The 112,735-nt window shown below is 67.8% G+C and carries 104 protein-coding genes, 2 tRNA genes and 2 pseudogenes (1 of these 108 cut by a window edge); 59 read left to right on the forward strand and 49 right to left on the reverse strand.

Annotated features, from left to right (window positions below; all coding sequences use genetic code 11):
- Positions 1-42: 42 nt before the first annotated feature.
- The 8 genes from R2601_RS17700 to R2601_RS17735 all read left to right on the forward strand — a co-directional run bounded on the left by R2601_RS17700 (position 43) and on the right by R2601_RS17735 (position 8,490).
- On the forward strand, positions 43-681 hold the full coding sequence (locus R2601_RS17700) for a glutathione S-transferase family protein (RefSeq protein ID WP_007800807.1): 639 nt from the start codon (positions 43-45) through the stop codon (positions 679-681).
- Positions 682-694: 13 nt separating this feature from the next.
- Positions 695-1,906 (forward strand): acetyl-CoA C-acetyltransferase, encoded by a 1,212-nt coding sequence (locus R2601_RS17705; RefSeq protein WP_007800808.1) that lies wholly within the window; start codon positions 695-697, stop codon positions 1,904-1,906.
- Positions 1,907-1,923: 17 nt separating this feature from the next.
- Complete coding sequence (locus tag R2601_RS17710) at positions 1,924-4,125, forward strand: 3-hydroxyacyl-CoA dehydrogenase NAD-binding domain-containing protein (RefSeq protein WP_007800810.1); 2,202 nt, start codon at positions 1,924-1,926, stop codon at positions 4,123-4,125.
- A gap of 154 nt (positions 4,126-4,279) precedes the next feature.
- A complete protein-coding gene (locus R2601_RS27065; protein WP_195903859.1) occupies positions 4,280-4,567 on the forward strand; it encodes a putative quinol monooxygenase in 288 nt (95 codons plus the stop codon).
- Between the two features lie 261 nt (positions 4,568-4,828).
- On the forward strand, positions 4,829-5,470 hold the full coding sequence (gene trhA / locus R2601_RS17720) for a PAQR family membrane homeostasis protein TrhA (protein WP_007800814.1): 642 nt from the start codon (positions 4,829-4,831) through the stop codon (positions 5,468-5,470).
- Positions 5,471-5,770: 300 nt separating this feature from the next.
- Positions 5,771-6,556: a 5'/3'-nucleotidase SurE gene (surE, locus tag R2601_RS17725; protein WP_007800815.1), complete on the forward strand. Its 786-nt coding sequence runs from the start codon at positions 5,771-5,773 to the stop codon at positions 6,554-6,556.
- Positions 6,553-7,197, forward strand: a complete 645-nt coding sequence (locus tag R2601_RS17730) for a protein-L-isoaspartate(D-aspartate) O-methyltransferase (RefSeq protein WP_007800817.1) — start codon at positions 6,553-6,555, stop codon at positions 7,195-7,197. Before surE ends, R2601_RS17730 begins: the two co-directional genes overlap by 4 nt.
- A gap of 60 nt (positions 7,198-7,257) precedes the next feature.
- Positions 7,258-8,490: a peptidoglycan DD-metalloendopeptidase family protein gene (locus R2601_RS17735; protein WP_007800819.1), complete on the forward strand. Its 1,233-nt coding sequence runs from the start codon at positions 7,258-7,260 to the stop codon at positions 8,488-8,490.
- A gap of 89 nt (positions 8,491-8,579) precedes the next feature.
- Here the strand turns inward: R2601_RS17735 and R2601_RS17740 are convergent, their stop codons facing one another.
- Genes R2601_RS17740 through R2601_RS17755 form a run of 4 tightly spaced genes read right to left on the reverse strand, consistent with a single transcriptional unit; the run spans position 8,580 to position 11,121 of the window.
- A complete protein-coding gene (locus R2601_RS17740; RefSeq protein ID WP_007800821.1) occupies positions 8,580-9,419 on the reverse strand; it encodes an ATP-binding protein in 840 nt (279 codons plus the stop codon).
- Positions 9,416-10,417 (reverse strand): twin-arginine translocase subunit TatC, encoded by a 1,002-nt coding sequence (gene tatC, locus R2601_RS17745; RefSeq protein ID WP_007800823.1) that lies wholly within the window; start codon positions 10,415-10,417, stop codon positions 9,416-9,418. Before tatC ends, R2601_RS17740 begins: the two co-directional genes overlap by 4 nt.
- The gene (tatB, locus tag R2601_RS17750) at positions 10,414-10,896 is read right to left on the reverse strand and encodes a Sec-independent protein translocase protein TatB (protein ID WP_007800825.1); all 483 of its coding nucleotides are present in this window, start codon (positions 10,894-10,896) and stop codon (positions 10,414-10,416) included. The genes tatC and tatB overlap by 4 nt, the downstream gene beginning before the upstream one ends.
- Positions 10,897-10,902: 6 nt before the next feature.
- On the reverse strand, positions 10,903-11,121 hold the full coding sequence (locus R2601_RS17755) for a twin-arginine translocase TatA/TatE family subunit (RefSeq protein WP_007800827.1): 219 nt from the start codon (positions 11,119-11,121) through the stop codon (positions 10,903-10,905).
- A gap of 204 nt (positions 11,122-11,325) precedes the next feature.
- On the opposite strand from R2601_RS17755, the gene R2601_RS17760 reads away from it, so the two are divergent.
- Both R2601_RS17760 and R2601_RS17765 read left to right on the forward strand, forming a co-directional pair.
- A complete protein-coding gene (locus R2601_RS17760) occupies positions 11,326-11,997 on the forward strand; it encodes a helix-turn-helix transcriptional regulator (protein ID WP_007800829.1) in 672 nt (223 codons plus the stop codon).
- Between the two features lie 156 nt (positions 11,998-12,153).
- Entirely contained in the window at positions 12,154-13,326 is a 1,173-nt protein-coding gene (locus R2601_RS17765) for an acyltransferase family protein (protein ID WP_007800831.1), read from the forward strand.
- 15 nt (positions 13,327-13,341) lie between these two features.
- Here R2601_RS17765 and R2601_RS17770 read toward each other — a convergent pair whose 3' ends face one another.
- On the reverse strand, positions 13,342-13,914 hold the full coding sequence (locus tag R2601_RS17770; protein WP_007800833.1) for a YceI family protein: 573 nt from the start codon (positions 13,912-13,914) through the stop codon (positions 13,342-13,344).
- A 422-nt stretch (positions 13,915-14,336) separates the two neighbouring features.
- Between R2601_RS17770 and rpsF the strand changes: the two genes are divergently transcribed.
- From rpsF to R2601_RS17790, 4 genes are all read left to right on the forward strand, one after another.
- The gene (gene rpsF, locus R2601_RS17775; protein ID WP_007800834.1) at positions 14,337-14,693 is read left to right on the forward strand and encodes a 30S ribosomal protein S6; all 357 of its coding nucleotides are present in this window, start codon (positions 14,337-14,339) and stop codon (positions 14,691-14,693) included.
- Between the two features lie 25 nt (positions 14,694-14,718).
- On the forward strand, positions 14,719-14,946 hold the full coding sequence (gene rpsR, locus R2601_RS17780) for a 30S ribosomal protein S18 (RefSeq protein ID WP_007800837.1): 228 nt from the start codon (positions 14,719-14,721) through the stop codon (positions 14,944-14,946).
- Between the two features lie 12 nt (positions 14,947-14,958).
- Positions 14,959-15,579 (forward strand): 50S ribosomal protein L9, encoded by a 621-nt coding sequence (gene rplI / locus R2601_RS17785; RefSeq protein WP_007800839.1) that lies wholly within the window; start codon positions 14,959-14,961, stop codon positions 15,577-15,579.
- 289 nt (positions 15,580-15,868) lie between these two features.
- On the forward strand, positions 15,869-16,267 hold the full coding sequence (locus tag R2601_RS17790) for a helix-turn-helix domain-containing protein (RefSeq protein WP_254656064.1): 399 nt from the start codon (positions 15,869-15,871) through the stop codon (positions 16,265-16,267).
- 25 nt (positions 16,268-16,292) lie between these two features.
- On the opposite strand, the gene tig is transcribed toward R2601_RS17790, so the two are convergent.
- Positions 16,293-17,624, reverse strand: coding sequence for a trigger factor (tig, locus tag R2601_RS17795; protein WP_007800843.1), 1,332 nt, complete (start codon positions 17,622-17,624; stop codon positions 16,293-16,295).
- Between the two features lie 197 nt (positions 17,625-17,821).
- Between tig and R2601_RS17800 the strand changes: the two genes are divergently transcribed.
- Positions 17,822-17,895: transfer RNA gene (locus R2601_RS17800), tRNA-Gly, on the forward strand.
- 497 nt (positions 17,896-18,392) lie between these two features.
- On the opposite strand, the gene aroB is transcribed toward R2601_RS17800, so the two are convergent.
- Together aroB and R2601_RS17810 are read right to left on the reverse strand one after the other, a co-directional pair.
- Positions 18,393-19,505, reverse strand: coding sequence for a 3-dehydroquinate synthase (gene aroB, locus R2601_RS17805; protein ID WP_007800847.1), 1,113 nt, complete (start codon positions 19,503-19,505; stop codon positions 18,393-18,395).
- Positions 19,502-20,080 carry a shikimate kinase gene (locus R2601_RS17810; protein ID WP_007800849.1) on the reverse strand — a complete coding sequence of 193 codons (579 nt, stop codon included), beginning with the start codon at positions 20,078-20,080 and terminating at the stop codon, positions 19,502-19,504. Before R2601_RS17810 ends, aroB begins: the two co-directional genes overlap by 4 nt.
- A 96-nt stretch (positions 20,081-20,176) precedes the next feature.
- On the opposite strand from R2601_RS17810, the gene R2601_RS27070 reads away from it, so the two are divergent.
- The 4 genes and pseudogenes from R2601_RS27070 to R2601_RS17825 all read left to right on the forward strand — a co-directional run bounded on the left by R2601_RS27070 (position 20,177) and on the right by R2601_RS17825 (position 24,325).
- On the forward strand, positions 20,177-20,326 hold the full coding sequence (locus tag R2601_RS27070; protein ID WP_007800851.1) for a hypothetical protein: 150 nt from the start codon (positions 20,177-20,179) through the stop codon (positions 20,324-20,326).
- Positions 20,316-21,899 (forward strand): hypothetical protein, encoded by a 1,584-nt coding sequence (locus R2601_RS17815; protein WP_254656065.1) that lies wholly within the window; start codon positions 20,316-20,318, stop codon positions 21,897-21,899. Before R2601_RS27070 ends, R2601_RS17815 begins: the two co-directional genes overlap by 11 nt.
- A pseudogene (locus tag R2601_RS27585) lies at positions 21,896-22,818 on the forward strand (site-specific tyrosine recombinase XerD). Before R2601_RS17815 ends, R2601_RS27585 begins: the two are co-directional and overlap by 4 nt.
- A gap of 172 nt (positions 22,819-22,990) precedes the next feature.
- Positions 22,991-24,325 carry an HlyC/CorC family transporter gene (locus R2601_RS17825; RefSeq protein ID WP_007800856.1) on the forward strand — a complete coding sequence of 445 codons (1,335 nt, stop codon included), beginning with the start codon at positions 22,991-22,993 and terminating at the stop codon, positions 24,323-24,325.
- On the opposite strand, the gene R2601_RS17830 is transcribed toward R2601_RS17825, so the two are convergent.
- Entirely contained in the window at positions 24,282-25,466 is a 1,185-nt protein-coding gene (locus tag R2601_RS17830) for a sensor histidine kinase (protein ID WP_007800857.1), read from the reverse strand. The two genes, R2601_RS17825 and R2601_RS17830, sit on opposite strands and share 44 nt — an antisense overlap.
- A gap of 227 nt (positions 25,467-25,693) precedes the next feature.
- On the opposite strand from R2601_RS17830, the gene R2601_RS17835 reads away from it, so the two are divergent.
- Positions 25,694-26,302: a nucleotidyltransferase family protein gene (locus R2601_RS17835; protein ID WP_040544881.1), complete on the forward strand. Its 609-nt coding sequence runs from the start codon at positions 25,694-25,696 to the stop codon at positions 26,300-26,302.
- Positions 26,303-26,399: 97 nt separating this feature from the next.
- Here R2601_RS17835 and R2601_RS17840 read toward each other — a convergent pair whose 3' ends face one another.
- From R2601_RS17840 to R2601_RS17860, 5 genes are all read right to left on the reverse strand, one after another.
- A complete protein-coding gene (locus tag R2601_RS17840; RefSeq protein ID WP_007800859.1) occupies positions 26,400-27,671 on the reverse strand; it encodes a glycerate kinase type-2 family protein in 1,272 nt (423 codons plus the stop codon).
- 28 nt (positions 27,672-27,699) lie between these two features.
- Positions 27,700-29,421 (reverse strand): CoA-binding protein, encoded by a 1,722-nt coding sequence (locus tag R2601_RS17845; protein ID WP_040544883.1) that lies wholly within the window; start codon positions 29,419-29,421, stop codon positions 27,700-27,702.
- A 151-nt stretch (positions 29,422-29,572) separates the two neighbouring features.
- The gene (locus tag R2601_RS17850; RefSeq protein WP_050768421.1) at positions 29,573-30,046 is read right to left on the reverse strand and encodes a lipocalin/fatty-acid binding family protein; all 474 of its coding nucleotides are present in this window, start codon (positions 30,044-30,046) and stop codon (positions 29,573-29,575) included.
- A 374-nt stretch (positions 30,047-30,420) separates the two neighbouring features.
- Positions 30,421-31,137: an RlmE family RNA methyltransferase gene (locus R2601_RS17855; RefSeq protein ID WP_007800862.1), complete on the reverse strand. Its 717-nt coding sequence runs from the start codon at positions 31,135-31,137 to the stop codon at positions 30,421-30,423.
- A gap of 66 nt (positions 31,138-31,203) precedes the next feature.
- On the reverse strand, positions 31,204-32,112 hold the full coding sequence (locus tag R2601_RS17860; RefSeq protein WP_007800863.1) for an AAA family ATPase: 909 nt from the start codon (positions 32,110-32,112) through the stop codon (positions 31,204-31,206).
- A 239-nt stretch (positions 32,113-32,351) separates the two neighbouring features.
- On the opposite strand from R2601_RS17860, the pseudogene R2601_RS17865 reads away from it, so the two are divergent.
- From R2601_RS17865 to R2601_RS17890, 6 genes and pseudogenes are all read left to right on the forward strand, one after another.
- Positions 32,352-33,373 (forward strand): annotated as a pseudogene (locus R2601_RS17865) (glycosyltransferase family 2 protein).
- Entirely contained in the window at positions 33,370-34,005 is a 636-nt protein-coding gene (locus R2601_RS17870; RefSeq protein ID WP_007800867.1) for a sulfotransferase, read from the forward strand. Before R2601_RS17865 ends, R2601_RS17870 begins: the two are co-directional and overlap by 4 nt.
- Complete coding sequence (locus R2601_RS17875) at positions 34,002-36,365, forward strand: glycosyltransferase family 2 protein (protein WP_007800868.1); 2,364 nt, start codon at positions 34,002-34,004, stop codon at positions 36,363-36,365. The genes R2601_RS17870 and R2601_RS17875 overlap by 4 nt, the downstream gene beginning before the upstream one ends.
- A 3-nt stretch (positions 36,366-36,368) precedes the next feature.
- Positions 36,369-37,064 carry an FkbM family methyltransferase gene (locus R2601_RS17880; protein WP_007800870.1) on the forward strand — a complete coding sequence of 232 codons (696 nt, stop codon included), beginning with the start codon at positions 36,369-36,371 and terminating at the stop codon, positions 37,062-37,064.
- Positions 37,065-37,068: 4 nt separating this feature from the next.
- The gene (locus R2601_RS17885; RefSeq protein WP_007800872.1) at positions 37,069-38,121 is read left to right on the forward strand and encodes a glycosyltransferase family 2 protein; all 1,053 of its coding nucleotides are present in this window, start codon (positions 37,069-37,071) and stop codon (positions 38,119-38,121) included.
- 162 nt (positions 38,122-38,283) lie between these two features.
- Positions 38,284-39,252, forward strand: coding sequence for a hypothetical protein (locus R2601_RS17890; protein WP_007800875.1), 969 nt, complete (start codon positions 38,284-38,286; stop codon positions 39,250-39,252).
- Positions 39,253-39,258: 6 nt separating this feature from the next.
- On the opposite strand, the gene R2601_RS17895 is transcribed toward R2601_RS17890, so the two are convergent.
- Positions 39,259-40,029, reverse strand: coding sequence for a GNAT family N-acetyltransferase (locus R2601_RS17895; protein WP_007800877.1), 771 nt, complete (start codon positions 40,027-40,029; stop codon positions 39,259-39,261).
- A 12-nt stretch (positions 40,030-40,041) separates the two neighbouring features.
- Positions 40,042-40,494, reverse strand: coding sequence for an outer membrane protein assembly factor BamE (locus tag R2601_RS17900; protein WP_040544885.1), 453 nt, complete (start codon positions 40,492-40,494; stop codon positions 40,042-40,044).
- Between the two features lie 94 nt (positions 40,495-40,588).
- Between R2601_RS17900 and R2601_RS17905 the strand changes: the two genes are divergently transcribed.
- The 8 genes from R2601_RS17905 (at position 40,589) to R2601_RS17940 (ending at position 46,534) form a co-directional block, all read left to right on the forward strand.
- Positions 40,589-41,170 carry a YceD family protein gene (locus tag R2601_RS17905; protein ID WP_007800881.1) on the forward strand — a complete coding sequence of 194 codons (582 nt, stop codon included), beginning with the start codon at positions 40,589-40,591 and terminating at the stop codon, positions 41,168-41,170.
- Between the two features lie 174 nt (positions 41,171-41,344).
- Positions 41,345-41,551: a 50S ribosomal protein L32 gene (gene rpmF, locus R2601_RS17910; RefSeq protein WP_007800883.1), complete on the forward strand. Its 207-nt coding sequence runs from the start codon at positions 41,345-41,347 to the stop codon at positions 41,549-41,551.
- Between the two features lie 23 nt (positions 41,552-41,574).
- Positions 41,575-42,687: a phosphate acyltransferase PlsX gene (gene plsX, locus R2601_RS17915; RefSeq protein WP_007800884.1), complete on the forward strand. Its 1,113-nt coding sequence runs from the start codon at positions 41,575-41,577 to the stop codon at positions 42,685-42,687.
- Positions 42,684-43,655, forward strand: coding sequence for a beta-ketoacyl-ACP synthase III (locus tag R2601_RS17920; protein ID WP_007800886.1), 972 nt, complete (start codon positions 42,684-42,686; stop codon positions 43,653-43,655). The genes plsX and R2601_RS17920 overlap by 4 nt, the downstream gene beginning before the upstream one ends.
- A gap of 106 nt (positions 43,656-43,761) precedes the next feature.
- Complete coding sequence (gene ihfA, locus R2601_RS17925; RefSeq protein WP_040544887.1) at positions 43,762-44,064, forward strand: integration host factor subunit alpha; 303 nt, start codon at positions 43,762-43,764, stop codon at positions 44,062-44,064.
- A 6-nt stretch (positions 44,065-44,070) separates the two neighbouring features.
- Complete coding sequence (locus R2601_RS25590) at positions 44,071-45,183, forward strand: MerR family transcriptional regulator (protein ID WP_007800890.1); 1,113 nt, start codon at positions 44,071-44,073, stop codon at positions 45,181-45,183.
- 76 nt (positions 45,184-45,259) lie between these two features.
- Positions 45,260-45,336: transfer RNA gene (locus tag R2601_RS17935), tRNA-Pro, on the forward strand.
- Positions 45,337-45,457: 121 nt separating this feature from the next.
- A complete protein-coding gene (locus R2601_RS17940) occupies positions 45,458-46,534 on the forward strand; it encodes a 2'-deoxycytidine 5'-triphosphate deaminase (protein WP_007800892.1) in 1,077 nt (358 codons plus the stop codon).
- Between the two features lie 119 nt (positions 46,535-46,653).
- Here R2601_RS17940 and R2601_RS17945 read toward each other — a convergent pair whose 3' ends face one another.
- The 8 genes from R2601_RS17945 to R2601_RS17980 form a co-directional block, all read right to left on the reverse strand.
- Positions 46,654-47,985, reverse strand: a complete 1,332-nt coding sequence (locus R2601_RS17945; RefSeq protein ID WP_007800894.1) for a GGDEF domain-containing protein — start codon at positions 47,983-47,985, stop codon at positions 46,654-46,656.
- Between the two features lie 221 nt (positions 47,986-48,206).
- Positions 48,207-48,800: an SMC-Scp complex subunit ScpB gene (gene scpB / locus R2601_RS17950; RefSeq protein WP_224886358.1), complete on the reverse strand. Its 594-nt coding sequence runs from the start codon at positions 48,798-48,800 to the stop codon at positions 48,207-48,209.
- A gap of 163 nt (positions 48,801-48,963) precedes the next feature.
- Positions 48,964-49,770: a segregation and condensation protein A gene (locus tag R2601_RS17955; protein ID WP_007800897.1), complete on the reverse strand. Its 807-nt coding sequence runs from the start codon at positions 49,768-49,770 to the stop codon at positions 48,964-48,966.
- On the reverse strand, positions 49,770-50,798 hold the full coding sequence (locus tag R2601_RS17960; RefSeq protein WP_195903860.1) for a glycoside hydrolase family 3 N-terminal domain-containing protein: 1,029 nt from the start codon (positions 50,796-50,798) through the stop codon (positions 49,770-49,772). The genes R2601_RS17955 and R2601_RS17960 overlap by 1 nt, the downstream gene beginning before the upstream one ends.
- Positions 50,774-51,781 carry an SPOR domain-containing protein gene (locus tag R2601_RS17965; protein WP_007800901.1) on the reverse strand — a complete coding sequence of 336 codons (1,008 nt, stop codon included), beginning with the start codon at positions 51,779-51,781 and terminating at the stop codon, positions 50,774-50,776. Before R2601_RS17965 ends, R2601_RS17960 begins: the two co-directional genes overlap by 25 nt.
- Before the next feature lie 84 nt (positions 51,782-51,865).
- The gene (gene argS, locus R2601_RS17970; protein WP_007800903.1) at positions 51,866-53,608 is read right to left on the reverse strand and encodes an arginine--tRNA ligase; all 1,743 of its coding nucleotides are present in this window, start codon (positions 53,606-53,608) and stop codon (positions 51,866-51,868) included.
- Between the two features lie 268 nt (positions 53,609-53,876).
- A complete protein-coding gene (locus R2601_RS17975; protein ID WP_007800905.1) occupies positions 53,877-55,733 on the reverse strand; it encodes a cation:proton antiporter in 1,857 nt (618 codons plus the stop codon).
- A gap of 132 nt (positions 55,734-55,865) precedes the next feature.
- Positions 55,866-57,038 carry a deoxyguanosinetriphosphate triphosphohydrolase gene (locus tag R2601_RS17980; RefSeq protein ID WP_007800908.1) on the reverse strand — a complete coding sequence of 391 codons (1,173 nt, stop codon included), beginning with the start codon at positions 57,036-57,038 and terminating at the stop codon, positions 55,866-55,868.
- A 113-nt stretch (positions 57,039-57,151) separates the two neighbouring features.
- Between R2601_RS17980 and R2601_RS17985 the strand changes: the two genes are divergently transcribed.
- A complete protein-coding gene (locus R2601_RS17985; protein WP_007800910.1) occupies positions 57,152-57,475 on the forward strand; it encodes a HesB/IscA family protein in 324 nt (107 codons plus the stop codon).
- Positions 57,476-57,595: 120 nt separating this feature from the next.
- Here R2601_RS17985 and amaB read toward each other — a convergent pair whose 3' ends face one another.
- A complete protein-coding gene (gene amaB, locus R2601_RS17990; RefSeq protein WP_007800911.1) occupies positions 57,596-59,119 on the reverse strand; it encodes an L-piperidine-6-carboxylate dehydrogenase in 1,524 nt (507 codons plus the stop codon).
- 113 nt (positions 59,120-59,232) lie between these two features.
- Positions 59,233-60,189, reverse strand: coding sequence for a cyclodeaminase (locus R2601_RS17995; protein WP_007800914.1), 957 nt, complete (start codon positions 60,187-60,189; stop codon positions 59,233-59,235).
- 133 nt (positions 60,190-60,322) lie between these two features.
- On the opposite strand from R2601_RS17995, the gene R2601_RS18000 reads away from it, so the two are divergent.
- The 10 genes from R2601_RS18000 (at position 60,323) to R2601_RS18045 (ending at position 71,495) form a co-directional block, all read left to right on the forward strand.
- A complete protein-coding gene (locus tag R2601_RS18000) occupies positions 60,323-60,808 on the forward strand; it encodes an Lrp/AsnC family transcriptional regulator (RefSeq protein WP_007800915.1) in 486 nt (161 codons plus the stop codon).
- A gap of 321 nt (positions 60,809-61,129) precedes the next feature.
- Positions 61,130-62,587: an NAD-dependent succinate-semialdehyde dehydrogenase gene (locus R2601_RS18005; protein WP_007800917.1), complete on the forward strand. Its 1,458-nt coding sequence runs from the start codon at positions 61,130-61,132 to the stop codon at positions 62,585-62,587.
- 38 nt (positions 62,588-62,625) lie between these two features.
- Positions 62,626-63,996, forward strand: coding sequence for an aspartate aminotransferase family protein (locus R2601_RS18010; RefSeq protein ID WP_007800919.1), 1,371 nt, complete (start codon positions 62,626-62,628; stop codon positions 63,994-63,996).
- A 92-nt stretch (positions 63,997-64,088) separates the two neighbouring features.
- Positions 64,089-65,219: a glycosyltransferase gene (locus R2601_RS18015; RefSeq protein ID WP_007800920.1), complete on the forward strand. Its 1,131-nt coding sequence runs from the start codon at positions 64,089-64,091 to the stop codon at positions 65,217-65,219.
- 265 nt (positions 65,220-65,484) lie between these two features.
- Positions 65,485-66,624, forward strand: a complete 1,140-nt coding sequence (locus tag R2601_RS18020) for an acyl-CoA dehydrogenase family protein (RefSeq protein WP_007800922.1) — start codon at positions 65,485-65,487, stop codon at positions 66,622-66,624.
- A gap of 94 nt (positions 66,625-66,718) precedes the next feature.
- Positions 66,719-67,750 (forward strand): enoyl-CoA hydratase/isomerase family protein, encoded by a 1,032-nt coding sequence (locus R2601_RS18025; protein WP_007800924.1) that lies wholly within the window; start codon positions 66,719-66,721, stop codon positions 67,748-67,750.
- A gap of 29 nt (positions 67,751-67,779) precedes the next feature.
- Complete coding sequence (gene mmsB, locus R2601_RS18030) at positions 67,780-68,652, forward strand: 3-hydroxyisobutyrate dehydrogenase (protein ID WP_007800926.1); 873 nt, start codon at positions 67,780-67,782, stop codon at positions 68,650-68,652.
- Positions 68,653-68,721: 69 nt separating this feature from the next.
- Positions 68,722-69,375, forward strand: coding sequence for a Crp/Fnr family transcriptional regulator (locus tag R2601_RS18035; protein ID WP_007800928.1), 654 nt, complete (start codon positions 68,722-68,724; stop codon positions 69,373-69,375).
- Positions 69,376-69,444: 69 nt separating this feature from the next.
- The gene (locus R2601_RS18040) at positions 69,445-70,080 is read left to right on the forward strand and encodes a DsbA family oxidoreductase (RefSeq protein ID WP_007800930.1); all 636 of its coding nucleotides are present in this window, start codon (positions 69,445-69,447) and stop codon (positions 70,078-70,080) included.
- 206 nt (positions 70,081-70,286) lie between these two features.
- A complete protein-coding gene (locus R2601_RS18045) occupies positions 70,287-71,495 on the forward strand; it encodes a multidrug effflux MFS transporter (RefSeq protein WP_007800932.1) in 1,209 nt (402 codons plus the stop codon).
- A 29-nt stretch (positions 71,496-71,524) separates the two neighbouring features.
- Here R2601_RS18045 and R2601_RS18050 read toward each other — a convergent pair whose 3' ends face one another.
- Both R2601_RS18050 and R2601_RS18055 read right to left on the reverse strand, forming a co-directional pair.
- Complete coding sequence (locus R2601_RS18050) at positions 71,525-73,078, reverse strand: methyl-accepting chemotaxis protein (protein ID WP_040544890.1); 1,554 nt, start codon at positions 73,076-73,078, stop codon at positions 71,525-71,527.
- Entirely contained in the window at positions 73,075-73,398 is a 324-nt protein-coding gene (locus R2601_RS18055) for a hypothetical protein (RefSeq protein ID WP_007800936.1), read from the reverse strand. Before R2601_RS18055 ends, R2601_RS18050 begins: the two co-directional genes overlap by 4 nt.
- Before the next feature lie 162 nt (positions 73,399-73,560).
- On the opposite strand from R2601_RS18055, the gene R2601_RS18060 reads away from it, so the two are divergent.
- The 3 genes from R2601_RS18060 to R2601_RS18070 all read left to right on the forward strand — a co-directional run bounded on the left by R2601_RS18060 (position 73,561) and on the right by R2601_RS18070 (position 76,063).
- Positions 73,561-74,778 carry an NADP-dependent isocitrate dehydrogenase gene (locus R2601_RS18060; RefSeq protein WP_007800940.1) on the forward strand — a complete coding sequence of 406 codons (1,218 nt, stop codon included), beginning with the start codon at positions 73,561-73,563 and terminating at the stop codon, positions 74,776-74,778.
- Between the two features lie 113 nt (positions 74,779-74,891).
- On the forward strand, positions 74,892-75,332 hold the full coding sequence (locus R2601_RS18065; protein ID WP_007800942.1) for a hypothetical protein: 441 nt from the start codon (positions 74,892-74,894) through the stop codon (positions 75,330-75,332).
- A gap of 110 nt (positions 75,333-75,442) precedes the next feature.
- A complete protein-coding gene (locus R2601_RS18070) occupies positions 75,443-76,063 on the forward strand; it encodes a YitT family protein (RefSeq protein ID WP_007800944.1) in 621 nt (206 codons plus the stop codon).
- Between the two features lie 90 nt (positions 76,064-76,153).
- Here R2601_RS18070 and R2601_RS18075 read toward each other — a convergent pair whose 3' ends face one another.
- The 5 genes from R2601_RS18075 to R2601_RS18095 form a co-directional block, all read right to left on the reverse strand.
- Complete coding sequence (locus R2601_RS18075) at positions 76,154-77,047, reverse strand: fructose bisphosphate aldolase (protein ID WP_007800946.1); 894 nt, start codon at positions 77,045-77,047, stop codon at positions 76,154-76,156.
- A 117-nt stretch (positions 77,048-77,164) separates the two neighbouring features.
- On the reverse strand, positions 77,165-78,520 hold the full coding sequence (locus tag R2601_RS18080; protein ID WP_007800947.1) for a cytochrome P450: 1,356 nt from the start codon (positions 78,518-78,520) through the stop codon (positions 77,165-77,167).
- Positions 78,517-79,776, reverse strand: coding sequence for a hypothetical protein (locus R2601_RS18085; protein WP_007800949.1), 1,260 nt, complete (start codon positions 79,774-79,776; stop codon positions 78,517-78,519). Before R2601_RS18085 ends, R2601_RS18080 begins: the two co-directional genes overlap by 4 nt.
- Before the next feature lie 71 nt (positions 79,777-79,847).
- Positions 79,848-80,600, reverse strand: a complete 753-nt coding sequence (locus tag R2601_RS18090; protein WP_007800952.1) for a cytochrome c biogenesis CcdA family protein — start codon at positions 80,598-80,600, stop codon at positions 79,848-79,850.
- Positions 80,601-80,750: 150 nt separating this feature from the next.
- Entirely contained in the window at positions 80,751-83,708 is a 2,958-nt protein-coding gene (locus R2601_RS18095; protein ID WP_007800954.1) for an Rne/Rng family ribonuclease, read from the reverse strand.
- A gap of 497 nt (positions 83,709-84,205) precedes the next feature.
- Between R2601_RS18095 and R2601_RS18100 the strand changes: the two genes are divergently transcribed.
- The gene (locus R2601_RS18100) at positions 84,206-84,631 is read left to right on the forward strand and encodes an OsmC family protein (RefSeq protein ID WP_007800955.1); all 426 of its coding nucleotides are present in this window, start codon (positions 84,206-84,208) and stop codon (positions 84,629-84,631) included.
- Between the two features lie 147 nt (positions 84,632-84,778).
- On the opposite strand, the gene R2601_RS18105 is transcribed toward R2601_RS18100, so the two are convergent.
- A complete protein-coding gene (locus R2601_RS18105; protein ID WP_007800957.1) occupies positions 84,779-85,648 on the reverse strand; it encodes an NAD(P)-dependent oxidoreductase in 870 nt (289 codons plus the stop codon).
- A gap of 114 nt (positions 85,649-85,762) precedes the next feature.
- Here R2601_RS18105 and R2601_RS18110 point away from each other — a divergent pair, with 114 nt between their 5' ends.
- Together R2601_RS18110 and R2601_RS18115 are read left to right on the forward strand one after the other, a co-directional pair.
- Entirely contained in the window at positions 85,763-88,231 is a 2,469-nt protein-coding gene (locus R2601_RS18110) for a penicillin acylase family protein (protein ID WP_007800959.1), read from the forward strand.
- Positions 88,228-89,178, forward strand: coding sequence for a phosphotransferase family protein (locus R2601_RS18115; protein ID WP_007800962.1), 951 nt, complete (start codon positions 88,228-88,230; stop codon positions 89,176-89,178). Before R2601_RS18110 ends, R2601_RS18115 begins: the two co-directional genes overlap by 4 nt.
- A gap of 9 nt (positions 89,179-89,187) precedes the next feature.
- Here the strand turns inward: R2601_RS18115 and R2601_RS18120 are convergent, their stop codons facing one another.
- From R2601_RS18120 to dusB, 11 genes are all read right to left on the reverse strand, one after another.
- Positions 89,188-90,180 carry an FUSC family protein gene (locus R2601_RS18120; RefSeq protein ID WP_007800963.1) on the reverse strand — a complete coding sequence of 331 codons (993 nt, stop codon included), beginning with the start codon at positions 90,178-90,180 and terminating at the stop codon, positions 89,188-89,190.
- A gap of 74 nt (positions 90,181-90,254) precedes the next feature.
- Positions 90,255-91,508, reverse strand: a complete 1,254-nt coding sequence (gene hflX / locus R2601_RS18125; RefSeq protein WP_007800964.1) for a GTPase HflX — start codon at positions 91,506-91,508, stop codon at positions 90,255-90,257.
- 17 nt (positions 91,509-91,525) lie between these two features.
- Positions 91,526-91,765, reverse strand: coding sequence for an RNA chaperone Hfq (gene hfq / locus R2601_RS18130; protein WP_007800966.1), 240 nt, complete (start codon positions 91,763-91,765; stop codon positions 91,526-91,528).
- Positions 91,766-91,997: 232 nt separating this feature from the next.
- Positions 91,998-93,512, reverse strand: coding sequence for a TrkH family potassium uptake protein (locus R2601_RS18135; protein ID WP_007800967.1), 1,515 nt, complete (start codon positions 93,510-93,512; stop codon positions 91,998-92,000).
- 4 nt (positions 93,513-93,516) lie between these two features.
- Positions 93,517-94,893 (reverse strand): Trk system potassium transporter TrkA, encoded by a 1,377-nt coding sequence (gene trkA, locus R2601_RS18140; protein WP_007800970.1) that lies wholly within the window; start codon positions 94,891-94,893, stop codon positions 93,517-93,519.
- Positions 94,894-95,122: 229 nt separating this feature from the next.
- Positions 95,123-95,731, reverse strand: a complete 609-nt coding sequence (locus R2601_RS18145) for a hypothetical protein (RefSeq protein ID WP_007800972.1) — start codon at positions 95,729-95,731, stop codon at positions 95,123-95,125.
- Positions 95,712-97,130 (reverse strand): nitrogen assimilation response regulator NtrX, encoded by a 1,419-nt coding sequence (gene ntrX / locus R2601_RS18150; RefSeq protein WP_007800974.1) that lies wholly within the window; start codon positions 97,128-97,130, stop codon positions 95,712-95,714. Before ntrX ends, R2601_RS18145 begins: the two co-directional genes overlap by 20 nt.
- Positions 97,127-99,349, reverse strand: a complete 2,223-nt coding sequence (locus tag R2601_RS18155; protein WP_007800976.1) for a sensor histidine kinase NtrY-like — start codon at positions 99,347-99,349, stop codon at positions 97,127-97,129. Before R2601_RS18155 ends, ntrX begins: the two co-directional genes overlap by 4 nt.
- Before the next feature lie 186 nt (positions 99,350-99,535).
- On the reverse strand, positions 99,536-100,909 hold the full coding sequence (locus R2601_RS18160) for a response regulator (protein ID WP_007800978.1): 1,374 nt from the start codon (positions 100,907-100,909) through the stop codon (positions 99,536-99,538).
- Complete coding sequence (locus R2601_RS18165; protein ID WP_007800980.1) at positions 100,909-101,994, reverse strand: two-component system sensor histidine kinase NtrB; 1,086 nt, start codon at positions 101,992-101,994, stop codon at positions 100,909-100,911. Before R2601_RS18165 ends, R2601_RS18160 begins: the two co-directional genes overlap by 1 nt.
- Entirely contained in the window at positions 101,991-102,974 is a 984-nt protein-coding gene (dusB, locus tag R2601_RS18170) for a tRNA dihydrouridine synthase DusB (RefSeq protein ID WP_007800982.1), read from the reverse strand. Before dusB ends, R2601_RS18165 begins: the two co-directional genes overlap by 4 nt.
- 177 nt (positions 102,975-103,151) lie before the next feature.
- Here dusB and R2601_RS18175 point away from each other — a divergent pair, with 177 nt between their 5' ends.
- The 3 genes from R2601_RS18175 to R2601_RS18185 are packed head-to-tail and all read left to right on the forward strand — an operon-like array spanning position 103,152 to position 105,246.
- The gene (locus tag R2601_RS18175; protein WP_007800984.1) at positions 103,152-104,288 is read left to right on the forward strand and encodes a bifunctional 2-C-methyl-D-erythritol 4-phosphate cytidylyltransferase/2-C-methyl-D-erythritol 2,4-cyclodiphosphate synthase; all 1,137 of its coding nucleotides are present in this window, start codon (positions 103,152-103,154) and stop codon (positions 104,286-104,288) included.
- Complete coding sequence (locus R2601_RS18180) at positions 104,285-104,770, forward strand: phosphatidylglycerophosphatase A family protein (RefSeq protein ID WP_007800986.1); 486 nt, start codon at positions 104,285-104,287, stop codon at positions 104,768-104,770. The genes R2601_RS18175 and R2601_RS18180 overlap by 4 nt, the downstream gene beginning before the upstream one ends.
- Positions 104,767-105,246 carry a CinA family protein gene (locus R2601_RS18185; RefSeq protein ID WP_007800988.1) on the forward strand — a complete coding sequence of 160 codons (480 nt, stop codon included), beginning with the start codon at positions 104,767-104,769 and terminating at the stop codon, positions 105,244-105,246. The genes R2601_RS18180 and R2601_RS18185 overlap by 4 nt, the downstream gene beginning before the upstream one ends.
- Positions 105,247-105,252: 6 nt before the next feature.
- On the opposite strand, the gene R2601_RS18190 is transcribed toward R2601_RS18185, so the two are convergent.
- Positions 105,253-105,708, reverse strand: a complete 456-nt coding sequence (locus R2601_RS18190) for a type II toxin-antitoxin system RatA family toxin (RefSeq protein ID WP_007800989.1) — start codon at positions 105,706-105,708, stop codon at positions 105,253-105,255.
- 85 nt (positions 105,709-105,793) lie between these two features.
- Between R2601_RS18190 and hpt the strand changes: the two genes are divergently transcribed.
- The 4 genes from hpt (at position 105,794) to R2601_RS18210 (ending at position 108,180) form a co-directional block, all read left to right on the forward strand.
- Complete coding sequence (gene hpt / locus R2601_RS18195) at positions 105,794-106,336, forward strand: hypoxanthine phosphoribosyltransferase (protein WP_007800991.1); 543 nt, start codon at positions 105,794-105,796, stop codon at positions 106,334-106,336.
- A 1-nt stretch (position 106,337) separates the two neighbouring features.
- Positions 106,338-106,523, forward strand: coding sequence for a hypothetical protein (locus R2601_RS18200; RefSeq protein ID WP_007800993.1), 186 nt, complete (start codon positions 106,338-106,340; stop codon positions 106,521-106,523).
- 295 nt (positions 106,524-106,818) lie between these two features.
- Positions 106,819-107,277 carry a c-type cytochrome gene (locus tag R2601_RS18205; protein WP_007800995.1) on the forward strand — a complete coding sequence of 153 codons (459 nt, stop codon included), beginning with the start codon at positions 106,819-106,821 and terminating at the stop codon, positions 107,275-107,277.
- 3 nt (positions 107,278-107,280) lie between these two features.
- On the forward strand, positions 107,281-108,180 hold the full coding sequence (locus R2601_RS18210; RefSeq protein ID WP_007800997.1) for a c-type cytochrome: 900 nt from the start codon (positions 107,281-107,283) through the stop codon (positions 108,178-108,180).
- A 210-nt stretch (positions 108,181-108,390) separates the two neighbouring features.
- Here R2601_RS18210 and der read toward each other — a convergent pair whose 3' ends face one another.
- From der to R2601_RS18225, 3 genes are all read right to left on the reverse strand, one after another.
- Positions 108,391-109,854 carry a ribosome biogenesis GTPase Der gene (gene der / locus R2601_RS18215; RefSeq protein ID WP_007800999.1) on the reverse strand — a complete coding sequence of 488 codons (1,464 nt, stop codon included), beginning with the start codon at positions 109,852-109,854 and terminating at the stop codon, positions 108,391-108,393.
- Positions 109,855-109,959: 105 nt separating this feature from the next.
- Positions 109,960-111,285: a PQQ-like beta-propeller repeat protein gene (locus tag R2601_RS18220; protein ID WP_040545501.1), complete on the reverse strand. Its 1,326-nt coding sequence runs from the start codon at positions 111,283-111,285 to the stop codon at positions 109,960-109,962.
- 78 nt (positions 111,286-111,363) lie between these two features.
- On the reverse strand, positions 111,364-112,020 hold the full coding sequence (locus R2601_RS18225) for a tetratricopeptide repeat protein (RefSeq protein ID WP_007801003.1): 657 nt from the start codon (positions 112,018-112,020) through the stop codon (positions 111,364-111,366).
- A gap of 260 nt (positions 112,021-112,280) precedes the next feature.
- Between R2601_RS18225 and R2601_RS18230 the strand changes: the two genes are divergently transcribed.
- Positions 112,281-112,735 carry the beginning of an efflux RND transporter periplasmic adaptor subunit gene (locus R2601_RS18230; protein ID WP_007801005.1) on the forward strand. It continues 871 nt past the right edge of the window, so 455 of the gene's 1,326 nt are visible here — the first part of the coding sequence; its start codon is at positions 112,281-112,283; its stop codon lies beyond the right edge, outside the window.

The following is a 112,735-nucleotide window of genomic DNA, read 5'->3' on the forward strand; positions in this document are numbered from 1 at the left end:
CCGCTCCGGCCCGCCCAAAGGCGCAGCCGAAAGGACGACTGAATGACCATTAAACTCTATTGCTTCGGTGAATCCGGCAATGCCTACAAGGCCGCCCTGCCCCTCGCGCTCTCCGGGCTCGACTGGGCGCCGGTGAAGGTCGACTTCTTCAACGGCGAGACCCGCAGCCCCGAGTATCGCGCGCGGGTCAACGCGATGGGCGAAGCCCCCGTGCTCGTGGATGGCGACGTCAGGCTGACCCAGTCCGGCGTGATCCAGATGTACATCACCGAGAGGACCGGTCGCTTCGGCGGCGCGACCCTCGAGGAGGCGCGCGAGGTGATGCGCTGGGTGTTCTGGGACAACCACAAGCTCTCGAGCCAGGCCGGCATGACGCGTTTCCTGATGAACTTCCTGCCGCAGGACAAGCGCCCGGCCGAGGTCATCGCCTTCACCCAGGGACGCCTGAAGGCCGCCTACCAGGTTCTCGACGCCCATCTCGCGGGGCGCGACTGGATCGTGGGAGACGGCCCGACCCATGCCGATTTCTCCTGCTGCGGCTACCTGTTTTACCCCGAACCCTTCGGCTTCGCCCGCGGCGACTGGCCGGAGATCGATCGCTGGCTGTCGAACATCGAGGCACTCGACGGCTGGAAACACCCATACGACCTGATGCCCGGCTCCCCAGCGGACCGGGCCTGAGAGGAGGAGCAGAATGACTGACGCCTATATTTACGACGCCGTGCGCACCCCGCGCGGCAAGGGCCGCAAGGACGGCGCCCTGCACGAGGTCACCTCGCTGCGGCTGTCGGCGCTGACGCTGAACGCGCTGAAGGAGCGCAACGGGCTCGAGGGTCACGCCGTCGAGGACGTGATCTGGGGCAATGCCACGCAGGTGGCCGAACAGGGCGGCTGCCTGGCGCGCTCGGCGGTGCTGGCCTCGGATCTTGACGAGCGCATCCCGGGCCTGTCGATCAACCGCTTCTGCGCCTCCGGCATGGAGGCGGTGAACCTCGCCGCCAACCAGGTGCGCGGCGGCGCCGGCGAGGGCTACATCGCAGGCGGGGTCGAGATGATGGGCCGCGTTGCCATGGGCAGCGACGGTGCCGCCATCGCGGTCGACCCGAGCCTCGCCATGAAGACCTATTTCGTGCCGCAGGGCATCTCGGCCGATATCATCGCCACCGAGTACGGTTTCTCGCGCGACGATGCCGACTCCTTTGCCGTCGAAAGCCAGCGCCGCGCCGCCGAGGCCTGGGGCGACGACCGCTTCTCGCGCTCGGTGATCACCGTGCGCGACCAGAACGGCGTCGCCATGCTGGACCGTGACGAGTACATGCGCCCGGGCACCGACATGCAGTCGCTGGGCGGGCTCAAGCCCTCGTTCAAGGAGATGGGCGAGGTGATGCCGGGCTTCGATCAGCTGGCGCTGATGAAATACCCGCATCTCGAAAAGATCGAGCACGTGCACCATGCCGGCAACTCGAGCGGCATCGTCGACGGCTCCGCCGCGGTTCTGATCGGCTCCAAGGCGTTCGGCGAGGCGCACGGACTCAAGCCGCGCGCCCGCATCCGCGCCACCGCCAAGATCGGCACCGATCCGACCATCATGCTGACCGGCCCGGTGCCGGTAACCGAGAAGATCCTCGCCGACAGCGGCATGGCGATCTCGGACATCGACCTCTTCGAGGTCAACGAAGCCTTCGCCAGCGTGGTGCTGCGCTTCATGCAGGCCTTCGACGTGGATCATGACCGCGTCAACGTGAACGGCGGCGCCATCGCCATGGGCCACCCGCTCGGCGCCACCGGCGCGATCATCATCGGCACCCTGCTCGACGAACTCGAGCGCAGCGGCAAGAGCACCGGGCTCGCCACACTCTGCGTCGCCTCGGGCATGGGCGCGGCCACCATCATCGAACGCGTGTGACGGGAGGACACCAGATCATGAGCCAGGATTTCACCCTGCAGACCGACGCCGAGGGCGTCGCCACCATCACCTGGGACACCCCGGGCAAGAGCATGAACGTGATGAGCATCGAGGGCTTCCAGCAGCTCGACACGCTGATCGACGAGGCCCTCGCCGACGAGGCCGTGAAGGGCATCGTGCTGACCTCTGGCAAGGACGGCAGCTTTGCCGGCGGCATGGATCTCAACGTGATCGCCAAGATGCGCGAGGACGGCGGCGACGATCCCGCTTCGAGCATCTTCGACGGCATCATGCAGATCCACGCGATCCTGCGGAAGATCGAGCGCGCCGGCATGGATGACAAGAACAAGGGCGGCAAGCCGATCGCCTGCGTTCTGCCCGGCACCGCGCTCGGCATCGGCTTCGAGATCCCGCTGGCCTGCCACCGGATCTTTGCCGCCGACAACCCCAAGGCCAAGATCGGCCTGCCCGAGATCATGGTCGGCATTTTCCCCGGGGCCGGCGGCACCACGCGGCTGTCGCGCAAGCTTGGCGCCATGGCGGCCTCGCCCTTCCTGCTCGAGGGCAAGCTCTCGGACCCGAAGAAGGCCAAGAGCGCCGGGCTGATCGACGAGGTGTCCGAGGATCCGCTGGCCGACGCCAAGGCCTGGGTGCTGGCGGCCAGCCCCGCCGACATCGTCAAGCCGTGGGACGCGAAGGGCTACAAGATGCCCGGCGGCGCGCCCTATCACCCGGCGGGATTCATGACCTTCGTCGGCGCCTCGGCCATGGTGAACGGCAAGACCAAGGGCGTCTACCCGGCGGCCAAGGCGATGCTCTCGGCGGTCTACGAGGGGGCGCTCGTGCCCTTCGACACGGCGCTCAAGATCGAGGCGCGCTGGTTCACCAACGTGCTGCTGAACCCGTCGTCGAGCGCGATGATCCGCTCGCTCTTCATCAACAAGGAGGCACTCGAGAAGGGCGCCAACCGCCCCGACGTGCCGGACCAGAAGGTGAAGACGGTCGGTGTGCTCGGCGCGGGTATGATGGGCGCCGGCATCACGCTGGTCTCGGCCATGGCCGGGATCGAGGTGGTGCTGCTCGACCAGTCGCTCGAGGCGGCTGAGAAGGGTAAAGCCTACACCGCCTCCTACATGGACAAGGGCATCGCCCGGAAAAAGGCCACGCCGGAGAAGAAGGACGCCGCGCTCTCCCTCATCACCGCGACCGACGATTACGCCCAGCTTGCGGGCTGCGACCTGATCGTCGAGGCGGTGTTTGAGGACCCCAAGGTCAAGGCCGAGGTGACGCAAAAGGTGCTCGAGCACGTGGGCGAGGACTGCATCTTCGCCACCAATACCTCGACCCTGCCGATCACCGAGCTGGCGAAGGCCGCGAGCAATCCCGAGCAGTTCATCGGCATCCACTTCTTCTCGCCGGTCGAGAAGATGATGCTGGTGGAGATCATCAAGGGCAAGCCGACGGGCACCCGTGCCGTGGCCAAGGCGCTCGATTTCGTGCGCCAGATCCGCAAGACCCCGATCGTGGTCAACGACGCGCGCTTCTTCTACGCCAACCGCTGCATCATCCCCTATATCAACGAGGGCATCCGCATGGTGGCCGAGGGTGTCGAGCCGGCGCTGATCGAGAACGCCGCCAAGCTCGTGGGCATGCCGCTGGGACCGCTGCAGCTGGTCGACGAGACCTCGATCGATCTCGGCGTGAAGATCGCCAAGGCGACGAAGGCGGCGATGGGCGACGCCTATCCCGACGGCGCGGTCGACGAGGTGGTGTTCTGGATGGCCGACGAGGGTCGTCTGGGACGCAAGGCGAAGGCCGGCTTCTACGACTACGACGACAAGGGCAAGCGCCAGCTGCTCTGGGACGGGCTCGCCGCGAAGTATCCGGTCGCGGACGCGCAGCCCTCGCTCACCGAGGTGCAGCACCGCTTGCTCTTCGTGCAGGTGCTCGAGGCGGTGCGCGCGCTCGAGGAAGGCGTGCTCGAGGACATCCGCGAAGGCGACGTGGGCGCCATCCTCGGCTGGGGCTTCGCACCGTGGTCCGGCGGGCCGTTCTCCTGGCTCGACATCCTCGGGACGCCCTATGCCGCCGAGCGCTGCGACCAGCTGGCAGAGGCCTATGGCGACCGCTTCGCGTGCCCGGCGCTGCTGCGCGACATGGGAGAGGACGGCGAGGGCTTCTACGAGCGCTTCGGCGCACCGCAGGAGGCCGCGGCCTGATCGCGAAACGCAGGTGGGACGCCCCTTCGGGGGCGTCCCGACACGTTTTCTTGATGCGCCCCGACCGTGCAATCCGCGAGATCACGCCTATGTTAGCGACACACGCCGCAGCGCGGCGCAAAGCGTTTTCAACAGCAGATTCACGGAGAGACAGATGACTTGTTCCGTCATGGTCCGCGCCATTCCCCGGCCCGGACAGGATACCCGACTCAAGACCCTCGCCACCCGACTGGCCGAGGCCGCCCGCGTGGAGCCCGGAAACATCCGCTTCGAGGCTCTCACCGAGAAAGGCGGCAGTGTGTTGCTCATGGCCGAATATGAGACCCCAGAGGCCTACGACGCCCATATGCAGGCGCCGCACACGCAGGCGTTCCGAAGGGCGCTCGAGCGCATCGCCGAAGGCAGCCGGGCCACGGTGACCCCGCTTGCGCGGCTCGCCTGACACCCATCGCGAGGCCCGCATACGGGCCTTCTTCCGCCCGGGCGCACCAAGCCTCGCCCGGGGGGCCAGGTGCGTGCTCTCGCCGCGCGCCCACGCGGCGACAGAGCGCTGCCACATTTTAGCCACATTTCCGTATCATCTTGTTCTTCCCTCGCTTTATGCGCCTTTCACCGTCGGCCAACGGGTTTCGGCAGCCTGCTCCGAGACCGCCGTCGCGGCCGCTCCAACAGGAAAGCCGGAGACAAGTCCGAGACGATACGCATGACCCGATACACCCTCCCCCACACGTTGGCCGAACAGATCGCAGATGGTGTCGTGCTGGTGCTGGGCGTGTGTTTCGCGGTCGCAGCGGTCTCGGCGCTGTTCGTCTGGGCAACCCTTGAAGGCGCCCCCGGGGCGATGTGGCCGCTGGTGCCCTACGCGCTCGGGCTGATCGGCAGCTTCGGCTTCTCGGCGGCTTACAACCTGACCCTGCACGCGCCCACACGGGCGGTGCTGCGCCGCTTCGATCACGCGGCGATCTACCTGCTGATCTCGGGCACCTACACGCCGATGGCCCTGCTCGGCATCGGCGGCACCGAGGGGCTGGCGCTGACCGCAGCGTCCTGGACGATCTCGGCCGTCGGCATCACGCTGAAACTGCGCTCGATCCACCGCTGGGCCCGGCTCGGTTTTGCGCTCTACCTCGCCCAGGGCTGGCTCGGCGGCATCGCCGCCTGGCCCTTCCTCAAGGCGTTGTCGCCCGAGGCCCTGATCCTGCTGGTCGCCGGAGGGCTGGTCTACACGGTCGGCACGATCTTCCACCATTCCAACCGCATCCCCTATGCGCGCGCGATCTGGCACGGCCATGTGCTCGCCGCCGCCGCCAGCCACTACGCCGCGATCATCCTCGTCGCGCGCTGACGCGGCGCTGCTTCGGAGGCGGCTCTACGGCTGCGCGCCCCCCCGTCCGGCCTGCCTCCGGCGGGAGTATTTTTGACGAAGAGAAGCCAGGGGCGCAGGACGTCTGTCTTCTCTGGTTTCGAAATACCTCGGGGGTGAATTGGCGCACAGCGCCAAGAGGGGGCAGCGCCCCCTCGGCCTCCCGACACGCGGGATCGATCGAAGACCGCGCGGTGCGCGCCACACTCGGCCAGGGATCGTGCCCGGGCGCTTGCCCCCTTTTGTCACATTGCCTATTCAGGCCGAAAGACAGGGGGTTCCATGCGCATTCTCATCACCAATGACGACGGCATCAACGCGCCGGGGCTCGCCGTGCTCGAGGCCATCGCAGGCGAGATCGCGGGACCGGACGGTGAAGTCTGGACCGTGGCCCCGGCCTTCGAGCAATCGGGCGTCGCGCATTGCATCAGCTATACCCGCCCGATGATGATCGCAGAGATGGGCCCGCGCCGCTTTGCCGCCGAAGGCAGCCCCGCCGATTGCGTGCTCGCCGGCGTGCATGACGTGCTCAAGGACACGCCCCCGGATCTCGTCCTGTCCGGTGTCAACCGCGGCAACAACTCGGCCGAGAACGTGCTCTATTCCGGCACGCTCGGGGGCGCGCTCGAGGCCTCGCTGCAAGGGCTGCCGGCGATCGCGCTGTCGCAGTATCTCGGGCCCGAGACCCGCGATCTCGAGAACCCCTTCGAGGCGGCCGCCACCCACGGTGCCGCGGTGGTGCGTCAGATCCTTTCGGCGCAGGAGACCGGCGGCAGCGATTACCGGCTGTTCTGGAACGTCAACTTCCCGCCCGTCCCGGCGGCCAAGGTCCAGGGCGTGCGGCTCGCGCCGCAGGGCCGCCGCGACGGCACCGGTTTCTCGACCGAGCCGCACCTGTCGCCCTCGGGCCGCCGCTTCCTGTGGATCCGGGGCGGCGATCAGCGCGTCGCTGCCACACCCGGCAGCGATGCCGACGTCAACCTGGGCGGCCACATCTCGGTGACACCGATGCGCGCCGACCTGACCGATCATGCCGCGCTCGCCAGGTTCGAAGGCACCTTCGCATGAGCTTCGACGCCGACGCCAAGATGCAGTTCCTCTTCGCGCTGCGCTCGCACGGGGTCACCGACCAGAGCGTGTTGCAGGCGATGGAGAAGATCGACCGCGGCGCCTTCGTCAAAGGCTATTTCAACGAGCGCGCCTACGAGGACATGCCGCTGCCGATCCCCTGCGGGCAGACCATCTCGCAGCCCTCGGTCGTCGGGCTGATGACCCAGGCGCTGCGTCTCACGGGTCGCGAGAAGGTCCTCGAGGTCGGCACCGGCTCTGGCTACCAGGCGGCGGTGCTGAGCCAGCTGGCCCGCCGGGTCTACACCGTCGACCGGCATCGGCGGCTGGTGGCCGACGCGCGCAAGGTGTTCGAGGCGCTCGACCTGTCGAACATCACCGCCTTCACCGCAGATGGCAGCTTCGGCCTGCCGGATCAGGCACCTTTCGAGCGCATTCTTGTGACCGCGGCCGCCGAGGATCCGCCCGGCCCGCTCTTGGCCCAGTTGCGGATTGGCGGTATCATGGTATTGCCCGTGGGCCAGTCGGATACCGTGCAGCACCTGATCCGCGTCACCCGGACCGAGCAGGGCTACGAGTATGACGAGCTGCGCCCCGTGCGTTTTGTACCGCTGGTGGAAGGTCTGGCAAAGGACAGCTAGGCCGCCCGGCTTCACATCCATGACGTCCCGGCGACAAGGGGCGCATACGAGGACATCGAGATGGACAGCACCCTCCGCTTCCCGCAGATCCGGATTGCCGCGCCGCTGGCGCTCGTGGCCGCGCTCGGCGCCTGTTCGCAGCCGCTCGACTACGACATGCGCGGGCGTATGGGCGGCCAGATCGACACCAGCGAAGCCGCGCTCGCCGCTGTCGGCGACCGCCCGCAGGCCGACAATCGCGGCGTGATCTCCTATCCCAACTACCAGGTCGCGGTCGCGCGCAACGGCGACCGGCTGGCGGATGTTGCCAACCGGGTTGGCCTCCCCGCCGGCGAGCTCGCGCGCTACAACGGCATCGAGATCAACGATCCCCTGCGCGCCGGAGAGGTCATCGCCCTGCCCCGCCGCGTCTCTGAGCCGTCGCCGGCCACGGGCGCTCCGACCACCGGCCCGATCCGGCCTGCGGGCGAGGTCGACATCACGACGCTGGCCAGCAGCGCCATCGACAATGCCCCGGCCTCCTCCCGCCCCGCCACGACGCAAACGGCACCGTCGGGCAGTTCCGGAGTCGAGCCGATCCGTCACAAGGTCGAGCGCGGCGAGACCGCCTATACCGTGGCGCGGCTCTACAACGTGACCCCGCGCACCCTGGCGGACTGGAACGGGCTCGACAGCAACTACACGCTGCGCGAAGGCCAGTACCTGCTGATCCCCGTGGTCGAGCAGAGCGCCGCGCCGGCGCCCACGTCGGTCACCACCGCGCCGGGCACCGGCTCGCCGACGCCGCAGCCGCCCTCGGCAGCGCAGCCCCTGCCCGATGACCAGCCGTCGCTCGCCACGACCAACGTCGCCGGCGCCGCAAGCGCGCCCGCGGCAGCCGCAGCCACCGCGCCGAAACCGGTCGCCGATATCGGCCAGAGCCAGGCCGCCGCCAGCACCAGCGCCTCTGCCGCCATGCAGATGCCGGTGAGCGGCAGCATCATCCGCGAGTACTCGGCCAACAACCAGGGCATCGACATCTCGGCCCCGGTGGGCACCGCGGTGAAGGCCGCGGCCAGCGGCACCGTGGCGGCGATCACCACCAACACCGACAACGTGCAGATCGTGGTGATCCGCCACCCGGACGAGCTGCTGTCGATCTACACCCATCTCGACAACCTGACCGTCTCGAAGGGCGATGCGGTGAGCCGCGGCCAGAGCATCGGCAAGGTGCGTCCGGGCGATCCCAGCTTCCTGCATTTCGAGGTGCGCAAGGGCTTCGACAGCGTCGACCCGATGACCTACCTGCGCTGAAATGCGAAAGGCGAAGACTTTTCGTACGAAAAGTCTTCGCCCCTGGCACGTCCGCGACGCCCGGAAGATTTTTCGCAGGAAAAATCTTTCTAAAGCGCCACGCCCCGGCGTCCTGCAAGATCGGTGAAGAACTGCCACGCCACCCGGCCCGAGCGCGCGCCACGGGTGGCCTGCCACTCGATCGCCTCGGCGCGCAGCTCCGCTTCCTCGACCGCCACGCCATATGCGTCGCAATAGCCGCGGATCATCGCGAGATACTCGTCCTGCGAGCACGGGTGGAAGCCCAGCCACAGACCGAACCGGTCCGAAAGCGAGACCTTCTCTTCCACCGCCTCGGACGGGTTGATCGCCGAGCCACGCTCGTTCTCGATCATGTCGCGCGGCATCAGGTGGCGCCGGTTCGAGGTGGCATAGAACAGCACGTTCTCGGGGCGGCCCTCGATGCCACCGTCCAGCACCGCCTTGAGGCTCTTGTAATGCTGGTCGTCATGACTGAACGACAGGTCGTCGCAAAACAGCACGAAACGCTTGTCAGAGGCGCGCAGGAGGTTCAGCAGCCGCGCCACCGAGCCCAGATCCTCGCGCTGAAGCTCCACCAGCTTCACGTCCTCGCCGGCGTCGCGCACGGCGGCGCAGACGGCTTTCACGAGGCTCGACTTGCCCATGCCGCGCGCGCCCCAGAGCAGGGCGTTGTTGGCCGGCAGACCGCGCGCGAACTGGGCGGTGTTGGCAAGCAGGGTGTCGCGGGTGCGCTCGATGCCCAGAAGCAGGTCGAGCGGCACGCGGTTGACCTTGGCGACCGGCTCGAGCCGGTCTGGATCGACATGCCAGACATAAGCCTCGGCAAGATCGAAATCAGGGGCGGCGAGCGGCGCCGGAGCCATGCGCTCCAGCGCCGCCGCGATGCGGGAAAGATCCGTATCGGTCACGTCTTGTCCTTGTTCCTGGACGTATCGTCATCCGGTTCGTCGTCGTCCTCGTCGAACTCCTTGAACATCGGATCGTTCTCGGTGTCCGGCTCGTCCTCGAACCACAGACCCTGTTCCTTGAGCTCTTTCTCACGCTTGCGCTCGACGATGCGGACGAGGAAGATCGAGACCTCGTAGAGCCCGTAGACCACGGTGAACAGGATCACCTGCGTGGTCACATCCGGCGGGGTTACCAGCGCGGCCAGCACAAGGATCGCCACCATGGCGTATTTCCGCACGCTGCCAAGGCCCTGCGCCGAGACCAGCCCGGCCTTGCCCATCAGCGTGAGCAGAACCGGAAGCTGGAAGCACAGCCCGAAGGCGACGATGAACTTGAGCGTGATATCGAGGCTCTCGTTGACCTTGCCGAAGAAGGTGATGCGGATGCCATCGGCGGTCTCGGGGACCACCGCCGGCTCGGAGGCGGCGGGGACACCGGCCACGCCGTCGCTGACGCTGGTGGCGGCATTCGACAGCAGGTTGGCAAAGATCGACGACACGTCGGCAAAGCCGAGGAAGAAGGCCATGGCCAGCGGTGTGACGACGAAATGCGCAAAGCTCGCACCGAGCAGGAACATCACCGGCGAGGCGATGAGGAACGGCAGGAAGGCGCCCTTCTCGGACTTGTAGAGCCCGGGCGCCACAAAGCGCCAGAGCTGGTGGGAGATCACCGGGAAGGCCAGCCCGAAGCCGAACACCATCGAGATGCGGAACAGCGTGAACAGGTATTCCTGCGGGCTGGTATACTGCATCGTCGGCGACGGATCACCGAGCTGGCGCAGCGTCGCCTCGATCGGCCCGAGTAGGAACTGCAGGATCGGCTCGGCCACTGTGAAGGCCAGCACGATGCCGATGATGAAGGCGATCACCGAGCGGATCAGCCGCGTGCGCAGTTCCGCCAGATGCTCGATCAGCGGCGCCGAGCTGTCCTCGATCTCATCTTGGTCCGTGTGACTCATTCCTCACCGTCTTTCTTGAGAGACGCTTCCAGCTCCGCCGCCTTGGCGGCGGATTCCTCGGCGCGCTTCTGCGCCGCCTCGGCCTCGCGGCGCTGGCGGTCTGCGGCAGAGCGTGCGGCACTTGCCTCGATGCGCTTCTTCGCCGCTTCGCGCTCGGGATCGAGCGCGTTCGGGTCCTCCTTGAGGCCCTCTTTCTTCTTTTCCGGCGTCGGGTCGGTCATCGCGCGCGCCGCATCCTTCACCCCGTCCATCGCCGATCCCATCGGGTTGGTCGCGGTCTTGAAGGTCTTGGCGACATCGCGCACGCCGCTTTCATCTGCGGCATCGTTCATCGCGCGAGTGAACTCGCGCGCCATGCCGCGGGCCTTGCCCATGAAGCGGCCCACGTTGCGGAACAGCACCGGCAGGTCCTTCGGACCCACCACGATCAGGGCAACGATGCCGATGACCAGAAGCTCGGACCAACCAAGATCCAGCATCTGGGATTACACCTTGTCTTTTTCGTCTTCGGCGGGCGTGACATCCTTGGCGCTGTCCGCCTTTTCGTCCTCGAGCTCTTTCTTGCCGTCGTCGACGCCCTTCTTGAAGGCGGTGATGCCCTTGCCGACTTCGCCCATGAGGCTGGAAATCTTGCCGCGGCCGAAGAGCACGAGCACGACGACGGCGATCAGAAGAAGGCCCGGAAGGCCGATGTTGTTGAGCATTGTCTTCTCTCCAGTGGCGGGCGCCCTCAAGGGCGTCCGGTAAACTCTCTGACCCGATCTCTACGGCCTCGCGCGGGGCGCCGGAAGCGGCCGGGCGCGTTTGCGCGGCGTTGAGCGCAGAAATATGCGAAGCACTTTGACACTATTATGTCAGGAGGGCACAGTGACCTTAGATCCGCCCCGCGCGGCACCGAGGAGAGCGCGATGAAAAAGACCGACAGGCTTTATGCCCTGATGGAGCAGCTCAAGGACGGGCGCCTTCACACTGCCGAGGCGCTCGCCGAGCGCTTCGGCGTCTCGGTGCGCACGATCTACCGCGACATGGACGTGCTCATGGCCTCGGGCGTGCCGATCGAGGGTGAGCGCGGGCGCGGCTACACCGCGCGCGGCGGCTTCACACTGCCACCGCTGACCCTCACCGAGACCGAGCTCGAGGTGCTGCATCTGGGCCTCGCCGCCATCGGCGCCGGCGCCGGCGAAATGCCCGAGCTGGCCCAGGCGGCGCAGAGCCTCTCGGCCAAGATCGATGCGGTTCTGCCCGAGGAGGGTGCCCCCGAGCCCGGCGCCTTCGGGTTCGCCAGCTACCCGTTCCACGAGGCCGCCGAGGGCTTTCGCCACATGCCCGCGGTGCGCGCCGCGATCCGGGCGCGGCAGCGGCTGCGCATCACTCTGATGGGCGACGGAAGCGCGCTCGAGATCCGTCCGCTGCGGCTGGACTACTGGGGCCGGATCTGGACCTGCGTGGCGTGGAACGAAACCACGGGCGCGTTCGACAGCCTGCGGCTCGACAGGATCACCGCGCTCACGCCCCTGCCCGGCCTCTTCGTCGACGAGCCCGGCAAGCGGCTGGCCGATTACGAGGGCCGCAAACCGTGACGCACGACGCACGGGGCGCGAAATTCCCGCGTCTTGCCGCAGCTCTGCCATGACTCGCCCCCGTTTGCGCTGTTAAGCATGGCACGGGGGCAACGCGACCGGCGCCAGTCTCCGGGAAACCGGGCCGGGCGCCGCAGGGATTGAAGTGCAGACGTGATGAGTGATGCCACCGGCCATGCCGCCTACCGCGCCCGCAGCCATTTCCGCTGCCTCGACGGTCTGCGTTTTCTCTGCATCGCGATGGTGCTCTGGCATCACGCCCAGCCGGTGCGCGATCCGGACTGGCAAATCCTCGACCGGGGTTTCCTTGGCGTCGACTTCTTCTTCGTGCTGAGCGGCTTTCTGATCACCACCCTGCTTCTGCGCGAGCGCGCACGGAGAGGGAGGTTCTCGCTGCGCAACTTCTACATCCGCCGGGCGCTGCGCATCTTGCCGGTCTATGGCTTCGTGGTGACGGCGCTCTGCGCCTACTACATCCTCGTGAAGGGCGAGACCGAGTACCTGCAGGCGGTGCCGTTCTACTATCTCTTCCTGTCGAATTTCCTTACCGAGCACGTGCCGACGTTGTCGATCACCTGGTCGCTTTCGGTCGAGGAACAGTATTACCTGATCTGGCCGCTGCTGCTGATGCTGCTGCCGAGCCGGTTCTGGGTGCCGGTGGCGCTGGCGCTGGTGGCGCTGAACGTGGGCGTGGTGATGATGCCGCCCGCCGACCCGCCACTCACCGCGGGACCGCTGGTCTTCCGCATGTTCAACGCGACCTACGCGCCGATCATCCTCGGCTCGCTTGCCGCGATCCTGCTGCACCGGCCCGGCAGTTATGACCGGCTGCGCCCGCTTTGCGCCCATCGCGCGACACCGCTGGCCGCGCTCGCCCTGATGGCGCTGATCATGCAATTCGCCCCGTTCGACATGCGCGGACTGCAGAACCTCGCGATCCATCTTCTGATGACGCTGACGCTGATGGCTCTGGTGGTCCGCGAGCGCGGCGCGCTGCAGGATGTGCTGGCCCGCCAGCCCCTCATGCGGATCGGACAGGTGAGCTACGGCATCTACCTCTACCACCTGATCGCGCTCGACCTGACGGCGCGCCTCGGTCTCGGCCTCGGCATTCCGGGCATCATTGGCGAGGGCCCGGCCCTCTGGCTGCTGCTCATCGCCTATTCACTCGGGTCATGGGCCATGGCCGAGATCAGTTTCCGCACGCTCGAGGCCTGGTTCCGCCGGTTCCGCCCGAACGAACGCCCGGCCGAAACGGTTGCGGCAGAAAAAGACCCCCGGCAGCAGATGCAAACCGGGGGTCCCACGGGGAAACAGGTTACTCGCTAAGGAGCAGGTCCAGCCTTACTCGGCCTTCATCGCCTCGAGCGAGATCTCGAGCTCGACCTCGTCGCTGACGTAGGGTGCGAAAGCGCCGACATTGTAGTCCGAGCGGACCAGGGTGGTGGTGGCCACGAAACCGAGCCAGGGCTTGCCTTCCATCGGGTGCTCGCCCGCCTGGGTCAGGGTGGTGTCGAGCACGACTTCCTTGGTCACGCCGTTCAGGGTCAGGTCGCCGGTGATCAGCGCGGTGTTGTCGCCGGTCACTTCGATTCCGGTGGAGGTGAAGGTCACCATGTCCTCGTCGGTCGCGCCGAAGAAATCGTCGCTCATGAAGTGCTCGAAGCGGGCTTCCCAGCCAGTGATCATCGAGCGCACCGGGAAGGACACTTCCACCGAGGAGGCCGCCGGATCTTCGGCGTCGTAGGAGATATCGCCCTCAAAGCCCGAGAACATGCCGTAGCCGGTCGAGAAGCCGAGGTGGTTGTAGCTGAACACGATCTGGGCGTGGCTCGAGTCGATCTCGTAGGCCTCGGGGGCGGCGGCGGCGGCGATCGGTGCTGCGGCGACGAGGCCGGCGAGAAGAAGGGATTTCATACGATGGGCTCCACTGGTTGGGTGCGTGTTTTCGATGACAGAAAGATTGGGGCAATGCTGCGCCGCCGCAACTGCAGCTCCTCCCACAGAGTCTGTTGAAAAATGAACAGCGGCACCGTGCATTCGTGCGAGGGCCCGCCGACGGGGCGCCTGATGCGCGGGGCTCCGCCGGCATCCACTGGGGCGTCCCCGTCCCGGCGGCGCGGAGCTTGCTTGGCTTCTGGATCCGCGAACCAGTGGCGCGGCAGTTGGGGCCATCCAGCGATCCTCCGCCCTGCCCGTCTTGGCCCTTGATCCCCCCGCCGATAGGTGTATACGGGCGCATCCCTCCGCGAGACCGTATGAACCGCGCAGTCTCTCGTGGGCAGGAGTGGAGAGGATGCCTGCCCTATGAAATGCGCCTTGATAGAAATGGAGCTCACATGCCGCTTTACGAGCATGTCTTTATTGCGCGTCAGGATCTGTCCAACGCGCAGGCCGAAGGCCTCGTCGAACATTTTGGCACCGTCCTCTCGGACAACGGCGGCAAGGTCGTCGAATCCGAGTACTGGGGCGTCAAGACGATGGCCTACAAGATCAACAAGAACCGCAAGGGCCACTACGCCTTCCTGAAGACCGACGCTCCGGCGACCGCGGTTCAGGAAATGGAACGCCTGATGCGCCTGCATGACGACGTGATGCGCGTCCTGACCATCAAGGTCGACGAGCACGCCGAGGGCCCGTCGGTCCAGATGCAGAAGCGTGACGAGCGTGACAACCGTCGCGACCGCCGCAACTGATACCCTGAGAAAGAGGAGTTAAACCATGGCTGCAAAACCGTTTTTCCGCCGCCGCAAGGTCTGCCCCTTCTCGGGCGACAATGCACCCAAGATCGACTACAAGGACACCAAGCTGCTGCAGCGCTACATCTCGGAGCGCGGCAAGATCGTGCCGTCGCGCATCACCGCAGTGTCCGCCAAGAAGCAGCGTGAACTGGCCCGCGCCATCAAGCGCGCCCGCTTCCTCGCCCTGCTGCCCTACGTCGTGAAATAAGGAGGCACTCGCATGCAAGTCATTCTTCTTGAGCGCGTGGCCAAGCTCGGCCAGATGGGCGACGTCGTCGACGTCAAGCCCGGCTTCGCCCGCAACTACCTGCTGCTGCAGGGCAAGGCGCTGACCGCCTCGAAAGAGAACATCGCGCATTTCGAAGCCCAGAAGGCTCAGCTCGAGGCCCGTAACCTCGAGACCAAGAAAGAAGCCGAGGCGCTGGCAGAAAAGCTCGACGGCCAGCAGTTCGTCGTGATTCGCTCCGCCTCCGATGGCGGCAACCTCTACGGCTCGGTCACCACCCGTGACGCCGCAGATGTCGCCACCGAGGAAGGCTTCTCGATCGACCGCAAGCAGGTCATCATCCGCCTGCCGATCAAGGAACTGGGTCTGCACGAAGTCGAGGTGCACCTGCACCCCGAGGTCATGTGCGTGATCGAGCTCAACGTCGCACGTTCGCCCGAAGAGGCCGAGCTGCAGGCATCGGGCAAGTCGATCCAGGAACTGGCGGCCGAGGAAGAGGCCCAGGCCGAATTCGAGATCTCGGAACTGTTCGACGATCTCGGCGCCGCCACCTCGGACGATGGCGACCTGGTCGAGACCCCCGAGGGTCAGGCCGAAGAGGCTCGCGAAGACTGAGCCATCCGGCTCGGCCCATCGCCGTGAATGTCGAAACCGCGCCGGTCCTCCGGCGCGGTTTTTCTTTTGGGCGTGTCTCCGCCCCCGCCATTACTCAAACAGGCGTCATATTCGAAAGAAACAATATCACGCTATGAATGGCTCAAATCAGCGGCCCAATAAACAAACTATCAAATATAGATAAAACTCTGTGGTTTTCGTTGCCTTCAGTCTCGGAATGTCAGACAGGCGATACGCCGGGACACGCCAGGGGCGTCGCCCGGTCGGGGGAAGACAGAGGAAAAGACACGTGACTTTGGAAGAGCGCATCCGTGCGCAGCTGAGGCTTTACCGGCGCAGCGCCGGCCTCACTCAGAACGAACTTGCCAAGCGCATCGGCGCGCATGTCCAGCAGATCTATCGATATGAGACGGGCGCGGGGCGGATTCCCGCGGCACAGCTCTGGCTGATCTCTCAGGCGCTGGACATGCCTCTCGATCAGTTCTTCATCGACGCGGACATGCCCGTGTCCGAGCAGGAACAGGCGGTGTTCGACGACGTCCGCACTGCCGCGACCCTGCTGCGTCCGCTCGCGCCGGAACAGCGCAACGCGGTGATCGAGCTGCTGCGGACCATGGCACAGGGCACGCAGGCAAAGAAAAAGGCTGCCCCGCAAGCGGAACAGCCTCTTCGGGCGACGGGGTGCTGACGCACCCCGCCAGCCGAACCTTGGATCACTCTTCGTCGAGCGCTTCGACCGCGGTCTGAAGCTCTTCCTTGGTGACCTCTTTCTCGGACACCTTGGCCTGCTCGGCGATGTGGTCGATGACCTTGTCCTCGAAGATCGGTGCGCGCAGCTGCTGCTGCATCTGCGCGTTCTGGCGCACGAAGTCGAAGAAGGCACGTTCCTGGCCCGGGTACTGGCGAGCCTGGTTCATGATCGCCTGGGTCATCTCGGCATCGGTCACTTCGACTTCGGCCTTTTGACCCATCTCTGCGAGCAGCAGGCCAAGACGCACGCGGCGCTCGGCGAGGCTGTTGTGCTCCTCGGTGGGCTCGATCTCGCCGTGGTCGTGGCCGTGATCTTCCGGGTGCTCTTCGTGGTAGAGCTGGTGCGCGATCTGCTTGGCCTCGGCCTCGACCAGGCTCGGCGGCAGGTCGAAGGTGACCAGAGTGTCGAGCTTGTCGAGCAGGCCGCGCTTCATCACCTGACGGGCGGCACCGGCATACTCGGCCTCAAGGCGCTCGCGGATCTGGCCCTTGAGACCCTCGAGATCCTCGGCACCGAACTTCTTGGCCAGCTCGTCGTCGATCTCGGCGGCGACCGGCTCCTTGACGGCCTTGACGGTCACGTCGAACACGGCGGCTTTGCCGGCGAGGTTCTCTGCGCCGTACTCTTCCGGGAAGTTCACTTCCACGGCCTTCTCGTCACCGGCCTTCACGCCGGTCAGCTGCTCTTCGAAGCCCGGGATGAACGAGCCCGAGCCCAGCACCAGCGGGTAATCCTCGGCAGCGCCGCCTTCGAAGGCTTCGCCATCGACCTTGCCGACGAAATCGATCACGACCTGATCGCCGTCCTGCGCCTCGGCGCCCTCGGCCCGGTCGTTGAAATCCTGCGCGGTCTCGGCGAGCGAAGCCAGCGCCTCGTCGACGGCCGCGTCATCGGCCTTGACCACGAGCTTTTCGATCTCGACGCCGGAAAGGTCGACCTCGGGAACCTCGGGGAGCTTCTCGTAGCTCATCGCCACGTTGACGTCCTCGCCCTCTTTCCAGTCCTCGTTGGTCATCTTGACCTCGGGCTGAAGCGCCGGGCGGTCGCCGCTGTCCTCGAAATGCTTCGACATGGCTTCGTCAATCGCTTCCTGCATGGACTCGCCCATCAGGCGCTGGCCGAACTGCTTCTTCAGCAGCGGCATCGGAACCTTGCCCTTGCGGAAACCCTTCATCTCGATTTCGGGCTGTGCCTCGGCCAGCTTTGCGTTGACCTTTGCGTCCAGCTCCTCGGCGGTGAGGATCAGCTCATAGGCGCGTTTCAGACCTTCATTCAGCGTCTCGGTGACCTGCATACCATCTTCCTTGGTTCTTGCGCGGCCCCGTTCTTCAAAGCCGCTCGTCTCTGTCGAATTTGCGGTCTTCTATGCGTCCCGGCCCATGCGTGCAAGGCGGATTCGCCTGCCGCGGCGCGGCAATGGCGGCCCGCCGCGCGCGTCGGCGCATATCCCGCTTGCCTAGGCTTGGCCGGTGCAGTAAGCAATCGCCTGTCGCGGGTGTAGCTCAATGGTAGAGCAGCAGCTTCCCAAGCTGACGACGAGGGTTCGATTCCCTTCACCCGCTCCAGTTCTCCGACATCGAGATTGCCAGAGCGGCACGCAATGTGCCCGGATCTGCCCGCGTGTGCCGTGGCCTGGGCCGGCGGGTCGTATGAGGCTGACCCCGCGAACATGCCGCCGCGAAGTCCGTTCGACATCGAGACCGCAGGCCCGTCCCGGTCGCGACGCCGTCTCTCGCATCTCGCACAGGCGCGAGAGGTCAGCCGCCCGGGCGCCCCGGGCGTGCCGATCTTCAGAACCGCTTGCCGCGGATCAGTTGGGCAAGCATGCCGTTGCGGGCCGGCAGGAAGCAGCAGGCAAGGACGAAGCGGAACGGGTCGATGACCATCATGACGGATCCCTCCAGTGACGCGGACGAGGCAGCGCCGCACCACCCCCGGCGCGGCTCAGGGCGGACGCTAGCCGCGTCAAGAATCGATTCCATGACGATTCGGGCACGATCCTGCGACGGAAGGAGCTGAAACGGTTAATCGAGGGTTAAAGCAGCCGGCGGCAGGGTCGGGCTCAGCGCCCGGCCAGCCCGTCCGACAGAACCTTGAGCACCGTCTCGCGCGGGGCGTCGGCGGTCACGAAGGCCTGTCCGATGCCTCGGGCAAGGATGAAGCGGATGGCGCCGTCGACCACCTTCTTGTCCTGCCCCATGAGATCGTAGAGCGCCTCGGCGCCGGGAAGCTCTCCCGGGATGTCGGCCAGATCCGCCTTCATCCCCATCGCCTTGAGATGGGCGCGCAGCCGCGAGGGATCCTCCTGCGGGCAAAGCCCCAGCCGGGACGACAGCTCGAAGGCCAGAGCGCAGCCGATCGCCACGCCTTCGCCATGCAGCAGCCGGTCGGAATAGCCGGTGGCGGCCTCGAGCGCGTGGCAGAAGGTGTGGCCGAGATTGAGCAGCGCACGATCACCCTGCTCGGTCTCGTCGCGCACCACGATCTCGGCCTTCATCTCGACCGAGCGCGTCACCGCGCGGGTCAATGCGGCCCGGTCGCGCGAGGCGACCCCTGCGGCGTTGGCCTCGAGCCACTCGAAGAAGGCGGCATCGCCCAGCAGGCCGTATTTCACCACCTCACCATAGCCGGCGAGGAAATCGCGGGTCGTCAGGGTGTCCAGCACGCCGATATCGGCCAGCACCAGCGAGGGCTGGTGGAATGCGCCGATCAGGTTCTTGCCGGAGGGCGAATTGATCCCGGTCTTGCCGCCGACCGAGCTGTCGACCTGCGCCAGAAGCGAGGTCGGGATCTGCACGAAACGCACGCCGCGGCGCAGGATCGCGGCGGCAAATCCGACGAGGTCGCCGATCACACCACCGCCAAGTGCCACCACCACGTCGCGGCGCTCGACCTTCTGCGCAAGCAGCCACTCGGTGACGTGCTCGAGCTCGCGCCAGCACTTCGTCGCCTCTCCGGGCGGCAGCGACAGCGCCTCGCAGGCGATGCCCTCGGCGGCGAGCGCGCCGCGCAGGGTCTCGAGATGGGCGGCCGCGACGGTGGCGTCGCTCACCACGACAACGCGCGGGCGGCGCAAGAGCGGCGCGATCTCCGCCCCGGCGCGGGCCAGAAGCCCCTCACCGATCCGTACGTCATAGGCCCGCTCGCCAAGCGCCACATGCACCGTTCCGCTCATTCCGTCTTGTCCTCTTGCAATACATCCGAACGCGCCTTCAGCGCCTCGATCACCCGCCCGGCCATCGCCTCGACCGTCTTGGCCTGCTCGGAGGTCACGGTCACGTCGGCCATCGCATAGACCGGCACGCGCTGCTCGTAGATCTCGCGCAGCGTGGCGTGCGGATCGGGGGTGCGCAGCAGCGGACGCGTGTTCTTGTGCTTCACGCGGTTCCACAGCACCGGCAGCGCGGCATCGAGCCAGACGGCCACGCCGCGTTCGGTGATCATCTTGCGGTTCGCGGCGCTCATGTAGGCACCGCCCCCGGTCGAGAGCACGGAAGGCGTGCCATCGAGCAGCCGCGAGATCACCTGGCTTTCCTTCTGGCGGAAGAACGGCTCACCATCGCGTGAGAAGATCTCGGCGATGGTCATGTTGGCGGCAAGCTCGATCTCGGCGTCCGAATCCCGGAAAGGAACATGCAGCGCTGCCGCAAGTGCCTTGCCCACGGCGGTTTTTCCAGCCCCCATCATCCCCACGAGAACCACGGTCTTTCGAAGCTTCAGTGCCTGCACGCTTGTATCTCGGCCATCCATCGCCAATGTTACCTTTCGAGGCCGTGAATGACGTGAGTTTGCCGAAAAGGCTAGGTATAAGTTCGGAAAAAGACACGAGGCAGGACGACCGATCGCATGGGACGTATCATCAAATGGCTTTTCATCCTACTGATCCTCGGCGGGATCGCGCTGGTGGGATATGCCTATATCGGGCCGTTCTTCGGCGCCGATTTCTCACCGCCGCAAACCGAGATTCGCGAGCCCGTGGAGCTTGATGCGAACTAGGATCCTGACACTTGCGCTCGGGCTGGGCGTGGCCTCGGCGACTGTCGCGCAGGACGCGCAGCGGCCGATGTCGGCCATCGACTGGCTCGATGGCGGCGACAGCAACGCGCCAGCGGTGCTGCGCCCCTCGCCGCTGCGCAATCCGCAGCCCTTCGGCGTGCCGCTCGACGAACCGCCGGTGGCCAGCTCAGTGCAGCGCCCCGAGGTCGAGAGCGCGCCGCTTGGCGAACCCACCGCCGAGGCGGTGGGGCTGTTGCCGATGTCCGTCACCGGCCTGCCGCGCAACCTCTGGCGAAGCAGCGAGGTCGACACCCTCGCCGAGCTCATCGAGGAGGTCGACCCGGCGGTGCCGGCGCTCTCGGCCCTGCTTTTCACCCTGCTGCTGGCCGAGGCCGATGCGCCCATCGGCTCCGGCGAGGGCGCACCGCTGCTTGCGGCCCGGCTCGACCGGCTGATCGAGGAAGGCGCGGTCGATCCCGGCCTCGCGCTGATCGAGCGCGCCGGCGGCGCCACCAGCGCCGATCTCTTCGCGCGCTGGTTCGACCTCGCGCTGCTGGCCGACAGTCCCGACGCAGCCTGCCGGGTGCTGCAGCGCCAGCCGCAGCTGTCCGACGATCTGGCCACGCGGGTGTTCTGCGATGCTCGCAACGGACGCTGGGATCATGCAGTGACGGTGCTGGGCACCGCCGACGCGCTCGACCAGATCAACGACCGCGATGCCGAGCTGCTGCTCCGCTTCGTCGAGCCCGGGCTGGTTGACGAGGGCAACCCGGTGCCGCCGCCGGCACAACCCACACCGCTGCAATTCCGCCTGTTCGAGGCGGTGGGCGAGACCCTGCCCACGCAACCCCTGCCCCGCGCCTTCGCTGCCGCCGATCTCAGCGGCACCAGCGGCTGGCGGGCGCAGCTTCTGGCCGCCGAACGGCTGGCCGCGCATGGCGCGCTGTCGGCCAACCGTCTGCTGGGGCTCTACTCCGAGCGCAGGCCCGCCGCGTCGGGCGGCGTCTGGGACCGCGTCGCCGCGGTGCAGGCGCTCGATGCGGCGCTGAACGAGGGCCGCGAGGACCTGATCGGGCCGGCGCTGGTTTCGGCCTGGGGCCAGATGCGCAGCGCGGGCCTGCTGGTGCCGTTCTCCGAGCTTTTCGGCGAGCGGCTGAGCGAGCATACGCTCGAGGGGCGCGCAGGTCGGCTGGCGCGCCGCGCCGCGCTGTTGTCGCCGGGCTACGAGACCGCCGCACGCGCGCTAGACGAGACAGGCGGCCGGCTCGGCCTTTCCGCGACCATCGCATCCGGTCAGGCTCCCGATCCGCTGCCCGAGGCCGCCTTCGAGGCCGCCGTGGCGCGCGCCTGGGACGATCCAACCCCGCCGGCCGAGCTGGCGCGGCGGCTGCAGCAGGGCAAGCTCGGCGAGGTGGTGCTGCGCAGCATGGCGCTGTTCGAGACCGGCGCCGCCGGCAATCACCAAGACCTGACCGAGGCACTGGCCACCCTGCGCGCCGTCGGGCTCGAGGACACCGCACGCCGGGCCGCCATCGAGCTGCTGATCCTCGAGGAAGAGGGCGCGCTGCGATGAGCGCCGCCAACTGGACCGGCGCCTTTCTCGAGGCACAGGCCGCGGAACGCGGTGCCGCCGACAACACGACCGCCGCCTATGCCCGCGACCTCAACGATTTCACCGGCTGGCTGGCGGCACGCGGGCACGGGCTCGACACCGCGCAGCGCGCCGATGTGGAAGCCTACCTGATCGAGTGCGAGGCACAGGGGCTCGCCGTCTCGACCCGGGCGCGGCGGCTGTCCTCGATCAAGCAGCTCTACCGCTTCGCCTTCGAGGAAGGCCTGCGCGAGGACAACCCGGCGGTACAGATCTCGGGCCCCGGCAAGAGCAAGCGCCTGCCCAAGACGCTGTCGATCGAAGAGGTCGACCGGCTGCTGCAAGCGGCCACCGAGCACGGCCGCACCGAGGATGACGGCGGCGCACACCTGCCTGATGCAGCTGCTCTACGCCACGGGCATGCGGGTGACCGAGCTCGTCACCTGCCGCTTCGGCGGCGCGCGGCGATCCGCGCATGCTGCTGATCCGTGGCAAGGGCGGCAAGGAGCGCATGGTGCCGCTCTCGCCCCCGGCGCGCGAAGCGCTGGCGGCGTGGCTCGCCTGCCGCGATGCCCAGGACGAGGCCGGGCGCGCCAAGGGCAAGCCGGGCTCGCCGCATCTGTTCCCTTCGCGCGGCAAGGCCGGGCACCTGACCCGCCACGCCTTCTATCTGCAGATCAAGGACATGGCGGTGCGCGCCGGCGTGTCGCCCGCGAAGGTCACCCCGCACACCCTGCGCCACGCCTTCGCCACCCACCTGCTGCAGAACGGCGCCGACCTGCGCGCCATCCAGACCTTCCTCGGCCATGCCGACGTGGCCACCACCGAGATCTACACCCACGTGCTCGAGGAGCGGCTGCGCGAGCTGGTGCTCGATCATCACCCGCTCGCCCGCGAGTGACCCGCCGGGACACTTGCCGCCGACGCCGTGCAAGGAAAGCTCAGGCGGCCTGAAAAACGCGCGCCCGCCCCCGGCCCTATTGCCACTGCGCCGGCGCCGGCCTTGAACCGCACCCGTGCGCACCCCATAACGTCCCGGACCACCGGACAGACCCAGCAAGAGACGCCCCCCAATGGACGCCACCACCGCCGCCGCCTCCGGCACCGATCTCACCCTCTGGATCACCGCCGGGGCCATCGCCCTGCTGATCCTGATGTCGGCCTTCTTCTCGGGCTCCGAGACGGCGCTGACCGCGGCCTCGCGCGGCAAGCTGCGCGCGGCGCAGGATCGCGGTTCCAAGGGCGCCGACACCGCGCTCAAGATCACCGAGGACAACGAGCGCCTGATCGGCTCGGTGCTGCTGGGCAACAACCTCGTCAACATCCTCGCCACCTCGCTGGCCACCACGCTGTTCACCGGCCTCTTCGGCGACAGCGGCGTGGCGATGGCGACGCTGGTGATGACGCTCCTCGTGCTGATCTTCGCCGAGGTGCTGCCCAAGACCTACGCCATCACCAATCCCGAGAGCGCGGCCTCGAGCGTCGCGCGGCCAATCTCGCTGATCATCCTGGTGTTCTCGCCCATCGTGAGCGCCATCCGTGCCATCGTGCGGCTGCTGCTGCGCGCCGTTGGCGTGCAGACCGATCCCGACAGCCAGATTCTTGCGGTGCGCGAGGAAATCGCCGGTGCTCTGCAGCTCGGTCATTCCGAGGGCGTAGTGGAAAAGGAAGACCGTGACCGCATCCTCGGTGCGCTCGATCTCGCCGAGCGCACCGTCGAGGAGATCATGCTGCACCGCTCGAATATCGAGATGATCGACGCCTCGAGCAGCCCGCGCGAGATCCTCAAGCAGTGCCTCGAGAGCAACTACACCCGTTTGCCGGTCTATCGCGACGATCCCGAGAACATCATCGGTGTGGCCCATGCCAAGGACCTGATGCGCGCCATGTACGAGACCATCGCCAATGCGGGCGACCGCGCCGCCGAGGCCCTGGAGGAGTTCAACATCACCGAGGTGATGATGAAGCCCTATTTCGTGCCCGACACCACGACGCTTGCCGACCAGATGCGCAACTTCCTGCGCAAGCACACCCACTTCGCGCTGGTGGTCGACGAGTACGGCTCGCTCGAGGGGCTGCTGACGCTCGAGGACATCCTCGAGGAGATCGTCGGCGAGATCACCGACGAGCACGACCCCGATGCCGAGCACCAGGTGAAGGCGGGCGACGATGGCTGGTTCTGGCTCGACGGCGCGATGACGATCCGCGATCTCAACCGCGCCACCGACTGGTCACTGCCCGACGACGAGGCCAACACCATCGCGGGCCTCGTCATTCACGAGGCGCAGATGATCCCCACCGTCGGCCAGCGCTTCACCTTCCACGGCTTCCGCTTCGAGGTGATGGAGCGCGAGCACAACCGCGTCACTCGGCTGCGCGTGCGGCCCCTCGAGCCGGTGTCTGGCTGACCCGGCCGACCCGGTCGCTCTCGCTTCGGTGCATGTCGATGGGCAGGTCGGCGCAAAGCTCGAACCCGCCCTCGACGCGGCCCTCGCTCAGCGTGCCGCCGATCTGGGTGGCCGCAGCCTCCATCAGACGTGCCCCGAGAGAGGTCGACGACAGCGAGTCGACCACCGGCTCTGCGCTGCGCATCCGGCCATTGTCGCTGCAGATCAGTTGCATGCGGTTGGGGCCGGTACGCTCGAGGCGGAAACGGATCACGACCTCGTCGCCGCTCTCGGGCTCGGCGTATTTCGCGGCGTTGGCGGCGAATTCGTTGGCGATCACGCCAAGCGCCGCGGCGACCCGGGAATCGACCTCGATGCGGGTCGCGCCCTCGATCTCGACCCGCGTGCCGGTCAGAGCGTTGCGCTGCAAGAGCTGCGCCACCCGCTCGAGATAGCTGTCGAGCCGGACGTGATGCATCTTTGAGGTCAGGTTGAGCTCGGCATGAAGCTGCGCGATGGCATCGACGCGCCGCCCGATCGCGTCAAGCGCGTCCTGCGCCTCGGCATTGGTGATGCGTGAGCGGTAGAGCCGCACGGTCGAGGCGACGGTCTGCAGCGAGTTCTTGACCCGATGATCGATTTCCTCGCGCAGCATCTCCTTGTTCTTCAGTGCGCGCTGAAGATCGAGCTGGCGGATCACCTGGCGCGACATCACCATCAGCAGCTGACGTTGCGCCGGCGTGAGCTTGCGCGGCTTGGTGTCGAGCACGCAGAGCGAGCCGATGCTATGGCCGCTGCGGGTGATGAGCGGTGCACCGGCATAGTAACGCATCTCGGCCAGCACGCCGCAGCAGAGCGGGTTGTCGGCGGTGCGCGCGTCATCCAGCGTGTCCTCGATCTCGAGGATGTCGTCGCCGAGGATGGCATGGGCGCAGATCGACTGCTCGAGCGGCGTCTCGGAGGGCTCGAAGCCATGGCGTGCGCGGAACCACTGCCGGTCCTCGTCCACGAGGCTGATCAGCGCCACGGGCATGTCGAGCATGGTCGCCAGAAGATCGACCACCTCGTCGAAAGCGGGGTCGCGCGCGCTGTCGAGCACGCCGTAGCTTTCCAGCTCGGCGAGGCGCTCGTCCTCATCTTCGTGTTTGGGCGCTAACACCATCTTGGGCTTGTTCCCTCAAGTGACTCCGGCGAGGCACCTTATTGCAATGGCGCGGAGGGTCAACCGCGCTTTGCGACGCGCGAGGCGGGATTTTGCGCGGTATACGACCGGTGGCGCCCCCTGCTCCTGGCCGACGTTTTTTTTGATTAACGTCCCATTGCCCCCACGTAATGAAATCTTCACCAAAAAACGCACCGCTAACATGCAACATCCGGTATAAGGCCCGCATGGGAGGAATCGCGATCTTGATTCCCGCTGCCGGTGCCAGCCGCCGGATGCGCGGGTCCGACAAGCTTCTGATGCAGGTCAGGGGCGTGCCGTTGCTGCGCCGTCAGGCGCTCGCGGCGCTCGAAGCCGGGGATCATGTCGCGGTGGCCTTACCGGCGCATGATCACCCGCGCGCCGAGGCACTGCGTGGCCTGCCGGTGCAGATCGTCGAGGTGCCGGATGCCGAGCTTGGCATGTCCTCCTCGTTGCGCCGCGCGGTCAGCCTGCTGCCCCGCGGACTCGAGGGTGTGATGATCCTGCCCGCCGACATGCCCGAAATCACCGCCGCCGACATGTCGCAGCTGATCGCGGCCTTCCGCGCGGTTCCGCACCCCACGATCCAGCGCGCCACCGCCGAGGACGGCACGCCGGGCCACCCGGTGCTGTTCCCGTCCGACTGCTTTCCGGCGCTGCAGGCGCTGAGCGGAGATTTCGGTGCCAAGGCGGTGCTGACGGCAAATATCCACCGGGTTCGCGACTTTCCCCTTCCCGGTGCCCGTGCGCTGATCGATCTCGATACGCCGGAGGCCTGGCAGGAGTGGGAAGCGGCGCAGCAGGCGGCTGAATAGTCACTTCGGACAAGACAGACCTGCCGCCGGGTCGTACTTCGCGCACGGCTTGAGCCCGCAAACTGTGATAGCCGCACAACTGGCGCGGTCGGCCTTCTCAGCCTGCAGCCGTCACCAGAATTGCCCGGAAATCGTTGACATTGGTTCCGGTCGGCCCCGGCACGAAAAGCCCGCCCGCGCGCTCGAACGCGCCCCATGCGTCGTTGCGCGAGAGTAGCGTCATCGCGTCCTCGCCACTGTCGCGCAGCGAGGCCGCGGTGGTGCCGTCGGCGAACGCCCCGGCGTTGTCCTCGGTGCCATCGATGCCGTCGGTATCGGCGGCCAGCGCATGAATGCCGTCCTGCCCGTCAATGGCGTGGGCAAAGGCCAGCAGGAACTCGGTGTTGCGGCCGCCGCGCCCGCCATCGCCGCGCAGCGTCACCGTGGTCTCGCCGCCCGAGAGCAGCACCACCGGCGGCGCGAAGGGACGGCCGTGCGTCGCGACCTCTCGGGCGATGGCGGCGTGCACATAGCCCACGTCGCGGGCCTCGCCCTCGACCGAATCCGACAGTATTGCCGCTGAGAGCCCGGCCTCCTCGGCCTTGCGCGCCGCCGCTTCAAGCGACAGCCGCGCCGAAGCCACCACGTGCACCTCGTTGCCGCTGAAACAGGGATCGTCAGGCATCGGGGCGGCGGAGGCGGCGCTGCGGATGTGCGCCAGGATGGTGTCGGGCAGCGCGATGTTCCACGCCTCGATCATCCCCAGGGCCGCCTTCGCATCGACGCGGTCCGGCACCGTCGGCCCCGAGGCCACCTGTGCGGGATCGTCACCCGGCACGTCCGAGACGATCAGGCTCACCACCCTAGCCGGCGCGCAGGCGGCGGCGAGCCGCCCGCCCTTGATCCGGCTGGCATGTTTTCGGATCGCGTTCATCACCCCGATCGGCGCGCCCGAGCCCAGAAGCGCGCGGTTCAGCGCCTGCTCGTCTTCGAGCGTCAGCCCGTCGGGCGGGGCCGGCAGCAGGGCCGAGCCGCCGCCGCAGACCAGCGCCACCACAAGATCGTCGGGTCCCAGCCGCGAGACCGCCTCGAACAGCGCCGCACTGGCCTCGAGCCCGGCCGCATCGGGCACAGGGTGGGCCGCTTCCATGACACGCAGATGCTGGCAGGGCGCGGCATATCCGTAGCGCGTCACCACGACGCCCTCGACCGGGTCACCCCAGAGCCGCTCGAAAGCGGCGGCGAGCTGCGCCGCCCCCTTGCCGAGGCCGATGACGACAGTGCGCCCCTTGGGCTTCTCCGGCAGAGCCGCGCGCAGCGCGCGCTCCGGATCGGCGGCGGCGACCGCGGCCTCGAATAGCCCGGTAAGAAACGCCCGTTCGTCCTGCATCAACTCTGTGCCCCTCGCCTGTCGGTTTTCAGGCGCTCGCGGCGCGGATTTTCAGCCCGCTGGCCAGCGCCGGTCCGCGCGTGCCGGGACGGAACACGAGCTCGAACTCGGCCACCATCCCCTCTTGCGCAATGACGTAATCCTGCACCGAGAGCAGCGCCGGGACAACCGCCTCGATCTCTGCCACCGCGCAGCCCAGCTCCTCGAGCAGGCGCTGCGCCTCTCCCGGGCGCAGCGGCAGCAGGCCCGCAACCTCGGCGCCCCCCTGGCGGATGCGCAGGACATAGCCATAGGAAGGCTCGGCGCAGAGATGCAGCTGCAGCTCCGGTCCCTCCGCCGGCGGCGTCTCGGCCGGGGTCAGGTGAAGCCCCTGTGCCGCCAGCATGCTGCGCGCCTCGGCCTGATCCGACATGCTCGCGCCGATGCCGGCATCCGGCGCCGGCATAAAGAGCGGTGCCGGGCGGCGCAGCGGACCGCCGAGCGCCACGCAGGCGGCGAGCGCCTCGAGCGCCGCAGGCAGCCCACAAAGCGGGATCAGGCGGTTTTCGAGCAGAGCTTCGGCGCGATCCTCGGGCAGGCCCTCCGGCAGAGTCGTCAGCAGCGCCAGCGGCATCCCGACCCGCCCGCGCGCCGCGGCGGCCGCCTCGGCCACCCGGTCCCACGCGGCATCGGAGCCGTGATCCTCACGGGCGCAATCCAGCACCAGCAAGGTCAGCACCGCCCTGCCGGTCATCGCCTCGGAGAAGATCCGGGTCAGTCGCGGCACCGAGCGCTGCACCGCGCTGCTGCAATCCAGCGGGTTCTCGAGCGCAACGCCGGGGCCGAGGTCGCGCTCCAAAGCCTGGCGCTGCACCTCCGAGAAGGCTGGAAACTCCAGCCCCTCGGCCTGCGCCAGATCGCGCAGCAGCGCGCTCGTGCCGCCGGTGCAGCACAGCCCCGCGAACGTGTTGGCCGGCAATGCCCCGGTGACGTGCAGGATCTTCAGCGTCTCGAGCAGGGCTTCAGGGCTTCGCACTTGCGCCATGCCGGCCCGCTCGAACAGGGCCCGCGCGCCCGGCTCCTGCCCGGCCCGCAGGATGACCACGGATTTTCCCAGCCGCTCGGCGGTCTGCGCCATCTCGATCAGCGCCTCGGGATCGCCCAGATCCTCGGCCTGGATGCCGAGCGCGGAAATCCGTTCGTCGCGCAGCAGCGCCTCGCCCAGCAGCGCCAGCCCGGTCTGCGCCCGGCCCGGCTCAGCCACCGCGAGCACGGCGATGGGCAGGCCACGGCGATGCATCGAAAGGCTCTGCGCGAGGCTGGCGCTGCGGGCGATGATCGCCACGCCGCGCTTGACGTGCTTGAGACCGTGCACGCCATCCCAGACCGGGGCACGTTCGAGCGCGTTGATCACGCCGCGACACCCCGGCCCCAGCAGCGGCATGTCGCCCGCGGCCCGCCCAAGATCGGCCGGGATCGCCTCGCCCTGGCAGATCGCGCCACCGGCGCCGCGCTGCGCCAGCGCGGCCACGATCTCGACCGCCTGCGCTCCGTCCTGTCCGATGAACGCGAGATCCGGCCCTGCGGGCAGCCGCTCGATCGTGGCGAAGGCCCGGATGCCCGCCACGAGGTGGGCGCCCGGAACCACCGGCCAGATGTCCCAGACATAGCCCATCTCGCGCAGCTTCGCGATGACATCGCCGCACCATGCCTCCGGCCCGACCAGCGCCACCGATCTCGGTCTCAGAAATCGTGAGAAATCTCTCGCCATCGACCTTTCGAAACTCCTCCCGGACGCGTTTCACCACGTCATTTAGTTAATTTTGCGTGAAGATGCAGGAGGTTGCGACCGTTTTCCGCAGCTCGATGCCAAATCACAACCGAGATGCGTCATATTTCAGCGTAAGATTGTAAAGTCGCGCCTAACTGCCGGAAAGTCGTCCAAGATCATAGCCATACCAGTCGAGGATCCCGCGCGCCGCGTCGAGACGCTCGCGCGGTGCTCCGGTCCGGTCCATGATCCAGACCCGCGCGCCGCCCGGATCACCGATGGCGGCGGTGCGGTCATCGGCATCGAGCCAGTGCACCCAGAGCTCTTCGCCCGCCAGGCTGAACCGCCCGGCAGAGAGATCGCGGACCGGCAGCGCTGCGCCGTCGATCGTCACGCGGTCGCCGGCAAACGCAAGCTCCGCGCCGGGTGTCAGGCCCGCGCCCTGCACCACGATCCAGCGCCCTTGCAGCCGTTCCAAGGTCGCGTTGGCCTGGCTTGCCACGGGGGCCGTGGGGTTGCGCAGCGGGATCGGGGCCCGGGGCAGCTCTGGCGCCGGCGCACAGCCCGAGAGCACGAGACAGGCCAGCACGATCACGCGCCCGGCCGCAGCTTTGGTCCTTTGCATGACACCTCTCCAAGACGCGCTCATCGCCGCAGGCTGCGCCAGCGCGCGGCTGGGCACAAGAGCCTTCCCCGTCCGCAAGCGCTCGCGCGACGCGCCGTCTTAGCGAACGGGTAAGGCACGGGTCGCATCCTTGCTCAAGGAGGTCTCGCAACCCATGTCCGGCACGACGTCAAACGACCACGGTCTAGCCCGGGCCAAGCTTGGCGCTGCGGCAAGGCGGCTCCGTTGGCCACTGCGCTCGCTTCTGGCCGTGACGCTGCGCAAACCGCCTCTTGCAGAGCGGGTTGCCGAGGAGAGCGTTCTCACGCCCGGGGTCGCGCGCGCCTTCCTGAACCGCGCAGAGCGGTCGTTCCGGCCGCCGCCAAGCTGAGCCTTCAGCCCCGGAAGCCGGTCGCCACGACGAATTTCTCGGACGAATCCGACCGGCTCGCCGGCGGCTTGACGTTTGCCACCTTGTCGAAGCGCTTCTTGAGCAGCGCCTGCAGGCCCTGCTCTGCGCCGCCCGCCAGAACCTTGGCGACGAAGGTGCCGCCCTCCTCAAGCACGTCAAAGGCCAGCTCCGCCGCCGCCTCGCAAAGCGAGATGATGCGAAGGTGATCGGTCTGCTTATGCCCCGAGGACGACGCCGCCATGTCCGACATCACCACGTCCGCCTTGCCGCCAAGCCATGCCTTGACCTTGTCGTCGGCGCCCTCTTCCATGAAGTCGAGCTGGTGGATCTCGGCGCCCGGGATCGGCAGCACCTCCTGCAGATCGACGCCAAGCACGAAGCCCTGCGCCTTGCCCGACCGCTCGCCAAGCGCGTTGACCCGCGGCACCGCCACCTGGCACCAGCCGCCCGGCGCGCAGCCAAGATCGACCACGCGGGCCCCCGGAACGAGAAAGCGGTATTTCTCGTCGAGCTCGAGGATCTTGAAGGCGGCGCGGCCGCGATAGCCCTCGTCCTTGGCGCGCTTCACATAAGGATCGTTGAGCTGGCGCTGCAGCCAGCGCGTCGAGGAGGTCGTGCGCCCGCGCGCCGACTTCACCTTGACCTTCAGGTCGCGCTGACCGCGCCCCGAGGTGTTCTTTCCTGTCGGCTTCTTTGCCATGGCCGGTATCGTCTTTCTTCAGATGCCGGGGCGACATGCCCGTCTTGCGGCCATTGTGCAAGTTTCTCAGCCCGGTTCCAACGTCGCTTTCGCATCTTTGAGCAGCCGCGCCGCCTCGGAGCCCTGAATCTTCGCGATGTCGTCCTGGTATTTCAGGATCGCGCCCAACGTGTCCGAGATCACCTCGGGGCTGAGATCGACCACGTCGAGCGCCAGCAGGCACTTGGCCCAGTCGATGGTCTCGGCCACGCCCGGCTTCTTGAAGATGTCCTCGGTGCGCAGTGCCTGCACGAAGGCCACGATCTCGCGGCTCAACGTCTCGGCCACGCCGGGCTCGCGGGCGTGCAGGATCTCGACCTCGCGGGCGAAGTCCGGGTAATCGACCCAGTGGTAGAGGCAGCGGCGCTTGAGCGCATCATGCACCTCGCGGGTGCGGTTCGAGGTCAGGATTACGATCGGCGGCTCGGGCGCCTTGATGGTGCCAAGCTCGGGGATCGTCACCTGGAAATCCGACAGCGCCTCAAGGAGGAACGCCTCGAACGGCTCGTCGGTGCGGTCGAGCTCGTCGATCAGCAGCACCGGCGCACCGTGCTCGTCAGGCCGCATCGCCTGCAAGAGCGGCCGCTCGACGAGGTAATCGGGGCCGAAGAGCTCGCGCTGAAGCACCTCGCGGTCGGCGTTGCCCTGCGCCTCGGCGGTGCGGATCGCGATCATCTGCGCCGGGAAGTTCCACTCGTAGACCGCGCTCGCCGCATCGAGCCCTTCATAACATTGCAGCCGGATCAGCCGCCGCCCCAGCATCAAAGCCAGCGCCTTGGCAATCTCGGTCTTGCCGACGCCGGCCTCGCCCTCGAGAAACAGAGGCCGCCCGAGCTTCAGCGACAGGAAGACGACCGTCGCGAGCGGCCGCCCGCAGACATAACCTGCCTCGGACAGCAGTTTCTGGACGTCGTCGATGGTAGCGGGATTGTTCATGCGGGGCCTCCTCCTACCCTCCGAAGTGCCCGCCTCGAAGGGCGCGGTCAATCCCCCGAAGGTCGCAGGCGCGTTGGAACCGTGCAGCCACAGCGCCGCCCGCGCGGCACCGCCAGCGTTGACCGGACCGGGGCAAGCTGCGATTGTCTCATGGTGAGGGTAAGGCCACGGGGGAGCATACCTCCGGGCAATTTCGGACCGGGCAGGCCCATGAGTGACAGACAAGCGGGGGCGCAGGGATGCGCATAACCGCCGTGACATGCGTGAAGAACGAGGGCCCGTTCCTGCTGGAATGGGTGGCCTACAACCGCCTTCTCGGGGTCACCGACTTCCTGATCTATTCCAACGATTGCAGCGACGGCACCGATGCGCTGCTCGACGCGCTGGCGCCTTGGGGCGTGGTGCACCTGCCCAATCCCGCAAGGGCCGCAACTACCAGATGGAGGCACTGAAGCACGCCCAGAAGCACGAGGTCGTGCGGCAGGCGGACTGGGTCTGGGTGGCGGATGTGGACGAGTTCCTCAACATCCACGCGGGCGACCACACGATCCCGGCGCTGATCGAGGCCTGCGGCGATCCGCAGGCGATCTCGGTCAGCTTCCAGTTCTTCGCAAATGATGGCGTCGAGCGCTTCGAGGACCGTCCGGTGATCGAACAGTTCAGCCGCTCGCACAATCCCGATCTCTGGTGCGCCGAGAGCGCGATCGAGGTCAAGACATTGGTGCGAAACGATTTCCCCCTGCACTACTTTGGCGCCCACCGGCCCTTTCACCGCGTGACCGAAGGCGGCGAGCAACCTTGCTGGACCGATGGCTCCGGCCGCCCGGTGCCGCAGAAATTCCTTGTGGCGGCGAACACCCGCCGCATCCGCAAGTTTCCAGCCGCCGGCGCCCGCCGCCATGCCACACTGAACCACTACGCGCTGCGCTCGCTCGACAGCTACCTCGTCAAGAACGACCGCGGAGACGTCAACCGCGAGGGCCGCGCCTTCGACGACACCTACTGGCGCGAGCGCAACGATCCCGCCTTTGAGGACCGGTCGATCCAGCGCCACCTGCCGGCGCTCGCAGCGACCTTGCACGAGATGAAGGTCGGTCCGCTTGGGGCCCTGCACGACGAGGCGGTGCGCCGTCACCGCGCCAAGTGCGACGATCTGATGGCGCAGCCCGCCTATGCCGAGATGTGCACGCATCTGAGGGCCCTGCCGACGCTGCCGCCCGGAGAGCTCGAGCTGATGCGCGCGCTCGGGATGGTGTCATGAGCGTGCGGGTGATCAATCTCGGCCTGCCGAAGACCGGGACAACCACGCTGGGCGTGGCACTCGAACATGCCGGTCTCCGGGTGGCGGATTTCAAGCTGCGGCGTAGGTCCTGCCCGGACAAGAGCATCGCCGGCAGCTTCGTCGCGCGGCAGCTCTATGATGGCTATTACGGCTCGGGCGATCCGCTGGAGAAGCTCGGCGTCTTCGATGCACTCACTGAGATATCGGTTTTAAATCGCGATCTATGCCTCTGGCCTCAAACAGATTTTGGACTTATCCAGAGTCTGCGCGAGCGTTACTCGGAGCTTCGCTTCGTGGCCTCGTACCGCGACCCCGACGCCACCGCGCATTCGATGCTGCGCTGGTCAGACCTTGGCAGCGACCGCATGCCGAACGGGAACATCCCCGGACTGCCGCGCGGCTATGGCGAGACCCGTCTGCAGCGCGCGCAATGGGTGGCGCAGCACTACGCCTTCCTGCGCACGATCTTTGCCGGAGACCCGCGCTTCCTCGAGTATGACATCGACGATCCGGACGCGTCCGAGTTGCTTTCGGCGCATCTGGGTATTGACCTGCCATGGTGGGGAAAGGCCAACGAAAACAGGTCGATGCGCCCGGAGGGCGCGGAATGAAAATCATCGTGCATATTGGCCCCGATGGCCCCGCGACCGACCGGCTGCAACGGGTGCTGCACGCCAAGCGCGACCAGCTGAAATCCAAGGGCGTGCTCTATGCCCGCACCCCGGGCGCCAAGAACCACACCCGGCTCTTCATGGCGGTGAGCGCGCCGGACGCGGTCGATACGCTGCGCTTCAACCGGGGCTTCATCACCCCCGAGAAACAGGCGGCACTGCGTGCCGAGGTTGCACAACAGCTGGCCAATGAAGTGGCCCAGAGCCGGCCCGAGACGCTGATCCTGTCAGCGCATCAACTTGGTTCAAATCCAACATATTCAAGTGAAATCAGATACCTGAGAGACCTTCTTTCACCACTTTCCGAAGAGATCGAGATCGTCGCCCATATCGATGATCCGGCCCGGATGCTTGTCGGTCGCTATACAGCACAGCTGCTCGAGGGGCGCAGCCGTCCGCTCGATCTCGAGCTTGGGCTGCTGTCGGAAGAGAGCTGGTGGGACGCGGCACGCGCCACCCATCCCGCGCCTGACCTGCAGGCCGGGCGCTTTTCCGAGGTGCAGGGTGCGGTGCATTGGCTTGATTTCAAGCGCCTGCAACAAGAGTGGGAGGCGGTGTTCGGTGCGGGCCGGCTGCGCTTCCGGTCGCTCGATCTGCCTCTGCTCTATTCCGAGGCCGCTACCGAAGAGATCCGCGCCGCCTTCGGCATCACCGAGACCATCGGCAAGGCCGAACCAGAGCGTGCGCCGGCGCTGCCCTCTGCGGCGTGGATGGCGCGCTGCCGCCAGATGAACGACGTTCTGCTGCGCCTCCTGGCGCTGCGCGAGACCATCCTGCCGCGCCAACTTTGGCGCAAGATGCTGGGTGAGATCAAGGTGCACGGCGCGCCCATCGACCCGGGCAGCCTGCACGCGGTCTCCGAACGCTTTGAACACGACCTCGCCACGCTCGCCGCAGCGCATCCCGGCCTCGATCCCGCCCGGCTTGCCCCCGCGCCGAAAGCCACGCCGTGGCAGGAGGCGGACCCGACCCTCGGCTTCCGCGCGACGCAGTATCTGATGGCCTTCCGCTGGCGCATCGCGCAGGCCAGCAAGGAGGCGGAGGCCGAAAAGGCCCCCGAGATCGCAGCCATTGCCGAGGCGCCCTCCGCGCCTGCGCCGGCCCCCGCGATGCCCAAGCTCTCGCCCTGGGCCGAGCGCTACCTGCCCGATCTGGCCCGGCAAAACGTCGCGAAACTTCAGCGCTCGCCCTTCCGGCCGCACAACCGACTCGGGCGCGTCAAGGAAGAGGCCGAGCCCGCACCCTACACCCCGGCACCGCGCCAAAGCCCCAAGGGCAGCACCGGCAATATCATCGTCGGCTGCATGAAGAACGAGGCGCCCTATATCGTCGAATGGGTCGCCTATCATCGCGCCGTGGGATTCGATAACTTCCTGATCTACAGCAATGGCTGCGAGGACGGGACCGCGCAGATCCTCGACCGGCTGCAGGCGATGGGCGTGCTCCAGCATCGCGACAACGACAACTGGGCAGGCAAGTCGCCGCAACAGCACGCGCTCGACCGCTCGCTCAAGGAGCCGGTGCTGCAAGAGGCCGACTGGATCGCGCATATCGACGTCGACGAGTTCGTCAACATCCGCTGCGGCAACGGCACCCTCGCCGACCTTTTCGAGCATGTCCCCGACGCCAGCAACATCGCCATGACCTGGCGGCTCTTCGGCCATAACGGCGTGACGCGGCTCGAGGATCGCCCGGTGATCGACCAGTTCGACACCTGTGCCCCGAAATTCTGCCCCAAGCCGCACACGGTCTGGGGCTTCAAGACGCTGTTCCGCAACATCGGCGCCTATGGCAAGATCTCTTGCCATAGGCCCAACAAGCTCGCCGAGGGCTTCGAAGACAAGGTGAAATGGGTCAACGGCTCCGGCGCCGACATGACCCGCGAGGCGCTCCGCAACGGCTGGCGCAATTCCAAGAAGACCATCGGCTACGACCTCGTGCAGCTCAACCATTACGCCCTGCGCAGCGCCGAGAGCTTCCTGATCAAGCGGCAGCGCGGGCGCGCGCTGCATGTGGACCGCTCGATCGGGCTGAACTACTGGATCCGCATGGACTGGGGCGGCGCGCGCGACCTGACCATCAAGCGCAACCTGCCGCGCCTGCGGGCCGAAATCGACCGGCTGCTCGCCGATCCCGAGCTCAGGCGCCTGCACGAAGCCGGCCTCGCCTGGCACAAGGCCAAGGCGGAAGAGCTGCACAATACCCCGGAGTTCGAAGAGCTCTACCAGCAGGCCCTAACCCTGCGCCTGACCGAAACCGAGCGGGTGGCCTATGCGCTCGCCCTCGACCTGGAGAGCTGAGCCATGGATGGCGACGGTCCCAAGAACCCCTTCCTGCGCTCGCGCGGGCTTAAGATCCCCAAGCATCCGCAGATCACCACGGGCCGTGTGCGCGGCGCGATCCGGGAAGAGACCTACGAGCGCAAGGAATGCGACGCGGTCTCGCGCGTGGTGCACGAGGGCGACCGGGTGCTCGAGCTGGGCGGTGGCATCGGCTACATGTCGACGCTTCTTTCGGTGAAGCGCAAGGTGGCGCAGGTGGTGAGCTACGAGGCCAACCCGGCGCTGATCCCCTATATCGCGAGCGTTCATGCCGCCAACGAGGTGAAGAACGTCGAGGTGCGCAACGCGCTGCTGACGGCGGATGGCGGCGATCCGGTGGCGTTCCATGTCCGGCGCAACTTCCTTGCCTCATCGATGGATCGCGAGGCCGACCCCGAAAGCATCACCGAGACCGTGCAGATCGACCAGCATCGGCTGTCGGACGTGCTCGAAGAGGTCAGACCCGACGTGCTGGTCTGCGACATCGAGGGCGCCGAGGCCGATCTCCTGCCCGCGGGCGACTGGTCCGGTCTGCGCTGCGCCATCATCGAGCTGCACCCGCAATGGATCGGCCAGAGCGGCGTTCAGGCGGTGTTCGACGCCATGCAGCGCGCCGGGCTCACCTATTTCCCGAAGGCTTCGGAGGCCAAGGTCGTGACCTTCCGGAAAGGCTGGTGAGCGCGTGAAGATCACCGCGGTTCTCTGCGTCCGCAACGAGGGCGCCTTCCTGCTCGACTGGCTGGCGCATCACCTGGCCTGCGGCATCACCCACGTGGTGGCGCTGTCGAACGATTGCGATGACGGGACGGACGCGCTCCTCGACCGGCTGGACGCGCTCGGCCACGTCACCCACATCCGCAATGACGGCCCCTATGACAAGGGCGGCATCCAGTTCTCCGGGCTGAAGCTGGCCGACAAGAGCGCCGCGGTGCGCGAGGCCGACTGGCTGCTGGCGCTCGACGTGGACGAGTTCGTCAACGTTCATGTCGGCGAACGCAGCCTGCCCGACCTGATCGCCGCCCTGCCCGACGCGGATGCCATCACCCTGACCTGGCGGCTCTTTGGCAATGCAGGCCAGCTGCGCTACGCCGACCGCCCGGTGCCCGAGCAGTTCACCCGCGCCGCGCCGGTGGCGATGGTCTGGCCGTGGCGCTCGGCGATGTTCAAGACGCTCTACCGCAATGATGGCACCTACCGGAAACTCGGCGTCCACCGTCCGCGCAACCCCGATCCAGACCGCGCGGACGCAGCGCGCTGGTTCGATGGCGAAGGCCGCGAGCTCGACGCGCAGTTTCGCACAAGGCGGATCTTCTCCAATTATGGGCGCTCGAACTACGGTCTGGCACAGCTCAACCACTACCCGCTCGGTGCGATGGAGAGCTACCTGCTCAAGGCAGATCGCGGGCGGGCGGTGCATTCCGACCACCTGCTGGGCCTCGACTACTGGGTCGAGCGCAACTTCAACACCGACGAGGACCGCTCGATCCTCGCTCTGGCGCCCAAGGTGGCCGAGCGGCGCGTGGCGCTGGCCGGCGATGCCGAGCTGAACCGCCTGCACGCGGCGGCGGTGGCATGGCGGCAGGCGCGCTTCGAGGCGCTGATGCTGCAGGAGCCCTACCGGGCGCTGCTCGGGCGGCTCCTGATGACGCCGCCGAGCCAGCCCCTGGCGCCCCAGACCGCCTCGGTGCTGCACCATTTCGCGCAGCGCGCCCGGGCGGCCGAGGACGGTGCGTAAACTCCGGAAGCGACCGTCTCCGCAAAAACTGCTACTTTTGAGGCAACGTCGGGCGCCAATGTTACCGCGAATTAAGCATATTTCCGCCAAAAACGCAGAACACTGTTTCCTCCAACCAGAACACCCGCGACACTGCGGTTTCCAGATACATGGCAGGCACAGATGCAGGATCAGACAGACCTCTCCGCGGTCGATCTCAGCGGGCTCGAACGCAAGCAGTGGATCCGCCAGATCTCCGAGATCGGCGATACCGACGGCTTCACCGAACCGCTCGGGGCACAGCACCATGCGGTCTTTGTCGAACGCGGCGACACGCTTCTGGTGAGCTTCGAGTCCGTTCCCGGCATCGACGCGCTGTCCGAGACCGCAACGCCGCTTGGCTGGGAAATGGCACGCGAATGCGACTGGTCGACGCTCTCGGTGCTCTGCACCGCCGACACCTGGTTCCGCGACGAGGCGGTCTACACCTTCTTCGACCAGCTGCTTGATGACGGGTTCTTCGACGATTTCGAAACCGTGCTGTTCTACGGCGCCGGCCCCTGTGGCTATGCCGCCGCGGCCTATTCGGTCACCGCGCCCGGCGCCCGGGTGGTGATGCTGCAACCGCAGGCCACGCTCGATCCGCGGGTCACCGAATGGGACGAGCGCTTCGTCGAGATGCGCCGCACCGATTTCACCTCGCGCTTCGGCTACGCCCCCGACATGCTTGACGCGGCGCAGCGCGGCTACGTGCTCTACGATCCGCGCGAGCGCTTCGATGCGATGCATTCGGCGCTCTTCGCGCGGCCCAATGTCGACCGCTTCCGCCTGCCCTTCATGGGCAGCGCACTGCAGGGCGACCTGCTCGATCTCGAGCTGCTGGTGCCGCTGCTCACTGCCGCCGCCGAAGACCGGCTCGACCGGCTGAGCTTTGCCCGGATGATGCGCGCCCGGCGCGACCACACGCCCTACCTGCGCAAGCTGCTGATGCGGCTCGAGGGCGACGGGCGCATGGCGCTGGCCGAGCGGCTCTGCGAGAACGTCACCCAAAGGATGGATGCGCCGCGCTTCCGCCGCCGCCTCGACGCGCTGCGTACCATGCGTGCGCAGGAACAGGACGCTCAGGACGAACAGGTCGCCGCCGAGGCCTGAGCGGCCTCAGCCCGCGATCGCGCGGAGCGCCTTGGCGCGGGCCGGCGGGATCGCGGCCACCTCGACGCCGGTGAAGACATGCAGCGTGTTCATCGCGCGGTCGATCACCGCGTGATCGCTGACCCAACCGCCCATGCCCAGATAGGTGCGCAACAGCGGCGGCATCAGCGACATCGCCCGCCGCGCATCGGCACCCTGCTGCGGAAACCCCACCGTCTCCTCCGCCCGTCGCCGGATCTGCCAGCGCGCCGGCGCCAGATGCCGTGCGGCGAGATGGGCAAAGGCCGGCGCAAAGGGCGAAGGATCGGTGCCGGCAAAGCTCGCGCAGCCGAAGAGCAGGCGCGCGCCGCCCGCATCCACCAGCCCGGTGATCGCGCCCCAGGCCAACCGCAGCACATCCGGATCGCCGGATCCCGGGCGCAGGCAGAACCGCCCCAGCTCGAGCATCGGCCCGCCGAAGCCCTCGAGACGCGACAGGTCGTAATACTGGGCGGAATAGCTTGTCCCGATGGCGGCGCCATCGTCGAGCCAGAAATAGCGGAAACAGGCAAAGAGCGTGCCGTCACCCACCTCCTCGATCAGCACGTGCCGGCAGAGAGGGTCGAACGCATCGACATCGGCAGGGCCGTCCGGGCCAAGGAACGCCCGCCCGCGCAGCGCCTGCGCCCGGGCCAGATCCTCTGGACCCGAGGCCAGCCGCACCCGGTAGCGCCCGCGCTGCAACAGGACGTCGCCGCTGTCCTCCGCCGCGCCGTCGCTCTCCCCGAAGGTTGCCACGGCGCCCGCCCGTTACTGCTGGGTGAACTGGTCGAGAGAGATGCCGCCGATATTGCCGAAGAGCTTGCGGATGAAGCTCAGCTCGCCATCGGTGGTCTTGGTGACGCGGCGCGTGAGCGGCACCACGTTGCCATCCTCGAGCCCGTAGCGGGTGATGTTGTCGACCACGCCGTCGGAATCGAAGCTGACCGCCAGCACCTCGCGGTTGATCTCCTCGGGGGCCTGCCAGGCGAAATGGCGCATCTCGGATTCGATGTAGTAGAACCCGCCATCATTGGCCACGCCCGAGGCCGAAGGCACGCCGATCACGTCTTCCACGGTGCCGCGGGTGTCGATTCCCGGCACGATCTCCTGCAGATCCTCTTCCGAGGGCACATAGCCATGCGTCCGGTACTGCGCGCTGCACGCGGACAGCCCGAGAACGGCCACCATTGCCACGATCGCCGGAATTGCGGGTTTTGCCATCTGCTGCGCCTTGCCTGTTGTCTTGGCCCTTGCGGGTTTCTATCCCCGATTACATAACCGAGCCAAGCCCTTCAAGCAAAGGAAAGGCAGCCATATGAGCCAATCCGGTTCCACCTCCGAACGGCTGCGCGTGGCCGCGCTGCGCAACAACCAGCCAACCCCGTTCGACCTGAGACCAGACGAGGCGCGCCGCGGCGCACTGGCCGAGGAGCTCGGCCTGCTCGGGTTGAAGAAACTGCGCCTCGCCGGCGAGATCCGGCCCGAGGGGCGCGATGCGTGGCGCCTCGAGGCCACCATCGGCGCCACCGTGACCCAGCCCTGCGTGGTCACCCTTGCCCCGGTGACCACGCGCATCGACGAGCCGGTTTCGCGGTTCTGGCGCCCGGAGGAAGAGTTCGCCTCGATTCCCGAAGGCGCCGAGGTCGAGATGACCGACGACGAGACCGACCCCCTGCCCGATGTCATCGACCTTGGCGCGGTGATGGCCGAGGCGCTGTCGCTGGCCTTGCCGCTCTACCCCCATGCCGAGGGCGCAGAGGCGGCGGCCGAGGCGCTCGAGGAGCAGGCTGCCCCCGCTCCCGAGGACGAACGGCCGAATCCCTTCGCGGCACTTTCGGGCCTGCGCGCCCGCATGGAGAGCGATGCCGATGATGGCGAGGGCGGTGAAAACCGCTAAGCACCCCTCTTTGCGCGCGAAATAACGCTTGCGGTTTCGCAGGAATTTCCTATTTTCGCGCCTTCATCGGAATTCTGGGTTGCCATCTCCGGGTCTATGCGACTATGAGGCCGGGCACGCCCGAACGGAACGGGCAACGAATTGCCCCCACACGCGAAAGATCGAGGTTGAGACATGGCTGTCCAACAGAACAAAGTATCCAAATCGCGCCGCAACAACCGCCGGGCGCATGACGCCCTCACTGCGGCGAACCCCAACGAGTGCGACAACTGCGGCGAACTCAAGCGCCCGCACCATGTCTGCCCCTCCTGCGGCCACTACGGTGAGCGCGAGGTCGTGGCCATGGCCGACGAGATCGAGCTGGACGAAGACGCAGCCTGAAACCGTCTGAAGGCCCGTGCCGCATGACCTCCGAACAGGATAAATCGCAGGCACGCGGACCGATCGTCCTATCCATCGACGCCATGGGCGGAGATCGCGGGCCGGCAACCATCGTTGCCGGCCTCGCCGCCTTTGCGCAGCGGAACAAGCAGGCGCGTTTCATCCTGCACGGTCCCGCCGATCAGCTCACCCAGCTGGTCGAGAAGCGCAAGCTGGGCAAGCGGGTCGAGATCCGCGACGCTCAGGGTGTTGTCTCGATGGAGGACAAGCCGAGCCACGTGATGCGCAACGGGCAGGACACCTCGATGTGGTCCACGCTCGATTCGGTGCGCAATGGAGAGGCGACGGTCGCGGTGTCCTGTGGCAATACCGGCGCGCTGATGCTGCTGTCGATGGTGCGCCTGCGCAAGCTGCCCGGCGTCAACCGTCCTGCCATTGCCGTGCTCTGGCCATCGAAGAACCCGCAGGGGTTCAACGTCATGCTCGACGTTGGCGCGGATATCCGCGCCGATGCGGATGACCTGCTCAAATACGCCCTCATGGGCGCCTCCTACGCCCGCAACGGGCTGTCGCTCGAGCGTCCGCGCGTCGGGCTGCTCAACGTGGGCACCGAGGAGCATAAAGGCCGCGCCGAGCTCAAGCAGGCGCATGAGCTGATTTCCGAGGCCGCCGAGGGCAACAATTTCGAGTTCGTCGGCTTCGCCGAAGGCGGCGACATCCCCGGCGATCGCTGCGACGTGATCGTCACCGACGGCTTCACCGGCAATATCGCGCTCAAGACCGGTGAAGGCACCGCCTCGCTGATCGGGCAGTTCCTGCGCGAGGCGTTTGCCTATTCGCCGCTGTCGCGTGTGGCCGCCCTGCTCGCTCTGACCTCGCTCAAGCGCCTGCAGGCGCGCATCGACCCGCGCCGCAAGAATGGCGGCGTGTTCCTCGGGCTGAACGGCACCGTTGTGAAGAGTCACGGCGCTGCCGACGCAACCGGTGTGGCAGCCGCCGTCGAACTGGCCTACGATCTGGCGCAATCGGGCTTTGGCGACCGACTCGCCGCCCGCATCGCATCGGCGGCGAGCAGCGCCGAGGAGAGCGCCGCCCAGGCTGGCGCCGAGCAGGAAAAAGACGGAACGGATCCATGACCATACGCGCGCAGGTGGCGGGGGTCGGGCATTACCTGCCCGAACGCATTGTCCCCAATGCCGAGTTCGAACAGACCCTCGACACCTCGGATGAATGGATCCGGACGCGGTCGGGGATCGAGCGCCGCCACTTTGCCGCCGACGGCGAGACCACCTCGGATCTCGCCAGCCGCGCCGCGCAGGCGGCTCTGGCCGATGCCGGGCTTGTCGCCGCCGATATCGACGCGCTGATCGTCGCCACGTCGACACCGGACCTGACCTTCCCCTCTGCCGCCACCATGGTGCAGGCCAAGCTCGGCATGCAGGCCGGCTTCGCCTTCGACGTGCAGGCGGTCTGCGCCGGCTTCGTCTACGCGCTCACCAACGCCAACGCGCTGATCACCTCGGGCACCGTCCGCCGGGTGATGGTGATCGGCGCCGAGACCTTCTCGCGCATCCTCGACTGGGAAGACCGCGCCACCTGCGTGCTCTTCGGCGACGGCGCGGGCGCGCTGATCCTCGAGGCGCAGGAGGCCGCCGGCAGCTCGGACGATCGCGGCATCCTCGCCGTCGACCTGCATTCCGACGGCCGCTACCGCGACCTGCTCTATGTCGATGGCGGCGTCAGCACCAACTCGATCGGGCATCTGCGGATGGAGGGCAAAGAGGTCTTCCGCCACGCTGTGAGCAAGCTCGCCGCCACCGCCGAAGCCGCGCTCGGCAAGGCCGGGCTCGACGCCTCCGATATCGACTGGGTGGTGCCGCATCAGGCCAACATCCGCATCATCGCCGGCACCGCCAAGAAGCTCGGCCTGCCGATGGAAAAGGTCGTGGTGACCGTTCAGGACCATGGCAACACCTCTGCCGCCTCGATCCCGCTGGCGCTATCGGTGGCGAATTCCGAGGGCAAGTTCAAACCGGGCGATCTGGTGATCACCGAGGCGATTGGCGGCGGTCTGGCCTGGGGCGCGGTCGCCCTACGCTGGTAGATACGAATTAACGCTCTTTTCACGCCTGACACCGCGCTTTCAAGTGCTTGATATTGACTCGGAAATTTCCCGCCCCCATGCTTGGGCGAAACCGGGAGGGATGGGTATGAGCGAAAAGACCCTAACGCGCATGGATCTGAGCGAAGCGGTGTTCCGCGAGGTCGGACTGTCGCGGAACGAAAGCGCCGAGCTTGTGGAATCGGTGCTTCAACACATGTCCGACGCGCTGGTGCGCGGCGAGCAGGTGAAGATCTCGTCCTTCGGCACCTTCTCGGTGCGGGACAAGGCGGCGCGCGTCGGCCGCAACCCGAAGACCGGCGAAGAGGTGCCGATCCAGCCGCGCCGCGTGCTGACCTTCCGGCCCTCGCACCTGATGAAAGAGCAGGTCGCCGAAGGCAACAAGAGGTAACATCGCATGAGCAAGTCCCGCGACGCGTTCCGCACCATCAGTGAGGTCGCGGACCTTCTGGACACGCCCGCGCATGTCCTGCGTTTCTGGGAAAGCAAGTTCACGCAGGTGAAGCCGGTGAAACGTGCCGGCGGGCGGCGTTACTACCGCCCCGGCGACATCTCGTTGCTCTCGGGTATAAGGACGCTGCTCTACGACGACGGCCTGACCATCAAGGGCGTGCAGAAGGTCTTGCGCGAACAGGGCGTGAAACACGTCGCCGCGCTGGCCCCGCTACAGCTTGACGAGGCCGAGGCCGAGGACGTTGGGGCTGAGACCGTCGAGGACGCGCCTTACGTCGAGGCCCAACCCGAAAGCGGCACGGTCCTGCCCTTCGCGCCGGTGACGGCCCAGAAGGACGCCGAGGCGCCCGTCTCTGCGGCCGAGCCCGGCGAGGCCCCGTCTCATGTGCCCGAGACCACCCCGGATGACACAGTCGCGCCACCCGCAGAAGTGGGGTCGGAGACCGTGGCCAACGCGCCCGAAGAGACGCCGCTGGACGCGCCCGGTGCCGAGTTCAGCGATGCTGCGGAACTGTCGGCCGACGCCGCGCCCGCCGAGGCGCAGAGCGATCTTGCCGGCGCATCGCCGGACGCGGAAGACGAAGGTCCGACGATCGCCGAACAGGATAGCCCGGTGCCGGACTTCCTCGCGCATTCCCTCGAAGAACGGCAGGACGGAACGCCGGCCGACACCGCAGCGCCCGACCCGTCCGAGGAGGCCGCCCCTGCCTTCGCGGCCCTGCCCGAGCAGCCTTACGGCGCACATCCGGAGCCGGCCGCCGAGCCCGAGGCGCCCGCCGTGGCAAGTGAGTCGCCCACGGCCTCGGACGCGCCGCAGGTCTCGGCAGAGAACGTCTTCGGGGCCGATCCCGCTCCGCTCCCCGAGTCGCCTCTGCCCGCCAGCCGCGCGCTCCCGGATCTTCCCGATCTCGCAGCCCTGCCCGTCCCGCCTGCCGGCGCGCTGCGCCATCTGGCACGGCTCGACCGGATCGGCGCCTCCGAGGCTGCGGCGCTCACAGCCCCGGTTGCGGCGCTGCGCAACTGGCTCGACCGGGCGGACCGGGCGGCACGGCACTGATCGAAGGGCACGCCGATTTTTCGTGCAGAATCGGCTTGCCCCTGCCGTCAAAACCGGTATGAACCGCACACCAAGTCGGGCTATGGCGCAGCCTGGTAGCGCGTCCGTCTGGGGGACGGAAGGTCGCAGGTTCGAGTCCTGCTAGCCCGACCAAAATACCCCGCATACAGAACCCCGCATGTTCCAAGGCCTTACCGCCTCGGACGGCGGGTTTTTGTCGTTCCCTCGCCTGCCGCCGCTTGCTAAGGACAGCAGACGCAACAAGGGGACAGGCATGACCGGGGTGCTCGCCAGCCAGCAGATCGAAACCATGATCGCCGAGGGCGCGATCCGCCTGTCGCAGCCGATGGCCGAGGGGCAGATCCAGCCCGCGAGCCTCGACCTGCGGCTCGGCACCGAGGCGATCCGCGTGCGCGCGTCGTTCCTCGCCGGCGGTGGCCGCAGCGTCGCCGAGCGGCTGTCGGAATTCGAGATGCACCGGGTCGATCTGACCGCCGGCGCGGTGCTCGAAAAGGGCTGCGTCTACGTCGTGCCGCTGCTCGAAGAGCTGTCTCTGCCCGAGGGCGTCAACGCCGTGGCCAACGCCAAGAGCTCGACCGGGCGGCTCGATCTGCTGACTCGTACCATCACCGATGGCGGCACCGAGTTCGACCGCGTGAGCGCAGGCTATGCCGGTCCGCTCTATGCCGAGATCTGCCCGCGCAGCTTCTCGGTGCTGGCGCGGACGGGGATGCGCCTGAACCAGATCCGCTTCCGCAACGGGCAGTCGGTGCTCGACGATGCCGAGCTCACCGCGCTGCATGCCAGCGACACGCTGGTAACCGGTGGCCCGGCTGTGATCCGCGAGGGGCTGGGCTTTTCCGTCGATCTGAGGCCACAGGAGGGCACGCTGGTCGGCTGGCGCGCCAAGCCGCATACCGGGGTGATCGATCTCGACCTGCTGGGCCATTACGACCCGGCCGAGTTCTGGGATCCGCTGCATTCCGATCGCGGCCAGCTGATCCTCGATCCGGATGCCTTCTACATCCTCGTGAGCCGCGAGGCGGTGCATATCCCACCCGCCTATGCCGCCGAGATGGCGCCCTACCTGGCCATGGTGGGCGAGTTCCGGGTGCATTACGCCGGCTTCTTCGATCCGGGCTTCGGCCACGCGGGCGCCGGCGGCACCGGTTCGCGCGGGGTGCTCGAGGTGCGCTGCCACGAGGCGCCTTTCGTGCTCGAGCACGGGCAGGTGGTGGGCCGTCTGGTCTATGAGCGGATGGATGAACTGCCCGAGCAGCTCTACGGCGCCGGCATCGCCTCGAACTACCAGGGCCAGGGCCTGAAGCTCTCGAAGCATTTCCGCACCTGACCGCAGCGACGGACCAGGGCTGTCTAAGCTGACAGGCCGGGCACCCGTTTTGACGCCGCCGCGGTGGCTGAGAGCGGCGCGGCAAGCTTCCTGACAAGGCAAGCGCCAGCCGGTGGCGCTCAGGCGGCGCGGGCCAGCACCACGCGGTTGCAGCCCGCGCGCTCGGCCTCGCTCAGGGCGCCCTGCGCGCGGCTCAGCGCCGGGCCGAAGGCGGTGTCGCCGCGGCGCGAGCAGGCAGCCCCGACCGAGACCGACACCCCCTGCAGGTTTTGTTCGAGCCCGCGCGCCGCATTCAGTAGACGTGCGGCGCGCGGCTCGATCTCTTCCCCGGAAACATCGCGGATCAGGATCATCAACCTGTCATCCGTACCCCGCGTGAGCAGCTCTTCCGGGCGCAGCACCTCGCGCAGGCGCGCCGCAAGCGTCTTCAGCGTCGAACCTCGCAGCTCGGGGCACATCTTGTCGCGGTCGCCACCGGCGGTTTCGAACCCGACCAGCACGATTCCGACCGGCGCGGATGCGCCGAAGGTCGCCATGAAGAGCCGCGCCATCTCGGACCCGCAAAGGCCGCTTTCCGGATCGCGCAGCAGCGCCTGCGCCACCGCGCCCTTGCGATGCGCATAGAGCTTGTGGCGCGACTCGGCCAGCATGGCGAGGTAGAGCACCAGCGTGAACACCCCCACCGAGGACAGCACCATCACGAAGAACATGGTCAGCGACTGAAACGCCGGCTCGACGAACCTCAGGATCACGGCCGAGATCGCCAGCCAGCCGACCCAGAGCAGCAGCAGCCGGCGTGCCGCCCGACCGACCGGAGAGTTGCCGATCGCCGAGCGCAGCAGCGGCCGCCGCATGAATCGCAACATCCCGGCGGTGCCGAGCCCCAGCAGCATCACGCTGGTGGGCAGCGACATGGCACCAAACATCTGCGGCTGGGCGAAGAGATAGCCGCACAGGCCCAGAAAAGGCAGCGCCATGGCCATCATCGTGAGCCCGAAGGGCGCCTCGCGCAGGCGTCCAAAGCAGAGCTGTCCGAGCGCGAGCAGGATGAACGACAAGGCGGTGTTCTGCCCCATCTCGCCAGCGCCGAAACTGAGCCCCTGGGCGTGCAGGACCTGCGCCCCGACGGCGACGGCAATGACCATGCCCCAGAGCACCGCCTCGAGCCGGGACACAGTGCGCAGCGGCGTCTGCATCAAGGTCGCCGCGAGCGCCAGCAGCGTAGCGAGCACGGTCGGGATCGAGAAGACGGCGGCGCCCACCGGGGCATAGAGGCCGGGGATTGCGTAGACATGCCCTTCAATCGCCATGAGGCACAGGAACGCCACGACGCTGAGCGCGGCCCAGCGGAGCCAGATCACGCCGCGCAGAGTCGTGTGGCTGGCCGGGATGCCGCTGGCCCGGCTGTTTCCGCGCTGAAAGGAGAAGACGGAGGACCGGACAACTGACATGATTTCATGCTCCTGCAAGGCTTTGAGGCATTTCCCGAATGGAACCGAGAATGCCAATTCTAAAGCCAAAGCCATTGAGCAATCGTGAAAGAAACCGCTAAGATTGAGCCGATCTGCGCGCGCATCCCGGAGCCACATGAGCACGCGCCCTCACCCGAGATCGCGTTCTCAGGGCACGACGACAGTCCGGCAACTGCGCCGCGCGGCCTTCCGGGGCCGGATCAGTCCTCGAACAGTTCGCTCTGACCGGGCGCCTCGTCCTCGCCCTCGTCTCCGGCGCTGTCGCCCGGCAGCGGGATGGTGCCCGGCGGCGGGCGGTTGTCGAGCAGGCCGGCAGAGCGCAGCTCCTTCAGCCCCGGCAGATCGCGGGCGCTCTCGAGGCCGAACTCGTCGAGGAAATCCTGCGTCACCACGAAGGTCACCGGGCGGCCCGGCGTCATCTTGCGGCGCCCGAAGCGGATCCACTCCATCTCGAGCAGCTGGTCGACGGTGCCGCGCGACACGCTGACGCCGCGGATCTCCTCGATCTCGGCCCGGGTCACCGGCTGGTGATAGGCGATGATCGCAAGCGTCTCGATGGCAGCCCGGCTGAGCTTGCGGGTCTCGACGGTTTCCTTCTGCATCAGGAAGCCGAGATCCGGCGCGGTGCGAATGGCCCAGGCATCGCCCACGCGCACCACTCTCACGCCACGATCCTCGTAATGCCTGCGCAGTCGCACCAGCGCCTCGGCGGGGTCGGAGCCATGCGGCATCCGCGCCTCGAGCTCGCGCACCGTCACCGGCTCGGCCGAGGCGAAGAGGATGGCCTCGACCATGCGCTCCTGCTCGGCCAGTGGCGGGGCCTCGAAGAGGGTGTCCCGCGGTCTTGCGGTCGTGTCCCCGCCCGCGTTTTCCGGAAGGTCTTCGGGGGCCTCGGTCGCTTCGGGCGCCCGGGCGCCCTCCTCTTCGGCCGCGCCCGGTCCGCCGCTGGCGGTGGCGTCAGTCTCGGTCATGGCGGGTCTCCCGTTTGCGCAGCTGGATCGGCGCGAAGGTCTCGGATTGGCGGATCTCGGCATGGCCTTCCTTCACCAGCTCGAGCGAGGCGGCGAAGGTGGCGGCGGTGGCCGAGCGCCACTTGACCGGGTCGGCCTCCCAGCCGTCGGGCAGCCAGGAGGAGATGTCGGTCCACTGCCCGGCAAAGCCCAGCAGCCCGCGCATCCGGTCGAGCGCCTGCTCCATGGTGTAGACGCTCTCGCGGTCCATCACGAAGGGGCGGAACTCGTCGCGGGTGCGGATCCGCGCATAGCCCTGCATCAGGTCCATCAGCGTGGCGGTGTAGCGCACCCGGCGGACGCGCTCCATGTCCTCGGGCAGACCACGGGCGAAGAAATCGCGCCCCAGACGATCGCGCGCCATCAGCCGCGCGGCGGCATCGCGCATCGCCTGCAGGCGCTCGAGCTGGAACGCCAGATGCGCCGCCAGTTCCTCGCCCGAGGGGCCGTCCTCGGTGGGATCGGGGGGCAGCAGCAGGCGCGATTTCAGAAAGGCGAGCCAAGCGGCCATGACGAGATAATCGGCGGCCAGCTCGATGCGCAGTGCCTTGGCCCGGTCGACAAAGGCGAGATATTGCCGCGCGAGCTCGAGCACCGAGATCTTGCGCAGGTCGACCTTCTGGGTCCGCGACAGCGTCAGAAGCAGGTCGAGCGGGCCCTCGAACCCGTCGACATCGACGATCAGCGCCTCTGCGGCAAGCCGCTCGGCGACGCTCAGCGTCTCGACAGTGCTGTCAAAATCCTCGTCTGACATCAGGCGGTCTCGGGCAGAAGCGCCTCACGCTCGGCCTTGAGCGCGTCGATGTCAAGCGCGGCCGGCGCGGTGCGGGCGCCTAGCGCCGCCTCGGCGCGGGCCTGTGCCTCTGGGCTCATCCGGCCGGCAACCTCCATCAGCGGCGCCATCTCGGCCATGTCGCCGTTGCAATGCAGTACGCAATCGCAGCCGGCGGCCAGCGAGGCAGCGCCCCGCTCGGGCACGGTTCCCGACAGCGCCTGCATCGAAATATCGTCGGTCATCAGGAAGCCGTCAAAGCCGATCTCGTCGCGGATCAGCCGGATCATCGCGGGATCGACGGTGGCAGGCGCGGTGTTGAGCCCCTCGAAGACCAGATGCGCGGTCATTCCGAGCGGCAGATCGTGGAACGGGCGGAAGGCGGCGAAGTCGATCGCTTCGAGCTCCTCGCGCGGGGCGGAGATGCGCGGCAGGTCGAGATGACTGTCGAGCTGCGCAAGCCCGTGGCCCGGCAGGTGCTTGATCACCGGCAGCACACCGCCCTGCAGGAGGCCCTGGGCCACGGCGCGGCCGATCTCGGCCACGCGTTCGGGGGTCTCGCCATAGCAGCGGTTGCGCAGGAAGGGATGGGTCGCGGCGCGGGCAACGTCGAGCATCGGCGCGCAGTTGCCGTCGATGCCAAGACCGCGCAGCTCGAGTGCGGTGATCAGGAAGCGCAGCCGCATCGCCTCGGCGGCGCTGTTGCCGAAGCGCGCCACGTCATCGAGCGGCGGCAGCCACTCGGTCGCCAACGGCGGGCGCAGGCGCTGCACCCGGCCACCCTCCTGATCGATGAAGATCGGCGCATCGCGGCCCACGGCGTCCCGCAACTCGGCGGTGAGGGCGCGGATCTGTGCGCGGCTGTCGAGGTTGCGGGCGAAGAGGATGAAGCCAAACGGATCGGTCCGGGCGAAGAAGCCGCGCTCCTCGGCTGAAAGACGCAGGCCCTCGGGCCCGAGGATCGCCGCTCCGAAACGCTGGCCGCTCACCGTGTGGTCACCGGGATGCAATCGGCGTTCTCCGCCACGAAGGCGGCGCAGAAGCGGCGCGCGTCCGAGAGGTCGGCGAAGCCGTGTGCGCGCAGGCGATAGAAGATCCTCCCGCCCGAGGTGGCGCGTTCGATGACCCGCGACTTGCCGTCCATGAACTCGCCGAAGCGGGACGAGAAGCGCTGCCACTCGCTGCGCGCGGTCTCGGGGCTGTCATAGGCACCGAGCTGCGCCAGACGGGTGCCGGCGGGCAGCGTCGTCGGGTCGATCTCGCTGGGGCCCTGCTGGGCCTCGAGCGCTGCGGCCAAGGTCGCCTCCGGCGACGGGCCGGAGGTGTTGAGCGCGGCGGGCCGGCTGGACGGTCGCAGAGAACGCACCAACGCGCCGGGCGGGCCCGCGACGGCGGCAACCTGCTCGGAGGCGTCTGCCCCCTCCTCGGCATCGGCGTCGCCGAGCGCGGTCTGCACCTCGGCATCCTCGCCCTCTGACAATGCGCTGAGCGGCTGGGCGTCGGCGGCAATCTGATCGGCCAGTGCGCGGATCATGTCACTGCCCTCAGCGGCGGGCGCGGTCTCGGCCAGTGTGCCGCCCTCGTCGTCGGTCAGCACCGCCGGTGCAGCACGATCCTGGGCCCGGCGCACCGGTTTCGGAAGCTCTGCCACGGGCAGATCCTCGTCGCTGAGCCCGGCGGGCTGCGGTGCCAACAGAAGCTGGTCGGGAACCGGCGCCGCGAGGCCGGTGCCGGCCACGTCGTTCACCGCAAGTCCCTGGTGGTCGGCGAGCGTGCCGCCCGGATCCTCGGGCGCGATGCGCATCGGCCCATCCATCGCCTGTACCACCGGAACGCCGGTGACGTCGCGCATCACCAGCTTGTAGCCCCAGACGCCGACGCCTGCGATCAGCGCCAGCGAGACCGCCGCGCCAGCCCAGTTGGTTAGCGTCGCGATCCTGTTCCCGCTCGGCGCCTGCTCATCCGCAGGCGCGTCATAGGTGAAATCCGCCATTCTGCCTCGCTGCCCCGCCGCGGCCTTGCCGCCCCGCGGGTGTTCTGCTCTGCCCGTGCTCCCGGGGCGGCGCGGCGTTCTGGCTCAGCGCATTTCTTCCACCGGGGTCACGCCCAAGATACCAAGGCCCGCGGAAATGACAACCGCGACCGCCCGCGCCAGCGCGATTTTGCTCTGGCTCAGAGCGGCGTCGTCCTGAAGGAAGCGCAGCGCGGGCTCATCGTGGCCCTTGTTCCACAACGCGTGCAGGTCCGAGGCCAATTCATTGAGCCAGATCGCGACCTTGTGGGGCTCGTGCCCCTTGGCGGCGATCTCCACCAGGCGCGGCCATTCGGCCAGTTTCTTCATCAGACCGAGCTCGGCCTCGTGGCTCAGAACCGACACATCGGCCCCGGCCAGCGCGGCGTCCGACACGTCGACGCCGGCCTCGGTTGCCTTGCGCATCACCGAGCAGATCCGGGCATGGGCGTATTGCACGTAGAACACCGGATTTTCCTTCGACTGCTCCACCGCCTTGGCGAAGTCGAAATCGAGCGAGGCGTCGTTCTTTCGGGTCAGCATGACGAAGCGGGTCACGTCGGGGCCCACCTCCTCGACCACGTCGCGCAGGGTGACGAAGGTGCCGGCGCGCTTCGACATCTTGAACGGCTCGCCGTTCTTGTACAGCTTGACCAGCTGGATCAGCTTGATGTCGAGCGGGGTCTTGCCGTCCGACAGCGCCGAGACCGCCGCCTTCATGCGCTTGACGTACCCGCCGTGATCGGCGCCGAACACGTCGATGAGCTGGTCGTAGCCGCGGCTCACCTTGTCGTAGTGATAGGCGATATCGGGGGCGAAATAGGTCCAGGCGCCATCGGATTTCATGATCGGCCGGTCGACATCATCGCCGTGCTCGGTCGACTTGAACAGGGTCTGCTCGCGCGGCTCCCAGTCCTCGGGCTTCTTGCCCTTCGGCGGCTCCAGCACGCCGCGATAGATCAGGCCCTTGGCGTCAAGGCTCTCGATCGCGGCCTCGATGCGGCCGGTGCCGTAGAGCGACTTCTCCGAGAAGAACTGGTCCATCTCGACGCCGAGCATCTTCAGATCCTCGCGGATCAGCGCCATCATCTCGTCGGTGGCGAAGTTGCGCACCTCCTCGAGCCAGACCTCTTCGGGCTGGCCGACATACCGGTCGCCGACCTGCTCCTTCAGCTTTTCGCCGACGGGGATCAGGTAGTCGCCCGGATAGGTCCCGTCGGCGAACTCGACCTCGTGACCCTGCGCCTCAAGGTAGCGCAGGTAGACCGACCGGGCGAGCACGTCGACCTGCGCGCCGCCGTCGTTGATGTAGTATTCGCGGGTGACGTCGTAGCCAGCGAAATCCAGCAGGCTCGCGAGTGCGTCGCCGAACACCGCGCCACGGGTGTGGCCCACGTGCAGCGGGCCGGTCGGGTTGGCCGAGACATACTCGACATTGACCTTCGCGCCCTGCCCCATCTGCGAGCGTCCGAAATCGGTGCCGGCGGCCAGCACGCCCTGCGGCAGCGCCTGCCAGACCGACGGCGCGAGCCGCAGGTTGAGAAAGCCCGGCCCCGCCACCTCGGCGTGGTCGACGCGGTCGTCGGCGGCGATCTTCGCGGCCAGCGCCTCGGCGATGTCGCGCGGCTTGGCCTTGGCGGGCTTGGCCAGCACCATCGCGGCATTGGTCGCCATGTCGCCATGCAGCGGGTCTCGCGGCGGCTCCACCGTGACGGCGGCTGTGGCGAGGCCCTCGGGCAGTGCGCCCTCGGCCTGCAGCGCCTCGATCGCCTGCAGGACAAGCGCGCGAATATCGGTGAAGAGGTTCATGTCAGCGTCTCCATACGGTCGGCGTTCCCTCTACCACTTCGGCGGGCAGGGTCAAATGGCCTGCGCCGCGCCCGCCACGCGCGCGTCTCCGGGGGGCTCTGCCCCCGCCCGCGCTGCGCGCTGCCTCCCCCGGGATATTTTCGGCCAGAAGAAGACAGGAGCGCAGCCCCCCTGTCTTCTCTTCGGGCTTCTCTTCGTCAAAAATACTCCCGCCGGAGGCAGGCCGGCCAGTGCGACCGGGAGATCCGCCGCGGACGGCGCGCCCGCGTCAGCCGGCCTTCATGGTGTCCTGCCCGTTCTCGTCGCGGCGGTCTTCCTTGCGCTCCTGACGCTTCGGCGCGAGGAAGAGCAGCCGCGTGCCCTCGGTCTCCTTGACCTTGGTCTCGGGCCCGAGCAGGCGCAGCGTTCCGTTCGGGCCGAGATCGGCGACCGGTACCGCTTCGGGGTTGGTCTCGCGCCATTGCGCCAGCGTAAATTCCGCCGACAGCTTGGTGACGCGGAACTCCCAGCCCTCGGCAAGCCGCGCATTGGCCTCGAAGAAGGTCTCGTCGGCGGCGAATTTCTGCCCTCCGAGCGTCGCCGGCAGGGCGTGGCGGGCCGAGGTCTCGCGCACGCGCTTGAGCTGGAACACGTGCTCGCGACCGAACTCCGGCGCGAGGTCGGTGGCCACCAGCGTGTTGTAGGCATCGTTGTCGGTGGCGGCGATGATCTTGTCGTAGCTGACGAAATCGAGCTTGTGCTCTGCGGCCTCGGACAGGATGTCGCCCCAGAAGGTCTCGAGCCCCGCCTCGCGGGCGCTGCGCAGGTGGGCGCGGTTGGGATCGGCCACCAGCACCGGCAGGTCGAGCTTCTTGAACGCCATCCCCAGCGCAACCGACCAGCGCGAGCCGCCGACGATCAGGACGCCCGGTGTCTCGGTGGCGGTCAGGCCCAGCAGCCGCGCCATCGGCGTCAGCGTGAAGCCGTGCAGCACCACGGTTGCCGCCACCAGCGCGAAGGCCAGTGGCGCGATGCGCTCGGCATCGGCCACGCCCAGCGAGGCGAGGCGCTCGCCGAAGAGCCCGGCCACCGCCACCAGCACCACGCCGCGCGGGCCGGTGAAGGCCACCAGCAGGCGCTCGCGCCACGGGATGTTGGAGAAGCCCAGGGCCGCCAGCACCGGGATCGGGCGCGCGATCAGGATGACCACCGCCACGAAGAGCGCCGCGCTCCAGTCGAGCGACAGCAGCGTCTCGCGGCTCATGTTGGCGGCGAGCAGGATAAAGACCCCCGAGACCAGCAGGATCGTGGCGTGCTCCTTGAAGCGGCGCAGCTCCTCGTAGCTCGGAAGGTTGGCGTTGGCGATCCACAGCCCCATCACGGTCACCGCCAGCAGGCCGCTCTCGTGCAGCAAGCTGTCGGAGAGCGCGAACACCCCGAGCAGCAGCACGAAGAGCACCGGCACCTTCATGTATTCCGGCACCAAGGCGTTGCGGAAGGCGCGCGCCAGCCCCCAGCCGCCGGCGACACCCAGAGCGATCGCCACCGCCACGCCCAGCACCATCTGCAGCACCGCGTCGCCCGCGGTCTCGGCGTTGTTGAGAACGATCACCACCTCGAAGGCCAGCACCGCCGCCAGCGCGCCCACGGGGTCGTTGACGATGGCCTCCCATTGCAGCAGCGCCGCCGGGCGGCGCTTGAGCCGGGCCTGTCGCAGGAGCGGCGCGATCACCGTGGGGCCGGTGACGATCATGATGCCGCCGAACACCGCCGAGACTTCCCATGACAGCCCCGCGGCCCAGTGCAGCGCCGCCGTCGAGGCCGCCCAGCCCAGCGGCCCGCCGACCAGAACCAGTCGTCGCACGCCCGTTGCGGCATCGCTGAGCGACTGGAAGTTCAGCGTCATGCCGCCCTCGAAGAGGATGATCGCCACGGCGATGGCCAGCATCGGCTGCATCAGCGTGCCGAAATCCTCGGACGGGTTGAGCACCCCCAGCCCCGGCCCGATCGCGAGGCCCGCCACCAGCATCAGCACGATGGCGGGCATCCTGAGCCGCCACGCCAGCCATTGCGAGCCGACGCCGAGCGCGCCCACAAGCGCAAATCCAATCACCGGGTCGAGACCCGCGGTTTCAGCCACTGCCATCGTCTTCCTTTCACTCGAACGCCACCCTGACGGGCACACGCAAGGGCGCGCAGGCAGAGGCCCGCGCGCCGGACACCATCAGATGTGTCGAAAGGCGGTGCTGTCCAGTGAATCCGGCGACGCGGCGCCGGCTCAGCGCACGTCGTGCAGGATGTCCACGCCCATCAGCCGCGAATGGGCCTGCAGCGCATAGCGGTCGGTCATGCCGGCGATGTAGTCGCAGACCAGCCGCGCCAGCGCGGTCTCGTCCTCGGCCGCCGCGATCTCGGCATGCCAGCGCTCGGGCAGCAGCGACGGCGTCGCCATGAACAGCGGAAAGAGGTCATAGACCACCTGCGTGACCTTGGTGCGGATCTCCATCACCGAGGGCGCGCGGTACATGCGGCGGAACAGGAAGCTGCGGATCTCCTTGAGTTGCACCCACATGTCATCGGAGAACGCGATCACCGGGCGGCCAAGATCGCGGATCGCCTGCGGCCCGTCCGGCGCGGCGGCCTCGAGCCGGGCGCGGCTGGTGTCGATCACGTCCGAGACCATGTAGCCGAACACCCTCCGCAGCGCCTCGTGGCGGCGGCGATAGGCGTCGAGACCGGGATAGAGCCGGTCGACCTCGGCATAGGCCGGGCCGATCAGCGCCAGCTCGGCGATTTCGGCCTCGGTGAACAGGCCGGCGCGCAGCCCGTCCTGCAAATCGTGGTTGTTGTAGGCGATGTCATCCGACAGCGCCGCCACCTGCGCCTCGCCGCTGGCATGGGTGTGCAGCTCGAGATCGTGGCGGGCGTTGTACTCGGCCAGCGTCACCGGCAGATCCTCGCCCTCGGCCAGCGGCAGCAGCGGGCCGTTGTGCTTTGCAATGCCCTCGAGCGTGTCCCACGTGAGGTTGAGACCGTCGAATTCAGCATAGTGACGCTCGAGCGAGCTGACGATATGCAGCGCCTGTGCGTTGTGATCGAAGCCGCCATAGGGCGCCATCAGTTCGTGCAGCGCGTCCTCTCCGGTGTGGCCGAAGGGCGTGTGGCCAAGGTCGTGCGCCAGAGCCACCGCCTCGGTGAGATCGGTGTTGAGCCCCAGCGCGTTCGACATGGTGCGCGCCACCTGCGCCACCTCGATCGAGTGGGTCAGCCGCGTGCGGAAGAAATCGCCCTCGTGCTCGACGAAGACCTGCGTCTTGTGCTTGAGCCGGCGGAAGGCCGAGGAGTGGATGATGCGATCCCGGTCGCGCTGGAAGCAGGAGCGGAACGCGCTCTCTTCCTCGGGCACGCGTCGTCCGCGAGCGTGCTGTGGATCGCAAGCGTAGATCGCCATGCGCGTTCGCCTTCATGTCTGTCGCGGGCCGGATCGTTTCGCCCGGTTGCCGCCTGTCCTTGAGATCCCTATATTCGACAAGTCCGCCAAGATAAACCGTTGGGAGTCTTGCCATGAATCTGCCCCCCAAAGTCACAGACCGTGCCTTTGCCCGCCTTCACGAGATCGGCGCCCATGCCCAGGGAAAGGCCCTGCGCGTGGCCATTGAGGGTGGCGGCTGCTCGGGCTTCCAGTACGAGATCAAGCTCGACGATCCGGCCGACGACGATCTGGTGCTCGAAGGCTCCGGTGAACAGGTGGTGATCGACGAGGTCTCGCTGCCGTTCCTCACCAACGCGGTGATCGATTTCTCCGAGGAGCTGATCGGCGCGCGCTTCGTGATCGAGAACCCGAACGCCACCAGTTCCTGCGGCTGCGGCACCAGCTTCTCGATGTGAGCGCCTGCAGCGACAGCTGAGAAGAACGCCGCAACGCATTGAAACCGAAAGAACAGATACACCCCCGCGAGCGCTGCCCGCGGGGGTGTATGGTCTTTGGTGGCGACGGGCGCTTGCCGGTCAGTCGATGTCGAACACCACCCCCTGCGCCAGCGGCAGCTCGCGCGAGTAGTTGATGGTGTTGGTGGCCCGCCGCATGTAGGCGCGCCACGCGTCCGAGCCGCTCTCGCGGCCACCGCCGGTTTCCTTCTCGCCTCCGAAGGCACCGCCGATCTCGGCCCCCGAGGTGCCGATATTGACGTTGGCGATGCCGCAATCCGAGCCACGCGCCGAGAGGAACAGCTCCATCTCGCGCAGGTCGGTGGTGAAGATCGACGACGACAGCCCGCCGCCCACCGCGTTGTGCGCCTCGAGTACGTCGTCGAAATCGGAATAGGTCATCACGTAGAGAATCGGCGCGAAGGTCTCGCGCAGCACCGGGCCGGCCTGCTCGGGCATCTCGACCAGCGCCGGCTTGACGTAGAAGGCGCTCTCCGGTCCGACGCTTTCACGAGCGCCGCCGTGGACCCGGCCGCCCAGCGCCCGGGCCTCGCCCAGCGCGTCCTGCATCGCCTCGAAGGCGGCGCCATCGATCAGAGGGCCGACAAGCGCCTGCGTCTCGAGCGGGTTGCCGACGGAGACCGAGGCATACGCCTTTTGCAGCGCCGGCACGATCTGGTCATAGATGTTTTCATGCACGAAGAGCCGGCGCATGGTGGTGCAACGCTGCCCGGCGGTGCCCATGGCCCCGAAGGCGATGGCCCGCAGTGCCATGTCGAGATCTGCCGAGGGGCAGACGATGCCGGCATTGTTGCCGCCAAGCTCGAGGATGCAGCGCCCGAAGCGTTCCGCCACGCGCGGGCCGACGATGCGGCCCATGCGGGTCGAGCCGGTGGCCGAGATCAGCGCGACGGAGGGGCTGTCGGTCAGCACCTCGCCCAGCGCCGGGCCGCCTACGAGTACCTGCGAGAGCCCCTCGGGCGCGTCGTCGCCAAAACGTTCCACTGCCCGCTCGAAGACCGCCTGGCAGGCCAGCGCGGTCAGCGGGGTCTTCTCGGAGGGCTTCCAGACCACCGGGTCGCCGCAGACCAGCGCCAGCGCCGCGTTCCAGCACCACGGCGCGCAGGGGAAGTTGAACGCGGTGATGATGCCCACCACGCCCAGCGGGTGCCATGTCTCCATCATACGGTGCCCCGGCCGCTCGGTGGCGATGGTGAGGCCGTAGAGCTGGCGCGACAGGCCGACGGCGAAATCGCAGATGTCGATCATCTCCTGTACCTCGCCGGCCCCTTCCGAGGGTGACTTCCCCGCCTCGATAGACACCATCCGTCCGAGATCCTCCTTCGAGGCGCGCAGCTCTTCGGCGAACAGGCGCACCAGCTCGCCCCGGCGCGGGCCGGGCACCATGCGCCAGTGACGGAAGGCCACTGCGGCACGGCTCACCGCCGCCTCGGCATCGGCGGCGCTCTGGGGGGTGACCGAGGCCACGGTCTCGCCGGTGAGCGGAGAGACCACCTCCATGCCGCCGGCAACATCGAGCGACGTGGTGGCGCCGCAGGCCTGCAAGGTGCGCGCGGTGAGGGCGGAAAGCGGTTCGGTGAGCATCGGGGAGAGACTCCTTCGTCTGTCGGAAAGCACTGTCCAAAGACGCTACATCCCCCCGCGCCCTACCCCCAACGATGGATGCAACTGCCCCCATGCGCGCCGCGCATGGCGTTTCAGATCAGCGCCAGCACATGGCTCGCGATGGCGGTGTCCTGTATTCCGGTGCCGGTGAGATCGGCGATGGTGATCTGCTCCGGATCGGTGCGCCCGGGATGGGCCCCTGTGATCACCTGCCCGAGCTCAGGGAGGTTCGCACCGTCGGCCAGCACACCGGCCTCGAGCGCGCCGCGCAACTCTCCCATCAGCCTGGTCTGGCTCACACGGTCGGCAACATAGAGATCGGCCCGCGCCAGACAGGCGGGCTCCAGCTCGGCCTTGCCGGCCTGATCGCTCCCCATGGCGGTGACATGCTGCCCGGCGCGCAGCCACTCTGCCCTGAGGATCGGCTCGGTCGCGGGCGTGGTGGTGACGATCACGTCGGCAAAGCCCGCCGCCTCCGCGGGATCGGCAGAGGCGCGCACGTTCAGCGCGTCGTCCGAGAGATCCGCTGCCAGCGCCTGTGCCTTGGCGGGATCGCGGGCCCAGATCACCGCCTTGCGGATCGGGCGCACGAGGCGCAACGCCTGAAGCTGTAGCCGCGCCTGAAGCCCCGCCCCGAAAATCGCCGCCCGGCGTGCATCGGTCGGCGCGAGATGTCGGGCCGCCACGCCCCCGGCGGCGGCGGTGCGGATGTCGGTGAGATAGCCATTGTCGAGCAACACCGCCTGCACGCGTCCGGTCTCGGTCGAGAGCACCACCATGAGCCCGGAGGTCGAGGGCAACCCCTTGGCGGGATTGTCGAAGAACCCGGGCGAGATCTTCACCGCGAAGCCCGGCAGCCCCGGCACGTAGGCGGTCTTCACATCCACCTCTCCATTCACCTGCGGCATGTGCATCGACAGGATCGGCGGCATCTGCACCCCGCCGCGCGCCAGCGTGGCGAAGGCAGTCTCGATCACGTCGACGATGGTGATGTCGAGATGCACATGCGCGCGCAGCTCCGGTTCGTGCAGGATGCGAATGTCGCTCATGGGTCCTCCGTCAGTCCGCTGTTGCCCGAGCGTCCCGCGAATGCGCCGCCATGTCCAGCGCCGCACCCCGGCTTGGCGACCATGCCCCGCGGTCCAGATTGACAAACCGCGCCCATCCCGGAACAAGCGAGGGATGCAGTCCACCCGCCTCGATCACAGAGACATCGCCATCCTCGCCACGCTCAGCCGCGAGGGCCGTATCGCCAAGACCGAACTGGCGGCGCGGGTGAACCTCTCGCCCACCCCCTGCTGGGAACGCATGAAGCGGCTCGAAAAGGCCGGCTACATCACCGGCTACCGGGCCGAGATCGACCTTGCCGCGCTCGGGGCCCATGTGCAGGTCTTCGTGACCGTCGAGCTCGAGAGCCACAAGGCCGAGAGCTTCCAGCTCTTCGAGCGCACAGTGGCCCGGATGGACCAGATCACCGGCTGCTGGGCGATCGGCGGCGGCTATGACTACCTCATGCAGGTGGTCACAACCGATGTCGCGACCTTCCAGGAGATGATGGACGGGCTGCTGGAGAGCCGCGCCGGGGTGCGGCGCTATTACAGCTACATCGTCACCAAGCCGGTAAAGGCCGATCCCCCTGCCATGGGGCTGTTGCGCGGCGCCCCCTGAGCGCGGCGCGAGACAGGCAGAGAGTTTCTCTCCGCTCATCGGAGGCCGCGCGGCCCCAATCCCAAGGGTGCCGACCGGCCTTCCGCGACCAAGCCGCGCCTGCCCTCGGCGCTCGTCCAGCGACCTCGTCGCCAAGCCGGTGACCGCCTGTCGCCCTGCGCTGCACCGGCAGCGCCTTCGATGGCGCCCAGCCAGACGACCAGAGAATTCCTCTCCGCACTGCAGCGAAAACGGAGAGAAAATTTCTTCACCCGCGAGAAACTCCGGAGAAATCCTCTCCCCCGTCCGATGTATCCTGAGGACACTCAGGAGGTGTTGCCCATGACCGATCTCTCGAACAGCCCGACCCTCGGCCTTGCCGATCCCGCCCTCATGCCCAATGCCGGCGATTTCCCCGGTGGAGGCCGTCTTGCCGTGCGCGACCCGGCCACCGGGCAGCTTGTCGCCAAGGTGGCGATGAGCGAGGCCGATGGCGCCCGTGCCGCCGTTGATGCCGCCCATGCTGCCTTTGCCGATTGGGCGCTGACCCTGCCACAGGACCGCGCCGCGATCCTGCACCGCTGGCACGCGCTGATCGTCGAGGCCCAGGAAGACCTCGCCCGCATCATGACCGCCGAACAGGGCAAGCCGATCAGCGAGGCCCGTGGCGAGATCGACTACGCTGCGAGCTTCGTGCAATTCTACGCCGAAGAGGCGCTGCGCCCCAATATCGAGGGGGTCACCAGCCACCTGCCGGATGCCGAGATGGAGCTCTGGCGCGAGCCGGTGGGTGTGGCCGCCCTCGTCACCCCGTGGAACTTCCCCTGCGCGATGATCACCCGCAAGGCCGCCGCGGCGCTTGCCGCCGGCTGCACCGTGGTCATTCACCCCTCTGCCGAGACCCCGCTCTCGGCGCTGGCACTGGCCGAGCTGGCCCGCCGCGCGGGCTTCCCTGAAGGTGTGGTCAACACGGTGATCGGCGACGCCGCCGCCATTGTCGGCGAATGGACCGCCGACACCCGCGTCCGTGCGCTCTCGTTCACCGGGTCGACCGAGGTCGGGCGGCTGCTCTACCGGCAATCCGCCGACACGGTGAAGCGGCTGGTGCTGGAGCTTGGCGGCCACGCCCCCTTCATCGTCTTCGACGACGCCGACCTCGACCGCGCCGTCACCGAGGCGGTGAAGGCCAAGTTCGCCACGTCCGGTCAGGACTGCCTCGGCGCCAACCGGTTCTACATCCAGCGCGCCGTCTATGACGACTTCTGCGCCCGCTTCACCAAGGCGGTGGAGGCGCTCACCTTGGGCCACGGCATGGACGATCCCGAGATCGGCCCGCTGATCCACGAGCGCGCCATCGAAAAGCAGCAGGCGCAGGTCGCCGACGCCGTCGAGAAGGGCGCCAGGCTGCTCGCCGGGGGCAAAGTCTCCGAAAGCCACGGCCCGCTGTTCTTCGCGCCCACGGTGCTCGCCGACGTGCCCGACAGCGCCGCGATCATGTCGGAGGAGAATTTCGGCCCCGTTGCGCCGCTCATCGTCTTCGACGACGAGGCCGAGGTGATCGCCCGCGCCAACAACACCGAGTACGGGCTCGTGGCCTATGTCCACAGCCTCGACCCGCGCCGCATCTACCGCCTCACGAGGGCGCTGCAATTCGGCATGGTCGCGGTCAACCGCACCAAGGTCACCGGCGCGCCGATCCCGTTCGGCGGCACCAAGCAGTCCGGGCTTGGCCGCGAGGGCGCCCGGCAGGGCCTCGAGGCCTTCACCGACATCAAATACGTCTGCCGCGACTGGGGCTGAGCCCCGCGCGCCTGAAGAACACCAAGAAGGAACGATCCATGCTGACGAATGACCAACTGGGCAAGTGGGACCGCGAGAGCTTTTTCCACCCCTCCACCCATCTCGGCCAGTTCGCCCGCGGCGAGGCGCCCCAGCGTATCGTCACCGGCGGCGAAGGCGTCTACATCACCGACCGCGACGGCAACCGCCTGCTCGACGGTTTCGCCGGGCTCTACTGCGTGAACGTGGGCTATGGCCGCACCCAGATCTCCGAGGCGATCGCCAAGCAGGCGCATGAGCTGGCCTATTACCACGCCTATGCCGGCCACGGCTCCGAGGCCTCGATCACGCTGGCCAAGATGGTCATGGACCGGGCGCCGGATCACATGGCGCGGGTCTATTTCGGACTTGGCGGCTCGGATGCCAACGAGACCAACATCAAGCTGGTCTGGTACTACAACAACATCCTTGGCCGCCCCGAGAAGAAGAAGATCATCTCGCGCTGGCGCGGCTATCACGGGTCGGGCCTGATGACCGGCTCGCTCACCGGGCTCGAGCTGTTCCACAAGAAGTTCGACCTGCCGCTGGCGCAGGTGGTACATACCGAGGCGCCCTATTACTACCGCCGGCCCGAGGGCATCGAGAGCGAGGCGGAGTTCGTCGCACATTGCGTGGCCAAGCTCGAGGAGCTGATCGCCGCAGAGGGCGCCGACACCATCGCCGCCTTCATCGGCGAGCCGGTGCTGGGCACCGGTGGCATCGTGCCGCCGCCCGCGGGCTACTGGCCGGCGATCCAGGAGGTGCTCGACCGCCACGACATCCTGCTCATCGCCGACGAGGTGGTGACCGGCTTCGGACGACTCGGCTCGATGTTCGGCTCGGATCACTACGGCATGAAGCCCGACCTGATCACCTCGGCCAAGGGGCTGACCTCGGCCTACGCGCCGCTCTCGGCCACCATCGTCGGCCAGCGCATGTGGGACGTGCTGTGCCAGGGCACCGACGAGTACGGCGTGCTGGGCCATGGCTGGACCTACTCGGCCCACCCGATCGGCGCCGCTGCCGGCATCGCCAACCTGCAGCTGATCGACGAGCTGAACCTGGTGCGGAACGCCGCAGAAACCGGCGCTTACCTGACCGAGACCATGCGCGCCGCCCTTGGCGATCATGCCCATGTGGGCGAGGTCCGCGGCGAGGGTATGCTCTGTGCGGTGGAACTGGTGAAAGACCGCGACGGGCGCCGTTTCTTCGACGCCTCCGAGGGCAAGGGCGCCAAGGTCGTGTCCGCCATGCTCGAACGCGGCGTGATCGCGCGGGCCATGCCGCAGGGCGACATTCTGGGCTTCGCCCCGCCGCTCTGCCTGAGCCGCGCCGAGGCCGACGAGATCGTCTCGGTCACCCGCGACGCGGTGGCCAGCGTGCTCGGCTGAGCGACATCGGGGCGCCCGGCAGACGGGCGCCCCACTTGCGCGGCGCGGTCGGGAGGGGCACAAGGACCGCGCCGCAACCTTCGGAGTGCCCCATGAAGACCTGCATCGCCACGTCCGACTTCTTCGTCCCGGGCGAGACCTTCATCAACCGCCATATCGAGCACATCTTCGGCGGCGAGACCTGCGTGCTCACCGGGCGCTTCAACGGCACCGATCCGCTCGGCAAGCCGATCTTCGAGCGCCGCGCGCCGCTCTCGACGGCTGATCGCCTGCGCGCGCCCTTTGCCATGGGCTGGAACGCGCTCACCGAGAGCACCGGCCGCCTTCCCTTCGGTGACAACAAGGCGCGCCTGCGCGACTGGCTGCGCGCTCAGGAGGTCGAGGTGATCCTCGCCGAGTTCGGCACCCAGGCGCTGGTGGTGGCCAAGCTGGCACAGGAAATGGACCTGCCCTGCTTCACCTATTTCCGCGGCACCGATGCCAGCTTCGCGCTGCGCTCGAACAAGACCGTGCGCGCCTACAAGCACATGATGCCGCGGCTCGCCGGCGTGTTCTCGGTCTCGCAATTCCTGCTCGACAACCTCGCCCGCCACGGCGTCAGCCATCCCAACGCCCATGTGGTGCCCTCGGGCGTCGACATTCGCCGCTTCACCCCGGCCGAGAAGACCCCGGGCTCGTTCCTCGCGGTGGGCCGCATGGTCGAGAAGAAGGCCCCTCAGGTGACGCTGCGCGCCTTCGCAAGCGCCGCCAGGGGCCGCGACGCGCATCTCACCTTCATCGGCGACGGCCCCCTGCTCGAGACCTGCAAGGCGATGGCCACTGAGCTCGGCGTGGGCCCGCAGGTCACCTTCACCGGCGCCCTGCCCCATGACGAGGTGCGCCAGCACCTCATGGGTACCGAAATCTTCCTTCAGCACTCGGTCACCGCCAAGAACGGCAACACCGAGGGCCTGCCAACCGCGATCCAGGAAGCCCTGGCCTGCGGCTGCATCACTCTCTCGACCATCCACGCCGGCATCCCCGAGGCGGTGGAGGATGGCGTCAACGGCCTGCTGGTGCCCGAATGGGACGAAGATGGCTTTGCTGCACGCATCGCGCAGCTTCTGGACATGGAGGACCGCTCCGCCATGACCCGCGCCGCCCGCGACACCGCCGTCGCCCGGTTCGACAACGCCGTCCTACTGGAAAAGGTCGAGCGCATCATCCGCGACACCCTCGCCTGAGCGCCCATTCCCCAAACGCACCGCCCGGCCGCAGGGGCCTGCCTGCCTCCGGCGGGGATATTTTGGGCCAGAAGAAGACAGGGGCGCCGCGCCCTCATCTTCTCTGGTTCGAAAATACCTCGGGGGAGTCGTGGCGAAGCCGCGGCGGGGGCAGCGCCCCCAATCAGCCTCTCCACCCGCGCCGCAGCAATCGCTTGCATCCCGATCCGCTTCCGGCCAGATTATGAACACTTGTTCATTTCCATAACGGCAGGGAGGGCCCGACATGGATTTCGCGCTGAGCGAGGAGCAGACGGCGATCTTCGACATGGCCTACGGCTTCGGCCAGGAACACGTAGCGCCCAACGCCATGGCCTGGGAAGCCGAGGGCACGATCCCGAAAGAGCTCTGGACCGAGATCGGCCAGCTTGGCCTCGGCGGCATCTATGTCAGCGAGGAGAACGGCGGCTCGGGGCTGAGCCGTCTCGACGCCACGCTGGTCTTCGAGGCGCTCAGCATGGCCTGCCCTGCGGTGGCGGCCTTCCTGTCGATCCACAACATGTGCGCCAAGATGATCGACCGCTACGGCTCCGACGATCTGCGCGCGCGCTACCTGCCGAAGGCGCTGACCATGGAGACGGTGCTCTCCTACTGCCTGACCGAGCCCGGCTCGGGCTCGGACGCGGCCGCGCTCGCCACCCGCGCCGAGGCGTCCGGGAACGGCTACAGCCTTACCGGCACCAAGGCCTTCATCTCCGGCGGCGGGTATTCCGACGCCTATATCGTCATGGCCCGCACCGGCGAGGCCGGCCCGCGCGGCATCTCGGCGCTGGTGGTCGACGACGGCACCGAGGGGCTGAGCTTTGGCGGGCTCGAGGCCAAGATGGGCTGGAAGGCGCAGCCCACGCGGCAGGTCCAGATGGACGGCTGCCCGGTTCCCGCCGGCAACCTGCTGGGCGAAGAGGGCAAGGGCTTTCGCTACGCCATGGCCGGGCTCGACGGCGGACGCCTCAACATCTCGGCCTGCTCGCTCGGCGCGGCGCAGGCGGCGCTGGACGCGACCCTGGCCTACATGGCCGAGCGTCGCGCCTTCGGCCAGAGCATCGACCAGTTCCAGGCACTGCAGTTCCGCCTTGCCGACATGGAGATCGAGTTGCAGGCCGCCCGCACCTTCCTGCGCCAGGCCGCGTGGAAGCTCGACACCGGCGCGCCGGATGCCACCAAGTTCTGCGCCATGGCGAAGAAATTCGTCACCGAGGCGGGCTCGAAGATCGCCGACCAGTGCCTGCAGCTGCATGGCGGTTACGGCTATCTCGCGGATTACGGCATCGAAAAGATTGTCCGCGACCTGCGGGTGCACCAGATCCTCGAGGGAACCAACGAGATCATGCGCATGATCGTGGCGCGAAGCCTGATCTCGTCCTGACCGAACACACGCGCAAGGCACCACTCACGCCGCGCTCTGGCAGGTCCCGCGAGGGGCCAGCCGCCCACAATGCCCCGACCTGCCGAGGAGCCCCATGAGCGACACCCACATCCGCACCCATGGCCGCGCCGGCCACATCACCCTCACCCGGCCCAAGGCGCTGAACGCGCTGAGCTATGACATGTGCATGGAGATCGAGGCCGCGCTCGACGCCTGGCGCGACGACGAAGCGGTCGCGCTGGTGATCCTTGATGCCGAGGGCGAGAAGGCGTTCTGCGCCGGCGGCGACATCGCCGAGATCTACCGCGCCGGACTGAAGGGCGCGTTCGATGCCGGCCGCACCTTCTGGCGCGATGAGTACCGGATGAACGCCAAGCTCTCGGAGTATCCCAAGCCCATCGTCAGCTTCCTGCACGGTTTCGTCATGGGCGGCGGCGTCGGGCTTGGCGGGCACGTGTCGCACCGGGTGATCGGCGAGAGCGCCCAGATCGCCATGCCGGAATGCGGCATCGGCTTCGTGCCCGATGTCGGCGGCTCGCTGCTGCTGGCCCGCGCCCCGGGCCGGCTCGGCGCCTATCTCGGCCTCACCGCTGCGCGCATGGGTCCGGGTGATGCGCTCCACGCGGGCTTTGCCGATCTCTTCGTTCCCGAGGCGCGCTGGGAGGCGCTCAAGTCCGAGCTGGCCAAGACCGGCAGCATCGCCGCGCTCGACGCCGAGGCGCAGCCCGCGCCCGAAAGCCCGCTGGCCACAGCTCAAAGCGAGATTGACCAGCTCTTCGCCTCCGACAGCCTGCCCGAGATCAAGGCGGCGCTGGACGGCGCGCAAGGCGAGATCGCCGAGCGCGCCGCCAAGGCGGTGGACCGCAACGCGCCGCTCTCGATGGCCCTGACGCTGGCGATGCTGGCGCGGCTGCGCGCCGCAGACGCCGACATCCGCAGCGCGCTCAAGCAGGAATTCCGGGTCTCGCACCGCATCGTCGAGGAGGGCGAGTTCCTCGAGGGCGTGCGGGCGCAGATCATCGACAAGGACCGCAACCCGCGCTGGCGCCTCTCCATCGAAGAGGTGACGGAGGATCGGATTGCCGCCATGCTGGCGCCGCTCGGAGACGCAGAACTGGCGCTCTGAGAGGCGCTGCGCGAGGGAGGAGAGACACCATGAAGATCGCATTTATCGGGCTCGGCAACATGGGCGCGCCGATGGCCGCCAACCTGTCCAAGGCCGGCCACGAGGTCACCGGCTTCGACGTGGCCGGTGCCACGGCGGAGGGCGTGGGCACCGCCGCCTCCGGCCCCGAAGCGGCGACCGGCGCCGACGTCGTCATCACCATGCTGCCCAACGGCCAGATCCTGCGCAGCGTCGCCGCGGAGGTGATCCCGGCCATGTCGCCCGGCGCGGTGCTGCTCGACTGCTCGACCGTCGATGTCGAGAGCGCCCGCGCGGTGGCGGACCAGGCCGCCGAGGCCGGTCTCGGCGCGCTCGACGCGCCGGTCTCGGGCGGCATCGGCGGCGCCTCGGGTGGCACGCTGACCTTCATGGTGGGCGGCTCGGACGAGGCTTTTGCCAAGGCCAGGCCGCTCTTCGACATCATGGGCCAGAAGGCGGTGCATTGCGGCCCCTCGGGCAATGGCCAGGCGGCGAAGATCTGCAACAACATGATCCTCGGTGTCACCATGATTGCCACCTGCGAGGCCTTTGCGCTGGCCGACAAGCTCGGCCTGTCGCGAGAGGCGATGTTCGACGTGGTCTCGACCTCGTCGGGTTATTCGTGGTCGATGAACGCCTATTGCCCGGCGCCGGGCGTCGGGCCGCAATCCCCCGCCGACAACGGCTACAAACCCGGCTTCGCTGCCGAGCTGATGCTCAAGGATCTGGGCCTGTCGCAGCAGGCCGCCGAGGCGGCGGATGCCGACACGCCCATGGGCCAGCGTGCGCTCGAGCTCTACCGCGCCTTCGTCGAGGACGAGGGCGGCACGGGGCGCGATTTCTCCGCCATGCTGCCGCGCTTCGAGAAGCGTGGTCGCGGCTAGGCCATCGCACGGGGGCGCGGCATCGCGCCCCTCTTTCCGCAACCGGGCTTTCGCGCCATTCTGCGCGCCATGAGCTGGACCGAGATTCCCCCGCAGATCGCCGCGCTTTCGCCCGAGGGCCGCGCCGCGCTGGCGCAGCTGTCGCCGTTCGAGGCGCCGCGCGGCACCGTGCTGTTCCGCCCCGGCGAGGCGGTGCGCGGGTTCGTCATCGTGCTTGCCGGGCGCGTCGATGTCTGCCTCACCGGCCCCACCGGGCGCGACATCCTGCTCTACGCGGTCGAACCGGGCCAGAGCTGCGTGCAATCCACCCTCGGGCTCTTGGGGGGCGAGGACTACTCCGGCGAGGCCGTGACCCGCGGCGACAGCCGGCTGGTGCTGATCCCCCGCGCGCTGTTCCTGCGGCTGATGGCCGAGGAGGCCGGGTTCCGGGAATTCGTCTTCTCGGCCTTCGCGCAGCGCATGCAGAGCATGATGCATCTACTTGAAAAAGTGGCGTTTCAGCGGGTGGAGTGCCGTCTCGCCGAGGCGCTCCTTGCCCAGGCTGAGGGCGACATTCTGCACGCCACCCATGCCGAGATCGCCACGATGATCGGCTCCGCCCGCGAGGTGGTGTCGCGCCGGCTCGACGCGCTGGCGCGGCGCGGCATCGTGGCGCTTGACCGTGGCGCGGTGCGCCTGCTCGACCGTGATACCCTGCGCGCCATCGCCGCCGCCACCGGTTGAGGCGCGCGTCGTTCCGCTGTCGATTCCCGGCGCGGGCCCTGTTAGAAGAGCCCCAAAAGGACATGGTACATGGTCACGCTCGACATCTTTTCCGACCCGATCTGCCCCTGGTGCTACATCGGCAAAGCCCTCCTCGACCGCGCCCTGCTCGACGAGCCGGATCACCCGTTCACCATCCGCTGGCGGCCCTTCATGCTGAACCCAGACATGCCCGCCGAGGGCATGGACCGGCGCGCCTATCTCGAGGCTAAGTTCGGCGGCAAGGAGGGGGCGGTGCAGGCCTACATGCCGGTGGCCGAGCATGCCACCAAGGCAGGGCTGACGCTGAACCTCGACGCCATCGAGACCACCCCCTCGACCGTTGACGCCCACCGCCTGATCCACTGGGCCGGCATCGAGGGTGTTCAGACCGCCGTGGTCTCGTCGCTGTTCCGGGCCTATTTCGTCGATGGCCGCGACATCGGCGACCGCGAGGTGCTGGCCGACATCGCCGACGGGTGCGGGCTCGATGCCAGCCTGATCCAGCGCCTGCTGGCCTCCGACGCGGACCGGCGCGAGATCGTCGAGATGGATGCCACGGCGCGCGGCATGGGCGTGACCTCGGTGCCGACCTTCGTGGTCGCCGGCCAGCACGCGGTGCCCGGCGCGCAGCCCACCGAGCTCTGGTCCAAGGTCATCGCGGAGATCCGCGAAGGCGCCGCCTGAACCGGCCGCGCCCGCGGCGGCACACCGGCGAGAGGCCGCCGAGCGACGGCTCATGCGGGCGGCGCATGGCCGGGTTGCGCGTGTTTCCGACAGATCCGCGGTTGTGCCGGTATACCGTTTTCCGCTAGCCCGGCGATAGCGGTAAACCGGCCCGCCGCCGGCAGCGGATGCTGCACCGGCGTGGCCCTGCAAAACTCAGAGGTCACATGCGGTCTGTTCCCGGACGGGTCGAGTTCATCGCGCTTCTCGCGATGCTCTTCGCCACCATCGCCTTCTCCATCGACGCCATGCTCCCGGCCCTGCCCGAGATCGGCGCCGACCTGACGCCCGACGCGATCAACCGCGCGCAGCTGGTGGTAACCAGCTTCGTCTTCGGCATGGGTATCGGCACCTTCTTCACCGGGCCGCTTTCGGACGCGTTCGGGCGCAAGCCGGTGCTGCTGGGCGGCGCCGCGCTCTATGTCGTGGCCTCGATCCTCGCCGCCTATGCCGAGACGCTCGAGCTGCTGCTGGCGGCCCGCCTGATGCAGGGGCTGGGCGCGGCAGGGCCGCGGGTGGTGGCGCTCGCCATCGTGCGCGACCTCTACTCGGGGCGCGAGATGGCGCGGATCATGTCCTTCGTGATGATGGTCTTCACCCTGTTCCCGGCGCTGGCCCCCTCGATCGGCGCGGTGATCATCGACGCCACCAGCTGGCGCGGCATCTTCTGGGCCTTCGTGCTGTTTTCAAGCATCGCCTCGATCTGGCTGATGGTCCGCCTGCCCGAGACCCACCCGCGCGAGAACCGCCGCCCGTTCCGGCTCGAGGCCTTTCGCGCGTCTTTGGCCGAGCTGTTCAGCCACCGGGTGGTGCTGATTTCGATCGGCGTGCAGGCGCTGATCTTCGCGATGCTGTTCTCGATGATCTCCACCGTGCAGCAGATCTACGACATCAGCTTCGGGCGCGCCGACAGCTTCCCGATCTGGTTCGGCGGCGTGGCGATCCTCGCCGCCTCGGCCAGCGTGCTGAACGCGGCGCTGGTGATGCGGCTGGGGATGCGCTTCCTGATCACCGCGATGTTGGCGGTGCAGGTGGTCATGGCCGGTATCACCCTTGCGCTCTTTGCCTTCGGCCTGTCCGGCACGCTGGGCTTTGCGCTGTTCCTGGTCTGGCAGCTCTCGGTGTTCTTCCAGATGGGTCTGACCGTGGGCAACATCAACGCCATCGCCATGGAACCGGTCGGGCACATCGCCGGGCTCGCCGCGTCGGTGATCGGAGCGGTGGCGACGGTGGCCGGTGTGCTGATCGCGGTGCCGAACGGGCTGATGTTCGATGGCACCCCGGTGCCGTTGGCGGCGGGGATCTTCGTCGAGGCGATCCTGGCGCTGTTGCTGATGCGCTGGCTGCTGCGCGCGGAGGCGGCCGAGGCGGCCTGACCCGCCCCGGGCGGCGACGGCCCGTTCGCTCACGCGCTCTTTCGATGGCTGGCTGCGGGCGTGTCCTCGCCTTCGAGGTTGAAGGCCCCCATCTCGGCCAGCAGCTCGCGCGCGTGGCTGCGCAACCGCAGCCCCATCGCGGCCATCTCCTCGCTGAGTCCTGCGGTATCCTGCGTCTCGGAATCGAGCCGCGCCAGCGTCTGAGACAAATCCGACATGCCGCCGGACTGGCCGCGGCTTTCGTCTCGGATCTCCGAGATCATGCCGCTGACCGCGCTGACCTCGTCGACGATGCTCGACAGGCGCGCTCCGGCCTCGTTCACCAGCCGCGCGCCATTGGTCACCTGCGCCTCGCTGTCGAGGATCAGCGTCTTGACCCCGGCAGCGGCCTCGGAGGTGCGCTGCGCCAGCTGCCGGACCTCGGCGGCGACCACCGCGAAGCCCTTGCCGCTTTCGCCAGCGCGGGCGGCCTCGACCCCGGCGTTGAGGGCGAGAAGATTGGTCTGGAACGAGATGTCGTCGATCAGGTCGATGATCTTGCCGACCTCGGACGAGCTCTGCTCGATCAGGTTCATTGCCTGGATCGCCTCGTTGGTGACTGCGCCGCCCTGCTCGGCGCTCTGCCGCGCGACGCTGGCGCGCTCCGAGGCGGTGCTGGCCTGATCGGCGGTGGCGTTCAGGGCCTGGGTGATATCGCTCATGCTGTGGGTCGCGGCACTGAGCTCGTGCGCCTGCCGCTCGCTGCGCGACGAGAGATCGCCGGTCACCGCCTCGAGCGCCTGCGCCTCCTCCTCGAAGCTGACCGCCTTGCTGCCGGCGCTGCGCAGCGCCTCTTCGAGCTGGCGCACCGCGCGGTTGAAATCATGTCGCAGCGTCTCGAACGCCTCGGGCATCGGCGCGTCGATGGCGCAGGCCAGATCGCGATCCGCGAGCCGGTGCAGATGGTGGTTGAACTGCGCCACCACGTCGCGGGTTTCCTGCGCCGCGGCCTCGGCCCGGGCCTGTGCGGCGGCGGCCTTGTGGCTTTCATCCGCGAGCAGCTCGCGGCTTTCCTCGATACTTCGTGTGAAGGCGTTGCGCTGCAGGATCGCCATGGTGAGGATCGCCGTCTCCATCACCACGATGCCGGCGTGCAGCGCGGTGCGCATGATGTTCTCGATCAGGTCGGTCGAGGGGTAGACCGCCGCCGGCAACAGCAGCGTCAGCGACACGTGATGTACCGCCACGATCCCCGCCGCGTAGAGCATCACGCCCACCCGGCCCAGCACCGAGACCCCCGCCAGCATGACGAAATAGACCATGTGGGTGTCGATCTGCCACGGGTGCATCTGGTAGTCTGCGGTCAGCACCATCACCTCGGCCAGCACCGCGGTGGCGAGAACGTAGTCCCGCAGCCCCGAGCGTAGCCGCAGCGACAGCAGCGCCACCGCCATCAGCGCCGAGGCGGCGAGCGTGCCGGGCATCGTCGTCCGCCCGAGATAGAGGTCGGTCGCCAGGAAGACCGGCAGGAGCATCAGTCCCAGCAGGACCACCAGCGCCGGCTCGCTCAACCCGCGAACCCGTGAGAGCAGCTTGGTCATCATGTGAGTCCTCCGCACAGTGAGGCCAGCGCGCGGGCATCGCGCACCGACCAGGCGCCGAGCGCGCGCAGCTGCGTCACCGGGGCCGCGCCGTCGAACACCGCCAGCGCGCCGAAGGACGCGGCCCCCGGCCCGATCGCCCGCCCCCCGGTCTTCGCGATCATGGAGCCTGCCCCGTCGGACCAGGGCGGCGCGATGACCAGCACCGGCGCGCCCTCGCGTGGCGCGGGGCCGAGCGCCGAGGCCAGCGTGACACCGCCCCCGGCGAGCAGGAGAAAGACAAGCAGAGCGGCATCGAGAACAAGGCGAGGCGAGGCAAACATGCGCGCATCTAGCAGCCGAGTTCTTTCCATTCCCTTATCGCCGCCCAAATTTCCTGCAATGGGCGTCACATTTTGTATACCGATGCATACCATACTTCCCAAAGTTGCGAATCTGGGCTAAGGCCGCATCATGCTGCACGCGCACAACGGAAAGGGACCTGCATGTCGAAGATCAAGGTAGACAACCCGATCGTCGAGATGGACGGCGACGAGATGACCCGCATCATCTGGGACTTCATCAAGACAAAGCTGATCCTGCCCTATCTGGATCTCGACCTGCTCTATTACGATCTCGGCATCGAGAGCCGGGACGAGACCAACGACCAGATCACCATCGACGCCGCCGAGAAGACCAAGGAGATCGGCTGCGCCGTCAAGTGCGCCACCATCACGCCCGACGAGGCCCGGGTCGAGGAGTTCGGCCTCAAGCAGATGTGGCGCTCGCCCAACGGCACGATCCGCAACATCCTTGGCGGCGTGGTGTTCCGCCAGCCGATCATCTGCCGCAACGTGCCGCGCCTCGTGCCCGGCTGGACCCGGCCCATCGTCATCGGCCGCCATGCCTTCGGCGACCAGTACAAGGCCACCGATTTCCACTTCCCCGGCGCCGGCAAGCTGACGATGAAATTCGTCGGCGAAGACGGCACGGTGATCGAGAAGGAGGTCTATGACGCCCCCTCGGCCGGCGTCTACCAGGCGATGTACAACCTCGACGCCTCGATCATCGACTTCGCCCGCGCCTCGTTCAACTACGGTCTGTCGCTGGGCTGGCCGGTCTATCTCTCGACCAAGAACACCATCCTCAAGGCCTATGACGGCCGCTTCAAGGATCTGTTCCAGAAGGTCTTCGAGGAAGAGTTCGAGGAGCAGTTCAAGGCCAAGGGCATCTGGTACGAGCACCGTTTGATCGACGACATGGTCGCCTGCTGCATGAAGTGGAACGGCGGCTTCGTCTGGGCCTGCAAGAACTACGATGGCGATGTGCAGTCCGACACCGTGGCGCAGGGCTTCGGCTCGCTCGGCCTGATGACCTCGCAGCTGATGACACCGGACGGCCAGATCGTCGAGGCCGAGGCGGCGCATGGCACGGTCACCCGCCACTATCGCCAGCACCAGGCCGGACAGGCGACCTCGACCAACTCCATCGCCTCGATCTACGCTTGGACCGGCGGCCTCAAGCACCGCGCCAAGCTCGACGGCAACACCGCGCTGATGGCCTTTGCGACCACGCTCGAGAAGGTGGTGGTCGAGACCGTGGAATCGGGCTGGATGACCAAGGACCTCGCGCTGCTGGTCGGGCCCGACCAGAAATGGCTCACCACCATGGGCTTCCTCGAAAAGGTCGACGAGAATCTCAACAAGGCGCTTGGCACGCTCTGAACGCTGCAGGCAAGAAGAGATCGCCGGCCCCGCACGGGGGCCGGCTTTCGTTTGACCGGACGCCCGGAGCCGTGAGAGCCTGAGCCGGCATTTCCTTGTCTCAGGTCTTTCTCATGCGATCCATTCTGCTCTCCGGCGCGCTGGCGCTGCTCACCATGTTTTCCACCGCTCCCGCGAGGGCCGACTGGGCGCTCTCACAGGGCAATGGCAGTGCCGCGATGTCGCAGCAGGCCGGGCCGGTGAAGATCACCTTCTTCTGCACCCGCTCGCGGCCCGACCAGCTGCAGGTCTCCTTCGATCCGTGGCCGCAACCGGCCCGCGGTGCGATGATCTGGATCACCCTGCCCGACGGACGCAACGACCGGCAGCCGATGGACGTGATGGCCCGCGACCGCGCCCTGAGCGTCACGCTGATGACCTCGTCGCTGGTTCTAGAGCACCTGCAGCAGGCGGCCTCGCTTGGCTTCGACATCGACAACCGCGAGATCGCACGGACCAATGCGAAGGGCACCGGTGCGTTCCGGCTCGCGGTGCTCGAGCAATGCGGCTTCTGAGCCGGCATCGGCCCCGCCGCCGCCCGCGAAACGGGCGGCCCCGGCTTGGAACGTCAGGTCGCCGCCGCACGCGTCTTGACCTCACCGCCGCGTGACGGCATGGCAAACCCATGCTGCTGCTTCAATCGCCCCCGCCCGACCGTCACACTCTCTGGGAAGACCTGCAGGCCATCCTCGTCGGCACCACCCTCGTGGCGCTGTCGATCCAGTTCCTGCGCGCCTCCGAGCTCTTCACCGGCCAGATCGCCGGCCTGTCGCTGGTGCTGTCCTATCCCAGCGGACTTCCCTTTGGCGCGATCTTCTTCCTGCTCAACCTGCCCTTCTACCTGCTGGCGATCAAGCAGCTGGGCTGGCGCTTCACCATCAAGAGCTTCCTGTCGGTGGCGCTGATGTCGACCATCGCCGAGACGCTGCCGCTGGTGCTGACGATCAATCACCTGCACCCGGCGCTCGGGGCGACGCTGTCGGGGATGCTGGCGGGCGTCGGCCTGCTGATGCTGTTCCGGCACGGTGCCACGCTCGGCGGCGTCGGCATCGTGGCGCTCTGGGCGCAGGACACCAAGGGCATCAAGGCCGGCCACGTGCAGCTTGGCTTCGACCTCTGCGTCTTCCTGCTGGCGCTGTTCCTGTTCGACTGGGAGCGCGTGCTCTGGTCGCTGCTGGGTGCCGTGGTGCTCAACATCCTGATCACCGTGAACCATCGCCGCGACCGCTATATCGCGCGCTCCTGATCCCGCCTTCGAGGCAAGAAAAAACGCGCCGGACTGCTCCGGCGCGTTTTTCGTTTCCGATGCCCCAGAGGGAGGGGCTGCCGGCGTCGCTCAGAGCGAGGCCTGATAGATCTTGTCGATGTTGCTGCCGAGCAGCGCGTTGAAATCGCCGTCCGACTGCTTCTTCGACAGGCCCTCGGCCAGCGCGCGGCTGAACGACGCGATCATCTTCGGCTGCTTGGCAAGCTTCTCGCAGGCCACGTCGGTCGAGTAGCCGCCCGAAAGCGCCACGACGCGCACCACGCGCGGGTGGTCGGCAAGCTCGTCATAGAGGCCATCGACGCTGGGGATGGTCAGCTTCAGCATGACGTCATCGCCTTCGGGCAGCGCGTCGAGATGCTTGGCAATCTCGGCCTTCAGGATCTCCTCGGCCTCGGCCTTGGTGGCCGAGTTGATGTCGACCTCGGGCTCGATGATCGGCACGAGACCGGCGGCGACCACGGTCTTGCCAAGCTCGAACTGCTGGTCGACCACGGCCTTGATGCCCTCGGCATTGGCCTCGTGGATCACCGAGCGCTCCTTGGTGCCGAAGATGCCGAAGCTCTCCTTGGCTTCCTTGAGCAGGTCCTCGATGCCCGGCATCGGCTTCATCAGCTGGACGCCGTTTTCCTTGTCGGCGAGGCCCTTGTCGATCTTCAGGAACGGAACCACGCCGCGCTTTTCCCACAGGTACTGCGCCGTCGGGATGCCGTCGATCTCGCCACGCATGGTGCGCTCGAAGAGGATCGCGCCAAGCACCTTGCCGTCGGTGAAGTCCGGCGCGGTGATGATGCGGGTGCGCATCTTGTGGATCTCGCCGAACATCTCGGCTTCGCCGTCATATTCGCTCTCTTCGACACCGTATTGCAGCAGCGCCTTGGGGGTGGACCCGCCCGACTGGTCCAGCGCCGCGATAAAGCCCTGGCCGGTCGACATCTTTGTCTTCTGCTCTTCGAAAACGCTCATGAGGAACCCTCTCCCATGCTGAAAAATCCTTGTTGCCAAAGGCATATCGCAAGGGATTTGCGATGGGTAGGCGAAAGACAGAGGTTTAACGCTAACGTCCGTCGTTAACGTCATCCGCTAGCGGCGCTCCACCCGCAGGTGGATGCCGTCGCGGGCCCGCACGGTCAGGAAGGCCACCGGCTCGGGCGTCTTCCCGGGCAGCGCGGTGAGTTTGAGATCGCGCAGGATGAGCGACAGCATCAGCACGCCCTCGACCATCGCAAAGCCCGCCCCGGTGCAGACCCGCGCCCCGGCGGAGAACGGCATGTAGGCCTCGCGCGCGCAGCTGCGGCCATTTTCCGTGCCCCAGCGCGACGGGTCAAACCCGTCGGGATTGTCCCAGAGCCGTGCGTGGCGGTGCTGGTGCCACGGGCTCAGCACGATCTGCGCGCCCTTTGACAGATCGCGGTCGCGGAACCGCTCCGGGCAGGTCGTCTCGCGCACCATCATCGGCACCGGCGGGTAGAGCCGCAGCGTTTCGCGGAAGACATCGCGCGAGAGCCTGAGCCTGGCGATGTCGGCAAAGTCCGGCACCTCGCCCAGAAGCTGCGCCTCTTCGGCCAGCCGCTCCTGCCAGTCGGGATGGGTTGCCACGAGGTAGAGCGCCCAGGCCAGCGCCGAGGCCGAGGTCTCGTGCCCGGCGAGGAAGAAGATCGCCACCTGATCGACCATCTCCTCGGTCGAAAAGGTCTCGCCGGTCTCGGGATCGGCGGTGGTCATGATCTTGGTGGCAAGGTCATCCGGCGCGGTGCCGGCTTCGATCTCGGCGCGGCGGCGCTCGCAAAGCGCGGTGATCAGCCCGCGGATGCGCTTGGCCGCGGTCTTGGTGTCAGGCCGGAAGAAGCGCGGCATCCAGCGCGGCAGTGGCAGGAAGGCCGCGAGGTTGAGGATCGGCTGGGTCCGCTGGTAGGCGCGGAACTCGTGAAAGACCTGCGCCGCGAGGTCGTCCTCGATGGGGATCGAGAACAGCGTGCGAAAGATGATGTCGGCGGCGGCGTGGCTGGTCTGCTCCTCGATCTCGACCGTCTCGCCGGCGCGTGCCGAAAGCCGCGCCAGCGCCGCTCGGCTCGCCGCCCACATCGCCGGATAGGTCTCGCGCAGGCGCCCTCCCTCGAAGGCCGGGTCGATGATGCGGCGCTGACGCTGCCACTGCGCGCCGTTGGTCAGGAAGACCGACTCTCCCAGCAGAGGCCGCAAGCCTTCCGAGATCCGTTCCGACTTGGGGAAGTCGAGCGGCCGGTCCTTCAGCACCGTCTTCACCAGATCGGGCTGGTTGACGAGGTAGGAGCGGAAGAACGGCGTGCGGAACTCGGCCATCCACGCCCGGTAGAGCCGTTCGGGTTGCGCCGAAAGCAGATCCTGCCGGAACAATTTGAGGTAGCGCCAGAGCGAGACCTTGTCGGGGCGCGAGGCGGGTTTCGGCGGCAGGGTCATGGCGCGGTCGAGGTGAATTTCGACACCGCCACGTCGATGCGGCTGGCCGAGGGCGGACGTCCGGCGTAGCGGCTGGCGAGGCTGAGCGGCCCGGCGGTGATCTGGAAATAATCGTAGTCGCGCGGCGCATCGAAGGCGCAGAGATACTGGAAATGCAGCCGGAAAAAGCGCCAGCGCAGCGCCTTCCAGCGTTCGGGGCTGAGCGCGCGGGTGAACTGGGCCGAGAACACCAGCGGCCAGCGCTTGTTTTCTGGTGCCACGCCCGAGACCGAGACCGGATCGCAAAGCGCGAAGGCGCAGCCGTCGCCCGGGGCGGTGACGTCGACCCAGGTGAACTCGTCCCGGGCCGACAGGAAGGCGAGATCGGCGCGCAGCCGCCACGCGTCGCGCAGGAAGGAGACCATCGGCACCACCTGCCCGAGGCTCAGGAAGGCCAGTCTCGGGCCGTGGTCGGGCACCCGCCCGTCCCGGAACAGGTCCGACAGGATGGAAACCGCCAGATGCGCGCCCGAGCTGTGGCCGACCACCAGAACCTCGTCCACGTCATCGCTCAGCGCGTCGGCAATCGCATCGGCGAAGCTGGCCATGCGCGCCTCGAGCTCGGGCGGGTTGGCGCCGCGATGCTGCGCCGAATAGGCGTAGTCGTGCATCAGGTAATAGGCGAAGAGCTTGCCGTCCCTGGCCTTGAACCAGCGCAGCAGCCAGACCGCCGCCGCGGCCCCCGCGACCAGCCCACCGATATCGGCGAGGACGCCCAGCCACGGGCGGAGGAGCCCCGCCGCCGAGACCATCGCCCAGAGCAGCAGCAGCGCCAGCACAAGCTGGCCAAGCAGCATCCCCACGGGGTAGAGCGCCGCGATCACCGGCCCCTTGCGCAGCCGCATCAGCCGCCTGAGTGCGCCGGTGGCGATGTACTCCCACGCGGTGCGGATCAGCTGGAGATAGGTGGCGGGGATGCTGGTCGACATGCTGTCCCGCACGATATCGGACCAGACCAGAACTTCGACCTCTGCCGCGACCTCCGCGCCGTCGATGCGCGCCGCGACCTGCCAGCCGTAATGCCCGCCGCCAGCGCCGGGCGTCAGCGCAATCTCGTAGCCCGAGATCCGCGCCTGCTCGGCGCCTTCCTTGCGATAGAGCTCGCGGTAGCGGCGGGGATGGATAGGATCGTACCCCGGGATGTAGAACAAGCGGCGGCGCCGCACCTCCTGCGCCGCCTCTGGCGCGGCTTCTGCCTGCGGGTCGTTGCCCATCATCCCTGCCCTCTTTTCGCGATCCTGTCGCTAACAGACCGCGAGGGCAAGACTAAGGCCGGATCTTGGCCGCCTCAGCCCAGTTCGCCAAGCGCCGGGAAGGTCTCGAGCAGCCAGAAGGAGAAGGCCGAGAAGGCCCCGGTGAGCAGCGCGAGACCGACGGCGATGAGCAGCACGCCCATGACCTTTTCGATCAGCCCCATGTGGCGCTTGAGCCGGTTCATCACCCCCATGGCGCGGCTCAGGAACACCGCCGCCAGCAGGAACGGCAGGCCGAGACCGGCGGCATAGACCGCGAGCAGCGCCGTGCCGCGCGCCACCGAGGCCTCGGAGGCGGCCATCGACAGGATCGCGCCAAGCTGCGGACCGATGCAGGGCGTCCAGCCGAAGGCAAAGGCCAGCCCGAGAATGTAGGCGCCGAAGGCCGAGCCGCCGGCATCGCCGGTCTCGATCCGCGCCTCGCGGTCGAGGAAGGGAATGCGGAAGACATGCAGGAAATGCAGCCCGAAGACGATCACCACCACGCCCGAGATCCGGGCCAGCAGGATCTGGTTCTGCAGGAAAAACATCCCCAGCCACGACGCGGTGAAACCGAGCAGCACGAAGACCGTGCTGAGCCCCAGCACGAAGAACAGCGCGGCGGTGAAGGCGCGCAAGCGTGCGCGGCCCCCCGCCTCCATCTCGGCGATCGAGACGCCGGACATGAAGGCGAGATACGGCGGCACGATGGGCAGCACGCAGGGGCTCAGGAAAGAGATGATCCCCGCGGCGAGCGCCACGAACATGGCCGGCAAGAGGCTGGCGTCGATGAGGTCGATTCCGAACATATGCCTTCGATAGAAGATAACCCGGCCCGCGTCACGCGGCGCAGGGTCACATCCCCGTAGGCGCGTTGAAACGTGGCCCCGGCCGCGCAACGGAAAACGGCCCCGGAGGATCTCCGGGGCCGTTTGCAACATCGGTCCTGCGGGTCGGGCTCAGCGCCCGATCGACCACCAGCCGCGGCGCTTCGGCTTGTCGTCAGCCTCTGCATTGGCAGCCTCGGGCTCGGCTGTCTCGGAGACCGTTTCCGGCTCCGGAGCGGGCTCGGGCGCAGGCTCTGCCTCGGGGGCCGCGGGAGCGACCTCCTCGGACGCCTCCTCGACCACGGACGCAGCCTCCTCGGCCGGCTCCGGTGCCTGTGTCGGTGCCTCCGCGGCAGGCTCTGCCTCGGGCGCGGGTTGGCGCTCGGCCTCGACCGGTGCAGGCGCTTCGGCCTCGACCGTCTCGGGAACCTCGGCAACCTCTGCCTCGGGCTGGGCTTCGGACACCGCGGCGCCCTCGGCTTCCGGTGCGGGCGCGGCCACGTCTTCGGCGGCAGGTGCCGGCTCGGAGGCCTCGACCACGGCGGCGCCACTGGTCTCTGCCTCGGCGGGTGCAGCCTCGGTTTCGATGGCGTCTGTGGTTTCGGTCACCACGTCAGCCTTGGGCTTGCGCGAGCGCGACCGAGTGCGGGTCCGCTTGGGCTTGGCCGGAGCGTCGTCGGTCTCGGCCGCAGCGACCTCTTCGGTCGTTGCTTCGCCGGTCGTTTCGGTCGCCGCGTCGGACGGCGTGTCCGTGCCGGACTCACCATTGTCGCTATCGCCCTTGCCCGAGTCGTTGTCAGCGCCGTTCTCGGAGCCGTTCTCGCCCTCGCCGTTCGACTTCTTGGACCGCGAGCGGCGGCGGCGACGGCGGCGTTTCTTGGGCTTGCCCTCGTCGTCACCATTGTCACCGTTTTCGCCGCTGTCGCTGTTGTTCTCCGCGCCATTCTCGGTCTCGGAGCCGGTCGAGCCGCTGTCCTCGGTGCTCTCGTCCTCGTCTTCCTCGGCGAGCGCATCCTCGTCGATCTGGTCCATCAGCGAGGTATCGACCGACACCACCGGCGCCAGAACTTCGGCGACGTTGCGCGTGGCGGTCTTGAACTTCTCCATGGTGAAGTCCGGCGAGACCAGGTGCAGGTCGCCCTCGATGCGCACGGCCATGCCGTAACGCGCCTCGATCATCGCGACATGCTCACGCTTCTGGTTCATCAGGTAGTTGGCGATGCCCACCGGCACCTTCAGCAGCACCTCGCGCGAGCGGCGGCGCGTGCCCTCTTCCTCGACCTGGCGCAGGATGTTCAGCGCCATGTTGTCGTCCGAGCGCACGAGGCCGGTGCCGTGGCAAGCGTGGCAGGGCTGGGTCGTCGCCTCGATCATGCCGGGGCGCAGACGCTGGCGCGACATCTCCAGCAGGCCGAAGCCGGAGATCCGGCCAACCTGGATGCGGGCGCGATCGGTCTTGAGCTTGTCCTTGATCTTCTTCTCGACGGCGGCGTTGTTCTTGCGCTCTTCCATGTCGATGAAGTCGATCACGATCAGACCGGCGAGATCGCGCAGGCGCAGCTGGCGCGCCACCTCTTCGGCGGCCTCGAGGTTGGTCTTGAGCGCGGTCTCCTCGATCGAGCCTTCCTTGGTGGCACGGCCGGAGTTGACGTCGATCGCCACCAGCGCCTCGGTCACACCGATGACGATGTAACCACCGGACTTGAGCTGCACGGTGGGGTTGAACATCGAGCTCAGGTAGCTCTCGACCTGATAGCGCGCGAAAAGCGGCATCGGGTCGACGTAGTGCTTCACGTTCTTGGCGTGGGACGGCATGATCATCTTCATGAAGTCCTTGGCGATGCGGTAGCCGCGGTCGCCTTCCACGTGAACCTCGTCGATCTCGCGGTTGTACAGATCGCGGATCGAGCGCTTGATGAGGTCACCTTCCTCGTAGATCTTGGCCGGCGCGACGCTCTGCAGCGTGAGGGCGCGGATCTGCTCCCAAAGGCGTTGCAGGTATTCGTAGTCGCGCTTGATCTCGGTCTTGGTGCGCTTGGCACCGGCGGTCCGGATGATCAGGCCAGCGCCCTTGGGCACATCGATCTCGGTGGCGATCTGCTTGAGCTTGGAGCGGTCGGCGGCGTTGGTGATCTTGCGCGAGATGCCGCCGCCACGGGCGGTATTGGGCATCAGCACGCAGTAGCGACCGGCCAGCGACAGGTAGGTTGTCAGCGCCGCGCCCTTGTTGCCGCGCTCTTCCTTGACCACCTGCACCAGCATGATCTGGCGGACCTTGATGACTTCCTGGATCTTGTACTTGCGTGGGCGCGGCTTGCGCTTGGGCCGGATCTCTTCCTCGGTGTCGTCATCGGCCACCGACTCGATGCTGTCCTCGGTGCCGGCATGGTCGTCGCCGTCATCGGTGTCATCGTCGTCGCTGTCATCCGCGTCGTCGTCGGACGTGTCTTGCGACACGGTCTCTTCGGCGGCCGGAGCGGAAGTGTCCTGCTCGGCGGGCTTGGCCACGGCCTCCTCGCCCGCTTGCGCAGGCTCGTCGGAGACGGGTGCATCCGCCGCGGCGACGGTGTCGGTCGCATCGGCGCTCACGGTTTCCGCCAGCGAGGACGGTGCGTCCTCGTCGGGGATCTCGTCCTCGCCGAGGTCGATGGTCTCCATGCCCTTGATCTCGGACGGATCGGCGCTGGCGGTCTTGTCCTCCGAGCGGGCCTTCTCGGCCTTGGACGAGGTGCGGGAGCGCGAGCGCCGCGACCGCGAACGCTTGGATTTGGGCTGGTCTTCCTCCTCCTCGGCCTCGGCGGCGAGCGCCGCCTCTTCTTCCATGAGGGCCTGACGGTCGGCGACCGGGATCTGGTAGTAATCGGGGTGGATCTCGGAGAACGCGAGGAACCCGTGGCGGTTGCCGCCGTAATCCACGAAGGCCGCCTGAAGCGAGGGCTCTACGCGGGTGACCTTCGCGAGATAGATATTGCCGGCGAGTTGCCGCTTGTTCTCCGATTCAAAGTCGAATTCCTCGACCTTGTTTCCGTCCACCACCACGACGCGGGTTTCCTCCGCGTGGGTGGCGTCGATGAGCATCTTCTTTGCCATGTTGTCCGTCTGCACGGCGCAAGCTCGCTCCTCCCTGGCGGGTGGAGACGGGTTGCGGCGTGGCTTGTCTGGGCGAGTTGCGGCGCGCAGGCACGGGAAGGCAATCTGCCTTCACCCGGGTGCCTCGTCTGCGTCGCACGCGTCATCGCGGTTCTTCTCCGACGCTCGTCCGCGTGTCGCGTCCGGCGCCTGTTTGCGGCCCGTCGCCGATGAGCGGTCCGGGCGGTCTTCGGTTGGCCTTGCGGCCCGATCGGTCTGCGCCGGGTCCTTTGTCGGGGACGCGCCGTCGCAGCGAAACTCTGTTGGCCAATGTCCAGCATCGGCCTGTCGGTCAGCATAGAGGATGGGGTGTGGAAAAGACAATATGGAATGTGAGCGTGGGCGGAGATGGCGGGCCCCGGCTGCGACAGGCCATGCAACTTCCCCGCCGCCCCCGCGTTGGACCCTCGAATGCCCGGAAACGGGCCTCTTGAAAGACAGACGGAAAGGAACGGCAGATGATCAACAAATCCGCATCGGCGAACTGGAAAGGCGGCCTGCAAGACGGCACCGGCACGATCTCGACCGAGTCCGGCGTGCTCGACGAGGTGAATTACGGCTTCAAGAAGCGTTTCGAGGGCGAGCCGGGCTCGAACCCCGAAGAACTGGTCGCCGCCGCCCACGCGAGCTGTTTCTCAATGGCGCTGAGCATGATCCTCGGCGACGCCGGCTTCACGGCTGACGACATTTCCACCAAGGCGGTGGTGTCGCTGGAGAAGAAGGATGACGGCTTTGCCATCACCAAGAGCCACCTGACCGTTACCGCAAAGGTGCCGGACGCGACGGCGGAGGACTTTGCCAAGGCCGCCGAGACCGCCAAGGCCAATTGCCCGATCTCGAAGCTCCTCGATACCGAGATCACCATGGACGCCACACTGGCGTGACGCTCAGGGACGGAGGGGGCGCTGCCCCCTTCGCGCGCCGGGGCGCGCTCACCCCCGGGATATTTGTGGCCAGAAGAAATCAGGGGCGAAGCGCTCTTGGTTTCTTCTGGCCTTAAATATCCCCGCCGGAGGCCTCCGACGGTGACGTCAGCCGAACGCCTTGAGGCGCTTGACGAGCGAGGAGGTGTCCCAGCGCCCGCCGCCCATCTGCTGCACGTCCTTGTAGAACTGGTCGACCAGCGCCGTGACCGGCAGGGCAGCGCCGATCTCTTCGCCGGTTGCGAGGCAGATGGCCAGATCCTTGCGCATCCAGTCGACCGCGAAGCCATGCTCGAACTGATCGTCGAGCATGGTCTCGTAGCGGTTCACCATCTGCCATGACCCCGCGGCGCCGCCGCCGATCACGTCTACCACGGCGCGACCGTCGATGCCCGCCTTCTCGGCGAATGCCAGCCCCTCGGACAGCCCCTGCACGAGACCCGCGATGCAGATCTGGTTGACCATCTTGCATTTCTGCCCGGCGCCGCTGTCGCCGATGCGCTTGCAGAGCTTGGCATAGGCGTCGATCACCGGCGCGGCGCGGTCGTAATCGGCCTGATCTCCGCCGCACATCACCACCAGCTGGCCGGTCTCGGCCCCGGCCTGACCGCCCGAGACCGGCGCGTCGACGAACCCTGCGCCCTGCTCTTTCGCGATGGCGTAGAGCTCGAGGGTCACCATCGAGCTGACCGTGGTGTGGTCGACGAAGAGCGCGCCCTCGCCCATGCCGGCAAAAGCGCCGTCTTCGCCAAGGCAGACCGAGCGCAGGTCGTCATCGTTGCCGACGCAGGCCATGACGAACTCGGCCCCCGCCACGGCCTCGCGCGGGGTCGCGGCCATGGCGCCGCCATGCTCTGCCACCCATTTCTCCGCCTTGGCGGTGCTGCGGTTGTAGACCGTGACCTCGTGACCCGCCGCCATGTGGCCGGCCATCGGGTATCCCATCACCCCAAGACCCAGGAACGCGCATTTCGCCATGGGTAAACCTCCCGTTATCGCTGTGCTTTGCACTTTGTCGCCGCTGCCCCGCCCCTTGGCAAGGGGGCGGCGGCGCGCTAAGCCCCGGAAAACCGGACAGCGGGGGTTTTCCCAATGGCGACACTCTTTCGATGGCTCCTGAGATTTGCCTCGATGGCGATCATGCTGTCGGTGATCGTGGTGCTGCTTGTCTACTACCTCGCCTCGCGCTCGCTGCCCGAATACGACAAGGACCTTGCCGTCGCGGGCGCGGCTGCCGAGATCGAGATCGTGCGCGACAACGCGGCGGTGCCGCATATCTTCGCCCGGAGCGACCGGGATGCCTATTTCGGCCTCGGCTATGCCCATGCGCAGGACCGCATCTGGCAGATGGTGCTGATGCGGCGCACCGCACAGGGGCGTCTGTCGGAGGTGTTCGGACGGCGCACGCTCGACACCGACATCCTGATGCGCCGGCTCGATCTCTACACCGCCGCAACGCGTTCGGTGGACGCACAGGACGCGACCACCACGCAGGCGCTGCGCGCCTATGCCGCCGGGGTCAACGCCCGCATCGCCGAGATCAACGACCAGAGCCTCGGGCGTGGCGCGCCGGAGTTCTTCCTGTTCAACGCCCCGGTTGCGCCGTGGCAGCCGGCGGATTCGCTCGCGATCGTCAAGCTGATGGCGCTGCAGCTCTCGGGCCAGTTCCGCGACGAGATCCTGCGCGCCCGCACCTCGCTGCTGCTGCCCGACCCGAACCGGCTGGCCGACATCCTGCCCGACATGCCCGGAGACGGCACCGCCGCCCTGCCCGACTACGCCGGCCTGTTCCCGAACCGGGACATGCCGCGCTTTGCCGCCTCGAGCGAAGGCCCGCGCGACCCGCTCTCGCCGGTGCCCGAGCGTGGGCTGGCGGGCGCATCGAACGCCTTCGCCGCCGCGCCGGACCGCTCGGCCGGTGGCGGCACGCTGCTGGCCAATGATCCGCATCTCGGCCTCACCGCGCCCTCGACCTGGTATCTGGCGCGGCTGCAGCTCTCCTCGGGCGGCGTCATCGGCGGCACCATCCCGGGCGTGCCCGCGGTGATGCTCGGGCGCTCGCAGGATCTCGCCTGGGGGCTGACCTCATCCTATCTCGACGACCAGGACCTGCATATCGAGGAGCTGAACCCGGAGAATTCCGAGCAATACCGCACGCCTGAGGGCTGGGCGCGGTTCCGCACCCGGCGCTCGATCATCGAGATCAAGGACGACACGCCGGTCACCGTCACCCTGCGCTGGACCGAGAACGGCCCGGTGCTGCCGCGCACCCGCTTCGATCTCGAGACCATCACGCCCCCGGGCCACGTGGTGAGCCTCAACTGGACGGCGCTTGCCGAAGACGACAGCTCGATGAGCGCCGCCATCGGGCTGATGCGCGCCGGCAGCGTCGAGGAGGCGCTGGAGAGCAGCGGACGGTTCGTGGCGCCGTCGCAGATGCTGACGCTGATCGACCGCGACAGCATCGCGATGAAGCTCATTGGCGCGATGCCGGCCCGCGATCCGGCGCATCAGAGCCAGGGCCGCCTGCCCTCGCCCGGCTGGATCGAGGCCAACCGCTGGCAGGGCATGCTGCCCGACAGCGCCAACCCGGTCTGGACCGATCCCGACGGCGGCATCGTCGGCAACACCAACAACAAGATCATCGACCGCCCCTTCCCGATGCATGTGAGCTTCGACTGGGGCGACAGCCAGCGCGTGATGCGCTGGACCCAGTTGATGCAGGGTCGTCAGGTGCACACCCGCGACAGCTTTATCGAGGCGCAGCTCGACACCGTCTCGCCGACGGCGCGCACGCTGCTGCCGCTGATCGGGCGCGACCTGTGGTACACCGGCGAAGCGGCGCCTGACGGCACGCCCGAGCGCCGCCGCCAGCAAGCGCTCGACCTGCTTGCCAACTGGAACGGCGAGATGAATGAGCACCTGCCGGAGCCGCTGATCTATGCCGCCTGGGTGCGGGCACTGCAGGAACGGCTGATCCGCGACGAGCTCGGGCCGCTGGCCGAGCGCTTCAACCACGTGGAGCCGTTGTTTATCGAGCGGGTGTTCCGCAATGTCGATGGCGCGGCGGTCTGGTGCGACGTGATCCGCTCGGTGATGGTCGAGACCTGCAGCGACATCGCGCGGCAATCGCTCGACGATGCGCTGGTGTGGATCGCCGAGACCTACGGCGGCTCGCTCGAGAGCCTGCGCTGGGGCGACGCGCACCAGGCGCTGCACGCACATGCGGTGTTGGGCGAGATCCCGGTGCTGCGCCACTTCGTGAACATCCGCCAGAACACCAGCGGCGGCGATTTCACGCTGGAGCGCGGCCGCACCTCCGGGCGCGACCCGGAGCCGTTCCTCAACATCCACGCAGCGACCTATCGCGGGGTCTATGATTTCGCCGACCCGGACTCGTCGGTCTTCATCTCGTCGACCGGCCAGTCGGGGCACTTCCTGTCGCGCCATTACGACGATCTCGGCACGCTGTGGCGCCGCGGGGAGTACATTCCGATGTCGCTGGATGCGGAACTCGCACGCGCCGCCTCGATCGGGGTCACGCGGCTGATCCCGGAATGAGCGGAAAGCGGCCGGGCGAGACGCATCTTGCTCCTGCGGAGGCGCGCGCGATTGCCCGTGCGGCACTGGCAGAGCAGCGGCCCGGCACGGCGTTCGGGCTTGGCTGCCTGAAGAACACCGACAAGGCGCAGCGCGCGCAGGTGTTCTGCGCTGCCTCCCCCGATGAGCGGCTTGTGGTGAAGGTCTACGCGCCCGCGTCCGCCGAGAAGGCCCGCGCGCAGGCGGCGCGTCAGCGCGCCCTTGCCGAGGCGTGGCCAGACGGCGCCCCCGCGGTGCTGTTCTTCGACGCCGCGCGGCTGGTGCTGGGCATGACGTATGCGGACGGGCCGAGCCTTGCGGCGGTGGTGCCGAAGCTCGCCCAGGAGAACGCCGCACGGCAGCTCGAGGCCGCGGGGCAGTGGCTCGGGCGGTTTCACGGGCTGACCCGCGAGGCGCACCCGTTCCGCCCCAAGGGGCAGATCGCCTGGCTGCACCGGCTGCTGGAGCAACATGACAGCGGCGAACGCACGATCCCCGAAATCGACGCGTTCCGCGCCGAGGTGGCGCGGCTCGAGGCGATGTTCCGCGCCGTGCGCGGCACGCCCTCGCAGCGCGCGGTCACCCATCGCGACCTGCATCTCGCCAATCTCATTGCGACGCGCGGGGGGCTGGTGGGGCTCGATTTCGAAAACGCCAAACCCGACGAGCCGCTGCGGGATCTGGTCTCGCTGCTGATCGACGCGGTGGCGCTCTCGGATGATGCCGAAGCGCTTGATCGGCACGCCGCGGCGCTCTCCAAGGGCTACGGCCCGGTCGGAAGCACGCCCGAAGCGGCGGTCTTCCTGCAGCGGATGTTCGCGCTCGGGGTCTGGGCCAACACCCCGCCCGAGCCGTCGCGGCGGCAGGGAGCGCGCTATCTTGCGGCGCGGCAGATCATCGCGACCGATCGCGCGCTCTTCGCCAGCTGAGCGCCCCGCTCAGCCCTGATCGCGGCCGACGATCTCGTGCAGGGCGTCGCGCTTCAGGACCCAGAGCGCACCCGCCGCCACCAGCCCGAGCCCCAGCGTCATCAGGCTGGCGAGGATCACCGTCTCGACCCGCTCCACCGCGAGCACGTCGATATCCGAGATCAGCGACAGCATCTCGAGGATGGTGAACGTCAGCAGCGCGGTGCCGACGAAAGAGCTGCGTGGGATGAAGCGGAACGCGACGGGGAAGCAGAGCAGCGCCAGCGCGATGGTCAGCCATTGCGGGGGCGCGAGAAGCGTCAGCGCCACCGAGGCAGCCGCGCCGAGCAGCGTCGCCAGCGTGCGGATCAGGCTGCGCGAGAACAGCGTGCCATAGGGCGGCATCGACAGGATCACGAAGGTCAGCGGCAGCCAGAAGCCATGCGTACCGAAGGCGCGCTGGCCGAGCCAGACCGCGCTCACCAGCCCGACACCGAAGATCACCCCGAAGGTGAAGCTGTAGACGCGGCTCACCGGCTTCGGCGGTTCGGGCACGCCGACCCTGCTGGCCAGCGAGGTGACGGAGATGCTCCACACCATGCCGGCGAGGTAGATCGCCAAGAGCTGCGGCAGGTTGTCGGAGGGGATCAGCGGCGAGGTGAACAGCGTCCACGTCAGCAATGCCCGCATCGCCGGGCGCGCCAGCCGGTGATGCGCCGCGATGGCGGTCATCGCCGCAAGGCATCCCGCCACCATCAGCGCCATCACCGGATCGGCGATCGCCACCATGCCACCGAGCCCGGTGACCATCGTGGCCAGCAGCGCCACCGGCGCCCCGCCCTCGCGCGCGGCCAGATGCGCCGGCATCGACGCGGCGAAGGCCGCCATACCGATCGGTCCGAAGGCCAGCACCGCCACCAACGGCGGCACGCCCACCGCCAGCATCATGATGCCGACGTCGGACCAGCCCATCTTGCGCGGCCCGTCGATGAACCACGAGGTCACTCGGCTGTGCTCGGCCATGGCAGGGGTCTCTTTCTGGGACTGTCGCGGCGCAGGCTAGCACGCCGCGACCGGCGCGCCATCCCCGCGTGAGATCAGAGCGTCTCGAACTGGGCGCGGTCCTTGGCGGACCAGCGCACCTGAAGCACGAAACCGTCCTCGTCCTGCGCCTCGCCCTGCACCAGCCCCTTCTTGAACAGCCACGAGCGGCGCTTGCCGTCGTCGAAGGCAAGGCGAAGCTCTTCCTCGAGGGTCTCGCCCTGCAGCCGCTCGGTGATGGCCTCGAGCATGGTGTCGAGTCCCTCGCCGGTGAGCGCAGACACCGCGAAGATGTTCTCTTCACGCGCCGCACGCTGCAGCACGCCCTCGTGAACATCCGGCGCAAGACGGTCGGTCTTGTTCCACAGCTCGACCAGCGGCACTTCCTCGTCGACCCCGAGACTGTCGAGGATCGCGGCCACGTCCGCGGCCTGCTCCTCGGTGTTGGGGTGCGAGATGTCGCGCACATGCACGATGATATCCGCGGCCAGCACCTCTTCGAGCGTGGCGCGGAAGGCCGCGACCAGTTCGGTGGGAAGGTCCGAGATGAAGCCCACCGTGTCCGACAGGATCACATCGATGCCCGTGGGCAGCTTCACCGCCCGCATGGTCGGGTCGAGCGTGGCAAAGAGCATGTCCTTGGCCATCACCTCGGCCCCGGTGAGCCGGTTGAAAAGCGTCGACTTGCCGGCGTTGGTGTAGCCCACCAGCGCCACGATCGGGAACGGCACCTTGGCCCGCGCCTTGCGGTGCAGGTCGCGGGTCTTGACCACGCGCTCGAGCTGACGGCGCAGCCGCACGAGTTGCTCGTCAATCGCGCGCCGGTCGGCCTCGATCTGGGTTTCGCCGGGGCCGCCGACGAAGCCGAGCCCGCCGCGCTGCCGTTCAAGGTGGGTCCAGGCCCGCACTAGCCGGGTGCGCTGGTAGCTCAGCGCCGCCATCTCGACCTGCAGAACACCCTCGCGGGTGGCGGCGCGGTCGGAGAAGATCTCGAGAATCAGGCCGGTGCGGTCGAGCAGCTTGACCTTCCATTCCTTCTCGAGGTTGCGTTGCTGCACCGGCGACACCGGGCCATCGACGAGCACCAGCTCGACCTCGGCATCGTGGATCTGCTCGCGCAGCTCCTCGATCTTGCCGGTGCCGAAGAGATGTCCGGGATGGGGATCGCGCAGCGGCACGACGGCGCTGCCGACGATCTCGAGGTCGGGAAGCGCCGCGGCCAGAGCCACCGCTTCCTCGAGGGCCATATCCGCGTCGCGCCGATCCCGGTCCGACCGGATGTCAGGATGCAGGACCCACGCGCGGGTCACATGCGTTGCGTGTTCTTTCAATCGTTGCCGTCGCCGTCATAGAGGTTGATCGGCTGCGACGGCATGATGGTCGAGATCGCATGCTTGTAGACAAGCTGGGACTGGCCATCACGGCGCAGCAGCACGCAGAAATTGTCAAACCAGGTGATAACCCCCTGAAGTTTGACGCCGTTGATCAGAAAAACCGTCACCGGAACCTTGGTTTTGCGGACGTGATTAAGGAATGCGTCCTGCAGGTTCTGTCTGTCCGAAGCCATTGAAATTGCCTTTATTCTTGCTCTTTGCCGCTTTGCGGCCTTCCCTCGTTTTGCCGAGTATGTATCGCGTACAGCGGAACTTCCAGTGTAAAAATAGGCCCGTAGCCCCGATCAGCGGTGCCCGCAAGCCCTCTGCCTCACACAGATGCAGGTGTGGGCCGCGGAGCCCCGCCGCCCGTGACGCCACGGAATGCGCCCACGGCACCGGCCCGATGCGGCATGGGACAGCACTTCAGTCGCGCCACAACCCCGGCGTGAGAAGCACGATGATCGCCAGCAGCTCGAGCCGGCCCAGCACCATCGCCGCCGCGAAGGTCAGCTTGGCGCCGCCGCTCAGTCCCGCCAGATCGACCGGCATCTCGGCCGCCGCGCGCAGCAGCGGGCCGCAATTGGTCAGCCCCGCGATGGTGACCGTCATGGCGTTCTCGAAATCCAGCCCGAACAGGCTGAAGACCAGAGAGAACGCGGCGATCGACATCGCGAACATCATGAAGAACACCCAGGCGATGAACGCGCCCTGCCGCCGCATCCGCCGCGCCATGACGCCGGAATGGCCGACCGAATGCGGATGCACCAGCCGCTCAAGCTCGCGTTTGCCGGCGAGGAAGAGCGCGTAGATGCGCAGCAGCTTCACGCCGCCCGCGGTGGTGGCGACGCCGCCGCCAATGATCGCCAGCCCCATCAGCATCAGCCCCGGGGTCTCGAGCCCGGACCAGCTGCGCGCCTCGGCCCAGTCGGCGCTCACGAACCCGGTGGTCGACAGGAAGGACAGCGCGGTGAAGATGCCGCCCCACAGCGCCCGCAGCCCCTGCAGGAGGTTCTGCTCTTCGCCGACGTCGAAGGCGGCGATCCAGTGACGCAGGAACAGCAGCGCCGGCACCACGATGACGAGCGCCAGGCCCATGCGGAACTCGGGATCCTCGCGCAGGCCGGGCCGGTACGAGGCGCCGGTGTCGCCCGAGAAGGTCAGCCGCGACAGCGCGAAGAACAGGAAGCAGAACACGATCATCTCGCCCGCGATGCCCGAAGGCGCCCTGAGCGGTGCCGAAAGCGGCGAGATGCCGGAGGTTGCCATCGTCGACATGGCGTGGCTGACCGCCAGCAACGGCGGGTCGCCCGCGATCATCAGCATGATCCACAGCGCCAGCGTCAGCCCGCAATAGATCGGCACCAGCATGCGCGCAGTGACCGACAGCCGCTCGGCCGGGTCCGACAGGTCGCGCAAGGTGGCCCCGGCATCGACGCTCTGGCCCGGCTCGCCACGGGCGGTGATCTCGAAACCGCCAAGCGTCAGCGGTGCGAGGATCGCCGCCGCCGCCACCCACATCAGCAGACCGCCGAGCCAGCCGACCTGGGCGCGCCAGAGATGCTCGGCCGAGGACAGGCGCGGCGCGTCGAACAGGGTCGCACCGGTGGTGGTGAAGCTCGAGACCATCTCGAAGAAGGCGTTGAGGAAACTGGTCGTGCGCACCGCCTCGTGGAATGGCACCGCCATCACCGCCGGCAGCACGATGAACGCGGTCATCAGCGCCAGCAGCTGGCGCGAGGCGTTCCGGTTGTGCCGCCGTGTGGCCTGGGCGATGGCGATCAGCACGGTGAGCACCAGCCCCACGATGGCGGCGTAGAAGAAGCTGCGCGCGTCGTGATACTCGCCCTCGGAGAGCGACACCGCCGCCGGCAGGATCATCGAGGCGCAGACGATCCCGGTCAGCAGGAGCAGCAGCGGCGTTCGGGACAGCGCGCGCATCGGCCTAGAAGAAATCGATCGAGACCTGGAGCAGCCGCTCGACCTGCGCCACGTCCTTGGCCAGCGCGAAGATCACCACGCGGTCGCCATCCTCGATGCGCAGGTCGCCGGTGATCTTGACCACCTTGTCTCCCTTGCGCACCGCGCCCACCAGCACGCCCTCGGGAAAGTCGATCTCGCGGATCATCTTGCCCGCCAGCGACGAGGTCGAGAGCACCTCGGCCTCGATCACCTCGGCCTCGGCATCGCCGATCGAGTAGACCGAACGCACCCGCCCGTGGCGGATGTGGCGCAGGATCGAGCTCACCGTGGTGGCGCGGGGGTTGATATAGGCGTCGACGCCCAGCGGCTCCATCAGCGGCACCATGGTGGGGTCGTTGACCAGCGCAATGGCCATCGGGCAGCCCGCCGCCTTGGCGCGCACCGCCGCCAGCATGTTGGTCTTGTCGTCGTCGGTGACGCAGAGCACCGCGTCGGCTCGGTCGATGCCGGCCTCGGCCAGCAGCGCCGCGTCGAGCCCGTCGCCATGCAGCACGATGGTCCGCTCGAGCGCATCGGCCGCGCGCTCGGCCCGCCTGCGGTCGCGCTCGATCACCTTGGCGCGGATGCGCTCGGTGCGTTTCTCGAGCGCGCTGGCCACGGCAAGGCCCACGTTGCCGCCGCCGATCACCACCACCCGCTCCTGCTTGCGCAGCGACTTTCCGAAGATCTCGAGGGTGCGGCGGATATCCTCGTGATGCACCACCACGTAGCAGGAATCGCCTGCGAAAAGCTGGTCGCCCGGCTCGGGCGCGAAAAGCGTGCCCTCGCGGCGCACGCCCACCACCACCGCACGCAGGGTCGAGAACAGGTCGGAGAGCTGGCGCAGCGGCGTGTTCACGATCGGGCAGTCATCGTCGATGGTCAGACCCAGCAGCTGGGCATCGCCCTGCAGGAAGCGCTCGGTGTCGAAGGCCGCCGGCGCCGAGAGGCGCTGCTGCGCCGCCTCGGCGACCTCGCGCTCGGGGCTGATTACCACGTCGATCGGCATGTGATCGCGACGGTAGAGATCGGAATAGATCGCCGTGAGATAGGATTGCGAGCGCAGCCGCGCCACCTTGCGCGGGATCGCGAAGACCGAGTGGGCCACCTGGCAGGTGACCATGTTGACCTCGTCGGAATGGGTGGCGGCGATGATCATGTCGGCATCGCGCGCACCGGCCTTTTCGAGCACGTCCGGGTAGGAGGCGAAGCCCGCGATACCCTGCACGTCGAGCGTATCGGTGGCACGGCGGACGAGATCGGGGTTGCTGTCGACGACGGTGACGTCGTTGCGCTCGCCCGAGAGGTGCCGGGCGATCTGCCATCCGACCTGCCCCGCCCCGCAAATGATGACCTTCATCCGTTCCTCGTGGTTGGCCCAAGACGTCTCGTTGGCATGACACGGGCGCGCCAGAGCGTCAACGGGCGGTTGCCCTCAGGGCCCGCCGGACGCGCGGGACTGCGGCCTTTGAAGGCGGTCCGAGCGCGCTTGGGCCGATGCCTCGCGGCGTGGCACGTGGTGGGCCGATGAGGGGCGCTGCCCCTCAAACTCCCCGGGATATTTCGAGCCAGAAGAAGACCTGCCGGCGTCAGGTCCCGGCCTTGGTGCGGGCTTTCCACGCGGCGTGCCACGCGCGCACGGCGGCGCGGGACTCCCAGTGGTAGTCGGGATCTTCGGTGACGCGGCCGACCCAGAGACGGCCCTGCCCCGTGCGCCAGGGATCGAGCACCAGCCCGCTTTCCATCGGCGCGCCGCTGGCGGTGACGATCACCGTGGCATGCTCGAGCTTGAGGTTGCGGGCATTTGCGATGGCCCTGTGCAACTCGAGGGTGCGGAACCGTTCGCCGGCCAGCGCGATCTCGAGCGCGTCGGCGAAATCCTGGCACACGCCCTTGTCGCGCAGCCCGTTGACGACCTTGAAATTGTGCACCAGCGGCGGGTCGGTCACCTGCCAGTCGCGGGCGCGCGCGAGCGGCACCTCGACCGCGATGCGGGCGGCGCGGGCCGCCTCGGCGGGATCGACCGAAGGGCCGAGCGCCAGCAGCGCCCGGGTGACCTCGGCGATCCGTGCCTCGCGGGCCTCGGTGGCGGCGGCGGGCGGCGCGGTTACGCTGCCTTTTGTCGACACCGTTGCGCCGCAGCCTGCGAGCAACAGCGCCAGCGCGAGCAGCGCCGCGTCAGCCTGCCTGCTGGACATGGTCCTCGTCCACATAGGCCATGCGGCCGCCGGATTTCGAGCCGGTCACCACGCCCAGCGACTTCAGCTTGCGGTGCAGCGCCGAGCGCTCCATGCCGACGAAGGCGGCGGTGCGGGAGATGTTGCCGCCGAAGCGGTTGATCTGGGTCAGCAGGTACTCGCGCTCGAAGGCCTCGCGGGCCTCGCGCAGCGGCAGCGTCGCCAGCGTGCCCGAGAGCACCACGCGGCCCTCCTCCTCGACGCCCGAGGGCGCATCCTGCGGCAGTTCGCGGGCCTCGATCGGGCCGGTGCCCTCGCCGAGGATCAGCACCCGCTCGACGAGGTTCTTGAGCTGGCGCACGTTGCCGGGCCAGACCATGGTCTGCATCAACGCCACCGCGTCCTCGGAGAGCGGGCGCACCGGCAGGCCCTGGCTCTTGTTGCAGGCCTCGATGAAATGCGCCGCCAGCATCGGGATGTCCTCGCGCCGGTCCTCGAGGCTCGGCACCGCGATCGGCACCACGTTGAGCCGGTGGTAGAGTTCCTGCCGGAAGCGGCCGGCGTCGATCTCGGCGTCGAGATCGCGGTTGGTGGAGGAGATCACCCGCAGATCGACGCGCACCTTGTCGGAGCCGCCGACCCGGGTGAAGGACTGGTCCACCAGCACGCGCAGGATCTTGGACTGGGTGCCGCCGGGCATGTCGGCAACCTCGTCGAAATAGATCACCCCGCCATGCGCCTGCTCCAGGAGGCCCGGCTCGATGCCGCGCTCGGGGCTTTCCCGTCCGAACAGCACCTCTTCCATGGTCTCGGGCTCGACCCCGGCGCAGTTGACCGTCACGAAGGGCGCCTGCGCGCGGCCTGAATTGGCATGGATGTAGCGCGCCGCCACCTCCTTGCCCGATCCCGCGGGGCCGGTGAGCATCACCCGACCGTTGGACTTGGTCACCTTGTCGAGCTGGCTCACCAGCGCCCGGAAGGCGGCGCTGTCGCCGACCATCTGCGCCACCTCGGTCTCGCGGCGCTTGAGCTTCTGGTTCTCGCGGCGCAGGCGCGAGGTCTCCATAGCGCGGCGGATCACCACCAGCAGCTGGTCGATGTTGAACGGCTTCTCGATGAAGTCATAGGCGCCCTGCTTGATCGCCGCCACGGCGATCTCGATATTGCCGTGCCCCGAGATGATGATGATCGGGATATCGGGGTTGTCGCGCTTGACGGTCTTGAGGATGTCGATGCCGTCCATCTTGCTGTCCTTCAGCCAGATGTCGAGGATCATCAGCCCGGGCGGCTCGGCGTTGACCTCGGTCATCGCCTCGGAGCTGTTGGCCGCCAGCCGGGTGCTGAAGCCCTCGTCCTCGAGGATGTCCCCGATCAGCTCGCGGATGTCGCGCTCGTCGTCGACGATCAGGATGTCACTCATGTCTGCCCCTCTAACTCTGCAATGATCTTCTGCTTCTGCGCCGGATCCGCCGGCATCGACCCGAGCGGCAGGCGGATCACCGCCATCGCCCCGGCATGGGTGTCGCCGTCGAATAGCGGCGCGTCCTCGAGGGCGAGGCTGCCGCCATGCTCCTCGATGATTTTCTTCACGATGGGCAGGCCGAGGCCGGTGCCCTTGTCGCGGGTGGTGACGTAGGGCTCGAAGAGCCGCGCCCGGTCCTCCGGCAAGCCGATGCCGTTGTCCATCACCCGGATCAGCGCGCGGCCGTCCTCTTCGGTGAGGCTGACGCGGATCTCCGGGGCGTACCCCTCCGGCGCGCCGCCTTCGACACGCGACTCGATCGCCTCGCCGGCGTTCTTGATGATGTTGGTCAGCGCCTGCCCGATCATCGTCGCATCAAGCTCGGCAGGCATCTCGGCCTCCGGCAGGTCGATGACGAAGCGCACGTCGGGCTGGCCGGTCTCCTGCAGCAGCGCCGCACCGCGCAGCAGCGTCACCACGTCCTCGGGGCGGCGCTCGGGCTCGGGCATGCGGGCGAACTTGGAGAACTCGTCGACGATGCGGCGCAGGTCCTCGGTCTGGCGCACGATGACCTCGGTCATCTGGTCCAGCTTCTCGGCATCCTCGCCCTGCATCTGGCGGCCGAACTTGCGCTTGATGCGCTCTGCCGAGAGCCGGATCGGGGTCAGCGGGTTCTTGATCTCGTGGGCGATGCGGCGCGCCACGTCGCCCCACGCGGCCATACGCTGCGCACTGACCAGATCGGTCACGTCATCGAAGGCGACCACGTAGCCCTCGAGCGAGCCGTCGTCGCGGCGGCGCAGCGACATGCGCACCAGCAAGTGCTCGAGCCGGCCCTCGCGGCTGACCTTGACCTCTTCCTGCGCGGTCTCCTGCCCGGTCGCCATCAGCTTGTCGAACAGCGCCCCGAACTCGGGCACGGCGACGGTGATCGGCACTTCGGACTTGGTTTCGTGCCATCCCAGCAGGCGCTCGGCGGAGCGGTTCACGAAGGTGACGCGGCCACTGTCATCGAGCCCGACCACGCCAGAGGTGACCGAGTAGAGCACGCTGTCGAAAAGCCGCTGGCGGCGCTCGATCTGGCGGGTGTTCTCGAGCAGGGTCTCGCGCTGCGCCTTGAGCTGGCGGGTCATCTGGTTGAAGTAGCGTCCGAGCATCGAGATCTCGTCGTCGCCCTCTTCTTCCTTCACCTGCACGTCAAGATCGCCCGCGCCAACGCGCTGCGCGGCGCCGGTCAGGCGGCCGACCGGGCGCGACAGGCGCTCGGCGAACCACAGGCCGAGCCATGTGGCGGCAAGGATCAGCAGCACGGCGAAGCCGAGATAGAGCAGCGCGAAGTCGAACAGGCGGCGCCCGCGCTCGCTTTCCTGCTGCTGGTAGAACTGTGCCGTGGCCTGGGTTTCATCCAGCAGGTTCAGAAGGTTACCGTCGACGGCGCGGCTGACATACAGATAGCGGTCGGCATAGGCATCCAGCGGGGTGAGCGCGCGCAGCTCGTGATTGTCCCAGTCGGGGATCATCACCACGCCCTCTTCCTCGGCAAGCGCGAACTGGGCGATGGTGGGCTGTTCGTAGTCGAAGAGGTAGGAGCGTTCGCCCCGGGCGCGGATCTCGCCGGCGCCGTCGATCACGTAGGCTTCGCGCAGGCCGCGTTGCACCTGCCCCTGCCCCTGCGCGAGGATCTGCCGGATGTCGCCGTCATCGAAGGCGAAGTTGGCACGGCGGGCGTTGTCGACGAAGCGCGCCAGCGCGTCGACGTCCTCGGCCAGGCCGCGGCGCTGCTCTTCCTCATAGGCCTCGGCAGCGGCGAGCGAGGCACCGACGACGTTCTGCACCCGGCTCGAGAACCAGGTTTCGAGGCCGATATTGATGGTGAGCACGGCGAAGACCGCGACCGTCACCGTGGGCAGCAGCGCCATCAGCGCGAACACCCCGGTCAGGCGCAGGTGCAGGCGCGAGCCCGCGGATTGCGCCCGGCGGTCGGCGATCATCCGGGCGACGCGGGCCAGGACCAGCGTCGCCAGAAGCAGGACGTAGATCAGATCGGCCAGAAGGACGAGGCTGAGGCTCAGTTCCGGCCCGCTGCCCTTGTCGAGCGGGCCAAGCGCGATGAAGGTCATCAGCGCCAGCAGCGGGCCGAGGATCACGAGACCCAGGGCCGCGATGTTCTGTACCATGCGCTGACGCCGCAGACGGGCCAGCTTTGACCACGCCGCGCTGCGCGAGACTGATTTCCGTGCCCGGATGGCCACAGGCCGACCTCATCCTGATGTGCTGCTCGATGCAGCGAACCGCCATATCTTGTGGCTTCTTCGCCACTTTCGCCGAAAGCGAAGCAGCGCGGCCACATCTCTGTGGCGGTTTTACATCAGTTTGCGGCGGCGTGTCACGCGAATATCGAGGTCGGTGATCTTCTTTCTCAGCGTATTTCTGTTGATTCCCAAAAGATCGGCACATTTCGCCTGATTGCCGCCGGTCGCCTCTAGCGCGATCTCGATCAGGGGCGCCTCGACCTCCTTGAGGATGCGCGCGTAAAGCCCCGGAGGCGGCAGCATGTTGCCGTGCAGGTCGAAATAGCGGCGCAAGTGGCGGGCCACCGATGTGCCGAGCTTCTCGGCATCTCCGCCGCGCAGGATCGGGCCGGTGTCGGGCTGGTTGCCCAGCACCGCCTCGACCTCGGGGCGGCTGATCTCTTCGGCGCGGCTGGTCAGGCTCAGGCGGCGCACGGAGTTCTCGAGCTGGCGCACGTTGCCCGGCCAGCTATAGGCGCGGAAGAGCTCGGCCGCATCCGCCGAGAGCCAGCGCTTGGGCGCGCCCTCACGCTCGGCTCGGGCGAGGAAGTGGTCGGTGAGCAGCGCGATGTCCTCGACCCGCTCGCGCAGGCTCGGCACGTTGATGGTCGCGCCCGAGAGGCGATAGTAGAGATCCTGACGCACATGACCCTCTTCCATCGCCTGCGCCAGATCGCCCTGCGAGGTCGCCATGAAGCGCGGCACGTGTTCGCCGGGGATATCCATCATCCGCACGACGCGGGCCTGGATCTCGTCGGGGATGTCGGTGATCTCGTCGATCAGCAGAGTCCCGCCCTTGACCCGCGCGAGCACCCGCGCCGGCCCCTCGAGATCCGACAGGTCGGCCCCGGTGACGGTGACGAAGGGCAGCGTGCGGCGGTCGGAGAAATCGTGGATCGCCCGCGCGATCAGGCTCTTGCCGGTGCCGCTCTCGCCCGAGATCAGGACGGGCAGATCGGTGTTCATCACCCGCGCCACGAGGCGGTAGAGCGCCTGCATCGCCGGGGTCTTGCCGACCAGCGGCAGCTCGTCCGGGCCGTCGGCACCGATCGTCGCCACCTCTTCGCGCTTCGGCGTGCGGTTGCGATTGTCGAGCGCCTTGGCGGTGCGCTTCATCAGGTCCGGCAGGTCGAAAGGCTTGGGCAGGTAATCATAGGCCTCGGCCTCGGCGGCCTGGATCGCGGTCATGATGGTGTTCTGCGCCGAGATCACGATCACCGGCAGCTCGGGCCGGTCCTGATGGATCTTCGGCAGCATCTCGAGCCCGTTGCCATCGGGCATGACCACGTCCGAGATCACCACGTCGCCCTTCCCTTCGCCGACCCAGCGCATCAGCGTGGTCAGCGACGAGGTCGCGTGCACCTTGCAACCGGCCCGGGTCAGGGCCTGGGTCAGGACCGTGCGGATGGTGCGGTCGTCATCTGCGACAAGAACGGTGCCGTCCATTAGCTCTTCTCCTCAGTCTCGCGCGGGGCGCGCGGAAGCGAAATGCGAAAGACCGTGCGGCCGGGGACGGAGTCCACCGAGATCCAGCCGTCATGGTCGGATATGATCTTGGACACCAGCGCGAGGCCGAGGCCGGTGCCGTTCTCCTTGCCCGAGACGAACGGGTCGAACACGTCGCCCTTGATGTCGTCCGGCAGGCCGGGGCCGTCGTCGATCACCTCGATCTGCAGCGGCAGCTTCTGGGTCGAGCCATCGGCCCGGCGCATGCGGAAGGAATGCTCGTAGAAGGTGCGCAGGCGGATCGTGCCGCCGGCCTTCTGGTCCGCCGCCTCGGCCGAGTTCTTCAGCAGGTTCAGAACCACCTGCAGAAGCTGGTCTGGATCGCCGTAGGCGAGCGGCAGCGAGGGGTCGTATTCCTCGATGAATTTCATGTGCGCCCCGGCACCGAGCTGGGTCGAGCGCCGCGCCCGGTCGAGCACGTCGTGGATGTTCACGGGCTTCTTCTCGGGGGCCGAAAGGTTGCCGAACTGCTCGACCTGTTCGAGCAGCTTCACGATGCGGCGCGTCTCGGCAACGATGAGGTCGGTGAGCTCGAGGTCGTCCTTGCTGAGGCTCATGCTCAGGAGCTGCGCCGCGCCGGCGATGCCGGCGAGCGGGTTCTTGATCTCGTGCGCCAGCATCTCGGCCATGCCGATGGCCGATTTGGCCGCCGATTTCACCGAATGGCTCTGGGTCATCCGCCCGGCAAGCTCGCGCGGGGAGATCAGCATGATGAACCAGCCGGGATGGCTCTGGACCGGCGCGATCTGCAGGTTGCAGACCAGCGGCGGGCGCGCCCCGGTGCCCACGTCGACATCGTTGACGAAGAGCGGCGTGCCATTCTCGCGCGCCCGGGCAAGGCTTTCCTCGAGCGGCGCGTCGACCGCAAGCCGATCCCAGATCGGCTGCCCGATCAGCCACTTGGCCGAGTTGTTCATGAAGCCTTCGGCGGCCGGATTCATGTCGGCGATGCGCTCCTCGGCGTCCAGAAGGATCGCCGGGATCGGCAGGGAGGACCAGAGCTGGCCTTGGATCTCGGTGTTCATGCGGCCTCCTCGAGGGCCTCTTCAAGCGCCGGCTTGAGCAATGCACCGACCCGGGAGGGGTCGCGCTCGGTCAGCACCTTGCGGCGCATCGCGGCATCGGTACCGGCGGCGTCCATGTACCAGCCCAGATGCTTGCGCGCGCAGCGCACGCCAAGCTCGGGGCCGTAGAAATCGATCATCCGATCATAGTGCTCGCGCACCAGATCGGTCAGAGCCGCACCCTCGGGGATCTCGGGCAGCGGCGCTCCGTAGAGCGCGTGGGCGATTTCGGCCAGGCGCCACGGCGCCCCCTGCGCCCCGCGCCCGACCATCACGCCATCAGCGCCCGACAGGCGCAGCGCCTCGCGGGCGCTTGCCGCGTCGGTGATGTCGCCATTGGCGACCAGCGGCACACTGACCGCCTCTTTCACCTTGCGGATGGCCGCCCAGTCGGCGCGGCCCTTGTAGAACTGGCAGCGGGTGCGGCCGTGGATCACGATCATCCGGATGCCCGCCGCCTCGGCCCGCGCCGCAAGTTCGGGCGCGTTCAGGCTGCCATCGTCCCAGCCCAGCCGGGTCTTGAGCGTCACCGGCAGATCCACTGCCGCGACCACGGCCTCGATCAACCGGAGGGCGTGGTCGGGATCGCGCATCAGCGCGGACCCAGAGTAGCCACCGGTGACCTTCTTGGCCGGGCAGCCCATGTTGATGTCGATCACCCGCGCGCCCATGTCGGCGACCATGCGCGCCGCCTCTGCCATCGGCTCGGGGGCGCGGCCGGCGATCTGGACCGAGGTGTTCTCGATCGCGGCGCCCAGCTCGGCCTTTTCGCGGGTGCCGGGGCGTGCGGTGAGGAACTCGCCGCTGGCGATCATTTCGGACACGACAAGCCCCGCGCCCCATCGCGACACGAGGGTGCGGAAGGGCAGATCGGTGATTCCCGCCAGCGGGGCCAGCAGGACGGGGGGAGTGATCGACCTGTCTCCGAGGAGGATACTCAAGCGCCTATTCCTTGTGCAGATGCTTGTGAGGTAACCTGTGATGTCGCGACATTCAATTGCCCAAAGGGTTTATCGCCCCATCTCATCGCAGCTTGCCTAATTTTTGATCGCCCCTTCTGGTCGCATTGCGCAGCGCCGGGGCAGCGCCTAGAGAAGGCGGCGGGAAGGACGCCTGATATGACCACCGCCGCCATCATCGTCGCCGCCGGGCGCGGCACCCGCGCCGGGGGCGCGCTGCCCAAGCAATGGCGCGAGATCGCCGGTGCGCCGGTGGCGCTCTGGACCCTGCGCGCCTTCGCCCACCTGCCCCGCCTCGTGCTGGTGATTCACCCCGATGACCGGCCCCGCGCCGAGGCGCTTTGCGAGGGTTTTCCCGTCACGCTTGTGCATGGCGCCGCGGACCGAGCCGGCTCGGTCCGTGCCGGGCTGGAGGCGCTTGCCGGTGATCCACCAGAGCGGGTGCTGATCCACGACGTGGCACGGCCCTGCGCCTCCCGGAAATTGATAGAGGCGGTGATTGCCGCGCTCGCCACCACGCCGGGTGCGGCACCGGCGCTTGCGGTGACCGACGCGCTCTGGACCGGCGACGGGATCCGCGTCACCGGGACCCGCGACCGGAACGGGCTCTACCGCGCCCAGACGCCTCAGGGCTTCCGCTATGACGCCATCGTGCAGGCCCACGCGGCGCATCCCGGCGGCGCCGCCGACGATGTCGAGGTGGCACGCGCCGCCGGTCTGGACGTCGCCATCGTTCCGGGCGAGGAACGCAATCTCAAGATCACCGGCCCGGACGATTTTGCCCGCGCCGAGGCACTGCTGAAGGAGACCGAGAGAATGGATATCCGACTGGGCAACGGCTATGACGTGCACCGCTTCGGCGAGGGCGACCACGTGGTGCTCTGCGGCATCAAGGTGCCGCACGGGCGCAGCCTGCAGGGCCATTCCGACGCCGATGTCGGCATGCACGCGGTCACCGACGCGCTCTACGGTGCCATGGCCGAGGGCGATATCGGTCGTCACTTCCCGCCGAGCGATCCGCAGTGGAAAGGCGCCGCGAGCGAGATCTTCCTGCGCCACGCGGTCGATCTGGCCGGCTTCAAGGGATTCACCATCTCCAATATCGACCTCACACTGATTTGCGAGCGCCCCAAGATCGGCCCCCACGCCCCCGCCATGATCGCCGAGATGTGCCGCATCATGGGCATGGAGGCCGACCGGGTCTCGATCAAGGCCACCACCTCGGAACGGCTGGGCTTCACCGGTCGCGAAGAGGGCATCGCCGCCATTGCAACTGCCACGCTGGTGAAATCATGAAAGCCATTGCCTCCTTCTTCTACGTCGGCTTCCTGAAGCCCGCCCCCGGCACCTGGGGCTCGCTCGCCGCCCTGCCCGTGGCCTACGCGCTGTTGCTCGCCGGCGGCTTCTGGCTGCTCGCCGCCGCCACCGTCGCAGCCTTCGTTCTGGGCCTCGTCGCGACCGAACGGATGACCAGCAACGCCACCGACCACGATCCCTCCTGGATCGTCATCGACGAGGTGGTCGGCCAGTGGATCGCGCTGTTCCCGGTGGGCTACGGCGCGATGATGATGTCGGTCGACATCTGGCGGCTCTGGCCGGGCTGGGTCTCGGCCTTCGTGTTCTTCCGCCTGTTCGACATCTGGAAGCCGTGGCTGGTCGGCAAGGCCGACCGTCGGGGCGACGCGATGGGCGTCATGCTCGATGACGTGATCGCCGGCGTATTTTCTGCTATCGTCAGCATCGCGCTTGCCGCGCTTGCCCATGGAGTGCTGATGTGACCGAAGTTCTTGCCCGAGACATCCTGATGCTGGCCCGCGAACGCGGCGCCACGATCACCACCGCCGAAAGCTGCACCGGCGGCAAGGTCTCGGCGGCGATCACCGACGTGGCAGGCTCTTCCGACATCTTCCACCGCGGCTTCGTCACGTACTCCAACGCCGCCAAGCAGGATCTGCTTGGCGTGCGGGGCGAGACGCTCTCGCTGCATGGCGCGGTATCCGAGCAAGTCGTGCGCGAGATGGCCGAGGGCGCCCGCGTGGCCGCCGAGGCGGATTTCGCCGTGGCGATCTCGGGCGTTGCGGGCCCCGGCGGATCGGAGCTCAAACCCGAGGGCATGGTCTGCTTCGCTCTGGCCAGCGCCACCGACACGATCAGCGAAACAGTCGAGTTCGGCGCACTCGGGCGCGGAAATGTGCGCGAGGCGGCCACCCATCACGCGCTCGAGCTGCTGCAGGACGCGCTGAGCGAGGACTGACCCGCCTCAGCCCTGCGGGCCGTAAAGCTCTGCCGCGCGGCGCTCGAAGGCGCGCACGATGCGCTGCATCGCCTCGTAAAAGAACATCCCCGCGGCCCCCTGCAGGATGCGGTTCTTGAACTCGAAATCGACGAAGAAGTGCACATCGACGCCGCCCTCCGGCTTGTCCTCGAAATGCCACTTGGAAATCATGTGCTTGAACGGGCCGTCGAGGTATTCCGTGTCGATCTTCTTGGGCTCGGGATACAGCGTCACGCGGCTGCCGAAGCGCTCGCGGAAGACCTTGAACGAGATCACGAGGTCCGCAAGCATCACGGTGTGATCCCCCTTGTCCTCGGTCGAACGGATGCGCGCCGCGGCGGTCCACGGCAGGAACTCGGGATAGCTACCGACATCGGCCACCAGATCATACATCTGTTGGGCGCTGTAAGGCAGGTGCTTGGTCTCGGAGTGGGTCGGCATGACGGTCTTTCTAGCGCCCCTTTATCGCGTGACAATGGTCGGGGGTTTCTTCATATGCTGTGGCCGTCTTTGCAAGGGGAATGCCATGACAGAGCGGCCATATGTCGTAGACGAGATGATCTCGGCCAAGACCATCGCCGCGCGCATCGAAGACCTCGCGCGCGAGATCGGGCGCGAATATGCCGACACCGAGAAGCTGGTGGTGGTGGGCCTTCTGCGCGGCAGCTTCGTGTTCATCGCCGATCTGGTGCGCGAGCTCGACCTGCCGGTCGAAGTCGATTTCCTCGAGGCCTCCTCCTATGGCGACGCCATGCAGTCGAGCCGCGAGGTGCGCATCCTCAAGGATCTGCGCTCACCGATCGAGGGACGCGACGTGCTGGTGGTCGAGGACATCGTGGATACCGGCTTCACCCTGCACCACGTTCTGAAGCTGCTGAGTTCGCGCGAGCCGCGCAAGCTGCGCACCATCGCTCTGCTCGACAAGCCCGCGCGACGCGAGGTCGCGCTCAAGGCGGACTGGACGGGATTCGAGATTCCCGACGAGTTTGTCGTGGGTTACGGCATCGACTTCGCGCAGAGGAACAGGAACCTGCCGTTCATCGGCAAGGTGCGTTTCCCGGAGGCGTAGGATGAACCCTCACTGGCTGCTGCGGATGGCGCGATGGGTCCGGAACCCGCCATCGTCGGACCGCGTCAGGCTGGTTCTGGCGGTGGTGGCCCTGTGCCTCGCGCTCTACGCGGTCGAGCGCTGGATCGGCTGGCCCGACGCGCTGACCGCAGAGCGCCTGCGCGCGCCGATGCGGGTGAGCCCCTGAGCCAAGGCCGATCACGGTTTGGCGAGCGACATGTCAGGCACGGTCAGGACGGGGTTCCTGACGGCTCATAGACGACATGAATAACCGCACTTAGCAATCTGATTTAAAATGTAATTCCAGAACGGACATGCCGATCACGAGTTTGTCCTCGCGCAGAGTATCGCGATCGATTCGCAAACTCTCCGGTTGTCACAGCACTGTCGAGCGACAAGGCTAGGTTTGCCAAGGCCGGGTTGCCGGTCTAGTTCTCATGGCACCCATAGGTAGAAATTACATCACCCACAGGGAGTTTTCGATGACCCGCCTTCTGACCGCCGTCACCGCCCTATCGCTTGGCCTTTCGGGCGCCGCGATCGCACAGGATTACTCCGGCCAGCTGAAAGCCCGCCAGGGCCAGTTCCGCATCCTCGCGATCAACCTCGGCACATTGGGCGACATGGCCCAGGGCAAGACCGAGTACGATGCCGAGGCGGCGCAGGCAGCCGCCGACTCGCTGGTCGCTGTCTCGATGATCCACCAGGGGCCGCTGTGGCCCGAGGGCTCGTCCGAGATGGACATGGATGGCACCCGCGCCAAGGCCGAGATCTGGGACGACTGGGAAGATTTCGGCTCCAAATGGTCGGCGCTCGGCGAGGCCGCCACCGCCATGCAGACGGCGGCCGCCGGCGGCGCCGAGGCGATCGGGCCTGCGATGGGCGCTCTTGGCGGCGCCTGCAAGGCCTGCCACGACAGCTACCGCGCGCCGCGGAACTGATCCATGCGCAAGGCGATCGGGATCGTGGTCCTGGCGGCGATCGCCGCCGCCGGGGCCGGATGGGTGCTGACCGCGCCAAAGCGGCTGCCCGAGGCGCGCTTCACCGGCATGACCGGAGACCCCGCAGCGGGCGAGCGGGTCTTCACCGCCGCCGGCTGCGCCTCCTGTCACCATGCGCCCGACGCGTCGGGCGAGGACAAGCTGGTGCTGTCCGGCGGACAGCGCTTCGCCTCCGACTACGGCACCTTCGTGGCCCCCAACATCTCGCCAGATCCCGAGAACGGCATCGGCGACTGGGGCCTTGCGGACTTTGCCAACGCCGTGATGCGCGGCGTCTCGCCCTCGGGCCAGCATCTCTACCCGGCCTTCCCCTACACCGCCTACGCCCACATGCGCGACAAGGATGTGGTGGATCTCTGGGCCTACCTGCTGACACTGCCTGCCTCCGAAACGCCGAGCCCGCCCCACGAGGTCGGCTTCCCCTTCAACATCCGCCGCGGCGTGGGCGCGTGGAAGCTGCTCTACATGAGCGACGACTGGGTGATGAGCGATGTGCCCGACGCGCAGCTAGAGCGCGGCCGCTATCTCGTCGAGGCGCTGGCCCATTGCGGCGAGTGCCACACGCCCCGCGACGGGCTCGGCGGGCTCGACACCTCCGCCTGGCTCACCGGCGCGCCGAACCCCAATGGCAGGGGCTCGATCCCGGGCCTGACGCCAGACCGGCTCGACTGGGACGCGGGCTCCATCGCCTATTACCTCGAAAGCGGCTTCACCCCGGACTACGACAGTGCCGGCGGCCACATGGTGGCGGTGGTGGAGAACTTTGCGAAGCTGGACCCGGCCGACCGCGAGGCCGTCGCGGCCTATCTCAAGGCCCTGCCGGCCGGCGGGGCGATGGACTGAGCGCGGCACACCAGCCCTGAAACCACCTCCCGGCCGCACGCACCGGCCTGCCTCCGGCGGGAGTATTTTTGACGAAGAGAAGCCAGGGGCGCAGCGCTCCTGGCTTCTTTGGTTCAAAAATACCTCGGGGGTGAATTGGCGCACAGCGCCAAGAGGGGGCAGCGCCCCCTGCACCAACAAAACAGCGCCGCGCAGCGGCACCGCTTGGTGTCAGCCTTTCTTCTTGCCGAGGTGTTTCTTCAGGGCGCCGGCGTTCTTCTCGCGACGGCCCTTGTAGGGGTTCTTGTCGCCCTGCCCGCGCATGTAGAGCCGGATCGGCGTGCCGGGCATGTCGAAGCTCTCGCGCAGGCCGTTCACGAGGTAGCGCGTGTAGCTGTCGGGCATGTCCTGCGGGCGCGAGCACATCACCACGAAGCCCGGCGGCCGGGTCTTGGCCTGGGTCATGTAGCGCAGCTTGATGCGGCGGCCCTGAGGCGCGGGCGGCGGGTGGCTCGACACCATGCCCTCGAGCCAGCGGTTGAGTTGGCCTGTGGAGATGCGACGGTTCCACACCTCCCACGCCTTCATGATCGCCGCCTGCAGCCGGTCGAGCCCGCGCCCGGTCTTGGCCGAGACGGTGACCAGCGGCGCGCCGCGCAGCTGCGGCAGCAGCCGCTCGAAGGATTCCTTGAGGTCGCGCAGCTTCTCCTGCTTCTCGTCCTCGATGTCCCACTTGTTCACCGCGATCACCACCGCGCGGCCCTCGCGCTCGGCAAGATCGGCGATGCGCAGGTCCTGCTGCTCGAAGGGGATCGCCGCGTCGAGCAGCACCACCACGACTTCGGCGAACTTGACCGCGCGAAGGCCGTCGGAGACCGACAGCTTCTCGAGCTTCTCCTGCACCCGCGCCTTCTTGCGCATGCCGGCGGTGTCGAAGATCCGCATCGGCACCCCGCCCCACTCGGTGCGCACCGAGATGGCGTCGCGGGTGATGCCGGCCTCGGGACCGGTCAGGAGACGCTCCTCGCCGATGATCTTGTTGACCAGCGTCGACTTGCCGGCGTTTGGACGGCCCACCACGGCGATCTGCAGCGGCTTCGTCGCGGTGATCTCCGGCAGCGACTCGTCGGCCTCCTCCGAGACCTCCTCGTCGACGCTCACATCCGTTTCGGGCGCCTCCTCGGCGGCGCGCTCGGCAAAGCCGTCGGCCAGCGGCTGCAGCGCGCCGTAGAGGTCGGGCATGCCCTCGCCATGCTCGGCAGAGATCCGCAACGGCTCGCCCAGACCCAGCGCGTAGGCCTCGAGCACCCCGGCATCCGCCGCCGAGCCCTCGGACTTGTTGGCCCCGAGGATCACGTGCTTGGCGCGCTTGCGCAGGATCTCGGCGAAGATCTCATCGGTCGGGGTCACGCCGACGCGGGCGTCGATCATGAACAGGCAGACATCGGCCATGTCGACCGCGCGCTCGGTCAGGCGCCGCATGCGGCCCGGCAGGCTGTCATCGGTGGCATCCTCGAGCCCCGCGGTGTCGATCACCGTGAAGCGCAGGTCACCGAGCTTGCCCTCGCCCTCGCGCAGGTCGCGGGTCACGCCGGGCTGGTCGTCGACCAGGGCAAGGCGCCGGCCCACCAGCCGGTTGAACAGCGTCGATTTCCCCACATTGGGGCGGCCCACGATGGCCAGCGAGAAGGTCATGTCCTGACTCCCAGATCACAAGCCGCCCCGATAGCGCATTTGCGGGCACGGCGAAAGGGGCGACGGATCGTCCCCGCGCGCCCCTGTCACGTTCGTCTTGCCAGCTCAGCGATAGCCGACCAGCTGGCCCTTCTTGGTCACCACGTAGAGCGTGCCGTTGGCGATCGCCGGCGCGGTGGTGGCGCCGCCGGCCACCTCGGTGGCGGCGATCAGCGCGCCGGAGGCCGGGTCGAAGCTGCGCAGCAGACCGTCCGAGGAGGCCAGCACAAGCCGGCCCCCGGCCATCACCGGGCCGTAATGCGCGAAGGCGCTGTCACGGCGGCGCTGCGGCCGGCGCACCGGCTCGTAACCCGGCAGGTCGACAGCCCAGATCTGCGCCCCGCTGGCGGCGTCGAGCCGCACGAGCTGGTTCTTGTCCGAGACGAGGAACACCGAATCGCCAGCCGGCCAGACCGGCCCGCGGGCGCCCATGCGCGCGGTCCAGAGCCGTTCGCCATTGCCGAGGCCAAAGGCCACGACGCGGCCCGAATGGTTGCCCACATAGACCCGGTCACCCGCGATCACCGGCCCGCCGGTGATGTCGCCGACCTGCGCCAGTGCCGAGCCGATGCGGCTGCCGACCACGTCGGCGCTCCACAGACGCATGCCGCCCTCTCGGAAGGCCGACTGCACCGCGCCGTTGCCGAAGGCGAAGATCACCGCCTTCTCGCTCAGGGCCGGCGCAGGCGCCCCGGCCACGTTGGTCGTGTTTTCCGGCGCGTCGATCTGCCAGCGGATGCGACCGCTCTCAGCCTCGAGCGCCCAGGCGCGGCTGTCGCCGGAGGTGAGGTAGACCAGCCCGCCGGCCGCCGTGGGCGCGCCGGTGGCGGTGTTGCCAAGGCGCTGTTCCCAGATCTCGGCACCGCTGGCGGCGTCGAGCGCGGTGAGGCGGCCATAACCCGAGGCGACGTAGAGCCGCCCGTCGGCGACGGCGAGCCCGCCGCCCTGCGCCTGACCGGAGCGTTCGCGTGCGGGGACCATGCTTTTCTGCCAGAGAATCTGGCCGGCGCTGCTCACGGCGCTGACCAGATGCTCGGAATCCATCGTGTAGATCCGACCGCCCGAGACCACCGGGTCCACGTTGATGCGCTGGCGACGTCCGTCGCCTGCGCCGATATCGACCGAGAAGACCGGGGTCAGCGCGCGGTTCAGCGCCGCGTTGTCGACCCGCGCGAAGGGCGAGACCGGGCTTTGTGCCCAGCCGGCATTGACGGTGCTGGCCGCGAGCGACAGCGCGCGGGAGGTGTTTGGCGGCGTGACCTCGGCCGGGCCGCCGTTCTGAAGCACCTCGCGGGTGCCGAAGCGCTCGCCGGGAAGGATGACCTCTGGCTCCGAGCAGGCCGACAGCATGGTCAGCCCGAGAAGCCCCGCCGTGATGGTGGTGATGCGCAAATCCACTGCCCCCGTCTTTCGCCTGTCACGCTTCGATCTGCCCGGCGCGCCGGTCAGACCCGTTGTGTTTGCACCGGTTTAGCTGGCATCCAGTGCGCCGCCAAGGGCGATGATCATCTGTGAAGCGCGCTGGCGCAAGCCGGCGGTGGCCTCGGAATCCTCGACGATGCGACGCAGCCGCTCCTCGGCCGCGAGCCGGTCACCAGCCTCAATATCGAGCAGCGCGAGCTGCTCTTCGGCCAGCAGGCGCAGCGGCTTGCCGGGGACGGCCAGCGACTCGAGCCCGGCGCGGCGCTCGTCGATCGACAGGCCGGAGCCGGCCTGGCTCATCGCCTTGTAGCTGGCGATCTCGCGGTAGATCTCGGGCACCTCGCCATTGGCAGCGACGGATTCGAGGCTCAGCGCAGCGGCCTCCATGTCCTCGGCGCGGGCCGCCTCGGAGGCGGTCAGCATGGCGATCAGCGCCTCGGCGCCGGGCGTCGGCGCATCGATCTCGGATAGAGCGGCGACACGGGCCTGCGCCTCGTCGGCCTCGAGCGCGGCAAGGATCTCGTCGCCGAGCGCCTGTGCCGCCGAACGGCTCTGGGCGTTGCTGTACTCGCGCCACGCGGCCCCGCCGACCAGCAGGATGACCAGCAGCACGGCGATCCAGCCATAGCGCTTCATGGCGGCGAAGAGCCGGTCGCGGCGGACCTCTTCGGTGACTTCGTCGATGAAACTGTCGGGATTGCTCAAGGGCGGCCTCACAAGTCTTTGTCGGCCCCCTCTTACAGGCCCCGGAGGGCACTGCCAAGGCATCTCCGGATCCGCCGCCGGGACCGCGGCGGCGATCGCCCCGCGCCGCTTGATCGGGCGGGCCAAGGCGGGTAATCTGAACGGGTCAGTTCAGACCCGGGAACATTCAAGACCCGTTATCGAAATGGTCGCATTGCGGCGGCACCGTTTCGCGTTATCCCTTGCCCCGTAGACCCGAGCCGAGTGGGAAGCCCCGAACCATGCGTATCATTTCGATCCTGACGGCGCTCGTCGTGATGGCCGTGCTCTATGGCGTGGTGATCGAGCGCGATCGCCTGCTCGGTTTTGCCCGCGACATCGCCCCGGCGGAGAGCGCCGCCGCGTCCGACGGGCCCGCGTCCGCGGACGGCCCACAAGCGACGGACGTGACCGCGACTGATCCCGCTGCGGCATCGATGCCCTCCGAAGACGGGGCCGTCGCGGTCATTGCGCGGCACTCCACCGCGCAGGAGATCGACGACGCGGTGCTGCTGCGTGGCCAGAGTCAGGCCTTCCGCGAGGTCGACGTGCTCTCCGAGGCCACCGGCCGGGTGATCTCGGAGCCCCTGCCCAAGGGCAGCGCGGTCACGGCCGGGCAGTTGCTCTGCGAGCTTGATCCCGGCACCTCCGGCGCGTCGCTGGCCGAGGCCGAGGCAGCGCTTGCCGAGGCACAGGC

The organism is Salipiger bermudensis HTCC2601 (genome assembly GCF_000153725.1).
In the GTDB taxonomy this organism is placed as follows: Bacteria; Pseudomonadota; Alphaproteobacteria; order Rhodobacterales; family Rhodobacteraceae; genus Salipiger; species Salipiger bermudensis.

Excerpts from the sequence above, each read along its gene's own strand:
- R2601_RS17840 (WP_007800859.1), bottom strand. The coding sequence starts at position 27,671 with ATGCAGGACGAACGGGCGTTTCTTACCGGGCTATTCGAGGCCGCGGTC.
- R2601_RS17920 (WP_007800886.1), top strand. The coding sequence starts at position 42,684 with ATGACCATACGCGCGCAGGTGGCGGGGGTCGGGCATTACCTGCCCGAA.
- R2601_RS17870 (WP_007800867.1), top strand. The coding sequence starts at position 33,370 with ATGAGCGTGCGGGTGATCAATCTCGGCCTGCCGAAGACCGGGACAACC.
- R2601_RS18040 (WP_007800930.1), top strand. The coding sequence starts at position 69,445 with ATGGTCACGCTCGACATCTTTTCCGACCCGATCTGCCCCTGGTGCTAC.
- R2601_RS17760 (WP_007800829.1), top strand. The coding sequence starts at position 11,326 with ATGAAAAAGACCGACAGGCTTTATGCCCTGATGGAGCAGCTCAAGGAC.
- R2601_RS18205 (WP_007800995.1), top strand. The coding sequence starts at position 106,819 with ATGACCCGCCTTCTGACCGCCGTCACCGCCCTATCGCTTGGCCTTTCG.
- R2601_RS18085 (WP_007800949.1), bottom strand. The coding sequence starts at position 79,776 with ATGATGGGCAACGACCCGCAGGCAGAAGCCGCGCCAGAGGCGGCGCAG.
- R2601_RS17995 (WP_007800914.1), bottom strand. The coding sequence starts at position 60,189 with ATGAGCGACATTCGCATCCTGCACGAACCGGAGCTGCGCGCGCATGTG.
- tatB (WP_007800825.1), bottom strand. The coding sequence starts at position 10,896 with ATGCTGGATCTTGGTTGGTCCGAGCTTCTGGTCATCGGCATCGTTGCC.
- R2601_RS27070 (WP_007800851.1), top strand. The coding sequence starts at position 20,177 with ATGGGACGTATCATCAAATGGCTTTTCATCCTACTGATCCTCGGCGGG.
- hfq (WP_007800966.1), bottom strand. The coding sequence starts at position 91,765 with ATGGCTTCGGACAGACAGAACCTGCAGGACGCATTCCTTAATCACGTC.
- tig (WP_007800843.1), bottom strand. The coding sequence starts at position 17,624 with ATGCAGGTCACCGAGACGCTGAATGAAGGTCTGAAACGCGCCTATGAG.
- R2601_RS17700 (WP_007800807.1), top strand. The coding sequence starts at position 43 with ATGACCATTAAACTCTATTGCTTCGGTGAATCCGGCAATGCCTACAAG.
- R2601_RS18145 (WP_007800972.1), bottom strand. The coding sequence starts at position 95,731 with ATGTCCAGCAGGCAGGCTGACGCGGCGCTGCTCGCGCTGGCGCTGTTG.
- R2601_RS17860 (WP_007800863.1), bottom strand. The coding sequence starts at position 32,112 with ATGAACAATCCCGCTACCATCGACGACGTCCAGAAACTGCTGTCCGAG.
- R2601_RS18070 (WP_007800944.1), top strand. The coding sequence starts at position 75,443 with ATGCTGCTGCTTCAATCGCCCCCGCCCGACCGTCACACTCTCTGGGAA.
- R2601_RS18080 (WP_007800947.1), bottom strand. The coding sequence starts at position 78,520 with ATGACCCTGCCGCCGAAACCCGCCTCGCGCCCCGACAAGGTCTCGCTC.
- R2601_RS18060 (WP_007800940.1), top strand. The coding sequence starts at position 73,561 with ATGTCGAAGATCAAGGTAGACAACCCGATCGTCGAGATGGACGGCGAC.
- R2601_RS17810 (WP_007800849.1), bottom strand. The coding sequence starts at position 20,080 with ATGGATGGCCGAGATACAAGCGTGCAGGCACTGAAGCTTCGAAAGACC.
- mmsB (WP_007800926.1), top strand. The coding sequence starts at position 67,780 with ATGAAGATCGCATTTATCGGGCTCGGCAACATGGGCGCGCCGATGGCC.
- rpsR (WP_007800837.1), top strand. The coding sequence starts at position 14,719 with ATGGCTGCAAAACCGTTTTTCCGCCGCCGCAAGGTCTGCCCCTTCTCG.
- R2601_RS17825 (WP_007800856.1), top strand. The coding sequence starts at position 22,991 with ATGGACGCCACCACCGCCGCCGCCTCCGGCACCGATCTCACCCTCTGG.
- rplI (WP_007800839.1), top strand. The coding sequence starts at position 14,959 with ATGCAAGTCATTCTTCTTGAGCGCGTGGCCAAGCTCGGCCAGATGGGC.
- R2601_RS17985 (WP_007800910.1), top strand. The coding sequence starts at position 57,152 with ATGAATCTGCCCCCCAAAGTCACAGACCGTGCCTTTGCCCGCCTTCAC.
- R2601_RS18165 (WP_007800980.1), bottom strand. The coding sequence starts at position 101,994 with ATGAACACCGAGATCCAAGGCCAGCTCTGGTCCTCCCTGCCGATCCCG.
- R2601_RS18180 (WP_007800986.1), top strand. The coding sequence starts at position 104,285 with ATGAAAGCCATTGCCTCCTTCTTCTACGTCGGCTTCCTGAAGCCCGCC.
- R2601_RS18035 (WP_007800928.1), top strand. The coding sequence starts at position 68,722 with ATGAGCTGGACCGAGATTCCCCCGCAGATCGCCGCGCTTTCGCCCGAG.
- R2601_RS18020 (WP_007800922.1), top strand. The coding sequence starts at position 65,485 with ATGGATTTCGCGCTGAGCGAGGAGCAGACGGCGATCTTCGACATGGCC.
- R2601_RS18105 (WP_007800957.1), bottom strand. The coding sequence starts at position 85,648 with ATGGCGAAATGCGCGTTCCTGGGTCTTGGGGTGATGGGATACCCGATG.
- R2601_RS17890 (WP_007800875.1), top strand. The coding sequence starts at position 38,284 with ATGCAGGATCAGACAGACCTCTCCGCGGTCGATCTCAGCGGGCTCGAA.
- der (WP_007800999.1), bottom strand. The coding sequence starts at position 109,854 with ATGACCTTCTCGCTGGCCATCGTGGGCCGCCCCAATGTGGGGAAATCG.
- R2601_RS17755 (WP_007800827.1), bottom strand. The coding sequence starts at position 11,121 with ATGCTCAACAACATCGGCCTTCCGGGCCTTCTTCTGATCGCCGTCGTC.
- aroB (WP_007800847.1), bottom strand. The coding sequence starts at position 19,505 with ATGAGCGGAACGGTGCATGTGGCGCTTGGCGAGCGGGCCTATGACGTA.
- R2601_RS18100 (WP_007800955.1), top strand. The coding sequence starts at position 84,206 with ATGATCAACAAATCCGCATCGGCGAACTGGAAAGGCGGCCTGCAAGAC.
- R2601_RS18110 (WP_007800959.1), top strand. The coding sequence starts at position 85,763 with ATGGCGACACTCTTTCGATGGCTCCTGAGATTTGCCTCGATGGCGATC.
- R2601_RS18175 (WP_007800984.1), top strand. The coding sequence starts at position 103,152 with ATGACCACCGCCGCCATCATCGTCGCCGCCGGGCGCGGCACCCGCGCC.
- R2601_RS17835 (WP_040544881.1), top strand. The coding sequence starts at position 25,694 with ATGGGAGGAATCGCGATCTTGATTCCCGCTGCCGGTGCCAGCCGCCGG.
- R2601_RS17830 (WP_007800857.1), bottom strand. The coding sequence starts at position 25,466 with ATGGTGTTAGCGCCCAAACACGAAGATGAGGACGAGCGCCTCGCCGAG.
- R2601_RS18135 (WP_007800967.1), bottom strand. The coding sequence starts at position 93,512 with ATGCGCGCGCTGTCCCGAACGCCGCTGCTGCTCCTGCTGACCGGGATC.
- R2601_RS17845 (WP_040544883.1), bottom strand. The coding sequence starts at position 29,421 with ATGGCGAGAGATTTCTCACGATTTCTGAGACCGAGATCGGTGGCGCTG.
- R2601_RS17905 (WP_007800881.1), top strand. The coding sequence starts at position 40,589 with ATGAGCCAATCCGGTTCCACCTCCGAACGGCTGCGCGTGGCCGCGCTG.
- R2601_RS17975 (WP_007800905.1), bottom strand. The coding sequence starts at position 55,733 with ATGGCAGTGGCTGAAACCGCGGGTCTCGACCCGGTGATTGGATTTGCG.
- R2601_RS17730 (WP_007800817.1), top strand. The coding sequence starts at position 6,553 with ATGAGCTTCGACGCCGACGCCAAGATGCAGTTCCTCTTCGCGCTGCGC.
- R2601_RS17855 (WP_007800862.1), bottom strand. The coding sequence starts at position 31,137 with ATGGCAAAGAAGCCGACAGGAAAGAACACCTCGGGGCGCGGTCAGCGC.
- R2601_RS18095 (WP_007800954.1), bottom strand. The coding sequence starts at position 83,708 with ATGGCAAAGAAGATGCTCATCGACGCCACCCACGCGGAGGAAACCCGC.
- R2601_RS18050 (WP_040544890.1), bottom strand. The coding sequence starts at position 73,078 with ATGATGACCAAGCTGCTCTCACGGGTTCGCGGGTTGAGCGAGCCGGCG.
- trhA (WP_007800814.1), top strand. The coding sequence starts at position 4,829 with ATGACCCGATACACCCTCCCCCACACGTTGGCCGAACAGATCGCAGAT.
- R2601_RS18090 (WP_007800952.1), bottom strand. The coding sequence starts at position 80,600 with ATGTTCGGAATCGACCTCATCGACGCCAGCCTCTTGCCGGCCATGTTC.
- R2601_RS18160 (WP_007800978.1), bottom strand. The coding sequence starts at position 100,909 with ATGGACGGCACCGTTCTTGTCGCAGATGACGACCGCACCATCCGCACG.
- R2601_RS18055 (WP_007800936.1), bottom strand. The coding sequence starts at position 73,398 with ATGTTTGCCTCGCCTCGCCTTGTTCTCGATGCCGCTCTGCTTGTCTTT.
- R2601_RS17945 (WP_007800894.1), bottom strand. The coding sequence starts at position 47,985 with ATGTCAGTTGTCCGGTCCTCCGTCTTCTCCTTTCAGCGCGGAAACAGC.
- R2601_RS18115 (WP_007800962.1), top strand. The coding sequence starts at position 88,228 with ATGAGCGGAAAGCGGCCGGGCGAGACGCATCTTGCTCCTGCGGAGGCG.
- R2601_RS17815 (WP_254656065.1), top strand. The coding sequence starts at position 20,316 with ATGCGAACTAGGATCCTGACACTTGCGCTCGGGCTGGGCGTGGCCTCG.
- R2601_RS17955 (WP_007800897.1), bottom strand. The coding sequence starts at position 49,770 with ATGTCAGACGAGGATTTTGACAGCACTGTCGAGACGCTGAGCGTCGCC.
- R2601_RS18190 (WP_007800989.1), bottom strand. The coding sequence starts at position 105,708 with ATGCCGACCCACTCCGAGACCAAGCACCTGCCTTACAGCGCCCAACAG.
- argS (WP_007800903.1), bottom strand. The coding sequence starts at position 53,608 with ATGAACCTCTTCACCGATATTCGCGCGCTTGTCCTGCAGGCGATCGAG.
- R2601_RS17900 (WP_040544885.1), bottom strand. The coding sequence starts at position 40,494 with ATGGCAAAACCCGCAATTCCGGCGATCGTGGCAATGGTGGCCGTTCTC.
- R2601_RS17875 (WP_007800868.1), top strand. The coding sequence starts at position 34,002 with ATGAAAATCATCGTGCATATTGGCCCCGATGGCCCCGCGACCGACCGG.
- hpt (WP_007800991.1), top strand. The coding sequence starts at position 105,794 with ATGACAGAGCGGCCATATGTCGTAGACGAGATGATCTCGGCCAAGACC.
- R2601_RS17765 (WP_007800831.1), top strand. The coding sequence starts at position 12,154 with ATGAGTGATGCCACCGGCCATGCCGCCTACCGCGCCCGCAGCCATTTC.
- R2601_RS17850 (WP_050768421.1), bottom strand. The coding sequence starts at position 30,046 with ATGCAAAGGACCAAAGCTGCGGCCGGGCGCGTGATCGTGCTGGCCTGT.
- trkA (WP_007800970.1), bottom strand. The coding sequence starts at position 94,893 with ATGAAGGTCATCATTTGCGGGGCGGGGCAGGTCGGATGGCAGATCGCC.
- R2601_RS18010 (WP_007800919.1), top strand. The coding sequence starts at position 62,626 with ATGCTGACGAATGACCAACTGGGCAAGTGGGACCGCGAGAGCTTTTTC.
- plsX (WP_007800884.1), top strand. The coding sequence starts at position 41,575 with ATGACCTCCGAACAGGATAAATCGCAGGCACGCGGACCGATCGTCCTA.
- R2601_RS17940 (WP_007800892.1), top strand. The coding sequence starts at position 45,458 with ATGACCGGGGTGCTCGCCAGCCAGCAGATCGAAACCATGATCGCCGAG.
- R2601_RS18005 (WP_007800917.1), top strand. The coding sequence starts at position 61,130 with ATGACCGATCTCTCGAACAGCCCGACCCTCGGCCTTGCCGATCCCGCC.
- R2601_RS17735 (WP_007800819.1), top strand. The coding sequence starts at position 7,258 with ATGGACAGCACCCTCCGCTTCCCGCAGATCCGGATTGCCGCGCCGCTG.
- R2601_RS18000 (WP_007800915.1), top strand. The coding sequence starts at position 60,323 with ATGCAGTCCACCCGCCTCGATCACAGAGACATCGCCATCCTCGCCACG.
- R2601_RS17965 (WP_007800901.1), bottom strand. The coding sequence starts at position 51,781 with ATGGCGGATTTCACCTATGACGCGCCTGCGGATGAGCAGGCGCCGAGC.
- R2601_RS18155 (WP_007800976.1), bottom strand. The coding sequence starts at position 99,349 with ATGGTACAGAACATCGCGGCCCTGGGTCTCGTGATCCTCGGCCCGCTG.
- R2601_RS18075 (WP_007800946.1), bottom strand. The coding sequence starts at position 77,047 with ATGAGCGTTTTCGAAGAGCAGAAGACAAAGATGTCGACCGGCCAGGGC.
- scpB (WP_224886358.1), bottom strand. The coding sequence starts at position 48,800 with ATGGTCGAGGCCATCCTCTTCGCCTCGGCCGAGCCGGTGACGGTGCGC.
- tatC (WP_007800823.1), bottom strand. The coding sequence starts at position 10,417 with ATGAGTCACACGGACCAAGATGAGATCGAGGACAGCTCGGCGCCGCTG.
- R2601_RS27065 (WP_195903859.1), top strand. The coding sequence starts at position 4,280 with ATGACTTGTTCCGTCATGGTCCGCGCCATTCCCCGGCCCGGACAGGAT.
- R2601_RS18045 (WP_007800932.1), top strand. The coding sequence starts at position 70,287 with ATGCGGTCTGTTCCCGGACGGGTCGAGTTCATCGCGCTTCTCGCGATG.
- ntrX (WP_007800974.1), bottom strand. The coding sequence starts at position 97,130 with ATGAGTGACATCCTGATCGTCGACGACGAGCGCGACATCCGCGAGCTG.
- rpmF (WP_007800883.1), top strand. The coding sequence starts at position 41,345 with ATGGCTGTCCAACAGAACAAAGTATCCAAATCGCGCCGCAACAACCGC.
- R2601_RS17980 (WP_007800908.1), bottom strand. The coding sequence starts at position 57,038 with ATGGCGATCTACGCTTGCGATCCACAGCACGCTCGCGGACGACGCGTG.
- R2601_RS17880 (WP_007800870.1), top strand. The coding sequence starts at position 36,369 with ATGGATGGCGACGGTCCCAAGAACCCCTTCCTGCGCTCGCGCGGGCTT.
- R2601_RS18065 (WP_007800942.1), top strand. The coding sequence starts at position 74,892 with ATGCGATCCATTCTGCTCTCCGGCGCGCTGGCGCTGCTCACCATGTTT.
- R2601_RS18120 (WP_007800963.1), bottom strand. The coding sequence starts at position 90,180 with ATGGCCGAGCACAGCCGAGTGACCTCGTGGTTCATCGACGGGCCGCGC.
- ihfA (WP_040544887.1), top strand. The coding sequence starts at position 43,762 with ATGAGCGAAAAGACCCTAACGCGCATGGATCTGAGCGAAGCGGTGTTC.
- amaB (WP_007800911.1), bottom strand. The coding sequence starts at position 59,119 with ATGCTCACCGAACCGCTTTCCGCCCTCACCGCGCGCACCTTGCAGGCC.
- R2601_RS18210 (WP_007800997.1), top strand. The coding sequence starts at position 107,281 with ATGCGCAAGGCGATCGGGATCGTGGTCCTGGCGGCGATCGCCGCCGCC.
- surE (WP_007800815.1), top strand. The coding sequence starts at position 5,771 with ATGCGCATTCTCATCACCAATGACGACGGCATCAACGCGCCGGGGCTC.
- R2601_RS25590 (WP_007800890.1), top strand. The coding sequence starts at position 44,071 with ATGAGCAAGTCCCGCGACGCGTTCCGCACCATCAGTGAGGTCGCGGAC.
- R2601_RS18025 (WP_007800924.1), top strand. The coding sequence starts at position 66,719 with ATGAGCGACACCCACATCCGCACCCATGGCCGCGCCGGCCACATCACC.
- rpsF (WP_007800834.1), top strand. The coding sequence starts at position 14,337 with ATGCCGCTTTACGAGCATGTCTTTATTGCGCGTCAGGATCTGTCCAAC.
- R2601_RS18200 (WP_007800993.1), top strand. The coding sequence starts at position 106,338 with ATGAACCCTCACTGGCTGCTGCGGATGGCGCGATGGGTCCGGAACCCG.
- R2601_RS17710 (WP_007800810.1), top strand. The coding sequence starts at position 1,924 with ATGAGCCAGGATTTCACCCTGCAGACCGACGCCGAGGGCGTCGCCACC.
- R2601_RS18015 (WP_007800920.1), top strand. The coding sequence starts at position 64,089 with ATGAAGACCTGCATCGCCACGTCCGACTTCTTCGTCCCGGGCGAGACC.
- R2601_RS17770 (WP_007800833.1), bottom strand. The coding sequence starts at position 13,914 with ATGAAATCCCTTCTTCTCGCCGGCCTCGTCGCCGCAGCACCGATCGCC.
- R2601_RS17705 (WP_007800808.1), top strand. The coding sequence starts at position 695 with ATGACTGACGCCTATATTTACGACGCCGTGCGCACCCCGCGCGGCAAG.